Annotated in this window: 99 protein-coding genes and 1 pseudogene (1 of these 100 running past the window's edge); 76 read left to right on the top strand and 24 right to left on the bottom strand. The window is 50.8% G+C overall.

Features of this window, described 5'->3' with window-relative positions; translation table 11 throughout:
- Positions 1 to 678: 678 nt before the first annotated feature.
- The 8 genes from H8B09_RS08895 (at position 679) to gyrA (ending at position 13,730) form a co-directional block, all read left to right on the top strand.
- Complete coding sequence (locus tag H8B09_RS08895; RefSeq protein ID WP_191203154.1) at positions 679 to 2,514, top strand: ABC transporter ATP-binding protein; 1,836 nt, start codon at positions 679 to 681, stop codon at positions 2,512 to 2,514.
- Positions 2,511 to 4,376 (top strand): ABC transporter ATP-binding protein, encoded by a 1,866-nt coding sequence (locus H8B09_RS08900; RefSeq protein WP_191203155.1) that lies wholly within the window; start codon positions 2,511 to 2,513, stop codon positions 4,374 to 4,376. Before H8B09_RS08895 ends, H8B09_RS08900 begins: the two co-directional genes overlap by 4 nt.
- 203 nt (positions 4,377 to 4,579) lie before the next feature.
- A complete protein-coding gene (gene purT / locus H8B09_RS08905) occupies positions 4,580 to 5,770 on the top strand; it encodes a formate-dependent phosphoribosylglycinamide formyltransferase (protein ID WP_191203156.1) in 1,191 nt (396 codons plus the stop codon).
- A 231-nt stretch (positions 5,771 to 6,001) separates the two neighbouring features.
- Positions 6,002 to 6,871, top strand: a complete 870-nt coding sequence (locus H8B09_RS08910) for a GDSL-type esterase/lipase family protein (protein WP_191203157.1) — start codon at positions 6,002 to 6,004, stop codon at positions 6,869 to 6,871.
- A gap of 41 nt (positions 6,872 to 6,912) precedes the next feature.
- Positions 6,913 to 7,932, top strand: a complete 1,020-nt coding sequence (locus H8B09_RS08915; RefSeq protein WP_191203158.1) for an ABC transporter ATP-binding protein — start codon at positions 6,913 to 6,915, stop codon at positions 7,930 to 7,932.
- Complete coding sequence (locus H8B09_RS08920) at positions 7,925 to 8,911, top strand: ABC transporter permease (protein ID WP_191203159.1); 987 nt, start codon at positions 7,925 to 7,927, stop codon at positions 8,909 to 8,911. Before H8B09_RS08915 ends, H8B09_RS08920 begins: the two co-directional genes overlap by 8 nt.
- Positions 8,912 to 9,293: 382 nt before the next feature.
- Positions 9,294 to 11,267, top strand: coding sequence for a DNA topoisomerase IV subunit B (gene parE, locus H8B09_RS08925; RefSeq protein WP_191203160.1), 1,974 nt, complete (start codon positions 9,294 to 9,296; stop codon positions 11,265 to 11,267).
- A gap of 12 nt (positions 11,268 to 11,279) precedes the next feature.
- Positions 11,280 to 13,730, top strand: coding sequence for a DNA gyrase subunit A (gene gyrA / locus H8B09_RS08930; protein ID WP_191203161.1), 2,451 nt, complete (start codon positions 11,280 to 11,282; stop codon positions 13,728 to 13,730).
- Positions 13,731 to 13,740: 10 nt separating this feature from the next.
- On the opposite strand, the gene H8B09_RS08935 is transcribed toward gyrA, so the two are convergent.
- On the bottom strand, positions 13,741 to 13,908 hold the full coding sequence (locus H8B09_RS08935) for a hypothetical protein (RefSeq protein ID WP_191203162.1): 168 nt from the start codon (positions 13,906 to 13,908) through the stop codon (positions 13,741 to 13,743).
- Between the two features lie 235 nt (positions 13,909 to 14,143).
- On the opposite strand from H8B09_RS08935, the gene H8B09_RS08940 reads away from it, so the two are divergent.
- Positions 14,144 to 14,578 carry a MarR family winged helix-turn-helix transcriptional regulator gene (locus H8B09_RS08940; RefSeq protein WP_191203163.1) on the top strand — a complete coding sequence of 145 codons (435 nt, stop codon included), beginning with the start codon at positions 14,144 to 14,146 and terminating at the stop codon, positions 14,576 to 14,578.
- Between the two features lie 122 nt (positions 14,579 to 14,700).
- On the opposite strand, the gene H8B09_RS08945 is transcribed toward H8B09_RS08940, so the two are convergent.
- Genes H8B09_RS08945 through H8B09_RS08955 form a run of 3 tightly spaced genes read right to left on the bottom strand, consistent with a single transcriptional unit; the run spans position 14,701 to position 17,049 of the window.
- Positions 14,701 to 15,462 (bottom strand): RluA family pseudouridine synthase, encoded by a 762-nt coding sequence (locus H8B09_RS08945; protein ID WP_191203164.1) that lies wholly within the window; start codon positions 15,460 to 15,462, stop codon positions 14,701 to 14,703.
- Positions 15,462 to 16,331 (bottom strand): class I SAM-dependent methyltransferase, encoded by an 870-nt coding sequence (locus tag H8B09_RS08950; protein ID WP_191203165.1) that lies wholly within the window; start codon positions 16,329 to 16,331, stop codon positions 15,462 to 15,464. Before H8B09_RS08950 ends, H8B09_RS08945 begins: the two co-directional genes overlap by 1 nt.
- On the bottom strand, positions 16,318 to 17,049 hold the full coding sequence (locus H8B09_RS08955) for a response regulator (RefSeq protein ID WP_191203166.1): 732 nt from the start codon (positions 17,047 to 17,049) through the stop codon (positions 16,318 to 16,320). Before H8B09_RS08955 ends, H8B09_RS08950 begins: the two co-directional genes overlap by 14 nt.
- A gap of 120 nt (positions 17,050 to 17,169) precedes the next feature.
- Here H8B09_RS08955 and H8B09_RS08960 point away from each other — a divergent pair, with 120 nt between their 5' ends.
- Both H8B09_RS08960 and H8B09_RS08965 read left to right on the top strand, forming a co-directional pair.
- Positions 17,170 to 19,305 (top strand): sensor histidine kinase, encoded by a 2,136-nt coding sequence (locus tag H8B09_RS08960; RefSeq protein WP_191203167.1) that lies wholly within the window; start codon positions 17,170 to 17,172, stop codon positions 19,303 to 19,305.
- A gap of 20 nt (positions 19,306 to 19,325) precedes the next feature.
- Positions 19,326 to 19,964, top strand: coding sequence for a phosphatase PAP2 family protein (locus tag H8B09_RS08965; protein ID WP_191203168.1), 639 nt, complete (start codon positions 19,326 to 19,328; stop codon positions 19,962 to 19,964).
- A 27-nt stretch (positions 19,965 to 19,991) separates the two neighbouring features.
- Here H8B09_RS08965 and H8B09_RS08970 read toward each other — a convergent pair whose 3' ends face one another.
- Entirely contained in the window at positions 19,992 to 20,321 is a 330-nt protein-coding gene (locus tag H8B09_RS08970) for a helix-turn-helix transcriptional regulator (protein WP_318152564.1), read from the bottom strand.
- Between the two features lie 389 nt (positions 20,322 to 20,710).
- Between H8B09_RS08970 and araA the strand changes: the two genes are divergently transcribed.
- Entirely contained in the window at positions 20,711 to 22,204 is a 1,494-nt protein-coding gene (araA, locus tag H8B09_RS08975; protein WP_191203169.1) for an L-arabinose isomerase, read from the top strand.
- 402 nt (positions 22,205 to 22,606) lie between these two features.
- On the opposite strand, the gene H8B09_RS08980 is transcribed toward araA, so the two are convergent.
- Positions 22,607 to 23,887: a methyl-accepting chemotaxis protein gene (locus H8B09_RS08980; RefSeq protein ID WP_191203170.1), complete on the bottom strand. Its 1,281-nt coding sequence runs from the start codon at positions 23,885 to 23,887 to the stop codon at positions 22,607 to 22,609.
- Positions 23,888 to 24,127: 240 nt separating this feature from the next.
- On the opposite strand from H8B09_RS08980, the gene map reads away from it, so the two are divergent.
- Positions 24,128 to 24,892, top strand: a complete 765-nt coding sequence (gene map, locus H8B09_RS08985; protein ID WP_191203171.1) for a type I methionyl aminopeptidase — start codon at positions 24,128 to 24,130, stop codon at positions 24,890 to 24,892.
- A 142-nt stretch (positions 24,893 to 25,034) separates the two neighbouring features.
- Positions 25,035 to 25,667: a histidine phosphatase family protein gene (locus H8B09_RS08990; RefSeq protein WP_224753420.1), complete on the top strand. Its 633-nt coding sequence runs from the start codon at positions 25,035 to 25,037 to the stop codon at positions 25,665 to 25,667.
- A gap of 67 nt (positions 25,668 to 25,734) precedes the next feature.
- Here the strand turns inward: H8B09_RS08990 and H8B09_RS08995 are convergent, their stop codons facing one another.
- Positions 25,735 to 28,200: a glycoside hydrolase family 94 protein gene (locus H8B09_RS08995; RefSeq protein WP_191203172.1), complete on the bottom strand. Its 2,466-nt coding sequence runs from the start codon at positions 28,198 to 28,200 to the stop codon at positions 25,735 to 25,737.
- Between the two features lie 112 nt (positions 28,201 to 28,312).
- Positions 28,313 to 29,359: a LacI family DNA-binding transcriptional regulator gene (locus H8B09_RS09000; RefSeq protein WP_191203173.1), complete on the bottom strand. Its 1,047-nt coding sequence runs from the start codon at positions 29,357 to 29,359 to the stop codon at positions 28,313 to 28,315.
- A 244-nt stretch (positions 29,360 to 29,603) separates the two neighbouring features.
- On the opposite strand from H8B09_RS09000, the gene H8B09_RS09005 reads away from it, so the two are divergent.
- The 4 genes from H8B09_RS09005 to H8B09_RS09020 all read left to right on the top strand — a co-directional run bounded on the left by H8B09_RS09005 (position 29,604) and on the right by H8B09_RS09020 (position 31,501).
- The gene (locus tag H8B09_RS09005; RefSeq protein ID WP_191203174.1) at positions 29,604 to 30,023 is read left to right on the top strand and encodes a VOC family protein; all 420 of its coding nucleotides are present in this window, start codon (positions 29,604 to 29,606) and stop codon (positions 30,021 to 30,023) included.
- Between the two features lie 163 nt (positions 30,024 to 30,186).
- The gene (locus H8B09_RS09010; RefSeq protein WP_191203175.1) at positions 30,187 to 30,666 is read left to right on the top strand and encodes a DUF6530 family protein; all 480 of its coding nucleotides are present in this window, start codon (positions 30,187 to 30,189) and stop codon (positions 30,664 to 30,666) included.
- A 6-nt stretch (positions 30,667 to 30,672) separates the two neighbouring features.
- On the top strand, positions 30,673 to 31,035 hold the full coding sequence (locus H8B09_RS09015; RefSeq protein ID WP_191203176.1) for a GIY-YIG nuclease family protein: 363 nt from the start codon (positions 30,673 to 30,675) through the stop codon (positions 31,033 to 31,035).
- A 175-nt stretch (positions 31,036 to 31,210) separates the two neighbouring features.
- On the top strand, positions 31,211 to 31,501 hold the full coding sequence (locus tag H8B09_RS09020; protein WP_191203177.1) for a putative quinol monooxygenase: 291 nt from the start codon (positions 31,211 to 31,213) through the stop codon (positions 31,499 to 31,501).
- A 64-nt stretch (positions 31,502 to 31,565) separates the two neighbouring features.
- On the opposite strand, the gene H8B09_RS09025 is transcribed toward H8B09_RS09020, so the two are convergent.
- Positions 31,566 to 32,585 carry a phosphotransferase gene (locus H8B09_RS09025; RefSeq protein ID WP_191203178.1) on the bottom strand — a complete coding sequence of 340 codons (1,020 nt, stop codon included), beginning with the start codon at positions 32,583 to 32,585 and terminating at the stop codon, positions 31,566 to 31,568.
- Positions 32,586 to 32,601: 16 nt separating this feature from the next.
- Entirely contained in the window at positions 32,602 to 33,729 is a 1,128-nt protein-coding gene (locus H8B09_RS09030) for a winged helix DNA-binding domain-containing protein (RefSeq protein ID WP_191203179.1), read from the bottom strand.
- A 192-nt stretch (positions 33,730 to 33,921) separates the two neighbouring features.
- Here H8B09_RS09030 and H8B09_RS09035 point away from each other — a divergent pair, with 192 nt between their 5' ends.
- The 4 genes from H8B09_RS09035 (at position 33,922) to H8B09_RS09050 (ending at position 37,953) form a co-directional block, all read left to right on the top strand.
- Entirely contained in the window at positions 33,922 to 34,500 is a 579-nt protein-coding gene (locus H8B09_RS09035) for an LURP-one-related family protein (RefSeq protein WP_191203180.1), read from the top strand.
- Between the two features lie 120 nt (positions 34,501 to 34,620).
- Positions 34,621 to 36,699 (top strand): thioredoxin domain-containing protein, encoded by a 2,079-nt coding sequence (locus H8B09_RS09040; protein ID WP_191203181.1) that lies wholly within the window; start codon positions 34,621 to 34,623, stop codon positions 36,697 to 36,699.
- A complete protein-coding gene (locus H8B09_RS09045) occupies positions 36,677 to 37,609 on the top strand; it encodes a hypothetical protein (protein WP_224753421.1) in 933 nt (310 codons plus the stop codon). The genes H8B09_RS09040 and H8B09_RS09045 overlap by 23 nt, the downstream gene beginning before the upstream one ends.
- Positions 37,606 to 37,953: a DUF952 domain-containing protein gene (locus H8B09_RS09050; RefSeq protein WP_191203183.1), complete on the top strand. Its 348-nt coding sequence runs from the start codon at positions 37,606 to 37,608 to the stop codon at positions 37,951 to 37,953. The genes H8B09_RS09045 and H8B09_RS09050 overlap by 4 nt, the downstream gene beginning before the upstream one ends.
- Positions 37,954 to 38,036: 83 nt before the next feature.
- Here H8B09_RS09050 and H8B09_RS09055 read toward each other — a convergent pair whose 3' ends face one another.
- Together H8B09_RS09055 and hisC are read right to left on the bottom strand one after the other, a co-directional pair.
- Positions 38,037 to 39,983 carry a glycosyl hydrolase family 18 protein gene (locus H8B09_RS09055; protein ID WP_191203184.1) on the bottom strand — a complete coding sequence of 649 codons (1,947 nt, stop codon included), beginning with the start codon at positions 39,981 to 39,983 and terminating at the stop codon, positions 38,037 to 38,039.
- Positions 39,984 to 40,099: 116 nt separating this feature from the next.
- A complete protein-coding gene (gene hisC / locus H8B09_RS09060; RefSeq protein ID WP_191203185.1) occupies positions 40,100 to 41,170 on the bottom strand; it encodes a histidinol-phosphate transaminase in 1,071 nt (356 codons plus the stop codon).
- Positions 41,171 to 41,340: 170 nt separating this feature from the next.
- On the opposite strand from hisC, the gene pdxR reads away from it, so the two are divergent.
- Positions 41,341 to 42,843 carry a MocR-like pyridoxine biosynthesis transcription factor PdxR gene (gene pdxR / locus H8B09_RS09065; protein WP_191203186.1) on the top strand — a complete coding sequence of 501 codons (1,503 nt, stop codon included), beginning with the start codon at positions 41,341 to 41,343 and terminating at the stop codon, positions 42,841 to 42,843.
- A 232-nt stretch (positions 42,844 to 43,075) separates the two neighbouring features.
- Here the strand turns inward: pdxR and H8B09_RS09070 are convergent, their stop codons facing one another.
- Positions 43,076 to 44,575: a putative glycoside hydrolase gene (locus H8B09_RS09070; protein ID WP_191203187.1), complete on the bottom strand. Its 1,500-nt coding sequence runs from the start codon at positions 44,573 to 44,575 to the stop codon at positions 43,076 to 43,078.
- 259 nt (positions 44,576 to 44,834) lie between these two features.
- Between H8B09_RS09070 and H8B09_RS09075 the strand changes: the two genes are divergently transcribed.
- Together H8B09_RS09075 and H8B09_RS31195 are read left to right on the top strand one after the other, a co-directional pair.
- Complete coding sequence (locus tag H8B09_RS09075) at positions 44,835 to 45,323, top strand: NUDIX hydrolase (RefSeq protein WP_191203188.1); 489 nt, start codon at positions 44,835 to 44,837, stop codon at positions 45,321 to 45,323.
- 159 nt (positions 45,324 to 45,482) lie between these two features.
- Positions 45,483 to 45,665: pseudogene (locus H8B09_RS31195) on the top strand (histidine phosphatase family protein); the annotation flags it as partial.
- Positions 45,666 to 45,763: 98 nt separating this feature from the next.
- Here the strand turns inward: H8B09_RS31195 and H8B09_RS09085 are convergent.
- Complete coding sequence (locus H8B09_RS09085) at positions 45,764 to 46,042, bottom strand: YxcD family protein (RefSeq protein ID WP_191203189.1); 279 nt, start codon at positions 46,040 to 46,042, stop codon at positions 45,764 to 45,766.
- Positions 46,043 to 46,050: 8 nt separating this feature from the next.
- Positions 46,051 to 46,479 carry a hypothetical protein gene (locus H8B09_RS09090; protein ID WP_191203190.1) on the bottom strand — a complete coding sequence of 143 codons (429 nt, stop codon included), beginning with the start codon at positions 46,477 to 46,479 and terminating at the stop codon, positions 46,051 to 46,053.
- A 124-nt stretch (positions 46,480 to 46,603) separates the two neighbouring features.
- On the opposite strand from H8B09_RS09090, the gene H8B09_RS09095 reads away from it, so the two are divergent.
- On the top strand, positions 46,604 to 47,137 hold the full coding sequence (locus tag H8B09_RS09095; protein WP_191203191.1) for a DUF309 domain-containing protein: 534 nt from the start codon (positions 46,604 to 46,606) through the stop codon (positions 47,135 to 47,137).
- A gap of 45 nt (positions 47,138 to 47,182) precedes the next feature.
- On the opposite strand, the gene H8B09_RS09100 is transcribed toward H8B09_RS09095, so the two are convergent.
- Positions 47,183 to 47,761, bottom strand: coding sequence for a beta-class carbonic anhydrase (locus H8B09_RS09100; protein WP_191203192.1), 579 nt, complete (start codon positions 47,759 to 47,761; stop codon positions 47,183 to 47,185).
- 12 nt (positions 47,762 to 47,773) lie between these two features.
- Positions 47,774 to 48,094, bottom strand: a complete 321-nt coding sequence (locus H8B09_RS09105; protein WP_191203193.1) for an iron-sulfur cluster biosynthesis family protein — start codon at positions 48,092 to 48,094, stop codon at positions 47,774 to 47,776.
- A 165-nt stretch (positions 48,095 to 48,259) separates the two neighbouring features.
- Here H8B09_RS09105 and H8B09_RS09110 point away from each other — a divergent pair, with 165 nt between their 5' ends.
- The gene (locus H8B09_RS09110; RefSeq protein WP_191203194.1) at positions 48,260 to 49,777 is read left to right on the top strand and encodes a carboxypeptidase M32; all 1,518 of its coding nucleotides are present in this window, start codon (positions 48,260 to 48,262) and stop codon (positions 49,775 to 49,777) included.
- Between the two features lie 75 nt (positions 49,778 to 49,852).
- Here H8B09_RS09110 and H8B09_RS09115 read toward each other — a convergent pair whose 3' ends face one another.
- Positions 49,853 to 51,001 (bottom strand): ATP-binding protein, encoded by a 1,149-nt coding sequence (locus H8B09_RS09115; protein WP_191203195.1) that lies wholly within the window; start codon positions 50,999 to 51,001, stop codon positions 49,853 to 49,855.
- A gap of 306 nt (positions 51,002 to 51,307) precedes the next feature.
- Here H8B09_RS09115 and H8B09_RS09120 point away from each other — a divergent pair, with 306 nt between their 5' ends.
- The 22 genes from H8B09_RS09120 to glnA all read left to right on the top strand — a co-directional run bounded on the left by H8B09_RS09120 (position 51,308) and on the right by glnA (position 78,357).
- Positions 51,308 to 52,324, top strand: coding sequence for an ABC transporter substrate-binding protein (locus tag H8B09_RS09120; RefSeq protein ID WP_191203196.1), 1,017 nt, complete (start codon positions 51,308 to 51,310; stop codon positions 52,322 to 52,324).
- Positions 52,325 to 52,347: 23 nt separating this feature from the next.
- Entirely contained in the window at positions 52,348 to 53,181 is an 834-nt protein-coding gene (locus H8B09_RS09125; RefSeq protein ID WP_191203197.1) for an ABC transporter ATP-binding protein, read from the top strand.
- On the top strand, positions 53,165 to 54,010 hold the full coding sequence (locus H8B09_RS09130; RefSeq protein WP_191203776.1) for an ABC transporter permease: 846 nt from the start codon (positions 53,165 to 53,167) through the stop codon (positions 54,008 to 54,010). Before H8B09_RS09125 ends, H8B09_RS09130 begins: the two co-directional genes overlap by 17 nt.
- Positions 54,011 to 54,039: 29 nt before the next feature.
- Complete coding sequence (locus tag H8B09_RS09135; protein WP_191203198.1) at positions 54,040 to 55,002, top strand: aromatic acid exporter family protein; 963 nt, start codon at positions 54,040 to 54,042, stop codon at positions 55,000 to 55,002.
- A 222-nt stretch (positions 55,003 to 55,224) separates the two neighbouring features.
- Positions 55,225 to 56,352 carry an alpha/beta hydrolase-fold protein gene (locus H8B09_RS09140; protein WP_191203199.1) on the top strand — a complete coding sequence of 376 codons (1,128 nt, stop codon included), beginning with the start codon at positions 55,225 to 55,227 and terminating at the stop codon, positions 56,350 to 56,352.
- A 31-nt stretch (positions 56,353 to 56,383) separates the two neighbouring features.
- Positions 56,384 to 57,442: an alpha/beta hydrolase gene (locus tag H8B09_RS09145; RefSeq protein ID WP_224753422.1), complete on the top strand. Its 1,059-nt coding sequence runs from the start codon at positions 56,384 to 56,386 to the stop codon at positions 57,440 to 57,442.
- A gap of 263 nt (positions 57,443 to 57,705) precedes the next feature.
- A complete protein-coding gene (locus H8B09_RS09150) occupies positions 57,706 to 58,269 on the top strand; it encodes an outer spore coat protein CotE (RefSeq protein WP_191203201.1) in 564 nt (187 codons plus the stop codon).
- A gap of 114 nt (positions 58,270 to 58,383) precedes the next feature.
- Complete coding sequence (locus H8B09_RS30995; protein ID WP_191203202.1) at positions 58,384 to 59,871, top strand: putative amidoligase domain-containing protein; 1,488 nt, start codon at positions 58,384 to 58,386, stop codon at positions 59,869 to 59,871.
- A 127-nt stretch (positions 59,872 to 59,998) separates the two neighbouring features.
- Positions 59,999 to 62,764 carry a DNA mismatch repair protein MutS gene (gene mutS, locus H8B09_RS09160; RefSeq protein WP_191203203.1) on the top strand — a complete coding sequence of 922 codons (2,766 nt, stop codon included), beginning with the start codon at positions 59,999 to 60,001 and terminating at the stop codon, positions 62,762 to 62,764.
- A gap of 40 nt (positions 62,765 to 62,804) precedes the next feature.
- Positions 62,805 to 65,039: a DNA mismatch repair endonuclease MutL gene (gene mutL / locus H8B09_RS09165; RefSeq protein WP_191203204.1), complete on the top strand. Its 2,235-nt coding sequence runs from the start codon at positions 62,805 to 62,807 to the stop codon at positions 65,037 to 65,039.
- Entirely contained in the window at positions 65,036 to 65,830 is a 795-nt protein-coding gene (locus tag H8B09_RS09170; RefSeq protein ID WP_191203205.1) for a class I SAM-dependent methyltransferase, read from the top strand. The genes mutL and H8B09_RS09170 overlap by 4 nt, the downstream gene beginning before the upstream one ends.
- Positions 65,814 to 66,854: a tRNA (adenosine(37)-N6)-dimethylallyltransferase MiaA gene (gene miaA / locus H8B09_RS09175; RefSeq protein WP_191203206.1), complete on the top strand. Its 1,041-nt coding sequence runs from the start codon at positions 65,814 to 65,816 to the stop codon at positions 66,852 to 66,854. Before H8B09_RS09170 ends, miaA begins: the two co-directional genes overlap by 17 nt.
- Complete coding sequence (gene hfq, locus H8B09_RS09180) at positions 66,847 to 67,086, top strand: RNA chaperone Hfq (RefSeq protein WP_110044891.1); 240 nt, start codon at positions 66,847 to 66,849, stop codon at positions 67,084 to 67,086. Before miaA ends, hfq begins: the two co-directional genes overlap by 8 nt.
- Before the next feature lie 165 nt (positions 67,087 to 67,251).
- Positions 67,252 to 69,897, top strand: coding sequence for a transglycosylase domain-containing protein (locus H8B09_RS09185; protein WP_191203207.1), 2,646 nt, complete (start codon positions 67,252 to 67,254; stop codon positions 69,895 to 69,897).
- An 89-nt stretch (positions 69,898 to 69,986) separates the two neighbouring features.
- Positions 69,987 to 70,661: a peptidylprolyl isomerase gene (locus H8B09_RS09190; protein ID WP_191203208.1), complete on the top strand. Its 675-nt coding sequence runs from the start codon at positions 69,987 to 69,989 to the stop codon at positions 70,659 to 70,661.
- A 373-nt stretch (positions 70,662 to 71,034) separates the two neighbouring features.
- Positions 71,035 to 71,592 (top strand): ribonuclease FAU-1 family protein, encoded by a 558-nt coding sequence (locus H8B09_RS09195; protein WP_110044894.1) that lies wholly within the window; start codon positions 71,035 to 71,037, stop codon positions 71,590 to 71,592.
- Positions 71,589 to 72,290, top strand: a complete 702-nt coding sequence (locus H8B09_RS09200) for a YdcF family protein (protein ID WP_318152565.1) — start codon at positions 71,589 to 71,591, stop codon at positions 72,288 to 72,290. The genes H8B09_RS09195 and H8B09_RS09200 overlap by 4 nt, the downstream gene beginning before the upstream one ends.
- Before the next feature lie 456 nt (positions 72,291 to 72,746).
- Positions 72,747 to 73,754 carry an AAA family ATPase gene (locus tag H8B09_RS09205; protein WP_191203209.1) on the top strand — a complete coding sequence of 336 codons (1,008 nt, stop codon included), beginning with the start codon at positions 72,747 to 72,749 and terminating at the stop codon, positions 73,752 to 73,754.
- Between the two features lie 56 nt (positions 73,755 to 73,810).
- On the top strand, positions 73,811 to 75,106 hold the full coding sequence (gene hflX / locus H8B09_RS09210) for a GTPase HflX (protein WP_191203210.1): 1,296 nt from the start codon (positions 73,811 to 73,813) through the stop codon (positions 75,104 to 75,106).
- Between the two features lie 44 nt (positions 75,107 to 75,150).
- Positions 75,151 to 76,434, top strand: coding sequence for a methionine gamma-lyase family protein (locus tag H8B09_RS09215; protein ID WP_191203211.1), 1,284 nt, complete (start codon positions 75,151 to 75,153; stop codon positions 76,432 to 76,434).
- A 61-nt stretch (positions 76,435 to 76,495) separates the two neighbouring features.
- Positions 76,496 to 76,909 (top strand): MerR family transcriptional regulator, encoded by a 414-nt coding sequence (locus tag H8B09_RS09220; RefSeq protein ID WP_191203212.1) that lies wholly within the window; start codon positions 76,496 to 76,498, stop codon positions 76,907 to 76,909.
- 119 nt (positions 76,910 to 77,028) lie between these two features.
- Positions 77,029 to 78,357, top strand: coding sequence for a type I glutamate--ammonia ligase (gene glnA, locus H8B09_RS09225; protein WP_191203213.1), 1,329 nt, complete (start codon positions 77,029 to 77,031; stop codon positions 78,355 to 78,357).
- A 541-nt stretch (positions 78,358 to 78,898) separates the two neighbouring features.
- On the opposite strand, the gene lexA is transcribed toward glnA, so the two are convergent.
- Positions 78,899 to 79,525 carry a transcriptional repressor LexA gene (lexA, locus tag H8B09_RS09230; RefSeq protein ID WP_191203214.1) on the bottom strand — a complete coding sequence of 209 codons (627 nt, stop codon included), beginning with the start codon at positions 79,523 to 79,525 and terminating at the stop codon, positions 78,899 to 78,901.
- Between the two features lie 190 nt (positions 79,526 to 79,715).
- Here lexA and H8B09_RS09235 point away from each other — a divergent pair, with 190 nt between their 5' ends.
- The 7 genes from H8B09_RS09235 (at position 79,716) to rnz (ending at position 87,752) form a co-directional block, all read left to right on the top strand.
- A complete protein-coding gene (locus H8B09_RS09235) occupies positions 79,716 to 80,102 on the top strand; it encodes a LysM peptidoglycan-binding domain-containing protein (RefSeq protein WP_224753423.1) in 387 nt (128 codons plus the stop codon).
- Positions 80,103 to 80,281: 179 nt separating this feature from the next.
- Positions 80,282 to 80,470 (top strand): DUF896 domain-containing protein, encoded by a 189-nt coding sequence (locus tag H8B09_RS09240; protein ID WP_191203216.1) that lies wholly within the window; start codon positions 80,282 to 80,284, stop codon positions 80,468 to 80,470.
- 82 nt (positions 80,471 to 80,552) lie between these two features.
- On the top strand, positions 80,553 to 81,548 hold the full coding sequence (locus H8B09_RS09245) for an aldo/keto reductase (protein WP_191203217.1): 996 nt from the start codon (positions 80,553 to 80,555) through the stop codon (positions 81,546 to 81,548).
- 35 nt (positions 81,549 to 81,583) lie between these two features.
- A complete protein-coding gene (locus H8B09_RS09250) occupies positions 81,584 to 82,087 on the top strand; it encodes a hypothetical protein (RefSeq protein WP_191203218.1) in 504 nt (167 codons plus the stop codon).
- A 46-nt stretch (positions 82,088 to 82,133) separates the two neighbouring features.
- Positions 82,134 to 82,919, top strand: a complete 786-nt coding sequence (locus H8B09_RS09255) for an HAD family hydrolase (protein WP_191203219.1) — start codon at positions 82,134 to 82,136, stop codon at positions 82,917 to 82,919.
- A 280-nt stretch (positions 82,920 to 83,199) separates the two neighbouring features.
- Positions 83,200 to 86,640 carry a methionine synthase gene (gene metH, locus H8B09_RS09260; protein WP_191203220.1) on the top strand — a complete coding sequence of 1,147 codons (3,441 nt, stop codon included), beginning with the start codon at positions 83,200 to 83,202 and terminating at the stop codon, positions 86,638 to 86,640.
- 185 nt (positions 86,641 to 86,825) lie between these two features.
- Complete coding sequence (gene rnz, locus H8B09_RS09265; protein ID WP_191203221.1) at positions 86,826 to 87,752, top strand: ribonuclease Z; 927 nt, start codon at positions 86,826 to 86,828, stop codon at positions 87,750 to 87,752.
- A 92-nt stretch (positions 87,753 to 87,844) separates the two neighbouring features.
- Here rnz and tlp read toward each other — a convergent pair whose 3' ends face one another.
- On the bottom strand, positions 87,845 to 88,069 hold the full coding sequence (gene tlp, locus H8B09_RS09270) for a small acid-soluble spore protein Tlp (protein ID WP_224753424.1): 225 nt from the start codon (positions 88,067 to 88,069) through the stop codon (positions 87,845 to 87,847).
- A gap of 203 nt (positions 88,070 to 88,272) precedes the next feature.
- Between tlp and H8B09_RS09275 the strand changes: the two genes are divergently transcribed.
- The 10 genes from H8B09_RS09275 (at position 88,273) to H8B09_RS09320 (ending at position 100,506) form a co-directional block, all read left to right on the top strand.
- Entirely contained in the window at positions 88,273 to 89,253 is a 981-nt protein-coding gene (locus tag H8B09_RS09275; RefSeq protein ID WP_191203223.1) for a metal-dependent hydrolase, read from the top strand.
- Positions 89,254 to 89,437: 184 nt separating this feature from the next.
- Positions 89,438 to 91,687, top strand: coding sequence for a DEAD/DEAH box helicase (locus tag H8B09_RS09280; RefSeq protein ID WP_191203224.1), 2,250 nt, complete (start codon positions 89,438 to 89,440; stop codon positions 91,685 to 91,687).
- A gap of 34 nt (positions 91,688 to 91,721) precedes the next feature.
- A complete protein-coding gene (locus H8B09_RS09285; RefSeq protein ID WP_191203225.1) occupies positions 91,722 to 93,095 on the top strand; it encodes a ribonuclease H-like domain-containing protein in 1,374 nt (457 codons plus the stop codon).
- A gap of 1,614 nt (positions 93,096 to 94,709) precedes the next feature.
- Positions 94,710 to 95,807, top strand: a complete 1,098-nt coding sequence (locus tag H8B09_RS09290; protein ID WP_191203226.1) for a Gfo/Idh/MocA family protein — start codon at positions 94,710 to 94,712, stop codon at positions 95,805 to 95,807.
- The gene (locus tag H8B09_RS09295; RefSeq protein WP_224753425.1) at positions 95,804 to 96,616 is read left to right on the top strand and encodes an HAD-IIA family hydrolase; all 813 of its coding nucleotides are present in this window, start codon (positions 95,804 to 95,806) and stop codon (positions 96,614 to 96,616) included. Before H8B09_RS09290 ends, H8B09_RS09295 begins: the two co-directional genes overlap by 4 nt.
- Before the next feature lie 36 nt (positions 96,617 to 96,652).
- Complete coding sequence (gene mutM, locus H8B09_RS09300; protein WP_191203227.1) at positions 96,653 to 97,468, top strand: bifunctional DNA-formamidopyrimidine glycosylase/DNA-(apurinic or apyrimidinic site) lyase; 816 nt, start codon at positions 96,653 to 96,655, stop codon at positions 97,466 to 97,468.
- A 1-nt stretch (position 97,469) separates the two neighbouring features.
- Positions 97,470 to 98,306 carry a deoxyribonuclease IV gene (locus H8B09_RS09305; RefSeq protein ID WP_191203228.1) on the top strand — a complete coding sequence of 279 codons (837 nt, stop codon included), beginning with the start codon at positions 97,470 to 97,472 and terminating at the stop codon, positions 98,304 to 98,306.
- Positions 98,303 to 98,638 carry a cyclic-phosphate processing receiver domain-containing protein gene (locus H8B09_RS09310; protein ID WP_191203229.1) on the top strand — a complete coding sequence of 112 codons (336 nt, stop codon included), beginning with the start codon at positions 98,303 to 98,305 and terminating at the stop codon, positions 98,636 to 98,638. Before H8B09_RS09305 ends, H8B09_RS09310 begins: the two co-directional genes overlap by 4 nt.
- Before the next feature lie 27 nt (positions 98,639 to 98,665).
- A complete protein-coding gene (locus tag H8B09_RS09315) occupies positions 98,666 to 99,454 on the top strand; it encodes an ABC transporter ATP-binding protein (protein WP_191203230.1) in 789 nt (262 codons plus the stop codon).
- Positions 99,451 to 100,506: an SAM-dependent methyltransferase gene (locus tag H8B09_RS09320; protein ID WP_318152566.1), complete on the top strand. Its 1,056-nt coding sequence runs from the start codon at positions 99,451 to 99,453 to the stop codon at positions 100,504 to 100,506. The genes H8B09_RS09315 and H8B09_RS09320 overlap by 4 nt, the downstream gene beginning before the upstream one ends.
- A gap of 101 nt (positions 100,507 to 100,607) precedes the next feature.
- Here H8B09_RS09320 and H8B09_RS09325 read toward each other — a convergent pair whose 3' ends face one another.
- Positions 100,608 to 101,072 (bottom strand): DUF2691 family protein, encoded by a 465-nt coding sequence (locus H8B09_RS09325; RefSeq protein WP_191203231.1) that lies wholly within the window; start codon positions 101,070 to 101,072, stop codon positions 100,608 to 100,610.
- A 133-nt stretch (positions 101,073 to 101,205) separates the two neighbouring features.
- On the opposite strand from H8B09_RS09325, the gene H8B09_RS09330 reads away from it, so the two are divergent.
- From H8B09_RS09330 to H8B09_RS30865, 3 genes are all read left to right on the top strand, one after another.
- Positions 101,206 to 101,745, top strand: coding sequence for a DUF6886 family protein (locus H8B09_RS09330; protein WP_191203232.1), 540 nt, complete (start codon positions 101,206 to 101,208; stop codon positions 101,743 to 101,745).
- Between the two features lie 141 nt (positions 101,746 to 101,886).
- Entirely contained in the window at positions 101,887 to 102,234 is a 348-nt protein-coding gene (locus H8B09_RS09335) for a helix-turn-helix domain-containing protein (protein ID WP_224753512.1), read from the top strand.
- 16 nt (positions 102,235 to 102,250) lie between these two features.
- Complete coding sequence (locus H8B09_RS30865) at positions 102,251 to 102,385, top strand: hypothetical protein (protein WP_263576127.1); 135 nt, start codon at positions 102,251 to 102,253, stop codon at positions 102,383 to 102,385.
- Between the two features lie 39 nt (positions 102,386 to 102,424).
- Here the strand turns inward: H8B09_RS30865 and H8B09_RS09340 are convergent, their stop codons facing one another.
- The 3 genes from H8B09_RS09340 to H8B09_RS09350 all read right to left on the bottom strand — a co-directional run bounded on the left by H8B09_RS09340 (position 102,425) and on the right by H8B09_RS09350 (position 105,859).
- Positions 102,425 to 102,799 carry a hypothetical protein gene (locus tag H8B09_RS09340; RefSeq protein ID WP_224753426.1) on the bottom strand — a complete coding sequence of 125 codons (375 nt, stop codon included), beginning with the start codon at positions 102,797 to 102,799 and terminating at the stop codon, positions 102,425 to 102,427.
- 50 nt (positions 102,800 to 102,849) lie between these two features.
- Positions 102,850 to 103,353: a GrpB family protein gene (locus tag H8B09_RS09345; RefSeq protein WP_318152568.1), complete on the bottom strand. Its 504-nt coding sequence runs from the start codon at positions 103,351 to 103,353 to the stop codon at positions 102,850 to 102,852.
- 190 nt (positions 103,354 to 103,543) lie between these two features.
- Positions 103,544 to 105,859, bottom strand: coding sequence for an AraC family transcriptional regulator (locus H8B09_RS09350; protein ID WP_191203235.1), 2,316 nt, complete (start codon positions 105,857 to 105,859; stop codon positions 103,544 to 103,546).
- Between H8B09_RS09350 and H8B09_RS09355 the strand changes: the two genes are divergently transcribed.
- The 7 genes from H8B09_RS09355 to H8B09_RS09385 all read left to right on the top strand — a co-directional run.
- Positions 105,786 to 107,504, top strand: coding sequence for an extracellular solute-binding protein (locus tag H8B09_RS09355; protein ID WP_224753427.1), 1,719 nt, complete (start codon positions 105,786 to 105,788; stop codon positions 107,502 to 107,504). The genes H8B09_RS09350 and H8B09_RS09355 overlap by 74 nt on opposite strands.
- Before the next feature lie 217 nt (positions 107,505 to 107,721).
- Positions 107,722 to 109,278 carry an extracellular solute-binding protein gene (locus H8B09_RS09360; protein WP_191203236.1) on the top strand — a complete coding sequence of 519 codons (1,557 nt, stop codon included), beginning with the start codon at positions 107,722 to 107,724 and terminating at the stop codon, positions 109,276 to 109,278.
- A gap of 97 nt (positions 109,279 to 109,375) precedes the next feature.
- Positions 109,376 to 110,335, top strand: coding sequence for an ABC transporter permease (locus H8B09_RS09365; RefSeq protein ID WP_191203237.1), 960 nt, complete (start codon positions 109,376 to 109,378; stop codon positions 110,333 to 110,335).
- A 29-nt stretch (positions 110,336 to 110,364) separates the two neighbouring features.
- Positions 110,365 to 111,240: a carbohydrate ABC transporter permease gene (locus H8B09_RS09370; RefSeq protein ID WP_191203238.1), complete on the top strand. Its 876-nt coding sequence runs from the start codon at positions 110,365 to 110,367 to the stop codon at positions 111,238 to 111,240.
- A 22-nt stretch (positions 111,241 to 111,262) separates the two neighbouring features.
- Positions 111,263 to 112,357, top strand: a complete 1,095-nt coding sequence (locus H8B09_RS09375) for a glycoside hydrolase family 88/105 protein (RefSeq protein ID WP_191203239.1) — start codon at positions 111,263 to 111,265, stop codon at positions 112,355 to 112,357.
- A gap of 106 nt (positions 112,358 to 112,463) precedes the next feature.
- Positions 112,464 to 114,059 carry a serine/threonine-protein kinase gene (locus tag H8B09_RS09380; RefSeq protein ID WP_191203240.1) on the top strand — a complete coding sequence of 532 codons (1,596 nt, stop codon included), beginning with the start codon at positions 112,464 to 112,466 and terminating at the stop codon, positions 114,057 to 114,059.
- A gap of 120 nt (positions 114,060 to 114,179) precedes the next feature.
- Positions 114,180 to 115,343: the 5' portion of an ABC-F family ATP-binding cassette domain-containing protein gene (locus tag H8B09_RS09385; RefSeq protein WP_191203241.1), read on the top strand. Its footprint extends 390 nt past the window's final position; only the first 1,164 of its 1,554 coding nucleotides appear in the window; the start codon lies at positions 114,180 to 114,182; the stop codon falls past the right edge of the window.

Here is a 115,343-nt window from a genome sequence, read left to right on the forward strand (position 1 = left end):
AAGGAGGGATGTGTGTAGAAAATGATGCAGCTAATCGAATGTCTCTACAATGGGCGGTGACAGGTGGACACGTGCGATTGGAGTGTGCGGACGACTAACCGTATCTAGATACAGCGAACAGGAGCTTTGCCGCAAGGCGACAAGAGCGGGCGCACGTACCCCTATAACCAAGAAATCGTCCTTGTGAGGAGTCCAGAGGTCACACGACCTTTGGGGCCCTCCCTTGCAGGGAGGGTTTGGGTGGGTAGAAAATATGGTTTGAGAGTTTTAAAGGACTCAGTCCCTATGATTGTGTAGAAAAAGTTTTAAATAAAAGGTTCAAGGGACGAAGTCGCTTATCCACCTATAAAGGGTTCAAGGGACGAAGTCCCTTAACAATCACATTAACCGCGGTTAAGGGGGCCGGGCCCCATTATACAATACACATTCAGATATTATGCCATGCCAAAATATGCAAATACAAAGTTTGTTTTGTGCAAAAACGGAGGAATTGTGATCATTTGGAGCGGATTACGGACGATTTGGAAGAATACCCCCCTATAAGCTCTCCTCAGCGAACCGAAGGAGCACATAGGCGGATTTAGGTTCACTTACCCTGTTTGAACTATCCTAAGGTTGCTGTTACGATTCATTCGTATTTCCAATTCAACAGGCTAGTACAGAGAGAGAGGGGAACGTGTGGAAGTCTTTAAGCAATTGAAAGAGTTCTACTGGGTTGAGAAGAAGTATTTATTATCATCGATTTTATGCTTGATGGCAGCAACGGCGCTTGGTCTCGTCTATCCGAATATGCTCCGGATTCTAATTGACGATATCATCATGAAAAACAGGTTTAACCTTGTACCAGCCTTATCGCTGTCGCTCGTAGGCGTAATTGCGCTGAAAAGCACACTCCAGTTCCTTCATGGTTTCTTCGGCGGTCGACTCGGCAACCGGGTTGCTTATCGACTGCGCAATGCCTGTTACGACAAACTGCAATACTTAAGCTTTCGTTATTATGATAATGCGAAGACAGGCGACTTAATGTCGCGTTTAACCGCTGATTTGGAAGCGCTTCGCAACTTTATCGGTTTCGGCTTTGCCCAAATTCTTAATATGATTCTAATGGTCATCTTCGGCGGCATCATGATGCTCTCGATCAACTGGCAGCTTACCTTGCTGACGTTGGTGACGATCCCGCTGTTGACCTTTACGGCGCTCCGTCTGGAGAAAAGCATTCACCCTGCATTCCGCGAAATGCGGCTTGCCATGAGCCGGCTAACGACAGCCGTACAGGAGAATATCACAGGCGTTCGTACGGTCAAATCGTTTGCTCGCGAAGCGTACGAGGTGAACAAGTTCGCAGAGAAGAGCAGCGACTATCAAGAGAACCAAATCGGCGTATCTCGCGTCTGGGGACGTTATTTCCCGCTGATGGAGCTTCTTGCGAATATGAGCGCAGTCATTCTCCTCATTACTGGCGGTATCTTCGTCATTCATGACAAACTGTCGATCGGCGAGTTCGTAGCATTCTTCAGCTTAACGTGGTACATCATCGGTCCGATGTGGGGAATTGGATTCCACATTAACAACTATACGCAATCGAAGGCGTCTGGTGAGCGGATGCTGGAGCTGCTGAATGAGTATGTTCATGTGAAAAATACGGAGCATCCCGTTGTTCTAAGCGGCGATGCAATGAAAGGCCATGTTCGATACGACAATGTGTCATTCGGTTATGGGGATGGCCCGATGGCGCTTAACCATTTCACCCTTGACGCAGCGCCAGGCAAAGTGATTGGCCTGCTCGGCGGAACGGGCTCCGGCAAGTCAACGGTTATCCAGCTGCTTATGCGCGCTTATGATGTGAAGCAGGGAAAGGTGACGATCGATGGCATCGACGTGCGCGAGTTGGATATTGAATCGCTGCGCGGTGCGATTGCACCTGTTTTTCAAGAAACATTCCTGTTCTCTGCTTCGATCCGCAATAACATTGCTTATGGCATGAAGGATGCGACGATGGAGCAGATCGTGAAAGCAGCGAAGCTGGCGAAAGCGCATGATTTCATTATGGAGCTGCCGCTTGGCTACGACACGGTTGTTGGGGAACGCGGCATGGGGTTGTCAGGCGGACAGAAGCAAAGGATATCGATCGCGCGTGCGCTGATTCGCAATCCTCGCATTCTCATTCTTGATGATGCGACAAGCGCCGTCGACATGGAGACGGAGCACGAGATTCAAGCAGGCTTCCGCGAGCTGATGGCAGGCCGCACGACATTCGTTATCGCGCATCGGATCTCGTCGCTTCGCCATGCAGATGAGATTATCGTATTGGATCAAGGCAATATTGTTCAACGCGGCACGCATGAACAGCTTCTCGCGGTTAAAGGCACTTATCGCGACGTTTACCGCATTCAATATGCAGACCGACCGGACAATGATTCGGCAGCAGCAGTGGATGCGTGGATTCCAGGCGAGCCGGAGACCGGTTTATCGGACCGGAAGCAAGTGCAAACCGAAGGGAGGCTGTACCATTGAGCAATCCTCAGAATGAGTCAGCAACAGAGCTAGCCAAGCGCTTCAAGAAGCAGGATGCGCCTCGCAAGGAACGTTTTATCTATCAGGATGATGAATTAATTGAGAAACCGTTCAACTGGCGGCAGCTCGGCCGATTGTTTACATACTTGAAGCCATATCGGAAGCAATTGCTGCCAGTAATCCTCGTCGGGATGGTGCTCGGTACGCTCACCCGGCTTGCTATTCCTACGATCGTCATTATGGCGATTGATGATGCGATTGATCCCAAAGATGGCGAAGCGAGCATCCCGAAGCTGATCCTGTTCGCAGCCATCATGCTCGCCCTTTATATCATCCAATGGGGCTCGAACATGTATCGGATCAAACATACGAATATCGTAGGTCAGAAAGTAATTCATGATCTTCGAAGCCATCTGTTCTCGCATATCCAGTCGCTGTCGTTCCGATTCTTCGATAAGCGTCCGGCAGGTTCCGTTCTCGTCCGTGTAACGAACGACGTCAATGCGCTGCAGGATTTGTTCACGAACGGCGTCGTTAACTTGTTGATGGACTGCGTCCAACTTGTCGGCATCGTTATTATACTGCTCGTATGGAACTTCAAGTTAGGTCTTGCAGTCATGCTGACGGTGCCGCTTATGTTCCTCGTATCGAGCGCTTTGCGCAAAAGAATTCGTTTCGCATGGCAGGATGTACGGATTAAGCAGTCCCGCATTAACTCGCACTTGAACGAATCGATTCAAGGCATCAAAGTGACGCAAGCCTATGTACAAGAGAAGGAAAACATCCAATTCTTCGAATCGATGAACTCATCCAACATTCAGTCATGGAACAAAGCATCAGCGATGAACCAATCGTTCGGACCGATCATCGAACTGACGAGCGCTGTCGGCTCGCTCATTCTGTTCTGGTACGGCGCTTATCTCATTCAGAACGATTTGTTAACAGTCGGTATGCTCGTTGGTTTCGCCAACTACATCGGCAACTTCTGGGAGCCAATCAACCGCCTAGGCCAGATGTATTCGCAGCTGCTTATCGCAATGGCATCGTCGGAACGGATATTTGAATATTTGGACGAGCGGCCTGTTGTTGGGGAGCTGCCTGAAGCGCGCAAGCTTGCAGAGGTTAAGGGTCACGTGGTGTTCGAGAATCTTGTGTTCGAATATGAAGCGGGTCGTCCTGCATTGAAAGGCGTAACGATTGAAGCGCAAGCCGGACAGTCGATCGCGCTTGTTGGTCATACCGGTTCGGGCAAAAGCACGATCATGAACTTGCTCTGTCGATTCTATGATCCAACCGAGGGCCGTGTCCTGATTGATGGCACGGATATCCGCGATGTTTCGCTGGAGAGCTTGCGTTCGCAGATCGGTATCGTGCTGCAGGATACATTCATTTTCTCCGGCACGATTCGTGATAACATTCGTTTCGGCAAGCTGGATGCGACGGATGAAGAAATCGTTGAGGCGGCGAAAGCTGTACATGCGCATGACTTCATCATGAGTTTGAAAGATGGCTACGACACGGAAGTGCAAGAGCGTGGTAACGTGTTGTCTATGGGTCAACGTCAGTTGTTATCGTTCGCAAGAGCGCTGCTCGCGAACCCGCGAGTTCTTATTCTCGATGAAGCAACGGCAAGCATCGATACAGAGACGGAGCTTCGTATCCAGAAGGCGCTTCAGACGCTGCTGAAGGGACGTACATCATTCATTGTTGCACATAGGCTGTCGACGATTCGCCATTCGGATAAGATCATCGTACTCGACCACGGCTCGATCGTGGAGCAGGGTTCGCATGATGAACTGATGGCGCATCGCGGAACGTACCACGGCTTAATCGAGGCGCAATATCGTTTCTTGTCGGCGTAGAGCCAATTTAACTTGATTTTCTAAGCAGCATTGTCCACAATGGAAAGAAAAGCAAACGGCGGCAGGCCATTAGCGCTACAAGCGCAGCGGTCTGCCGCCTTATGTGTGCCGACAGAGCATGTTTTCGAGGTAAGTTTGCTTTCGAGAAATGCATGCAATGAAGTTGCGCAATAATTTACGCAATCACTTTGTAGGAGGTCAACATGTCTAACTATGGTTCACCGCTGTCCCCGCGTGCCAAGCGCATCGTACTGCTAGGCTCGGGTGAGCTCGGTAAGGAAGTCATAATCGAAGCTCAGCGTCTTGGGATTGAGACGGTTGCAGTAGACCGTTATGCGAATGCACCCGCTATGCAGGTAGCGCATCGCTCCCACGTTATCGATATGCTGGACGGCGATGCGCTCCGCCGTGTGATCGAGCAGGAGCAGCCGGATCTGATTGTGCCGGAGATTGAAGCTATTGCAACCGAGACGCTTGTTGAGCTGGAACGCGAAGGCCGTACGGTCGTACCGACGGCTCGCGCTGCGCGTCTGACGATGGACCGTGAAGGGATCCGCCGTCTCGCTGCGGAGACGCTTAAACTTCCGACTGCTCCTTACCGATTCGCGGATACGCTGGACGAGCTTCGCGCAGCCGTAGAGGAGCTTGGCACTCCATGTGTCATTAAGCCTATTATGAGCTCGTCGGGCAAAGGCCAGAGTGTATGCCGCTCTGAGGCTGAGGTAGAGAGCTGTTGGAACTACGCGATGGAAGGCGGACGTGCGAAGAAGCAGCGCGTCATCGTAGAAGGCTTTATTCATTTTGATTCCGAGATTACGCTGCTGACGGTTCGCTCGGTGTCGGGAACATCATATTGTGCGCCGATTGGCCATGTCCAGAAGGATGGGGATTACATTGAGTCCTGGCAGCCGCATGAGATGTCGCAAGAGCAGATTCGTGAGGCGGAGCGTATTGCGAAGCAAGTAACGGATTCGCTCGGCGGATATGGCATCTACGGCGTAGAGCTGTTCTTGACGAGGGAAGGCGTGTTGTTCAGCGAAGTGTCGCCGCGTCCGCATGATACGGGCATGGTGACGATGATTACGCAGGATCTGTCCGAGTTTGCGCTGCATGCGCGTGCCATTCTTGGGCTTCCTATCCCTACGATTCGTCTGCTTACGCCAGGTGCGACACATACGCTGAAGGCTGACCGTGACTGCGAGTCGTTCACGATCAGCGGGCTTGAAGAAGCGCTGTCGCTGCCTAATACGCAAGTTCGTGTATTCGGCAAGCCGGAGACGAAGAAGGGCCGCAGGATGGCCGTGGCGCTTAGCAGCGCGGGCGGTGTGGAGCAGGCGCGCGAGATGGCGCAGCAAGCGGCACAATCGCTTCGCATTGATTACAACGAAGCGTAATATGAGTCCAACGAGCATCCAAGACCTCCGTTTCCAAGTTAAGTGAAACGGGGTCTTTTTTCTTAATCAAGACGGTGCGTGTTAAAGGTTGTTAGCGTTACAATGTGTGCGCGTAAAGCTCCTAATTACATATCGAATCATACATTCCGATTATGGACAATTTGCAAAATATTTCCGTTCGATTTATCTTAGAGGATAATCCAACCGTTAACGAGGAGGGAGCGTGTCCGTATGAATCGGGGCAATGCCTTATGGCGATTGATCGGTATTACCGCTTTGCTTACGACGATTGTGTTTATTTGCGGTTTCGGTTTTGCAATGAACGATATTCTGAACCCTCGACAAGCGCCCAGCTTGAGTGATATCGACACGACTGATCATGCCTATGTGAAGGATGATGTCATCCATATCACAGCGCTAGGTGATTCGTTGACGAAGGGAACAGGCGATTCGACCGGCGAAGGTTATGTGAAGCAGACGATCAAGCTGATGGAAGGCAAATACGATAAGCCTGTCCAGCTGTTAAACAACCTTGCCATTAACGGCATGCGTGCAGATCAATTGGTACAGAAGCTTAAGAGTGACAAAGGGTATCGGCTGGCTGTCTCTGAAGCGGACATTGTGCTGTTGACCATTGGCGGGAACGACTTATTCCGATTCGCTCGGGGCGGGAATGCTGCGGATGAACAGGACAGCAATACAGCAGTAGAAAGCGACGCTAAGGATAACGCACAACCAGAAAGCCGAGCGGAAGAGCAAATTTCTCTTGAAGAAGTAAAGATGAACATGGACAAAGGTGCAGATCTGCTGCGTCGGACGCTGGAGCTGTTAAACGATCTTAATCCGGACGCGCGCATCGTTTATGTTGGGTTGTACAACCCATTCTATGATATACCGGAGCTTCGCGACGGCAGCCTGCAGGTGCAAGATTGGAATCGGAGCGCTTATGATGTCATTCACCAACATCCGAATATGATGCTTGTACCAACATCTGATTTGTTTGAGGAAAATATTTCGCGATATATTTCATCCGATCATTTTCATCCGAACCACGAAGGTTATGCCGCTATCGCTCAGCGTATCGTACAGGCGATTGACTAACTTGAAGCCCGTATAAATTCAGGTTTGAAAGGAGCTTGCTCATGGCATTTGCAGCGAAACAGCCGATTGGGTCGAACGTTGCCGCACCCGTTGACAGCGGGATCAGCTCATCCGAAGTTGTCTTGTCCGTACAAGCTGTGACCAAAAAAATACGCGGACGTTCGATCATTCGCGGCATTAGCTTCGATATTGGCGCGGGTGAGATTTTTGGCTTTCTCGGACCGAATGGATCCGGCAAGACGACGACGATTCGGATGCTCGTAGACCTGATTCGCCCGACAAGCGGCGAGATCTATATTTGCGGTCATCAGGTGCAGCGCGAACCGGAAGAAGCGCTTCGGCATGTCGGCTGCATTGTGGAAAATCCAGAGATGTACAGTTATTTGACCGGATGGGAGAACCTTGAGCATTTTGCCCGTATGCAGGAAGGGATTGATGCGGCGCGGATTGCGGAAGTCGTCGAAATCGTTGGCATGGACAATCGGATTCACGATAAGGTCAAAACATACTCGCTTGGCATGCGCCAGCGGCTTGGAATCGCTCAAGCGCTGCTCGGACGGCCGAAATTGCTGATTTTGGACGAGCCAACGAATGGACTCGATCCGAAAGGTATCAAGGAGCTGCGCGAATTTATTCGCACCTTGGCGGAGCAGGGGATGAGTTTATTTATTTCGAGCCATTTACTTAGTGAAATTCAGTTAATGTGCGATCGGGTTGCGATTATTAGCAAAGGCGAACTTCTTGCCGTTGGCTCAGTAGAAGAGCTGCTGTCGCAGCGCGGGGCTTATGTCATCTGGCAGTTCGATAATCGGGAAGCGGGCGTTCGGATTCTTCGCGAATTGGAGCATGTTTCGATCGTTCCCGAGCAGGAGCAGCATATCGATGAGTCTGTGCTGGCGCTGCTGCCAGGCGCTGTCATTACGTCGATGCCGCAGGAGCGGATTGCCGATACAGTCGAGCGACTGACGAGATCGGGCATAGGCATTACAGCCGTGCAGAAGGTAGCACCAACGCTGGAGGAGTTGTTCATTACGATGACGGAGGGCGATGTCGTTGAGTAGTTTGCTGCCGCTTGTTCGTAACGAGACGATGAAAGTGTGGAAGAAGAAACGTTTTTTCGTCGTTATTCTTGTGCTGCTCGTCCTTATTCCAGTTTTTACATACGCGCAAATGAAAATTGCGTTGAACAATAGGGATAAATTTGATGATTGGCGACTGCAGCTTCAGCAGAAAATAACCGACTACCAGAATCAGCTCTCCAGTGAGCGCATTCCAGAGGAATGGAAGCAATATCGACGTATTGCCGTACAGCAATTGCAATATTATTTGGACCATGATGTTAATCCTGACTCCCCGAATGCCGTTACATTCAGTAGAGGTTTCGTCGAAGCGGCGATAACGATGTTCATTCCGCTGCTCGTGCTTGCTGTTGCGTCTGATCTTGTCTCCGGAGAACGTTCGACAGGGACAATCAAGATGCTGCTGACAAGGCCTGTACGTCGATGGAAAATATTGCTCAGCAAGCTGATCGCGCTCACGCTGTATGTATCGTTAACGCTGCTTGCCACCGTTGTGCTGTCTTACCTCATTGCGGGCATATTTTTCGGATATGGGGGATGGACCTTGCCGGTGTTCACAGGCTTTGTCATTCATGGCTCTGATGTGGACAGCTCGGCTGTACATGCGGTGCCGCAGTGGTTTTATCTGTTCATGGTGACGGGCTTATCCTGGCTTTCGGCGATGACAATTGCTTGTTTGGCGCTGATGGTGTCGGTGCTTGTGCGCAGCACAGCAGCAAGTATCGTAACGATGATGGCTGCTATTATCGCGGGATCCATCTTGACGAATATGGCTTCGTCGTGGCATACGGCCAAATATATTTTCTCAGTCAACCTCGATTTAACGAATTATTTGGCAGGATCACCGCCGCCAATTGAAGGCATGAGCCTATTATTTTCGGTATGCGTATTAGCGGTTTGGGCGGTCGCAGCAATTATCGTTTCGTTCAGTGTCTTTACGAAACAGGATATGTTGAATTAAAATAAACGTCTGACGACAACTTTTTTAAAGTAGATGAATGAACGAGGGCAAGAAAGCTGATCATTTGTATTAATTATTCGGCAAGGGGATAAGCGACGACGAAGCTGTGATTGAGTGAAGAAAACTTACGTTGTAAAGACTTTATGCTTGCGAAGTAAGTTTTGCTTCGTTTTGATCCGACAGAGTATCGGTTCATAAAGCATCAGCAAAAACCAAGCGTATGCTTACGAAGCAAGTTTTTGCTTCATCAGGTTCGATGGGTATCGAACCCTTAAGCATCAGCAAAAACCAAGCGTATGCTTACGAAGCAAGTTTTTGCTTCATCAGGGTTCGATAGGTATCGAACCCTTAAGCATCAGCAAAAACTTTTAGGAGGGCGCGTATGGCCGAGCAATTGGATCTGTTCGCGAAACAAACAGCATCCGCCGAACGGAATTACGACGCGGACGATATTCAAATTCTCGAAGGGCTGACTGCCGTACGCAAACGGCCTGGTATGTACATCGGCAGCACGAGCAGCTCCGGTTTACATCATCTCGTGTGGGAAATTGTGGATAACGCAGTTGATGAGCATTTGGCAAAGTTCTGCTCAGCGATTGATGTTACCATACATAAAGACAATGCCATCTCCGTTAAGGATAACGGCAGGGGCATTCCAACCGGGATGCACAAGAGCGGTATTCCAACGCCGCAGGTCGTTTTCACGATGCTTCACGCAGGCGGCAAATTCGGCGGCGGAGGATATAAGAAATCCGGCGGTTTGCACGGCGTTGGCGCTTCGGTAACGAATGCATTGTCCGAGTGGCTGGAAGTCGAAATTTATCGAGACGGCAAAGTCCACAAGCAGCGGTTCGAATATTGGGTCGACGGGAACGGTAAAGAGCATGTAGGCGAGCCATCGACTGGGCTTGAAGTCATCGGCAATACGAACCGGACAGGCACGAAGGTTACGTTTAAGCCAGACGGCCGCGTATTCCAGAACGGTACGACGATTAACTTCGATACGCTTGCTGAGCGTTTGCAGGAGATCGCGTTCTTGAACTCTGGTTTGAAAGTGACGCTCAAGGATGAGCGCAACGGCAATGAGCTTGTATTCCACTATGAGGGCGGAGCGAAGCAGTTTGTCCAGTTCTTGAACGAGGACAAGACCGTACTGCACGAAGCCGTTCATTTTGCTGCGGAGAAGGACGAAATCGAAGTCGAAGTGGCGCTCCAATACAATGACGGCTACACAGAGACGATTGCATCATTCGTTAACTCGATCCCGACGCGCGGCGGCGGCACGCATGAGACCGGCTTTAAGACGGCGTATACACGGATTATGAACGATTATGCCCGTAAGAACGGCTTGCTCAAAGAGAAGGATAAGAACCTCGAGGGCAACGATCTTCGCGAAGGCATGATGTCCGTTATCAATATTAAGATGTCTGAGGTTGAGTTCGTCGGTCAGACGAAAGATCAGCTCGGCAGCGCATCGGCACGGAGTGCTGTAGATGCAGTTGTAGCGGACAAAATGGCGGTTTTCCTCGAGGAAAACCCGCAGACTGCACAAATGCTCATGAAGAAAGCGATTCAAGCGTCCAAAGCGCGCGAAGCGGCGCGTAAAGCACGTGAGGAGATTCGCTCCGGCAAGAAGAAGAGCGAAAGCTCGAACTTAGGCGGCAAGCTCACACCTGCACAGTCGAAGGACACCTCACGCAATGAATTGTTCATCGTCGAAGGGGATTCGGCGGGCGGCTCTGCCAAGCAAGGACGCGACTCGAAGCATCAGGCGATTCTGCCGCTGAAGGGCAAGCCGATGAATCCAGAGAAAGCGAAGCTACTCGACATTCTGAAGAACGACGAGTATAAGGCGATCATTTCGGCGGTTGGTGCCGGCGTTGGCTCGGAATTCGATGATACGGAATGCAACTACAACAAAATCATCATCATGACCGATGCCGATACGGACGGCGCGCACATTCAAGTGCTGCTCCTGACGTTCTTCTATCGGTACATGAAGCCGTTGATTGATGCAGGCAAGGTGTTTATCGCTCAGCCGCCGTTGTACAAGTTAACCCGTAAATCCGGAAAACTGGAGACGGTGCGATATGCATGGACGGATGAGCAGCTCCAGAATTACTTGAAGGAATTCGGTAAAAATTACGAGCTTCAGCGTTACAAAGGTCTAGGCGAGATGAACCCGGAGCAGCTGTGGGAGACAACGATGGACCCCGAAACACGTACGCTGCTGCAGGTACAGATCGAAGACGCTGCGAAGGCGGAACGGCGCGTGTCAACGCTAATGGGCGACAAGGTCGATCCGCGGAAACGGTGGATTATCGACAACGTCGATTTTACCGAATTCGAAGAGTAGGGGGAGAGCGTAATGGGTATGCTGGAACAGTTTCTGCCAGCGTTTCTCGAAGAAGTTGTAGGCGATCGGTTCGGCCGATATTCCAAATATATTATTCAAGATCGCGCCATTCCTGATGTTCGCGACGGCTTAAAGCCGGTACAGCGCCGTATTCTGTATGCGATGTACGATGCGGGCAATACGCCGGACAAGCCTTACCGCAAGTCGGCGAAGACGGTCGGCGACGTTATGGGTAACTATCATCCACACGGGGACTCATCCATTTATGAAGGTATGGTAAGGATGGCGCAGCCATGGAAGATGGGCCATCCTTTGATTGACGGTCATGGCAACTGGGGCTCGCAGGACGATGACCCGGCAGCAGCAATGCGTTATACCGAGGCAAGATTATCATCCATTGCGATGGAGCTGCTTCGTGATATAGATAAGCGGACAGTGCCGTTCAAGGACAACTTCGACAATACGACAAAGGAGCCCGTTGTCCTGCCGTCGCGTTATCCCAATTTGCTCGTGAATGGCGTCAGCGGCATCTCAGCAGGATTTGCAACGGAAATCCCGCCGCATAACTTGCGTGAAGTGATTGACGCTTGCTTCGCTCTCATGGCGAATCCGTCGATGTCGATTGAAGAGTTGATGTCTATCGTACGAGGTCCGGATTTCCCGACAGGCGGTACAATCATGGGTGCCGAAGGCATCCGCGAAGCGTATACAACGGGCAAAGGACGCATCTATAACCGTTCGAAGACGGAGATTGAAGATGTTCGCGGCGGTAAGCAGCAGATCGTTATTACGGAAATTCCTTATCAGGTTGTGAAAGCGAGACTCGTGACGGCGATGGAGAACATTCGCCTCGAGAAGAAGGTTGAAGGGATCGCAGAGGTACGGGATGAGAGCGGACGCAATGGTCTGCGTATCGTAATCGAACTGAAGAAAGATGCCGACGCGCAAGGAATTCTTGCTTACCTCTTCAAGAAGACGGATCTTCAAGTGACGTACAACTTCAACATGGTTGCGATCGTTAACAAAGCGCCAAGACAGCTCGGACTGAAAGAAATGCTTGCGGCGTACATCGATCACCAGAAAGAAGTCGTTACGAACCGCACGAAGTTCGAGCTGGAGAAAGCAGAAGATCGCGCTCACGTCCTCGAAGGACTCGTAAAGGCACTTAATCTGCTCGATGAGATTATCGCCACGATCAAGGCGTCCAAGAATCGTCAAGATGCGCAGAATAACCTCGTATCCAAGTTTCTGTTCTCGGAACGTCAAGCAGATGCGATTCTGACGTTGCAGCTGTATCGTCTGACGAACCTAGAGATTACGCAGCTCGAGAAAGAACTGCTTGAAACGCAGAAGCGTATTGCTTACTTGCGCAGCATTCTAGAGAGCGAGAAGAAGCTGATTAGCGTCATTCGCGAAGAAATGCTCGAGATTCGGACCAAATTCGGTATTGACCGTCGATCCGACATTCGCGAAGAGGTTGAAGAACTGAAGGTTAACCTAGAGGTTATGGTTCAGTCTGAGGACGTACTGCTTACGCTCAGCCGCGATGGTTATATTAAACGCACATCGATGCTGTCCTATACGCGTTCAGGCGGCGAGCTGGACAACGCAGGGGTGAAGGACGGAGACGTTATCCGTCATTTGCTCAGCGTGAACACGATCGATACGCTGCTTCTGTTCACGAAGAAAGGGCAATATTTCGTACTGCCCGTCCATCAAGTGCCTGAGTTCAAATGGAAAGATAACGGTACCGCAGTTGTCAATATCGTACCGCTTCCGAAGGACGATGCGATTGTGGGCATCGTGACGATACGTGACTTTGAGCAAATCGCTGCAAACGCTTCGCTTCTGTTCGTGACGAAACGCGGCCAAGTGAAGCGGACAGAGCTGAAGGAATATAAGTCGAATCGTTCGACTGCTATTGCTGCAGCCAAAGTGGCAGAAGGCGATGAGATTATCGCTGTGCTGGAGAGCACAGGTACTAGCGAGCTTCTGCTTGTCAGCAAACAAGGGATGGCAATTCGGTTCGCAGAGAGCGAAGTTAATCCGATGGGCCGTGTTGCAGCAGGCGTACGGGGTATGCAGCTGAAGGATGATGATGAGCTGATTGGCTGTGCACTTGTGGCAGATGATGAGGGAGAAGTGCTTGTCCTGTCCGATCTCGGCTATGGCAAACGATCGCTGCTGGCAGAATATCCGATCCAAGGCCGCGGAGGCAAAGGGATAGCGACGTTCGAGTTCAAAGAAGGCAAGCGGGTTAAACCGAATGGCAACGGCCTTGTAGGTGCCATTTACTGCCGTCAGGAGAAGGTGCTCGTTGTACTGGCGGCGAGCGGCGCATCTTGGATGCTGTCGACGGATAAGACGCCGCTCGATGAGCGCAGATCGATTGGTAAACCGCTCGTCGCGCCAGAGAAGAATGATTCGATTGTAGAGATTTATACACGCAGCATCACGATCTAGACATTAGTTGTTAATCATAAGGTGTATGGGGCGGCTCCAGCCGCTCCATCATTTGTACGAGCGCTTCCAAAAGGACCCACAATGGCACCGGTTCATCCGGCTTATTCAGCCATTGTGGGTCTTTCAATATGCCGTATGCGCGGACCTTTCTCAACACTTCCGCTTTCCGGTCATCCATTGCAAATCAACCTCCTTCGCACTCGTACAAGCTCTATTGGCAACAACGCCAATAATCCGCATTCGAGCCGCCATTCGCGAATCCTCGCCACATTGTATGTCTAACGCTGTCAATTTGTTCACGGCTGGCGTCGATTAATGGCGCAAATTATTAAGTTGATTAACCTTTTAATCGACATTTTCAAATGGTATAATGAGGAATAGCAGGAATACGGACAGGAAGCGGGGTTAAGTCGATGATTTCAGAAGATTTTGCTCGATTGTGGATGAAGCTGACGAAAGAGTGGAAGTCGCATTTGGAAGAGGCGCTGGCGCCAAGCCTGACGGAAGGACAGCTGAATGTACTAGAATTGCTGCAACGCTATCAGCCGATGAAACCGTCGGATTTGCTGCAATATTTGGAAACAACTCCTGCAGCGATTACGACGTTGCTGGATCGAATGGAACGCGGCGGGTTAATCATCCGCAATAGGGATGAGTCGGATCGCCGAATTGTATGGGTGACGATGTCAGATAAAGGCGTGGAAGAAGCTAACCGAGGCATAGAGATTCGTTCGACTTATATTCAGTCAGCGTTGGATCGCATCTCTACGCACAACCAGCAACTGCTGGTCTATTTACTGGGTAAAGTTACGAATGGCACTGCAGAACCGATCAGCCGCTCGTCGTAGCGCTTTAGAGCAGCGAGTCTATAGCCTAATAAGAAGCACCCTCTATCCGAACTCCGAAGAGGCGCACGATTGCGTCCTGTCAGGAAATTCGGTAGAGGGTGCTTTATTTATTGCTAGCTATGTTATACGTCGAATCGATGCGCTGCCCGTTCAAGATCCGCAAGCTGCCATCGTGACCATTCAGCCGCCTGCTGCGGAGGAATGGAGCGGAAGGTCAACCACTCCTTCGAGATCGGATGAGGGAAGGAGACGGAGCTGGACCAGAGCGCTACAGTGCCGTGCGTGGCCGAACGCTGGCCAGATGCTGCACCGTACTTGGCATCGCCATACAATGGACAGCCGATAGCTGACATCTGCGCACGAATCTGATGCGACCGTCCTGTGTGCAGCTTAACGGCTACGAGCGAGAAACCGCCAGATGAAGCGATGACTACGTAATCAAGCACTGCTTCCTTCGCGTCAGCAACGGGGCGGTCGAATACGTCCGAGACGTTGCGCTTGCTGTCCTTGCGCATCCAATGCTTCAGCGTCGCTAGTGGTTGCTTAGGCGTGCCGTGGACGACTGCGATGTACGTTTTGCCGAACTCACGGGTACGTACCGTATCCGACAGGCGAGAAGCCGCCTTAGACGTCTTGGCGAACATCATCGCGCCTCCAACCGGGCGATCAAGCCGATGGACCAAGCCAAGGAATACATTGCCCGGCTTGTTATGGCGAATCTTCAGATCTTCCTTAAGCAGCGTCAGCATATCAGGATCGCCGGATTCGTCTTCTTGAGACGGGGTACCTGGTGGTTTGACAACGACCAATACATGATTGTCCTCGAACAGGACAGGTATCGGAGAGCGCCGAGATTGGTTAGGCTCAGCGGAAGTGCCGGCCATTATTCGCCCGACTCCCAACGTCCGAGAATGCCGCATGGCAGGTTCATGCCGGATTTGGTAATGGGCAGACCGATTTCGCCGCAATGAATTTGACCGCCAAACTTGCGTCCAACCGTCATCTTCAGAATGTTGTGCAAGACAGTTGGCGAAATGCCAGTCGTGTAGGAGTTAATCAGGATGAAGAGCGGCTTGTCCGATAGAATCGACATGCACAGCTCAACGAACGGATACAGGTTCTCCTCAAGCTTCCAAGTCTCGCCATTCGTACCGCGGCCATAAGAAGGCGGGTCCATAATAATGGCGTCATATTGACGCTCACGGCGCTGCTCACGCTGTACGAATTTGAACACATCATCCGTAATATAACGAATTGGAGCATTCTGTAGACCGGACAGTTCGGCATTTTCTTTGCACCACTGCACCATGCCCTTGGCTGCGTCTACGTGACAAACTTCAGCGCCTGCGGCAGCAGCTGCAACCGTTGCTCCACCCGTATAACCGAACAGGTTCAACACACGAATCGGGCGATTCGCGCTCCGAATGCGTTCCATGATCCAGTCCCAGTTCACTGCTTGCTCAGGGAACAAGCCTGTATGCTTGAAGTTTGTCGGACGAATGTGGAAGGAGAGGGGGCCATAGGAGATCGTCCAGCGCTCTGGCAGCTTCGTGCGGAATTCCCATTGTCCGCCGCCAGAGTTGCTGCGATGGTAATGACCGTCTGATGTTTTCCACAAACCTGTCTCATCGACGATTGGCCAAATAATCTGTGGATCTGGGCGCCGAAGGGAGTATTGGCCCCAGCGTTCGAGCTTATCTCCATTTCCCGTATCAATAACTTCGTAATCTTTCCAATTGCTAGCGATATACATTCTGTAAGTCAGTTCCTTCCTCGGTATTGAATTTATAGCCGACGCCACGCATCGTGACAATCCAGCGTGGATTCGCTGGATCAGGCTCAATCTTCTTGCGAAGATTGCTCATATGAACCATCAGCGTTCTCGTATCGCCGATACTCTCGACGCCCCATACTGCTTCATAGAGCGTTGCTAGATGAAAGGCACGATTAGGCTGTTTGGCAAGCAGAGATAGCAGTTCAAACTCTTTGACAGATAATGCAACGTATTGATTATGTACGCGAACCGTTCGAGCGGTCAGATCAATTACCAGACCATCGAAGATAAGCAGATTCCGATCATTCCCGCCATGGTGATGCGTGTTAAGCGTTTGGCGACGCAGATGAGCCTTAATTCGAGCAACCAGCTGTCCTGGGCTGAAAGGCTTCGTAATATAGTCGTCACCGCCCGCTGCCAAACCTTTAATGACATCCTGATCATCGCTCTTCGCGCTTACGAACAAAATCGGCACATCGATAATTTGGCGGATTTGTTGACAAACATCGAGTCCGTTCAATTGCTTGAGCAGCACGTCCAGCAGAATAAGATCAGGCTGAACCTCCACGATCATTCGTAGTGCATCCGTCCCATTATCTGCAGCATATACGCTGTATCCTTCGCGCTGGAGATAGAGCGTAATGAGCTCAATGATTTCGGGTTCGTCATCTACGACCAAAATTTTGCTCACATTCATCTTCCATCCTCCTTGCTTTCTCGATTATTATAATCGAAGCGGCACAAATGAAGCAATGACATTAGGTCGGTATACCGCAACATGCGCGCATCCAATGCGCGTCAACGAGCCGGGGAGGGTATGGTCATCCGCAAACCAGTTTGGATTTTCGTCATCATGTTAATTATTGCAGTAATTCTGAATGTAGGGTTATTCAATTCCTTTACGACAGGGGACAGCTCACATCGTCCTAAAGCTGTGAATGGGGAACTGGACCTGAGCGGCTGGGACTTCCAGCATGAAGGGATCCTCAAGATGGATGGGACGTGGATGTTCTATGGGGGTCAGCTATTAGGTCCTAATACCGATTGGGGGGATAGTTCTTTAGGTGAAAGTTTCGTAAGTGTACCGTCATCCTGGAACAATTATGAACTTGAGCCTGCGGTAAGGAAAGGTCTCGGATATGCGACTTATCGACTTCTCATTCGAGTACCTGAAGAGGCTGGTACACTGGCTATACGGGTACCGAACATTATGACCGCCTATAAGCTATGGATTAATGGCGACCTGATAGCTGAAGCAGGCCAAGTAGACGAGCTTGCGGAGAACAACAAGGCGGAACAGTATCCGCGGGTCATATCTTTTGCATCTGATAACGGAATTGCTGACCTCGTCATCCAGGTGTCGAACTACAAACATCGCAAGGGCGGGATATGGACAAGCTTCTCGCTCGGAACGACGCAGGAGATTACTCGCAAAGAAATTCTAGCCGTTGCAGAGCAAATGCTCATAATCGGCAGTCTGTTCATTATCGGTACGTATCATATGGGCCTATATGCTTTTCGCAAAAGGGAACGGTTCACATTGTCCTTCGGCCTTCTCTGCTTGTGCGTAGCGTTCCGGATGGGCGTTACCGGCGAAACGATGATGTTCCAGCGGTTCCCGGGCGCTTCATGGGAATTGGGCATGCGAATAGAGTATATTGCATTCGCGCTATGTGGGGTCACAGGGTATACATACATTTACCGTATGTTCCCGCAGGAGGGTTCAAAGCGGTCGTACTGGATTTTTAATGCGGTCGGGTATACACTGTCCGTTGCTACTGCGGTTCTTCCCGTACTTGTTTATACGCGTGTATTGGTAATTTATCAGCTCTATATCGTCATCGTATGTGCAACCTGTATGTATGTCGTAACGAGAGCCCGTATACGCAATCGAGAGGGAGCGACACTCGTTCTGGCTGGGATTACGTTCTTCATCTTCACCGTCATCAATGACATTTTGTTCTACAGCGAACAACATGTGTCGGTGCAGCTTGTTCCATTCGGCATCACTTTCTTTATACTTGTACAGTCGATTATCTTGTCTAACCGATTTACTAACGCGATGCAGAACGTTGAACTTGTATCGGACGAACTGCGCGAGCTTAATGCGAATCTGGAGCAGCGGGTCGAGCTTCGAACCAACGAGCTGAAGCAGTCGAACGAGTCGCTGGAGCATTCGAATATCGAGCTCGAGAAGCTGGAGAAATCAAGGCGGCATCTGCTGTCGAACATCTCGCATGATTTGCGGACGCCGATGACGCTTGTACAAGGGTATCTGGAAGCAATGCGTGATGGCTTGATAGAGGACAAAGACCAACAGCAGCGCCATCTTAATATGATGTTGGGCAAGCTGTCGCGTCTTAACAGTCTGATCGATGATTTATTCGAGCTGTCCAAGCTGGAAGCGGGGCAGGTTCGGTTCCATTACGTGAATGTCAGCGTAAGAGGGTGGCTGGAGTCGGTGCAGTTCTCATTTGAGACCGATGTGAATCGAGTGGGGGGCGCACTTCATTGCGTCTATAATGGCATAACGCTTACTGCCAGCGAAATGGAACAAGGTTCATTAGGATCGGAGTCGCCTATTATCCGAATTGATATCGCTCGTATGGAACAGGTCATGTCCAATCTGATCTATAACGCGCTCCGCTATCTGCCTGAGGCGGACAGCGATAAGGATCGCCGAATTACGATCGAAGCTGTGGAGGAGAGAGGAACGGTCGTTATTGAGGTGACCGATACCGGCTGCGGTATCGATCCGGAGGATTTGCCTTATATCTTCGACCGGTTCTATAAGAAGGACAAATCCCGCAATTCATCGGAAGGCGGAAGCGGGCTTGGATTGTCCATTGTGAAAGAGATTGTTCACCAGCACGGCGGATGGATCGAGGCGCGCAATACAATTGATCACGGCGCATCGTTCCTAATCCGCCTCCCATTAGCCATGCAGAAGTAGGGAAGAGGAGAGAGGGTATTATGGAGAGAAGAGTGTGGATTGGAGGCGGGGCGTTCGCAATATGTGCGCTGTTGTTCGGAGGTATTGTGTTGGCGCTGCCAGATGCAGGGCCATTAACGATCGACCGAGAGGCGGCAGAAGCCGTTCAATCGCTTGCGGGGCAGCAGGGGGAGAAGCTGTGGAAAGCAGTAACGAATCTTGGTTCTTCCGTCGTTATTGTCGCAGCAGCGTTGTTGTACGGCATATGGTTCGGCATTCACCGCCGTACTTGGGCTGCCTTGTATATTCCGGCGGCTGGCGTTGTCGCCTATGTATGCAATCAGTTGCTCAAAAGCTGGGTAGACCGTCCTAGACCTGCAGGAGCGTGGGGGATTGAGGTTGATGGCTCGAGCTTTCCGAGCGGGAACGCAATGCTCGCAATGGCTGTTTACGGAACGATTACGGCATCCTTCGTGCTGTACGCCTTAGCCGGCCGGACTGCGAAGTGGATCGCATCGACTATCGGTATAATAGGCATTGCTTGTGTTGGCTTCAGCCGGCTATTTTTCGGCGTGCATTACTTGAGCGACATTGCGGCAGGGTATGCAGCAGGAGCTTTGGTTATGCTTATCGCGCTCCATATGGTAAATTACACATTGAATCGGAAACATAGCGTTTAGAATAAGAACGTTGTCGTCATGCGGCAGTCATTCCGACTGCCGGATGACATCAATCATTTTGTGGATCGATTGCTTGCGCTTGTCTTGATCCATATTGCTTAACAGCCGGAAAATCTCGACTGTATCAGAATTAATGCCGGATAAAGACTTATCCGGATCGCCGCCGATAATGTAATCCAATGAAACATCAAAATAAGATGACAGCTTGATTAACGTATCATATACTGGCTGTCGATTGTTGATTTCATAATGGCTGTATGCCGAGCGGGTTATCCCGATTTGGCGCGCCACCTCCTCTTGTGACAAATTTTTTCGAAGCCTCAGTTCCCTCAAGCGGTCTCCCATCGTCATGGTCATGTCATTACTCCTTACGGTTATACTGCAAGTTTGGGCTTACGATTGCCTCAACCAGAAGTAGTCGTTTTCTACTACATCCCTACCTCTTAATTTATGATACAAATTGTATCATTGTCAAGGATTAATGTAGCAACCTGTCGTTAACGTACATATTATTTTTGACGCAAGGGAATACAAATTAACGCTTGAAAACGGTATAGAGGGACGTTACAATGAGGAGGTGGAACTTGTTCGTACAAGTTGTTGAAGCGAAGATGCCCATTTCGTCTAGTGCCTTGGTCGTATCAATGAACCTTTGCGCGATATGGTTATGATTCACTTTAAACATGTACATACAAGTCGAGATACGTCAATTACAATTATTCGTCACTATAAGGAGGACTCGTTCCATGCTTCAAACCAAACCTTATCAATTCTGGTTCGTGACTGGCAGCCAACACTTGTACGGTCCAGAAACGCTTCAGCAAGTAGATGCTCATTCCTTCCAAATGGTAGAAAGCTTCAACCAAGATGCTTCGATTCCATTCGAAATCGTATTCAAGCCGGTTGTTAAGACGCCAGAAGAGATTTTCCAAGTCTGTAAAGAAGCAACGGCTGACGACAACTGTGCGGGCATTATCACTTGGATGCACACATTCTCCCCTTCGAAAATGTGGATCGCAGGTCTGAACGCACTCAAAAAGCCTTTGCTCCACCTGCACACGCAATTCAACCGTGACATTCCATGGGAAACGATCGACATGGACTTCATGAACCTGAACCAATCGGCGCACGGCGACCGTGAGCATGGCTTCATCGGCGCTCGCATGGGCGTAGCTCGTAAAGTTGTCGTTGGCCACTGGGAAGAAGCAGGCGTGCGGGAGAAGCTCGCAGGCTGGCAGCGTACAGCTGTTGCTTTCTCGGAAGGCACTAACCTGAAGGTAGCACGCTTCGGCGATAACATGCGTCAAGTAGCGGTAACGGAAGGCGATAAAGTAGAAGCTCAAATCAAATTCGGCTGGTCGATCAACGGCTACGGCATCGGTGACCTCGTTGAGCGTGTGAACGCTGTAACGGAAGCGCAAGTTGACGCGCTGATGACCGAGTACCACGAAACTTATGAAATTACGGCTGAAACGCAAGCTAATGCAGCAGCAATGGATTCGATCCGTTACCAAGCTCGCATCGAGATCGCAATGAAATCGTTCCTCGAAGAGGGCGGCTTCTCGGCATTCACGACGACGTTCGAAGATCTGCACGGCATGAAGCAGCTTCCTGGTCTCGCTGTTCAACGTCTGATGGAGCAAGGCTACGGCTTCGCTGGCGAAGGCGACTGGAAGACAGCTGCTCTGACGCGCATGATGAAGATCATCGCTGAGAACAAAGATACGTCGTTCATGGAAGATTACACGTACCACTTCGAGCCAGGCAACGAAATGATTCTCGGCGCTCACATGCTCGAGGTTTGCCCTACGATCTCGGCTACGAAGCCGCGCATCGAGGTTCACCCGCTCGGCATCGGCGGCAAAGAAGATCCAGCGCGCATTACGTTCGACGGCAAATCCGGTAAGGCAGTTAACGCATCGCTCATCGACATGGGCAACCGTTTCCGCCTGATCATCAGCGAAGTAGAAGCAGTACAACCTACGCATGATCTGCCGAACCTGCCGGTAGCACGCGTTCTGTGGAAGCCAGAGCCATCCCTTGCTGTATCGGCTGAGGCTTGGATCCATGCAGGCGGCGCTCACCACACGGTACTGTCGTACGCTGTTACGACGGAGCAGCTGCTTGACTGGGCTGAACTGACGAACGTTGAAGTTGTCGTTATCGGCAAAGATACGACGATTCAACAGTTCCGCAACGAGCTTCGTTGGAACGACCTGTACTACCGTCTTAACCGCTAATCAAATAGAGGGCCGCTTCGTCCAAGACGAAGCGGCCCTTTATTTTTTTCTACCCACCCAAACTCTCAGGAGTTTCTACCCACCCAAACCCTCCCTGCAAGGGAGGGCCCCCGGGGTTTCCAACCCCGGGACCCCGGAGGACTGGTCTAGATACTGTGAGAGATGGGGTTGTTTCGGCTGTGACTAGATACGTTCGAGCGTTCGCATTCAGTTCCATGCTGCTGAGATAGTGTGTGCGGGTGCTCGCTTTCGTCCCTGCGGGACACGCTTAACGTTTGGCGTTCTAGCGTGGGGATCCCTGCGGGATCCAAAAACCGTTATTGAAGATTGTAGCGTCTGCGACGCTCTACTGCCAACGCTTAATAAGGATAAGACCAGGATAAGACCTGGATTAGACCAGGATTAGACTTGGAAGTATGATGTACGGCCTTTGAGTTCTGCAGACTGGGCGCGCATGTATTCGGATGATGCTGCGATTTCTTCCATGACAGCTGTCTGTTCTTGCGTTGAGGATAAGACATCGCGTGCTTCTAATGTAATAGCTGAAGCAGCTTTCATAACGCGTCTTGCTTCATCCAGCAGCTTGGCCGCATCGGAAGTCTGGCTCGTGCAGAAATCTGCAATGCGTGTGACCGAGTCACCAACTTGCTCCGTTTCCGCGTTCATCTGGTGCAGCGCTCTTGCGATGGACTCACCGCGTTCGGATTGCTGTTTCACATTAGCGAGTTGAGCTGCTATTTTGTCGCTAACCGATGCGAATCGGCTCTGTACATCTTGGACAAGCTGACGGATATCGCCAACAGCTTCGGCGCTTTTGGTCGCCAGCTTCTTTACTTCGCCTGCAACGATCGAGAAGCCAAGACCATGCTCACCGGCACGGGCGGCTTCAATCGATGCATTAAGCGCGAGTAGATGCGTTTGTTCTGCAAATTCAGCGCTAACATCGGATACTTGGCTGATCTGGTTCACCTGCTGCTCGAGAGAGCGGACGGCGCGTTCCAGTTCAATGCTTTCTTCCGCCATACGATGCAAGTCGGTGAGCATGAATCCGATCGAAGCCGTGCCAGTCCGAGTTGTCTCTGTCATTTGTCCCGCCAATCGGCTTGTCGCTTCCGCTTCCGTCTCATTCTGGGAAGCATATTGAACCAGTCGATCAATCGATTTGGTCATGACAGCCGAAGAACGTTCTTGACTGTCAGCATCTGCTGCGATCCGTTCAACTGCAGTTGCGATACGCTCGATATGATGAGCAGCTTGTCCAATGGCCAGCTTCAGTTCATCAGCACTTGCGTCCGCAGAATTCGCATTGCTCGTCAGACCTGCTACGATCGTGCGCCAGTCAGTCAGCATCCGAGAGAAGGAAGTGGACAGCCGTTGAAGCTCGTCTCCGTTCCCTCTTGGTTTGACGTTAACGAGCAGATTGCCTTCTGCGGCTTCGTCAGCTGCACGGGTCAGCTGCACGAGTGGTTTGATAAGCCAGGCGGCGGCCAGCCAGCCTAGAATGCCTGTCCAGATAATACCGAGACTTAAGGTCCCGATGCTGAAGGCCCAATCCGGAATGGAGGATGGCATCCACTTCTTAAGGACGAGTATGAAGAATGCGCTAATACCATATGTAACGATGGAAACCGCGGTAATGCCGAGTACCATTTTGGTCACAAGGCCGAATTTACGTTGCGTCATGGTCGTAACCCTCACTTTTTGTCGAAATATGAATGATTGGGATAATTGTACTATAGATGCCTATCCGAGGGCGTCAGGGAATTCCCTGATTGTGATATTTATCATTTTGGACAATTGTTCGAACGGGTTAACGATGGTAACAAAGCGTGGGATGGAGTATACTTTTAAATAGAAGATTGGCTTAGCAATAAGGGATTACCGTTGGATTGTTAGCGGATTGAGAAAGGATGTAATATCGTCATGATCGTAAAGACAGAAGAAGAATGGCAAGGATTACGCGAGATCGGAGCTATTGTTGCCCATGTACGCGATACGTTGATCGCACAAGTACGCGAAGGTATTACGACGCTTGAACTGGACCAACTGGGCGGGGAATTGCTGGCGAAATATGGTGCGGAGTCGGCTCCGATCAAAATGTACGAGTTTCCGGGACATACCTGCATCAGCGTTAATGAAACAGTGGCGCACGGCATTCCAGGCGACCTCGTACTGAAGGTAGGCGATATCGTCAATGTGGACGTATCGGCTTACAAGAACGGCTTCTACGCAGATACTGGCGCAACTACGGTAGTGCAGCCGGATTCGTCCCCAATCAAGCAGCGTTTGCTGGAAGCAGCAGAGTATGCGGTAGACGTATCGATCAAGAAAGCACGTGCAGGCGCGAAGTTGAACAGCATCGGCGCTGCCGTGTTCCGCGAGACGCGCAAGCGCGGATTCCACATCGTGCAGAATTTGACGGGTCACGGCATCGGACGTTCGCTGCACGAAGAGCCGGAGCATATTGTAAGCTACTATGATCCAGACGATACAACGATTCTCGAGGAAGGCCAAGTCATTGCGCTCGAGACATTCGTATCGACAGGCGCAGACCATGTCATCCAAGGCACGGACGGCTGGGCGCTCATGACGACGGACGGCAGCTTGGTTGCTCAATTCGAGCACACGGTCGTCGTAACGAAAGATAAAGCCGTTATTCTGACACTGGGCGGTCAATTGGAAGAATAACGATTCATGTAGGAGAGAGGCGATGATCAGCCTCTCTTTTTTGATGCAGACGAGCATCTGCTGCGTGTATCCGAGCGATTATTTTTTTACGTTTAATTGCACACTATCTCCTGGAACTGGAAACACGGAGGGGGTAGAGTGGATGAAACGATACTGGTTGATGTTTGTTATTGGCATGCTGCTTCAAGCCGTGATTCTCCCGACGACATCCATGGCCGAGACTCGATCCGTTAATGCTGAACTGCTTGATCAACTGAAGCAAGGCGGATATGTGCTGTATATGCGGCATGGCGAGACGGGCGAGGATATCGATCAGCCGAATCTCCGATTCGATGACTGCTCCACTCAGCGTAACTTATCGGAGGCGGGAAGACAGTCTGCCGTCCGCCTTGGGGCGGCTGTACGTGATTTGCGCATCCCAATTCGTTTACCGATCCTCGCAAGCCCGTTTTGCCGAACGCAGGAAACGGCTCAGCTTGCTTTTGGACGCGACAGCGTGCGAACGGACATGCTTGGGTATCGAATTTACCGGCTGAGCAGTTCGGTAACGCCTGCCGAAATGCAGGCGACATTGACAGCATTGACGGCAGCTCTGGAACAAATTCCGCCAGCAGGTTTAAATACGGTTCTCGTAGCGCACAGCTTTCCTAAGGGCCTCGGTCTTGGTGAAATTCCTCCGCTTGGAACCGTTGTTGCGAAGCCCGGCGGGGCAGGAAAGGGATATCAGATCGTCGGACGGATTTCGTTGGAAGAGTGGCTAAGTCGGGACAAATAAACAAGGACAGCGGAAACGTAAAAAAGGGACTGACCTTCGCGACAGCGAAGGTGCAGTCCCTTAATTGTTATGCTTGAACTGCCTCTTGCGCGATTGACTCGCCGAGAACAACTTCGACGAGGTGCTCGCGGCCGTCGCCGAATGCTGGCACAACGGCGTTCTCGAGCTGTTGGCCGTTCACGGATACGCGTGCCACGCCTTTGCTCACATGATCCGGATTCGTAATAACGATCCGGTACGTGTCGCCGCGGAATACGCGTGTAATTTCGAGACGATCCCATGCCTGCGGGATGCACGGGTTGATACGCAAGCCGTCGAAGTCCGGCTGGATGCCGAGGATGGCTTGCGTAATCGCGATGTAGTTCCATGCTGCCGTACCTGTCAGCCACGAGTTCTTAGCTTCGCCATGGCGGACTGCGTCTTTACCCGCGATCATTTGGGCATAGACGTATGGCTCCATGCGGTGAATCTCGCTAATCTCCTCAAGGTATGCAGGGGCGATCTTCTTGTACAGTTCGAATGCGCGGTCGCCGCGGCCCAGAACCGTCTCTGCCATCATAATCCACGGATTGTTATGGCAGAAAATACCCGCGTTCTCTTTATATCCTGGAGGGTAAGAGGAGATCTCGCCAAGGTTCAAATAGTACTCGGAATATGGCGGCTGCTGCAGCACGATACCATAGTCAGTCTCCAGATGCTCTTGAACCGAATCCAGCGCGCGCAATGCACGGCCATCTTCGACGCCGATGCCAGCCATGACGCAGAAGCCTTGCGGTTCGATGAAGATACGACCTTCATCGTTCGTGTGACTGCCGATTGGATTGCCGAAATGGTCGTACGCGCGGAGGAACCAGTCGCCGTCATAGCCGTGCTCCAGCGTAACTTCACGCATTTGCTCGACTAATGCCTGCGCTTCTGCTGCTTCTTGATCAAGACCGCGGCGTTTGCACAGTTCAACGTAATCAGGACCGACAAATACGAACAAGCCCGCGATGAAGACGGATTCTGCAATGCGGCCTTCGATGTTTTGCGTCGTCTGGAACGATTCGCCTGGCTCCTTGGAGAAACAGTTCAGGTTCAAGCAATCGTTCCAGTCCGCCCGTCCGATCAACGGCAAACCATGTGGTCCAAGGTTGTTGATGACATGGAAGAACGAACGTTTCAGATGTTCGAACAATGTTGCTGTGTTATCTGGATTACTGTCGAACGGCACTTGCTCATCGAGAATGGACATGTCGCCCGTTTCTTTGATATAAGCAGCCGTACCGAGAATGAGCCAGAGCGGGTCATCGTTGAAGCCGCTGCCGACTTCGTTGTTTCCTTTCTTCGTGAGCGGTTGGTATTGGTGATATGCCGAGCCGTCCTCGAATTGCGTAGAAGCGATGTCGATGATACGCTCGCGAGCACGCTCAGGGATTTGATGCACGAAGCCAAGCAAGTCTTGGTTCGAATCGCGGAAGCCCATGCCGCGGCCAATGCCCGACTCGAAGTAAGAAGCAGAGCGGGACATGTTGAACGTAACCATACACTGATACGGGTTCCAAATGTTGACCATACGGTCAAGCTTCTCGTCGCCGGATGCGATCGAGTATTTGCTGAGCAGACGCTCCCAATAAGCTTCAAGATCAAACATCGCTTGCTGCACGTCAGCTTTTGTAGCGAAACGCTCAATCATCTCGTAAGCACGCGATTTATTAATGACGCCTGGAGCAGACCATTTCTCGTTTTCTGGGTTTTCCACATAGCCAAGCACGAAGTTGAACGAGCGCTCTTCACCTGGCTCAAGCGTAATGTTCAGTTGATGGGAAGCGATCGGCGACCAGCCGCTTGCTTGGGAATTGGATGCATGGCCGATTGTAACAGCGTGCGGAGCTTCCAGGCCATTGTAGGCACCTAGGAACGATTCGCGGTCCGTATCGTAACCATCGATTGGAGCGTTGACCGAATAGAACGAGAAATGGTCGCGGCGCTCGCGGTATTCTGTTTTGTGATAGATGACCGAATTCTCGATCTCGACCTCGCCCGTGCTCAGGTTACGCTGGAAGTTCGTCATATCGTCATTCGCATTCCAGAGGCAGAATTCGACGAACGAGAACAACTTCACCGACTTCGTTGTATTCGATTTGTTCGTTACCGTGACTTGATGCACTTCACCCGTATAGGACAACGGCACCAGGGAAAGCTGCGTTACACTCACGCCGTTGCGCTCGCCTGTGATCGACGTGTAGCCAAGACCATGGCGGCACTCGTAACGGTCAAGCTTCTTCTTAACCGGCATCCAGCCCGGCGTCCAGATGTCGCCTTCGTCGTGGATATAGAAATAACGACCGCCATTATCAACCGGGATATTGTTATAGCGGTAACGCGTAAGGCGGCGCAGACGAGCATCGCGGTAGAAGCAATAGCCGCCAGCCGTGTTGGAGATTAAGCCGAAGAACGTTTCATTGCCGAGATAGTTGATCCATGGGTAAGGCGTTTGTGGAGTCGTGATGACATATTCCTTGTTCACATCGTCGAAGTAACCGAATTTCATAGAATAAAGCAGCTCCTCTCGAAATGGAAAATAGTTGTATTCATCAAACAGGTTTCGGACAAGCTAACGCGCGTTAGCTTGCGTCAAAAATAGAGTGAACCTTGGGAAAGGTTCACAGACGCTTGCATGAATCTCGGATGATAAGCTCGGTAGGAAAGGTTGAGGATAAGGGCGATGAGGTGCCGCTGCTGCACATGCCGACAATCTGATTGACCGCTTCCTTGGACATGTCGTAGATCGGGAGACGAACCGTACTTAAGCTGGGGATATACTGGGATGCAATCGGAATGTCGTCAAAGCCGATAATCGAGATGTCGTCAGGTACCCTTATGCCGTTGTCGTGGAACGCTTGTATAGCGGCGAGCGCCATATCATCGTTGGCGGAAAATAAGGCTGTCGGCATATGGTCCAGCTTCAGCATGCGAACAATTTGCTCATAAGCGGCTTCTTTCAAGAAGTCACCGTCTACGATGTCACGATCATCAAAAGGCAGGCCATATTCATTCATGACGGTCTCGTACGCAAGAAAACGTTGGCGACCGGAATACGTATTCATTCTCCCGCGAATATGGCCGATTCTCCGATGGCCAAGCCGGATCAAATGACGCATCGCTTCACATGCTCCTTCGAAGTCATCCGAGTTAATGATCGACATGGGATGCTGCTCGAGGGATTGGTCAGCCAGTTCGCTTGTGTCGTAGTCAATCAGAACGAACGGTTTGCCGAGTTGGGCGATTTCTTCGATACGCTCCGTATCCTTCTGCGTACCGACAATAATGCCGCCGTCAATTCGGCGCTGCTGGTAGGCCTGTTTGATCTTCAGATAATCGTCTTGCGTGTAAACGGTGTGAACGAGCACATAATAACCGGCTGCGTTGGCCGTGTCGATAACGGTATCGACGATAGGCGCGAAGTAATGGTTCTGGTAGATACGATTGCCGGTTAGACGCTCAGCCATGCTGACTACGAACAGTCCGATTGTATCCGTACCCTTGCCGGCCAGGGCGCGGGCGGAAGTATTCGGCTCATAATGATACTGTTCGATAATCCGCAGAACCTTCTCGCGAGTCCGCTGTGGAATGTCGGGGTAGTTGTTGAGGACTCGGGATACCGTGCTGCGAGAAACGCCTGCCAGCTTAGCTATGTCTTCACTTCGCATGATTTGCTCCCTTCTGGACGCGCGTTAGTGCCATTATATACCGGAAAAGGGAATGCGGCAATCCGTACTTTTGAAACAAAATGGATCAGACTAAGGTCCTAATTGGAAAAATGACAAAATTAGACCAATGTTGTGCTATGTTGTTCGCCAGCTGAAGGCTATAATAGAGAAAGACATGTGGACTAGCCTAATGAGGCGGCGGCATGTAAGTACAATCGCGATTATAAAGGAGCGAACCTCACTCATGTCAATCAATGTGTACTTGAATTTCAACGGGAACACCCGCGAAGCAGTCGAATTCTACGCACGCGTATTCAACACGGAGATTGTCACGATGTCTACGTTTGGCGAATCGCCGCAAAGTCCGGATTTTCCACTGCCTGAAGAAGCGAAGAATCTGATCATGCACGCGATGATCAACGTCGGCTCCTCGCCAATGATGTTCTCGGATACGTTCCCAGGTATGCCCTTCTCGTTAGGAAATAACATTACGTTGTCCTACCAAGGCAGCAGCGAAGAAGAGCTTCGTTCCATCTTCAATAAGCTGGCTGATGGCGGCAAAGTAGGCATGGAACTCCAAGAAACGTTCTGGAGCAAATGCTACGGTCAAGTAACGGACAAGTTCGATATTAATTGGCAGTTGAACCTGCCGCCACAAGAATAGCAGGACTTAGCACAAGTCCGGCGTATCTCATGATGAGATGCGCCGGCTTTTTGTTGTCCGCGGGTGACGGGATTGACAAGAGGGAACGAATAAGGCTATGATGTAGGAGTCGATTTAGTAATTTAGTAAATTAGTAATTCAATTAAATGGAGATGATCCTAACATGAAAATTCCAACATCATTGAAACATAAGCCGGTCATCGTATCGGAAAATTACGAGCAAGTGGATGGACGCTTCGCAGGCAAGACGGATGCGAAAGGTTTATCGCTTGGTCTCGCGCAGTGGAATGACCGGGGCAAAGTAGATATTTCGGCTAAAGTGTGGCGTTATACCGGCGAGAAATGGTCGAGACAATCCGAGGAGCTGCCGTTTCATCGCGTGTTTGATCTAGCGATTCTGATTACGCGGTCGATGTCCCATTTTCGAGAGGCATATCGATATGAGAACTTGTATGATCCCGCGAATCCCGTTATCGATAGAGTTGGTATGCAAGGCGATGCCATGACGGTGTCCGTATGCACGGATAATGATCGGATTAACGAAGATATGAAGCTCTTCAGCCAGGCGTTGAGAGACGACGATGAGCTGCTTGGCGAGCGGCTGCGCGTGCTGTCGAGTATTTTGAAGGATATGGGGTATTAAGGTGTTATGGATAAGAGCAGACGTAAGGAGCTGCAGGAGCAGTTCAAGGAAATAAAGACTTACATGGGGATTACGCAGATCACGAACACCGTGAATGGGAAAATCTTCATCGATAGTCATAACAATTTGAAGAATAAGTGGTTTACCCTTCAAATGCAGCTCGACATGGGTCGGTTTGCGAACCTCGAGTTACAGAAGGATTGGAAAGAGTTCGGCCGTGATGCGTTCACGTACGAAGTGCTGGACGAGAAAGATACGGAGAAAATTGCAGATGTGAAATGGGAGCTCAAGATGCTCGAGAAGCAGTGGCTCGAGAAACTCCAGCCATACGGCGACAAGGGCTACAATAAGCCTCCACGGGAGTGCTAAGAATTCATCGCACATCGGGGCACCCCTTTGCATGAATCGAAATCCAACATGGATATTCGACATAGACAAAGGGGTATTTGTGCTATTTAAGCAATTTTGAGGAGATATTAAAGCTAGTGCAGGTGCCTCAATCGCAACATTTAAACGGGTAGAATAAGAAAGAAGGTTGATTCCATTGCTTATCGTCCACGCTCATCTACAAATCATCCCGGCTCAAGAAGAAGCTTTTCATGAGGCGGTTCAGGCATTGCTGCCAGCCAGTCGAGCCGAGGAAGGAAATATCGCGTACAATCTGATGAAAAGCACCGAACAGGAGCATCACTACACGATGGTGGAGCTGTGGAAGGATCAAGCTGCGATTGCCTCGCACAATGCTAGCGAGCATTTTCAAACTTTCGTGACGCATGCATCGGCTTTCATGGCAGCGCCGATGGATCTGCAAGTATTTGCGGGCGAACGAGTGTAAGGGGCTTGGCATGAACAACAAAGAAGCTGTTCTCATGGGAGCAGCTTCTTTGTTGTTCATGAATTTATTCAATTGAATGCAGCCACAACTCGATTTCCTTTAATTGTTCCGCATATTGGTGAAGAACATCGAGAGTAGCTTTGACTTGCTCGGTTCCCAGCTCTTGTTCTGCGGCATCGCTGCTTTCGATTCCTAATGAGCGACGCAGGTTATAAGCAAGCCAACCGAGTTTGCCTGCAAAGCCGCTTGACAACACAACATGCCAATCAGTCACGAGAGGACCTATTTTCAATGAATAAGCTTGTATGAAGGCGAGAAACCGCTCTTGGTTAGCAGTACCATTGCCATCCGTCGCCCAATAGAGAGCTGTCTCGATCAGGTCCTGCATCGGATTCACATAATTAGCACATTCCCAATCGATAATCGTCGGGTTCTTGTCGTACCAGAGTACATTCTTAGGATCGAGATCATTGTGACTGATGACAGTGTTAGCGGTGAGCTTAGTGACAGACACGTTAGCTTGAGCGTCCCATTTATACAGATTATCGATGGTTTGGGCCATCATTTCGACCCAGATGGCCCGATTGCCTTCACCTTGGGCCAAATAACTAGTCCAGTCTGTTGGTTCCTGCACGTTATGGGAAATTGGGTAAGTTATGCTCAAGGAAGTGAAGTCAGCGAGATGGAGATCCGCCAATATCGAACCAATGGTTATGCAATGATCGACAGTAATGGCGTCAGGATTGAGAACAACGCCTTGGACCCAGCCGAATGCCTGCATATGATGGTCATCAACGTAATGCAGCGAATCGCCGTTTCGCTGGATCGCTGGTGCAGCAGGCACGACATTAGCGGCCATGGAAGCGATTTGCTCGGACCGTATGAAATTCGCTTTCGCCGTAGGACGCTGCATAATCATCGGATTTAACACTTTGATCGCATATCTGCCTTGTGACGTTTCGATTCCATACATTTGGTGCATGAATCCACCAGATAGAGACCGTGGTTCACCTTGAATCTCGCCAAGTGATAGAAGGGAGCACAGCTTATGGAACGGTATAGGAGTCGTCATTGTTTCGCTCATCACTGTAGGGTCCTCTCTACGCATTTGTACTTGTTACAAACGCAATGTCATATTCAACTGCCTCAGCAGCGAAACGAAGCAGCCGCTCGCCTTCCTTCTCAAGCAATAGACGCTGTTCCAATGAAAGTGGAGTGAAAGATTCAATATGCATTACGGCAGTGTGCCCTCGTTCTTCAATTGTCCATAATCCAGCGACAAAACCGTCGATGAGTATTGTTGCTTTCACGATTCCATTTTTCGTAATGACTCGGCGGCGATAGGATTCATCCATAATCCGCGTTCGATCTGCATGAGACAGCAATACATGATCGAATTCCCCGAGAAAACGAGGGAGGACTTCTAGATCCGATGCAGGCCGCGGTGCATCAGGCAGATCGAATAGCTCATCACCTTGTTGGTTCTTATACCATTCGAGCTTCGGACGCATCTGCTCGAACAAGTCACGCAGCTTCGTCATGCCAGACCATGCTTGAAAATCTTTCACCGATGCAGGGCCGTATGCTTGTAAGTACCGCATTAACAGTGCTTCGGCATCAGGTGAAGAAGATACCGGCTGGTTTAGCCATGTCTCAATAGGCGTAAGCACGGCTTGTCCGGTTATTCCCCATAATCCTCTTGGAGGCACTTGGACGAGCGGCACCCCATTACGAATGGCTGCGCCAAGCGCATCATGATGATAGGAAGGCCACTGTGCAGTCAGACGCTTCCCTAGATCGCTTAAGGTCATTGGCCCTTCCTGCTCGAGAATCGCTCTTCCTGCAGCAGCTAGAACCTTTGGTTCAATGCCAATAAGAAGTTTGCCGTAAGCGCCATTCAAGCTTCGATCAAGTGCAGGCTGAACCCAAGGGCGAAGCATAAGCGCGTCCTGTGCGGACACGAGATGTATGGTGGAGCGCATCAAGGCAATACGCACCGCCTGTTTACTGAGAATCAGTTCGGCTAAATGCTCCTTCTGAAAATTCTCAAGACGAGCCCATAGTGCGTAATACGGCGGATTCGTTGCTTGAGCCTGAAGACCTATTATTCGTTCAATGGCCTCTAACGCTGTTATATTCTCTCGCTGAAGCAGCATTTGCCGAGCAAGGAGCGCGCGGTTTAACTCACGATGACTTAGAACAGATAATGACGAATTCTTCTTTGTCATGTATATAACTCCTTGGATCTAGTGGGGGAAAGGTATTAATTACCATGTTATTCGTCCAAGTATGAGGCGTCAACTCTAACGGGATATAACGTTAACGATCTCAGGGAGGAAATAGGAGACATTTGTCGAATTTTATTCATATAGATTGAAGAAAAGTTGTCGAATCAACATACATATTGGGGAGGCTTTTCAATGAATCCGAAATTCGCGCAATCGAAATATTTGGTCAGAAAGCAAGTGCTATCGCTGATAGGCGCCAAATTCCACATTTTTGATGAAAATGAACAGGTCGTTATGTTCTCCCAGATGAAGGCGTTCAAGCTGAAGGAAGATATTCGGTTGTACAGCGACGAATCGATGAATGAAGAGCTCATTACGATTCAAGCCCGCAGCGTGATTGATTTCTCTGCTACCTATGACGTAGTGGATGCTGTAACGGGGGAAAATCTTGGTTCACTCCGACGTAAAGGAATGAAGTCGATCCTGAAAGATGAATGGGTTATTCTCAATCCATCTGAAGAAGAGATTGGCCTCATCCAGGAGGACAGTGTCGGAATGGCGCTGTTGAGAAGATTTCTGACGAACCTCGTTCCACAGAAGTTTAACGTCTCGCTGCGCGGCAGAAAAGTGACGGAGTTCAAGCAAAACTTCAATCCATTCGTCAGCAAGCTGAATGTCGATTTCTCGCACGATACGAACAATGAGCTGGACCACCGTTTAGGACTTGCCGCTGCGATTCTATTGGTTGCGATTGAAGGAAAGCAAGGCTAAACTGTCGATAGACAATTACGCTCAAAGGACACGAAATCCGTAAGGGTTTGTGTCCTTTGAGCCGCATATTTGGTAAGATTGTAGAGAATCATACCCGCGGAGGTGCAGTCAGTGCAAGGAATGGAACGTAGATCCAACCGATTGATTAATGAGAAATCCCCTTACCTGTTACAGCATGCCCACAACCCGGTCGATTGGTATCCGTGGGGCAGAGAGGCATTCGACAAGGCGAAGAAAGAGAATAAGCCGATTTTTCTATCGATTGGTTATTCAACCTGCCACTACTGCCATGTCATGGAGCGGGAATCGTTCGAGGATGATGAAATAGCTGCGCTGCTGAATAAAGATTATGTAGCGATCAAAGTCGACCGCGAGGAGCGGCCGGATATCGATGCGCTCTATATGGCGGCTTGTCAAGCGATGACAGGAAGCGGCGGCTGGCCGCTCACGATCCTCATGACGCCGAAGCAGGAGCCTTTCTTCGCAGGAACGTATATTCCGAAGGAACGTACAGCAGGCCGGTTTGGACTCAAAGAACTGCTAACGCAGCTTACGAATAAGTGGCGCAACGGAAAGTCGGAGGTAACGGGAACCGCGACGAAAATCCGTGCAGAGCTGGACAAGCATCGCGGAATTTCATCCAAAGGCAAATGGGATCCTTCCATGGCGGCGCAAGCATATGAGACGTACACACAAATTTTCGACGAAGACAATGGCGGATTCGGCAGCTCGCCGAAGTTTCCGATGCCGCACAATTTATCGCTTTTGATGGCATATGATTTGAAAGCTGACGAGCCGAATGCGCTCCGGATGACCGAAGAAACGTTGGACGCGATGTGGCGCGGCGGTATATTCGACCATATCGGATTCGGATTCTCGCGGTATTCGACGGATTCTCAATGGCTGGTCCCGCATTTTGAGAAAATGTTATGTGACAACGCTCAGATTGCGATCGTTTATACGGAAGCGTACCAGCGCACAGGCAATCCGTTATATCGGACGATTACCGAGCAAATCTTCACCTATGTGGAACGCGAGATGACGGATGCAGAAGGCGGCTTCTATTCGGCTGAAGATGCGGACACTGAAGGCGTGGAAGGAAAGTTCTATGTCTGGACGCCGCAGGAAGTGGAAGCGGTGCTTGGCTCCGAGGCGGCACAGCGATTTAATCGCGTGTACGACATTACAGAGGAAGGAAACTTCAATGGAAGCAGCATTCCTAATCTGATTCATACGGCAATTGAAGAAGTGGCGGATGAGATTGGAATGACCGTTGAAGCATTGCTCGCTGAACTGGACGCTAGCCGCACCAAGTTGTATGAAGCACGCAAGCATCGCGTGAACCCGCATAAGGATGATAAAATTCTAACGGGATGGAACGGTCTGACGATTGCAGCGTTGGCTTTCGCGGCGAAAGCATATGGTGAACCTGTTTATGCAGAACGCGCGGAGCGCGCGGCAATCTTCTTGAAGAACAAGCTCGTGAGCGAAGAGGGCAGACTGCTTGCCCGGTATCGGGATGGCGAAGCCGCAATTCCGGCCTTCCTCGATGATTACGCATATCTGCTCTGGGGATTGAATGAGCTGTATGAAGCGACGTTCAAGCCCGAGTGGCTGGAATGGGCCCAGACGATTGCAGATCAGATGATTCGCTTGTTCGGCGACCGTGCGTATGGCGCTTTCTTCTTCACAGCGTCGGATGCGGAAAAGCTAATCATTCGTTTGAAAGAAACGATGGATGGCGCCCAGCCGTCCGGCAACAGCGTCGCCGCAAGACAGCTGCATAAGCTGTTCCGTCTGACAGGCGAGATCCATTATCGCGATTGGGCTAACGATACGCTCGATGGTCTGGCTGAGAAGGTAAACCAATTCCCGAGCGCGCATGCCATGATCCTGCTTGCCGGACTAGCTGCGGAATCGGCTGGCCCTGATGTTGTTATAACGGGCGATCGCTCCGACGCGGAGACGGCAGCGATGATCGCAGCCGCACAGCAAGCTTACGCACCTCAAGGTACGATTCTGTTCGTACCACCAGGTGATGAGGGTGCAGCGATGCGCGAGAAATGGCAGCATGTTGCTGACAAGGGTGTAGTGGACGGCAAGCCGACTGCGTATGTATGTCGGGACTTTGCCTGCCAAGCGCCTGTGACAAGCAGCGTAGCGCTGAAGGAACAGCTTGGCGGTGTCCGTTTGCAGTAATGTGAAGAAGCCAGTTGGCAGAGATGCCGACTGGTTTTTTTATTGTAGTGGACGTAAATTAGTTCTTGATCTAATGCTGGAAAATTGGTATTCTATTCTAATTTCATTGATCCCAAATATGAAGATGGTGATGGAGATGCTCGCATTCAATTCGGATAGAGAGATGCAGGACCAGACTCGCACGATCATTCAACAGGTTTCGGAAGTGTACAGAAGACATACGGAAGATTGGTTTATCGGTCTGGTCGTTCATGGTTCCGCTGTCAAAGGTGGATTTATTAAAGGATGGAGTGATATTGACTTCCAATTATACTTAGAGGATCAGGCCTTCGATAAGGGCCATCTTCCACTGACAATAAGTGCTGCTATACATCGTGAGTTATCGCAGATAAATCCAAACCCTTATCAATATATACAAACTAGAGTGTTTACACCCTCTCATGCACGTTATGGCAGACTGGTACCGGACACCTACGAAATCATCAGCGGGAAACGATTATTCCCTGAACTAACTAACGAACAATTGTATATCCAAGCTGTGGCTGCTCTAGATGAGATGAAACCCGATCAAGCTTTTGATACCGAGAACCTTCTTGAGCATGGCGATGATCGGCTGTTGAGATCGGTAAGAATCTTTTGCACGACAGTGTGGCCCGCGTTGTATCAGATGCTCACCATCCAGACGAACAACGGAATTAAAGTTTGGGGACTGACGAAGGCCCAGGCGGTAGAGATGGTCCCTAGACATTCCGCTATAGGGCATGACATACAACAATTTTATGAGGCTGTTCTTATGTACGCGTCTAATAAATCGTCTGTGGATCAGGCACTGAATGTCATAGAAGCAGGAATTGGCTTTCTTCAGCAGGTGAGATGCTGGCAGGAAAGCAGAGAGGGGGCGCCCAAATGACTATATTTCATTTTGTAGGACAGCGTGAATGGGATAAGGCGAGAGGGAGTAAATGTTACGAACCAGACAGTCTTAAGTCAGAAGGCTTCATACATTGCTGCACTCGGATCCAAATCAGTGGATTGGCGCGGCGATTATGTGAAGATCAACCCAATATTCTGCTGCTCGAAATGGATGAGGCTTTAGTTAAGAAACGAGTCATTCATGAGGACTTATATGGTAATAATCAACTGTTTCCGCATATTTACGGGGAGTTGAATTTGGATGCTGTCATTGGCGTGTATACGGTTGAATCTGCTGAAGGGGATCAAGTTACCTTAACACCGTGCATTGATCTGCTATAAATACATTAACATCAAAAGCGGCAGTCCGGGACTTTAGTTTCGTCCAAGGCTGCCGCTTTTCTATTAAAGGTAAGGTTATAATGTTATTTCTTCTGCAGCAAAGAAGTCCACAGGGATGAGTCCTCATAGCCGAGGCGCCAGAACGCAACGCCGGCTAGGTCATATTTATCAGCAATATCTACTCGTTGCAGTACAGACGCAGAGGATTCTGCCCAGAATACATACGTGAAGCCGCCTTCGGTGTACTTGTATTTCGTTTGGCCGGATACTGGGTCGTAGGTGCCAACGGCTTGCTTATCGGCAATGACCTTCGATAGCTGATTCATGAATATCGCACGGGATACATAGGCGCCATTGGCGTCCTTCACGATATTCCCTTGCGAATCCAGTTTCCATTCGCGTACATAGAACGGGATGCCAAGCATCACCTTCGAACGTGGAATGCCATAGTTCAAATACTGCTGAACGCCTTGCTCGACCCATCCGAGCTCAGCGACTGACCCTGGCGTATCGCTGCCCTTCCAGTGCTGATCGTAGGCCATCATGACAACCGTATCAACAATCTCGCCAATTGCTGCAAAATCATAGGCCGTCTTGTCATTCCACGCCACGTCGCCGCGGATCAAATCGATCGAAACCTTCAACTTGCTAGCATGCGCCGCATCCGTTAGCTGCTTCACGAATGAGGTGAACGCCGCGCGATCCGATGCTGCAAGCCCCTCGAAGTCAAAGTTGATGCCTTCTGCACCGATCTCATAGGCACGGCCAACGAGTTTCTTAATAAACGTCTGGCGAGCGTTCGGATTTGCAAGGAACGCGGTTGTCAGCTTCGCATCGAAATTGTTATGAACAAGCGGCCACAGCGTAATGCCCTGCGATCGGATTGAAGCCGCCAGCTCATTGGTGGAGCGGTCCGTCATATTGCCCGACGAATCAGAGAGCTCGAACCAAGTTGGTGAATCGATATCGAGTCCTTGCGTGCCGGCAAGTTGTCCGAGTACGGAGTTGGCATCGGAGGTGCCATTCCATCCGAGGTACAGCAGTTTTTGCTCATTGGACCAGATCGTATGTCCGTCAGCTGTACGTACCGATGCATCGGCATATGTGGCGGCGTAAGTTACGGCTGCTGCACGTGTATGGAAGGATGTCAGCTTCCTATCGTTCTGATAGACCGTAAGGAAAGGCGTATTCGTCCACCATTCCTTGCCGTCAGCAATGACCTGTGTATTCGCAAAACGCTTCGCGTATTTGATAGCCCCCTGCAAATCCAAGAGCGGATTGCCGATCGCACGGCCGTTCTGGAACACTTGATACTGCGCTGCATTCGAATGAGCAATGATGCCAGTGGCAGTATTGAGAACCTCACTGTTTGTAATCGATGCAGCATAATGGACAGCATCGGTCAGCGCAGCATACATGTTGTCGTCGGTCGGCATACCATCAACGATGATCTGGTACACTGCTGAACCAGCACGCTGCTGGGTCAATTGTGCAGCTGTGATGTTATTCCATACCCACTTGTGCGATGCAATATCGACAATATGAGCATTCGACCAGTTCTTTGCTTCTTTCTTCGCTTCATCCAGTGTCATAAAGGACCATGCCGGTTTTGTTTTGTCGCCCTGATACAACTGGTAGGCAGCGTAACGGCTGTACAACCATCCCGGCTGCTCAAGATCACGGATATGCGCATTTGTCAGTGTTTTCGCTAATTTCAAGGCTTCTTCATATGTACGGAACTGTCGTGCTGCGTTTGTTTCGCCATTCTGATAAACGGCGTATCTTGGGAAGTTATCCCACATCCAAGTATGCGATGCGATTTTCTCCACATGGGAATAAGCGAAGGATTGCGCATATTTGACGGCGTCTGTATAGACCGCGAATTCTTTCAAGGCTTTATCGTTCTGATAGACACGGTACTGCGTCATCTTGGCTGCTTGTGCAGCATCGGCATGTGCGCCAGTCCATATTCCGGCACCTGTCTGAAGCGCTACGAGCAGCGCTGTTGCAGCTAACCATTGGCGTTTCATAAAGCTATCTCTCACTCTCCCTATTGGTGGTCTAATCTATTAGACGCTAATAGAGTGGGAGAGGTTGCGCGGAAAAATAGCCCATTTTGTCGATGAGTGTCGATAAGCAGCGGATTTTATATGTTTGGATAAAAGGTGTGGAGCAGGTTGAGCAGGATGCTCATTTGCTCTTCCGTTCCGATTGAAATTCGAACTTTGTCCTGAAGCCGCGGCACGTTGAAGTAACGGATCGCAATGCCATTATCGGCTAGCAGATGCACGAGCTGAGGCGCATCGGGACAGCCTTGACGAGCAGGAGGTGTACATAAGATGAAATTCGTCTGAGACGGAATAACTTGGAATCCGATCTTCCTCAGTGAAGTGATGAAGCGATCACGGACAGTGCGGATGGCAGTAACGATGCCTAGCATATGCGACTGATCCTGCATGGCCTGTACCGTTAGCGCTAAACTGATGCTGCTGACGTTGTAAGTTGTTTTCGTTTTCTCGAATGCACGAATGATCGCTGGAGAACTGATCGCATAACCGATGCGGGCGCCGCTCAAGGCGTAGGCTTTGGAGAATGTCCGCAGGACGACGAGATTGTCGTACTCGAGCGTCAATGGGATCGCGGAATGTTCTTCGCCTGCAAAATCCATATAAGCTTCATCAATGCATACGAGTCCAGGTGCCCTCCGAACGATGGTCTCAATTTCGTCGCGGCTCAGCAGACGACCGGTTGGGGCATTGGGGTTAACGAGAGCGATGACAGAAGCGTCGGTATTCAACAATGCCTCCGTGTCGACCGTGAAATCGTCATGGGTAGGGACGAAATGGATGGCAGCATTCGCTGCTTCGGCTGCTACTTGATACAGCGCGAAGGTCGGGTAGGGCATGACTGCGGTTCTCTGCTGATCGATGAAAGTGCGGAATAATGCGGTAATAAGCTCGCTTGATCCGTTGCCGATGACGATACGCTCACGTGATAAGCCGTAGTGCGCGGCGATGGTTTCACGCAGTTGTGATGCGGCAGCATCAGGGTACTGACGCATGACGTGCTCACCCATATTGGCCAATAGTTGAATGACGCGCTCGGATGGCGGATACGGGCTTTCATTCTGGTCCAGCTTGACGATGGAACGGTCAAGAGCTGCTTCTGTTACGGGATAGGGAGTGATGCGTTCAACATGGGGGAGTGCATAGGACATTCGGAAATCCTCCTCGCTTTGCTTAAGATGAGAATAGCGTATACGATAACTGTCATTTGAGAAATGTACAGAACTAGTTATTTAAAAATGACAGATAGGATGAATTAGGTGCATAATGAGAGGTAGTGGTAATCGGAGGCGGAGATTGAAGTATATGAGGAGGGCTGAAGATGATGGATTTGACACCATCGATAGATGAGCATTCGGATGATCCGATTTATGTACAGCTGTACCGGTATATTCGGCGTGAAATGGCCGAGGAGAGAATAACCGCAGGCGTGAAGTTGCCATCGGTTCGGCAGCTTGCAGCGCGGCTAGGGATAAGCCGAACACCGGTGGCGCTGGCTTATGATCAGCTGCAGGCCGAAGGTTACGTGCGAAGCGTGCCAAGAAGCGGGTTATATACGGAGCATCTGCCATCTGGAGGAGTGGACACGCAGGGAATAGGTCGAGCTGTTCAGCCCGAACGTGAGCATGCAGAGCAAGGATCAAAATCGGAATTTGTACGAGCGGGTAAAGGCATAGATGCTGGTAAGAACCATCCTCAATTTGAAATTGATTTCGGATATGGAACAGTAGACTGGTCACGTTTTCCAGCAGCCTCATGGCGTAAACAGTTGAATCGGTGCTTGCAGCCTGACGACGGACGGTTGTTTCGTTATGGCGAGCTAGCAGGCGAGCCTGAGCTTCGTGAGCAGATTGCCTCTTATCTCCATCGAACCAGAGGGGTACGTTGTCATCCTGACTCCATCGTGATTGGAGCAGGTACCTATCAATCGCTTGATCTCGTGCTGCAGCTTATTGGGGAGACGGATAAATCACTGCGAATCGCTTCGGAAGAAGCCGTTAATGAAGGGGTGAAAAGGTTGTTTGCCAGACATCAGGCTGAAGTGACGCCATCTAAGCTGGAGAGTGACGGGATCAGCACAGAAAGACTAAATGACTATGCGGTTCAAGCCATCTACGTAACCCCTTCGCATCAGTTTCCTGTCGGGATGACGCTGTCTGCCCCTAAGCGGATGAAGCTGCTGCAATGGGCGTCGTCGTGCGGCGCTTTCATCATCGAGAACGACTACGATGGAGAATTTCGTTACACAGGACGGCCGATCCCTGCGTTGCAGGCGATGGACGACAATGGCCGCGTTGCGTATATTGGCACATTCTCTCGTGCGCTCACTCCGTCATTTCGACTGAGCTACGCCGTACTGCCCCCTGCACTGATGGAGCGCTTCCTGTTGGGCCATCACAGCTATGACCAGCTTGCATCCCCGCTTTTGCAGCAGGCGATGGGGTTGTTCATGGAGAGCGGCGGCTTCGGTTCGCATATGCGGGCGATGCGAGCGCTGTATCAGCGCAAGAGGGATGTACTGCTGCAAGCGCTTCGCGAAAGCTTCGATATCGGAGGGCGGGTGAAGCTGATCGGCGAGCACTCCGGGCTGCACCTGCTGCTATCTTTTGACCACGAGAAGTCTGGTGAAGGTTCGTGTTCGGAAGAGAAGCTAATTGATCAAGCTGCACAGGCGGGCATACGAGTCTATCCGGTATCCCATTATTGGTTCCGAGAAGAGGATGCGCCTCGCTCGACGGTCATGATTGGTTTCGGTGGTCTGACTGAGCAGGAAATTGCTGAGGGAATAAGGCGATTGAGTGATGTGTGGACTAACATTTATTGATTAGAAACGAAGTATTGTAAGATTCCAAAAGTGACAGGTATACATATTTTTCTGTTGACGAGCAGATGTGTGAAGTCTTCCCATTTCACAATAAGAGTCATTGAGACTTATAGTCTAGTTGTACAGCCTCATGGACTTACGGTTGCTATGATGCATCCGTTACATCAACGAAGCCCCAGACAACCTCAATAAAAAAGAACCGCGCAATCCACGCGGTTCTTCCCAACTAGCATTAAGGCGTATAATCCACACCTTCCGAATATCGGTTGTTCGCATTCCAAATGAGAAATTCATGAATGCCGGCATCCTTCAGCGCTTGGATCTGCGCGTCTACTTGGTCCTTGCCGTACTTAATGTAGCTGCCTTTGGCCAGCCAAGAGGCGGTAAAGTCTTGAATCCACGGTCTCGATATTGGCGGACTTGTAAGGGCAGAGAGCTTCTCTTGCTCACGTTTCGCATACTCTTGAACGAGTCGATATGGTTCGGTGTCAGGATGCTTGATGCCGAAGTAACCGTCGCTCCAGTGACTTGGGTAGATCATAGAGGAGATGACATCGACATTGGATGATATCCGGCTGAAGTTTTGGCCAATGCCCGGCGCTTCAGGAAGGGTGGCTGAATAACCGAAAATATCGACCGAAACTTTGACGCCATACGGCTTCAACTGCTCGCGCGCGAATTGAACGAAGTCCGTTACCGCATCCACCCTTAGTTGGGTGAATCTTGCTTTCTCGCTGAAGTCCGGCGCTTTCGGCTCTGTTTTCTTGAAGTCGCTAAGCGCCTTCTTCGCATCATCCATCGTTTTCTTGCTCTCATCGGTCTTAGCGCTGTCATAGTCAGCGGCAGCTTGATCATACGCGGCTTGCAGCGGCGTTAGACCTTCCTTGTACTTCGCAGTTGCTTCGGCATACTGTTTCTCCTGCTGGATGAATTTCGTAGGCTTCTTATCTTTGTATTCCCCCATTGAATATTGAAGAATTTTGTCTCGACTCTCGAATCCTTCCGGGAATCGGACGTAATCAAACTGGATTTCTTGGAAGCCCAGATTGGCAGCAAGGATCGCGGCATCAACGTTGTGCTGCCAGTTCTCCTTCAGGAACGGATTAATGAATCCGTCGCCGTTACCGTTACGCCACACTTTGCCATCCAGTACATAGGAGAGTTCAGGATGCTTCTTAGCCAAGACGCTGTCCTTGAATGCGACGATGCGGGCGATCGGATAAATATGATGTTCTTGAAGCGTCTTCATTAGCGCCTTAGGATCGCGAATATAAGGCTGTCCGAATTGTGCCAAGTCGCCCTCTGGCTTAAACGTAATGTAACCGTCGTCGTCTTTGATGTCGATAACCATCGCATTAAGCTCGGTGTCATCCAGCAGCTTAAGCAGCGTTTGCATTCGCTCGCCGCCAGCTGACCAACCAGTAACGTAGACACCTCGGACCGCGTCCGGATATTCGAATCCAGGAGGTACGGCTGGAGCAGTTGGCGTGTCTGGCGTTGTTGCAGGGTCTGTGGCTGGATCATCTGTTGCCGTATCGTCTTGTTTGCCAGGCGGGGTAGACGTTGTTGGTCCGGATGGATCAGCAGGCGGATTGTCCGTGTTGTTCTGGTCAGGCGTAGGTGTAGTTGCGGCTGGCGGATCCGTCGATTCGGTCGATGACTTGGACGAGCTGCAGGAGGCGGTAAACAACAGCATTGCGCTCAGCAAACCAAAGACGATTATTTTTTTCACAGCGGTGCTCTCCTTTATACAGGTGCTGGTGTGACAGGTTCACCTTAACTATATGCATGGCTGCCCAATACATGATATCCGTTCAATGGAACGTGAAGGGGGATCCGAACCTGATTGGAGAGAGGAAGAATGTATGGAATATTTGGAAACATTTCGGAATGGTCCGACGTTAGTATAGAAGGACCAATAAATAACGATTGGCATGTCTATGTCTCATTCAAGGATGAGGCAAGCTGATTCTATAACTGGAGGTTGTAAAATGTCGTTTCCGACACATATCGTTTCGGCAGGCGGAATTGTTGAGGATGGAAAAGGCAACGTTCTGTTGGTGAAAACACATAACGATGGTTGGGTATACCCTGGCGGAATAACGGAAGTAGGAGAAAATCTGATTGATGGCGTGATTCGCGAAATCAAAGAGGAAAGCGGAATCGATGCCACGGTCAGTCACTTGATCAATGTTGTTTCGAATACAGCAACACATAAATGGCATGACGGCGTAACGGACGTTCCTACGAAGGTCATGTTTGATTTCGCGTGCCTAGCTGTAGGCGGGGAGCTAACGACTTCTGATGAAACGAGCGAGTGCAGGTGGGTGCCGAAGGATAAAGTTCTTGAATGGATTACGTTACCTGCAATCCGCTTGCGTTATGAAGCTTATTTGAACTTTAACGGCTCTGTGAATTATCTAGAGTACGCCACTGCAACAACGACAGAATGTACGGCCAAGTTGCAACGTCGCGTTTAAGAGGTTGATTTGTTGAAACTATATGAATCATTTCAGATGCCATTAGAAAAGACGTTATTATTGATTCAAGACTTACGGAGCAGGACTACGGGAGATTCGAGGGCGTTGTAAGAGACAATGAGGATTTAAAGAAGTAAAAGACACTTTCCAAGTAAGTTTTCAGGGGGAGAGTCGATTCTAGCGGTAGCGCAAAGAATCTATAATCTTCTTGATGAAATGAAAGAAACATATAGAGATCACAGTGTATTAATCGTAACCCATGGCGGTGTCTGTAGATCAAACGAACAATTTTATCGCTTCCATCAAGGGAATTGCGAGATGAAAGAATATGATTGTCTATGAATGATGATTTGAGAATGAAGCAAAGCTTAGCAGCTATACGTTCAAATATCAGCATAAAAAAGCAGCACAGGAACATTCCCTATGCTGCTTCATCCATTCTATATGGCGATATCCGCCCAAAACTCTTCATCTGCGTCCAGCGTAATTTGCGATCGGAAGACGCGCATTTGGTACTGCTCCAGCATATACCGCTCAATTGCTTCCAGCAGATTTGCCTCGACGAGGTATTGACTGCGCCCCTCGACCCATACTTCAGCCGTAAAACCGTATTCCTCATCCCAAGACAGCTGCACCTCAACCTCGGTTGGTGCAATGCCCTTCCGGCGTCCGATGTGCAGACAGACGGCATTAATAATCTCGTCCGTGAATATACGCATCGCGATCCTTATCTCCTTCTGTTATAGGAATGGCGTCGATCTCGGAAGTAACGAATGGCGAAACGAACAAGCGCGATAAGAGCGACGATCGCCATAATGTTCATGAGCAAGCCGATCAGGTTGCCAAGGAAGCCCATATTCGAGAATAGTCCGCCGAACAACAGTCCCGCGATACCGCCAATCATAAGACCCTTCATAAAGCTGCCGCCGCTGAAAAAGCCGCGATTCGCTGTCGTCGTTTTGCCGGCCGTACCGGTTGTCGTACCTGATTTCGTGCCGGGATTCGTCTGACTTACATTGTTGTCTGTCTTCGGCGTTTGCGTGTAGCTCTTCTTAGGCGATTTGATCGAGCCGCGCGGCTTGGCGTCTGCCGTCTGATTCACGAGCACGAACAACAAAGTGAAAGCCATGAATACTGCAACAAACTTCTTAAACAAAACAATCTCCTCCTGTAGTTAGCCACTTAAGGCTCTCGTTGCGATATTGTCCTAATACGGCTACAATGTACGTTGGTTTCATTTTTTGCGCAATTTACATAAAGAGGAGGGGATGGTCAAGCACATGACAGCATCTTATCCGCTATCATATATATCCTATTTGTCCGAATTTCATGCAACCCGCGACTATTTCGAATGCCATGAATTGTTGGAGGAGTACTGGAAAGCGCATCAAGGCGAGCCGCTAACGAATACGTGGCACGGACTCATCCAAGTGGCAGTTGGATTGTACCATCACCGTAGAGGGAACACAGCGGGTGCGGTCAAAATGTGGTCGTCGGCGCTCGTTCGTCTCACTGACGAAACGCTTGCGCAGCTTGGACTGGATGGAGAAGCGCTGCTGCGCGAATTAGCGGGGCGCCGCGATGCGTTAGCTCAGAACAGCAGCTTTCCTTATAGCGATATGGAGCTGCCCATTGTTGATCCGCTGCTGCGGGAAGCCTGCCTGACGCAGTGCGATGAACGAGGATGGCGATGGGGAACGCCAAGCTCGGAGATTGATGCTGCGGTTATTCAGCGTCATCTGACCCGGGACCGCAGCGAAGTGATTGCGGCCCGTCAGCAAGCTGCCCTAAATAAACAAAAGGAACGTTCCTAAGCCAAAGGGCTGGGAACGTTCCTTTTTACATTAAACCATTAAGTATTAAGCGTTTGCTGCTGCGATCTCGTAGCCTTCCGTAACAAGGTCAAGTTTGCCTGTCTCCGGATGGATGATCAGGCCGTGAACAGGCGTACCCGGCGGAAGCAGCGGGTGGTTGCGGATAATGTTAACGCTGTTCTCGACGGACGAGTGCACGTTTTCGAAGCCGCGCAGCCAGCGCATCAGGTCGAGGCCAGAGTGTTTGAGCGTATTAATCGTATTGTCCGATACGCCGCGATCGACCATTTTGCCGACCGTCGATTCAGGGTTGATGCCTGTCATGCCGCAGTCGTGGTGGCCGACGACCATTACTTCGCTTGCGCCAAGCTCATAGAGTGCGACGAGAACGGAACGCATAATGTTGCCGAAAGGCTGCGTAATGATGGCGCCCGCGTTTTTGATCGTTTTGACGTCGCCGTTATGAATGTTCAACGCTTTGGGCAGCAGCTCCGTCAGGCGCGTATCCATGCAAGTGACGACGACCAATTTCTTGTTCGGGAATTTGCTCGTCATGTAAGGCTCGTACTGTTTCTCTTCTACGAATTTCTCGTTGTACGCAATAATCTCATGAAGTTGTGTCATTGTCATTACCTCCTATAATTGCACGAAGCTTAAGTGGTTTGTATAGATCTGACTGTCGCTCGTCAAGCTGTATGCGTAACGGCTCTCGTCATAATGAATGCGCATCTTCGGCTCGAAGAATACTTCGAACCTCGGCTCGTACCAGAATGCGAACGGATCACCTTCTGCAAGCGCGTCTCCATCCAAGCCGTTCTCCACAACTTGAAGCTGTGGAACACCGCTGACCACGCAGCCGCAGCCTTCAGTGTCATAATGAAGCTTCAGCTGGTGTTTGCCATCGGCGAGGTAAGGGGCGAGTGCCGCTTGTGCCGAAGGGGTAAACGTGATGTGCATGCGTTTCTCCTCCCACCAATTTAGAATGAACCTCCTGAGCCGTTCAAGCGACGGCGACAACCGGTTCAATCTTGTTTCTTTTTATTATGGCATTAAAGTTGATTATAAGTTGTTCAAAAAGTATGATCAAGTAGAATGGATGATCAAGGAAAGGTGGAATGTTCGATGACGACCGCTTACGAGCAAACGCTGCAGACGTTCAAAGACAAAATCAAGGAGATCAAAAGCTACGATGAGGCGCTTGCTGTCCTGTATTGGGACATGCGTACGGGTGCCCCGCGCAAAGGACTCAATACGCGTTCGGAAGCGATTGGCGTATTGTCTGGCGAAAGCTTCAAGCTTGCGACTTCGAAGGAGCTCGGCGAACTGCTTACGCGCCTGGAGGAGAAGGATGCAAGCGAACAGCTTAGTGATCTTGATCGACGACTAGTTACAGAGACGCGCAAGGATTATGACCGAAGCGTGAAGATTCCGCCGAAGCTGTATCAGGAATATGTCGTTCTGACTTCGCAATCGGAGTCGGCATGGGAAGAAGCGAAGGAAAAGGGCAACTACGAGGAATTCGAACCTTATCTAGATAAAATCATAACATACACGAATCAATTCATCGATCTGTGGAGCGTAAAAACAACCCGTTACGATACGCTGCTGGATCAATATGAGCCAGGTATGACCGTTGCGGAGCTCGACCGTGTCTTCGGCGGCCTGCGCGATAAGCTGGTGCCGCTTGCTTCAGCGATTGCAGCATCTCCGCATCAGCCGAATACGGCATTCCTCCGTCAGCAATATGCGAAGGAAGCACAGAAGTCGTTCAGTCTGTTCATTCTCGAGCAGATGGGCTTTGACTTCCAGGCCGGTCGCTTGGATGAGAGCGTCCACCCATTCGCTACGGGTCTTAATACGGGAGATGTTCGCATCACGACGCGTTATTTGACGGATGACGTGACGAGTGCGCTGTTCGGTACGATTCATGAAGGCGGTCACGCGCTGTATGAGCAGAACCTGATGGAGGAGCTAACGGGCACGACGCTTGCTACGGGCACTTCGATGGGCATTCATGAGTCGCAATCCCGCTTCTGGGAAAATGTAATCGGCCGCAGCCGTCCGTTCTGGGAACGCTACTATGGCGATCTGCGCAGCCGATTCCCTGGCCAATTCGATCAAGTGCCAGTTGAAGATTTCTACCGGGCGACGAACGTTGTTCAACCTTCGCTCATTCGGATCGAGGCTGATGAGCTGACGTACAACTTGCACATTATTATCCGCTATGAGATCGAGAAGCTGATCTTCAATGAAGGCGTGAAGGCGAAGGATTTGCCTGCGATCTGGAATGAGAAGTATCGTGAGTACCTCGGCGTTGAGCCAAGCAATAATAGCGAAGGCGTACTGCAGGACGTCCACTGGTCGGGCGGTGCATTCGGCTACTTCCCTTCGTATTCGCTCGGCAATATGTACGCAGCGCAAATCGCTGATACACTGGAGCGGGAGCTTCCGAACTTCTGGCAGCTTGTCGGCGAGGGCAACCTCATTCCGATCAAGCAATGGCTGACGGAACGGGTATACAAATGGGGCAAAGCGCGTACGCCATCCGAGATTATCGTCGGCACGACAGGCAAGCCGCTTGATCCGTCGCATCTAGTGACGTATTTGGAACGGAAATATAAAGATATTTACAAACTATAGGAATTAGATAACGGCACCATGCAGATCGCGCATGGTGCCGTTTTTCTGTGCGTGGATATATGGTCAGTCGCTCAATTAATGGTTCGCAATAACTTGAATTGCTAACGTCGGATTCTCTTCTAGCAGCTCAGCGATATATTGCGAAATGATCGCAGGATCGAATGAAGAGCGGAACAGATCTAAAGCTGGACGGAAGGTGAGACTTGTTCCGGTTTCTACTGTCGTACCGATCGTCAACAGTTCGGTCTGAGGAATGCCGTAGCGATAGTCCTGTCGATAAACGCGGTTGTCCCAGCGAATCTCGAGCGCTAGCGTCTCGGAGAATGCATTAACGCTTGGGATATCGATGCCTTCCACTGCTCCGGGAGCGATATGTGAAGCGCTTGGACGAAGCCGGACTGCACTCATATCGGTCATGACCGTCTGCGCGATCGATCTGCCGGTCGATTCAAGTTCGCGAATCGGAATCCCGCGACCATTATCAGACACCGTTACGCTGCCGTCTCGGTGGAGGAAGATATCGATTCTTGAACAATAACCAGCCTTATGCTCCAGAACCGCATTAGCAATGACAGCATACAACAGATGATGGGGGTCATAGTTGTCATCTGCCTTATTGAACAGCTGCGAGGCTTGCGAGCGCAGCTCGGTCATCGCCAGATAGTCGCTCGTATCCAGTAAATCAGATGACGCTGCGAGCAGTAGCAGCAATGGAAGCTTACGATGCGCAGGGACGAAATAGGCGCCTCCGCGTTCATCTTGACGAAGAAGATCTGCTCCCGTTAATGCCTTGGTGTGATGGTAGAGTTGGCCTGTCGTACCCATCTGGAGCAGCTCAACGAGCTCGGGTCCGGTCATTGGCTTGGCTAGTACAGCTTTCATAATGTCAAGACGCTGCTTATGACCAAGCGCCCCAATGATCTTAGCCGATTTGTCTGAATCGAGATCGAGCAGTTGACCAATGCTGCGGCGCTGCGGCGTCCATACGGTGGTTCCTTCGGTGGATGCGTAGCGGCCGGCATAGTGAAGTTCGCTGTCTTGGCTGTCATGGGGTTGCAATTGAGAATGGGATAAATGCGCTTTCGTACGTATGTCAAGGCTTGGTTTGTTTGTTGAAACGGGATTGCTGCGTGAATCGTGCAGGTTTAATACGAGTTGTTTGAGCTCGCGAAACTCAATTTGCAACTGGTCTAGCTCCTGCTCGAAATTACGTGTTTGACTCATGCTGGGACACCTCTTTTATTTAATTTCGTAATTACGTATATAGATAATAACAAGGATTTTGATGTTTGTAAATAAAAGGTAGAACAACCATTTGGATTTTTCTGGTTTCAAAGAAAAGGGGGAGGGGGAATTCGCTCTCGTGTATTTATGGCGCTCTCACCGTGCGTTTTGTTTCTCAACATCAATGATTCTGAACGATTTAAGTTTTGAATGCCATTGTGATGCTTCCTCGCGGATGCACCTCCGCATCTGCCCATGCATAGGTTGGAGTACATAAATTGCAACGAAATGGCGGAGGGATTAGGGATGAAGGTGAAATTTCGGAGGAGCTGGCTGTCTACAGCGCTTGCCGTCGTGATGGCAGTGTCGCTGCTTGCAGCGTGCGGCAAGTCGGATAGCAAGCTGACGAAGGTGACGATCGGCGAAGTAACGCGATCGTTGTTCTATGCACCGGAGTACGTGGCGATCGCTAACGGTTATTTTAAAGATGAAGGCATCGATATTGACCTGACGACGACGCCTGGCGGCGACAAAACGATGACGGCGCTGCTGTCCGGCACAATTGATGTCGCGCTCGTTGGTTCAGAAACATCGATCTATGTGTATCAGCAAGGATCGGATGACCCTGTTATTAACTTCGCACAGCTGACACAGACAGACGGTACGTTTCTTGTAGCACGCAAGCCGATCGACAACTTCGACTGGCAGTCGCTCAAAGGTGTAGATTTCCTTGGCCAAAGGAAAGGCGGCATGCCGCAGATGGCCGGCGAATTCACGCTGAAGAAACATGGCATCGACCCGCAGAAAGATTTGAAGTTGATTCAGAACATCGACTTCGCTAACATTCCGGCAGCCTTCTTATCGGGTACAGGCGAGTATGTACAGCTATTTGAACCGCAAGCGTCCATTATTGAGCAGCAAGGCAAGGGCCACGTTGTCGCTTCATTCGGCGTTGAGAGTGGACATCTGCCATATACGGTGTTCATGACGAAGTCGAGCTACATCAATAAGCATAAAGATGTTGTGCAAAAGTTTACGAACGCTATTCATCGTGCGCAGCTGTGGGTAGCTTCGCATTCCGCTGAGGAAATCGCTGACGTCGTGCTTCCTTACTTCGAGAATACGGACCGCGCCATTGCGATCAGCTCGATTGATCGTTACAAACAGCAAGGTTCTTATGCGACTGATCCAATCGTCGATGAGGCAGAATGGAACAACTTGCTTGATATTATGACTTCCGCAGGCGAACTGAAAGATCGCGCGGCTTACGATAAACTCGTGACGACGACGTTCGCCAATGAAGCGATCAAGTCGGTTAAATAGGAATCAATGAGGGGGCGATGGGGATGCCGGATCATGGCAAGCTACGTCTTCACAACGTCACGCATGTATATGTGAACGATGGCGGCGCATCGCTAGCTGTCGATTCGCTTAATCTGACCGTAAGTCAGGGCGAATTCGTCAGCCTTGTTGGTCCGAGCGGCTGCGGCAAGACGACCGTGCTGCATCTGATTGCAGGGCTGCTGCGACCGACGCGAGGGGAAGTGACAATAGGGGGCGCTCCTGTGACGGAGCCTTCTGCTTCCGTCGGTTACATGCTGCAGCAGGATTATTTGTTCCCTTGGCGCACCATTCAAGATAACGCGACGATCGGGCTTGCGATTAATGGCAAGCTGACGCCTGCTTCGAAGAGTCGGGTACGCATGCTGCTGCAGGAACTAGAGTTGAGCGGGACTGAATTGCGCTATCCGCATGAACTATCCGGCGGTATGCGTCAGCGCGTTGCGCTTGCCCGTACGCTCGCTACTGAACCGGATGTGATGCTGCTCGATGAGCCATTCTCGGCGCTCGATATGCACATCAAGCTGCAGCTAGAGGATTTGGTATGGGATACGATACGACGCCGCGGCCAGACGGCAGTGTTGGTTACGCATGACTTGGCAGAGGCGGCAGCAATGAGTGACCGCATTATTGTACTCGGACGCAATCCGGGACGAATCCGACTTGCGCTCGAAGTTCCGGAGGAGCTTCGACGTACGGCTCCGATGGAAGCGCGGCGCCATCCCTCTTTTCAACCTTTGTTCGAGCGGCTCTGGGAAGAGATGGACATAGAGGATGTTGCGGCATCAGTTGTTGATGCTCGGACGGAAAGGAACGGTCAGCATGACGAGAAAGTCTAATATTGTGTCACAAGAGACGAATTCGGAATGGCTGGCAGGGTTGTATACGTCGCATAAAACTCGGTCTAGGCAGCGGACGATTGCTGTGATGCTCGTCAGAGCAGTTATCCTTATCCTGTTCATCGGTCTGTGGGAAGCGGCAGGACGCAACAAATGGATTGATCCGTTATTGTTCAGCTTCCCTTCCCGAATCGGCAATTTACTGCTCGATATGATACGAGACGGCTCGATCTGGTCTCATGTCGGCATGACCGTTGGAGAGACTGTCTTAGGTTTTGTGCTTGGTACATTGGTTGGCACGCTTATCGCCGCGCTGCTCTGGTGGTTTCCTTTTGTCTCGCGCGTGCTCGATCCGTACTTGGTTGTACTGAATAGTATGCCGAAAGTTGCGCTAGGCCCAATCTTCATCGTGGCGCTAGGCCCTGGATTTACGTCGATCGTAGTAACGACGTTGTCCGTCACCGTCATTATTACGACGCTTAACATATACAACCAGTTTCGAGAGGTGGAGGAGGGGCTGGTGAAGGTCGTCCGCTTATTCGGCGCTTCACGCCTGCAGACGTTCCGATACGTCATCATTCCCGCTTCCTTCCCTGTCATCATCTCTACGCTCAAAGTGAACGTCGGCCTATCTTGGGTAGGTGTAATGGTTGGCGAATTTCTTGTTGCGAAGCTTGGCCTCGGTTACCTCATTATCTATGGCTTCCAAGTGTTTAACTTCACGCTTGTGCTCGCAAGTCTTGTGATCATTGCGATCGTCGCTACGGTGATGTATCAACTGGTTACCATTCTGGAGCGCAGGTTGACGGGCGGCAGGCGGGAACGGTAGGATAGGAGGAAAATAGAGGGTGATGAGCGATGGGTATTCGTGTCATAAAGACAGCGCTAGCCGCTTTGGCTGCGATTTATACAGCTGCATACTTGGAGCTGAGCCCGCCTCTATCGGCGGGCATTCTTGCGATCCTGGGCGTTGAAGTTACCCGCATGCGCGGTGTACGTATGCCCTTTGTTCGTTTTATCGCATCCGTATTGGGCCTATTCTTAGCTTCTATTCTATTCGTAACACTCGGCTTTCATATATGGGTAGTCGCCATCTTCATTATGCTGACGTTTCCTATTCTGTCGCGGTTTCATCTGAAAGAAGGCATCGTTACGTCATCCGTCATTGTCTTTCATGTATTCGGCGCAGAGGAAGTGACGACGTCTCTCATCGGAAACGAGATTATGCTGCTGTTGACCGGCCTTGGCTGGGCGACAGTCATTAATCTCATCTATATGCCCACCGAGGAGAAAAGGCTGTTGCAATTGCGCGCTGATACGGAGCAGGCATTTGCAGGCATTTTCACCCATATGGCGATGACGCTTCGTAACCCTGCCCACTTATGGGACGGGCATGAGCTGCTCGATGTTCATCATGCGATTGAGCTTGGAGCAGCCCGCGCGGCGGTAGGGCGGGAGAACCGGTTCGGACGAGGCGAGGCGTATTGGGAAGTTTATTATCGGATGCGGAAGGAGCAGCTGGATTCGATTCAGCATATGCTTGTCCTGCTTGCTTTCGTTTATGAGTCGGTGCCGCAAGGCGAGAAGATTGCAGAGGTGCTTGAAGGGCTCGTAGACGATGTGAAGAGCGATGTATACGTCGGTGAAGCCGAACGGCGATTGACGCGGTTAAGAGAAGATTTTCGTGCAATGGATCTGCCTAAGACAAGGCAAGAGTTTGAGGTTCGCGCCTCGCTGCTGGAGCTGTGCCGGGAGCTGGATCGTTTCTTAATAACAGCGAAGCAGATGAAGAAGAAGCGGGCTCAAGTATTGCCGTCATAACTTTGGCTGAAGAATGATGCTGCTTGTCTGGCATTGTTGCAGCAGTCGAATGGATCGAACCATGTACCTTAGGGTGCATGGTTTTTTGGTGTTGAAAACCATTTATCATAAGGTTGTAGCTGGAATTAGGTGGTATATAGTTGAATTATGGCATTACACCTTTTTGTGTTGTGTATGGATTGAAACCATTTATTCGAATGTCGATAGGAGGTAGTTTCGTTGATGAATCAGGCACTTTATTCCCACGCCTTGTTTTTTGACCCGCTGGATCGAAAGGTTGAATGGTCTAGGATCGACCGTCATTTGAATCGCATCCCTTATGCGAAGGAGGAGAAAGGAGCTCAGGCGCTCGAGAACGGCGGCATCCGGTTCCACTTCTATGCTCCTTCGGCTAATGCAGTGAAGGTAGCCGGTTTGATGGGCCGGGAATATGAAATGCATCGAAGAGAGGATGGGTATTGGACGGTTGACGTTGACGATATTCCGCCAGGCTTCCATTACCATCATTACGTCGTGGATGGCGTCTCTACTACGAACCCGTTAACCGCTTACGGCTATGGAGGCTTTCAGCCAGTCAACTTCCTGGAGGTGCCCGATCCGTCGTTCGACGCTTATTTGCTGCGACAGGTTCCTCATGGATCGATTCGCATGGAGCACTACGAGTCGAAGATAACAGGCAGAACACGCTGCTGCTGGGTATATACACCGCCAGGCTATGATTCGAATGTACACCGGCATTATCCCGTGCTTTATCTGCAGCATGGCGGAGGCGAGAACGAAACCGGCTGGATCTGGCAGGGGAAAATCAACTATTTGATCGATAACCTGCTCGCGGAGGGCAAGTGCAAAGAAATGATCGTTGTAATGAATAGTGGTTATGCATTCAAAGAAGATGAGACGAGCGATTTCTTGCCGGGCGATTTTGACAGCGTTCTCACACAGGATTGCATTCCGTTTATCGAGCAGCAATTTCGCGTGTTGACTGACCGTGAATCACGGGCAATGGCAGGGCTATCGATGGGAGCGTTCCAGACGCTGCACACTGCTTTCAAACACTTAGAGTTGTTTGCTTGGATAGGAATGTTCAGCGGCAGCATGGAACACAAGGGTCACGGCTTGTTCGACCATCGAGAACGTTTCGTCGATGTCGAGGCTTTCAACGCGCAGGTGAAGCTGCTGTTCCTTGCGATGGGAGAGCAGGAGGGCGGCTATGAGCCGATTGTTAAGCAATATGAAGAGCTTCAAGCTTTAGGCGTTGCTTGCACGTTGTACACATGCCCGGGTTATCATGATTGGACGGTATGGCGCAAGAGCGCATATGAATGGCTGCAGCGCTTGTTCCAAGCATAAGCGGTTAGATGGAATAGGTGAGGACATGCATTTGAAGAGACTATACGGAGCGGCTGCAGTCGCAATCATCATCATTATAGGAGTGATCGTCGTGACGAAATGGAATGGAATTTCGGAAGGATTGCAGGAACAGGAGTCTTCCCGATCTGAACAGGAGGTCAATTCACAGGCGAATGCTTCTTCGGCTAAGGCTGAACTAGATGGCAGTAATGCCGCAGATACGAATTCTGCTGAAGCTGTCGACGAAAGCGTTGAAACTTCTGCCCATGCAAGCGAATCGAAAGAGCCGCAAGGCGCGGTCGAGGACGCTGCATCTCCTATCATCGAGCTTCCGCCTGCCGGCTTCGATCAGCAGCGGAAAGATATTGCGCATGGGTCGATCGAAACGGTGGAGTATGATTCGAAGACGGTCGGCAATAAGCGGAAGATGCTCGTGTACACACCTCCTGGATATAACGAGAATGTGAAATATAATGTCCTCTATTTGCTGCATGGCATTGGAGGAGACGAGGAGGAGTGGCATCGCAACGGACACCCGGAGGTCATTCTTGACAATCTGATCGCAGATGGCAAGCTGAAACCGATGATCGTCGTGCTGCCGAACGGGCGGGCGATGCCTAACGATCGAGCGGAAGGGGATATTTTCGCTGCGGATAAAGTGAAGGCATTCGAAGTGTTCGAAGATGATCTGATCATGGACCTTATTCCATTCATTGAATCGCATTATTCGGTCGAGACGGAGCGAGAGAACCGTGCGCTCGCAGGTCTCTCGATGGGCGGAGGACAGTCGCTTAACATCGGATTAGCCAATTTGGATAAATTCGCGTGGATCGGAGCGTTCTCCGCTGCACCGAACACGAAGTCGCCGGAGCAGCTTGTGCCTGACGCCGAATATGCATCCAAGCAGCTAAAGCTTCTGTGGCTGCTGTGCGGCGATCATGATAACCTGCTGAATGTCAGCCGACGGACGGAAGCTTATTTGAAGGAAAAGAATGTTCCGCATACCTGGTTCGAATATGCTGACGGATGGCACGATTGGCCGGTGTGGAAGACGGGCTTGTACTATTTTTCCCAATTGATCTTCCAATAGAAGATTCCTTGCGAGCCTCGTTTAGCTGCACATAGGATGAGATTGCCGCGCATATAGATGATACCAGAAGGACGGTTCTCAACAGACTAGGCGTAGTGTTCGCGGATGGCAGCGAATACGGTGGCTAATCTTACGAATGTAGAAGTCTCGCGAGGCGCAGGTGCCGTGAAATTAAATGGGTGAAGTCCCGCTCGTTTAATCAACAAAAGCCTATGTCCTGCATACACTTTAAGTGAATGATTGTATGGAGGAGGTTATAATCGATGGCACTTGCAGATAAACAGCTTCAATACAGAGAGATTATTACGAAAGCTGTCTGCGGCAAAGGTCGTAAGTTTTCCACCGTATCCCATACCGTGACTCCGCCTCATAACCCCACGAGCATTCTAGGCGCGTGGATTATCAACCACCAATATGAAGCGGTTCGATCGGGCGACGGTATCGAGGTCATTGGTACTTACGATATTAACATCTGGTATTCTTACAGCAAAAACTCGCAAACCGAGGTTGCGAAAGAGACGGTCTCCTATGTGGAGAACATCCCGCTTTCTTATGTAGACCCGAAGCATCGTTCAACGACAGAGGAAGTGTCGGCAGATGCAACTCAGGAGCCGAACTGCATCGAGGCGAACATTTCGTCGAGCGGCTCGGGCGTAATCATTCGGGTTGAGCGTGAATTTGCTGTAGAAATGATTGCCGAGACGAAAGTTACGGTTGCCTGCATCCCAGGCGGCATCGAAGATTACGGTAAAGATCTGGAGTATTCGCTCGGCGATGACGGCGACTTCGAAGATCTGGATCCGGATCTGCTCGATGATGAAGTGTAAGCTGTCTTCAGGGGACAGTTTACATTAGGATATGCGCCGGATGCGGCGAATACGAGGGCGCCAGCCCTCTTTTTGTTTTTTTGGGCAGAAGTTGGGATAGAGGGGGCGAGGATCGTGTCGGCAGAGGAGCTGCAGCAGTCGTGCGTGCGGGTATGGGACGACCGACGGGGTCCCTCGGATCCCCTGCGAATGAATGCCTATGATGCACTGATTGTGGTGAGCGGAGCGCCTCGTATGAATAACAGCGTGAAGCCTGATAGCGCTGGGTTGTCCGCAGCTGCATGGATGCTGCTCGCCCCTGGCGCTTCTCAAGCTTTGACGGATCAGGCGGAGGTTGTCCGCCGCTGGTCGCGAGCAGGGCTGCTTCGGCATGCGCCAACTGGCGAGCGGAAGGCGCTGGATCCAGACCGGCTGATCCAAGAAGCGCTGCGCGATGGTTGGCGTGTTTATGCTGTCTCGGTATTCCATCTCGAGGTCATAGCGGTGGAACGCTGCTGGTCACAGGGGAACGGAATGAAGGCTGTAGTAGATACGGCCCTGACGTCTACTGATCGGTTGCTAAGCGATGTTGAATTGGTTAAACAGATGGGAGCGGATCCGGCGCTTCGTCGAGTTGCTCGAGCAGCTGTTCGAGCGCTGTATTCGCTTGGACTTGATCTTGGGATTGCGATTGTTGCAATTGATGGCGATGGGAGAACAGCTGCGTTAGATGTGAGGCAAGTACCTCCGTTCTGCGAAGCTGATGGTTCCATCTGGGCAAATGCGGTAGGACGGTTTCAGTCGATGTATGCAACCACGTTGGCTGCAGCGCCAGGACAGCCCTATAAGCACATTCTGATTGGCGCAGATCCAGAATTCGTATTGGTTAAACCTAATGGCCGGATCGCGTCCGCGGATCGGTTCTTTGGCGTTGGCGGCGGCGCTGGGGCCGATGCGCTGCTAATCGGCCAGCGGCTTACGTATCCGATCGGCGAGCTTCGCCCGGATCCTGCTGTTACGCCAGATGAGCTTGCTGCGAATGTACGACGCCAGCTCATTCGTGCCGACGCGAAGGTAGATGACGATTCGCTTCGATGGGCTGCGGGAGCAATGCCGATTGGAGGAATAGCGCTCGGCGGGCATATCCATCTAAGCGGCGTTCCGCTTACGAGCCGTCTGCTTCGGCAGTTGGATCGGTATGTGGCGCTGCCTATTGCGATGATCGAGTCCGACAGCGGACGGCGGCCGCGATATGGCATGCTGGGCGACTATCGGCAGCAGTCGCACGGCGGCTTCGAATATCGCACGCTGCCAAGCTGGCTCGTCTCGCCAGCCGCTGCGAAGGCAGCTTTTGCCCTCACGCTCCTGTGCGCGCACGACTCATGGTCGCTGCGCGTGCCTCCGCTACTGCCCGAGCGGGTGGAGGAAGCCTTCTATCGAGGCGACCGCCGGGTACTGGTTCAGCAGCTTGACGGCATCGCCGCCGAGCTGGCAGTGGCGCCGTCCTTTTCGGCGTACGCTCGCTGGATCGAGCCGCTGTTTGCAGCGGTGCGCCAAGGCACTGTATGGGATGCCGCTGCCGACTTCCGTCGCAAATGGCGCGTAGGGCCTTACGCGACATGAGAGAGGTAGGTGTACCTTATACTCAAATAACCTTCCCCACCAAGCGAAGCTCTTCCGTTTCGTATTAGGTTTCGTGCTATAATGAAGGATAGTGTTCACATCCAACTACTCGTACGGAGGGGCATTCATGACACCTACTTATACCCCCATGATGATGCAATATCTCGCCATTAAGGAGCAGGCGAAAGATGCTTTCCTGCTGTTCCGACTTGGCGATTTCTATGAAATGTTCTTCGAAGACGCGATTCTCGCATCCCGCGAGCTCGAAATAACGCTGACCGGCCGAGAAGCCGGCGGTCCGCAGCGCGTGCCGATGTGCGGCGTTCCTTACCATTCTGCAGAGAATTACATAGCCCGTCTGATCGAAAAAGGCTACAAGGTCGCCATCTGCGAGCAAGTCGAGGACCCATCCGCAGCCAAAGGCGTCGTGCGCCGCGAGATCGTTCGCGTCGTCACGCCTGGTACGGTGATGGAGTCCAAATCGCTCGCCGACAAAGCGAACAATTTCATCGTCGGCGCAGCCTCCGTCGATGGCCGGATCGGCTTCGCTGCCTGCGATCTCTCAACGGGCGAGCTGTATGTTACTTCGTTCGCCGCGGCAGGAGGACTTGAAGCGCTGCTCGATGAAATCAACGTTTATCATCCCGCCGAGATTGTTGGCGATGAAGCGTTACTGGAGCGACTCAAACCTTATCAAGCAACATGGGCACGCCCTGTTGTGCTTACGCCGAGAGAGCCGATGCCGCAGGCTGGCGTCGAAGAGCAGTTCGGCGAGCAATCGCTGCAAGGACTATCTGAAGAGCGGCTGCGTACAATCGCTACGTTGACCGGCTATCTTGCTGACACGCAGAAGCGATCATTCGGCCACGTTCGGACCATTCGTCCGTACGAGCCGAATCAGTACATGATTCTGGATCCATTCACGCGCCGCAATCTGGAGTTGACCGAGACGGTGCGCGATCGGAACAAGAAGGGCTCGCTGCTCTGGCTGCTTGACCGGACGATGACGTCTATGGGCGCTCGTCTGCTTCGCCGCTGGGTGGACAAGCCGCTGCTTAACGTCGCTGCGATTGAAGAGCGTTTATCTGCTGTTGCAGCTCTTCATCGTGATCTCATCATTCGCGACGACATGCGACGCGAGTTATCGGAAATCTACGACCTGGAACGGCTAGTTGGCCGCGTTGCCTTCGGAAGCGCGAATGGCCGCGATCTGAATGCGCTCAAATCTTCCCTTCGACGCGTACCTGCGCTTGCTGGCCTATGCGCGAATTCAGGTGATTCAACCCTTCAATCGCTGTTTGCGGATATCGACGACTGCGCGGACTTGGCCAATACGATCGAAACGGTTGTTGTTGATGATCCGCCAGTTTCGGTTCGCGAAGGCGGACTCATACGGGCGGGCTACGACGAATATTTAGATCGACTGCGCGAAGCGAGCACGGACGGCAAACGATGGCTTGCTGAGCTGGAACGGTCCGAGCGCGAAGCGACAGGCATCAAATCATTAAAGATCGGCTACAACAAAGTGTTTGGCTACTACTTGGAAATCTCCAAAGCGAATCTCGCGGGCTTGCCGGAGGGTCGTTATGAGCGGAAGCAGACGCTGGCCAATGCCGAACGTTTCGTAACGCCAGAGCTGAAGGAGAAGGAGCGCCTTATCCTGGAAGCCGAAGAGAAGATGGTCGACCTCGAATACGAACGGTTTGCCGAGCTGCGCGAGCATCTGTCAGGACACCTTCATCGTCTGCAAAAGCTTGCCGAGCGCATTGCTGCGCTCGACGCGTTCCAATCGCTTGCTACCGTAAGTGCCGAGCGCCGGTTCGTACGTCCAACCGTCACGGATGGCTATGATCTCATCGTTGAGGACGGCCGGCATCCCGTCGTTGAGGCGCTGATGGATGGCATTCCGTTCATTACGAACGGAACGAAGCTCGCGAAGGACAGCCAATCGATGCTGCTCATCACCGGCCCGAACATGGCTGGTAAGAGTACGTACATGCGTCAAGTTGCTTTGCTTTGCGTCATGGCGCAGATTGGCTGCTTCGTACCGGCGAAGCTGGCTGTGCTGCCGCTCGTCGATCGGATTTTCACACGAATCGGGGCAGCGGACGATCTGGCGGGCGGTCAGAGTACCTTCATGGTTGAAATGAAGGACATTCAGATCATGACCGATAAGGCGACAGAGCGAAGTCTCGTGATTATCGATGAGTTGGGCCGAGGCACTTCGACGAATGAAGGCATGGCAATCGCGCAAGCGGTTATCGAATATGTGCATGACAAGATCGGCTGTAAGGCACTTGTCTCTACGCACTTCCATGAGTTGGCACACCTCGAGGATTCACTTCCGCTGCTTTCGAACGCATGCATGGCTGTGCGTGAGGATGGAGACGACGTCACCTTCCTGCGTAAGCTTGTCCCAGGTGCAGCTAGCTCGAGCTACGGTATTTACTGCGCGCAGTTGGCAGGTCTTCCAGAGACAATCATTGGCCGTGCCTACGCGTTGCTGGACGAAGAGGACGCGCCAGTTGTTAAGAGGCCATTGCCCCTCACGACGTCAATTGTGGATCGCGTTGCAGAGGATCAACAACCGGGCTATACAGATGTGCAGCTATCGCAGAATGCAGTCGCAGCCTCTCATGTATACGAGGTTGAAGAGGCGAGCAAGCCGCAATCAAGTGAAGTTATACAGCTGTCCATATTCGGTGAAGAGTCGGCAGCTGCTGCTGCGGCTGCAGAACATGCCGGACTTAACGTACAGGAGCAATCCAAGAAGAAGCTGTCTCCGAAGGCGGAGCTTGTAGCCGACAAGCTTAAGAAACTGGATGTACTCAATCTTACGCCGATGCAGGCGCTGCAATGGCTGAATGAGATGAAGATGAAACTGACGGACTAATCGATAACATAGTCAATCAACAGGAGAGAGGAGTGCGGGAATGACTACCATACGTGTACTGGATGAACAGTTAGCGAACCAGATCGCTGCCGGTGAAGTGGTCGAACGGCCAGCCTCGGTTGTGAAGGAGCTCGTTGAGAACGCAGTGGATGCAGGGGCGACTACGATCGACTTGACGATAGAAGAGGGCGGACTAAATCTTATCCGCGTCATCGACAACGGCTCGGGCATTCAACCGGAAGAAGTAGAGCTTGCCTTTCAGCGGCATGCAACGAGCAAGCTGTTGTCCAGCGCGGACCTATTCCGAATCGCGAGTCTCGGCTTCCGCGGCGAAGCGCTTCCGAGTATTGCGGCCGTGTCCCGCGTCGAGTGCATCTCCTCGCCTACTGCAGATGGACTGGGCTATCGACTCGCCATTGAAGGCGGCACTATTAAGCAGCAGGGACCGGTCAACGCTCAACAAGGGACAGAAATGTCCGTGCGGGACCTGTTTTACAACACGCCAGCGCGTTTAAAGTATATGAAGTCGATTCAGACGGAGCTGGGCCATATCAGCGATTATATGAACCGTATCGCCTTGGCACATCCCGGCATTGCGTTCACGCTTCGTCATAACGGCAATGAGCTGTTGCGGACGCCAGGCACTGGCGATCGGCTTCAAGTTATCGCTGCTGTCTATGGGACAAGCGCTGCGAAGGCGATGTATCCAATCTCGGCGGAAACGCCGGATTATACACTGAATGGCTATATCTCGAAGCCTGAGCTAACGCGTGCCAATCGGAATGCGATTACCATTGTTGTCAATGGCCGTTATATTCGCAGCTTCCTCGTGAATCAAGCGCTGCTGCAAGGGTATCATACTTTGCTGCCGATAAACCGGTATCCGCTCGTTGCACTTGAGATCGGTATGCATCCTTCACTGCTTGATGTCAACGTCCATCCTTCGAAGATGGAAGTAAGGTTCAGCAAAGAGCCGGAGCTTCGAGCTTTAATAGAAGAAGCGGTGCGCAAGGTACTCGGTCGTGACCGCTATATTCCAGAGCCTGCAGCGGATAAAGATGAACGCTCGAAGCCTGTTTATGTACAGGAGCGAATTGCGTTTCATCGACCCGAGCCCGGATTCCCAAGTTCAACTAGTGCGTCTTCAGCGAGCCAGTCGAACAATACAGGGGGCGGACTTTTTGCAGAAAGACCAAATTCTTCACCGTCATTGAATGCATCGTCCGTTCGACCGAGCGCATTCGGAGACAGTCCTCTGAATGCTTCAAGTCAAGCGAACTCATCGCAGGGGGGACAACGGTCAGGCGGGTCATCGTCGAATCGTCCTTCCGAGGGATGGAGAAGCAATTCGCCGATCTTCCCTGAACGGCGCGAGCACGTGCCGCAAGATGCAACAGAGCGGTTGTATGCGCCTGGCACGAAGACGAGTGGATCGATTCGTGAATCATCTTCCGTAGATGATGCCGATTTCTACGCGCCAGCGCCTAACGATCCAATCGTAGACGACTCGGCAACTACAGCACATGACCGGGAAGCTGCAGCTGATCTAACGTTCAGCGCGCAGCAAGCGGCAGCAGCCTCCAGTGCTGCGCCGATGCAAGATAGCACGTTGACAACCGATGAATACGTACAACCTAGCACGGAGACTGTATCAGAAGCGCCGTTTCAGCGGGACCCGGACACGCCTCCTTTTCCAGAGTTGTCGTGGATTGGCCAGCTGCACGGCACCTATTTGATCGCGCAGAGCGAGGATGGTCTGTACATGATTGATCAGCACGCTGCCCATGAACGAATCAACTATGAATATTACGTTGAGAAATTCGGTCGTCCGCAGCAAGCCTCACAGCCGCTGCTCATCCCGATTACGCTGGAGATGACGGCTGGCGATGCAGTCCAACTGCAGGACAAGCTTGAGCTGCTGCGCGAGGTAGGATTAGAGCTGGAGTCGTTCGGAGCGAAGACCTTTCTCGTTCGTTCGCATCCGGAATGGCTGCCGGTTGGCGATGAGCAGTCTATTATAGAAGAAATGATTGAATGGGTTCTGCAAGAGAAACGCAACGTCGATATTCAGAAGCTCCGCGAGAAATCGGCTATTATGTGTTCTTGTAAAGCATCGATCAAAGCGAACCAGCGGCTGACTCGTGAGGCGAGTGAAGTGCTGCTTGCACGTCTTGGCGCATGCCGACAGCCTTATACTTGTCCGCATGGGCGTCCGATCGTTGTGCATATTTCGACCTATCAATTGGAAAAAATGTTCAAACGGGTGATGTCATGATCGTAACAACAGCTGTGAAGCCTTCTGAACAGACGATGGCGAAGGCTAGAGCGCTCGCCGAGGAGCTGTCGGGACGTTTGCAGCTGCGCCGCGGGCAGACGCTGAGCCAACTAATGACAGCAGGTGCAGATGATCAACTGCTCGTTGTGCTTGATAACGAGGTACGCTATTATAAAGGCTCAACCTCAGAACAGCCGCTTTATTATCATCCAAGCATGGCGTTCGTTCGTGTGAAAAGACTGCTGCGCGGAGATCGCGATCCGCTTATCGATCTGTCTGGCTGCGAGCCGGGCGACAGCGTCATAGACTGCACGGCAGGACTTGCAGCTGATTCGCTCGTGTTCTCCATTGCAGTTGGCGCCGAAGGTTCCGTGACTGCGCTGGAGAGCGAGCCGGTGCTGCATGTTGTCGTACGCGAAGGACTGCGCAGCTATGATTCAGGTCTAGCTGAAGCAGATGAAGCGATGCGCCGCATTAAGCTAGTGCGGTCGAATCATACGGACTACTTGTCCAGCTTGCCTGACAACAGCGTCGATATCGTCTATTTCGATCCAATGTTTGAAGAGGCGATTGAGGAATCCAGCGCAATAGGGCCGCTCCGCAGTCTCGCTAACCACGGCAAACTGTCTGAATCGGCTGTGCAAGAAGCCGTGCGTGTCGCACGCAAATGCGTAATGCTGAAGGAACAGAAGGGCAGCAACGAGTTCGAGCGGCTCGGCTTTACCAGATGCAAGACGAAGAAAACATCGAAAATTACGTACGGAGTGATCCCAGTTGACCGAGCAACATGAAGCCCGTGCAAGCAACCATTCACATCACGATGAGCAAGCCAAACCGAAGCTGCTCGTTCTGATCGGACCAACAGCGGTCGGCAAGACACAGCTCAGCTTGGACATCGCAAGGGCGTACAATTGCGAGATCATTTCGGGTGATTCGATGCAGGTGTATCGCGGCATGGATATCGGTACCGCAAAGATCATGCCAGAGGAGAGGCAGGGCATCGTTCATCACTTGATTGATATTCGGGAGCCTGAAGAGTCCTATTCTTCTGCTGACTTTCAAGAAGAATGCCGCAGGCTTATCGCCGACATTACCGCGCGCGGCAAAATCCCGTTCATCGTTGGCGGGACTGGCCTCTACATTGAATCGGTCTGTTATGCCTATGAGTTCGCTGAGAACGGCTCCGATCCGGCGTTTCGCCAGGCGATGGAGCAGTATGCTGATGAACAAGGTGCCGAAGCGCTCCATGCGAAGCTGGCGGAAGTGGATCCGGCATCAGCAGAACGTCTGCATCCGAATGATCGGCGGCGCATCATTCGCGCACTCGAGATATACCGGCTGACAGGCGAGCGGATGTCGGAGCAGCTTGGCCGGCAGACGAAGACATCGCCGTATGAGCTGAGCATCATCGGACTAGAGATGGATCGGCAGAAACTGTATAATCGGATTAATCAGAGAATCGATCTGATGATGGAGCAAGGGCTTGAAGAAGAGGCAAGTCGTATTATCGCGAGGGGCATTCCTTCGGATGCCGTCTCCATGCAAGGGCTTGGCTACAAAGAGTTTATGCCGTATTTTGCAGGACGCTGCACATTAGAAGAGGCGGTTGAGACGCTCAAACGAGATACGAGGCGGTTCGCTAAGCGGCAGTTGTCTTGGTTCCGGCACATGAAGGATATTGACTGGGTCGATGCCGAACTAAATTTATACAACAAAATGCAGGCAGTTCATGGTATAATAGCAGGAAAGTTCTCGCTCAGTCTTGAATATATTTCTAATCAATCTTTTTCGACGGGGGTAACGGCCAATGAATAAAACCATCAACATTCAAGATACGTTTCTAAACCAGCTGCGCAAGGACAGCATCCCGGTTACAGTTTACTTGACCAACGGCTTCCAAATTCGCGGCGTTATTAAAGCATTCGATAACTTCACGATCATAATTGATAGCGAAGGCCGTCAACAAATGGTATATAAGCATGCGATATCGACGTTTACCCCGCAGCGTAACGTTTCTCTGATGCAGGACCATTCGAACGATCACTAATCGGCGGAACTGCCGGTAGCAACTTTCAGCCGACCCGACGCGTTTAACTAAATAGCGGAATGATCATCCGACAACCCGCTCATTAGAGTGGGTTGTTCTTTTCATTTGCGGGTAAAGATAGATATAGAGATAATTGTTTCATTGTATAGGAGGGAGTTCTTCCGTATGACGGACCAACCACGAACAAGACAGAAGAAGGCAACAAGCAGGAAAGGAAAGAAGAAACGGCTGTCAGCAAAGAAAGTCATTATTATTTTGTTCTTCACTGCTGCGCTAGCTGTCGTATGCGGCATTATCGGCTACTTATTCATCATACTGAACGGGGAACGGATACTGGCAGCGAATCAAGATAAGCTCATCATTCCAGAAGCCTCTATTGTATACGATAAGGACAAGAACGAGATCGCATCGTTGTATAAACCGAATGATGCACGCGAGAACGTGGATCTAAGTGAAATCCCAGAACTGCTTCGCAATGCTTTCATTGCGACAGAGGATCAGCGGTTCTATCAGCACTCGGGCATTGATTATTTCTCGCTTGGACGCGCAGTTGTGAAAGATATTGTCGCTAGAAGCAAAGTGGAAGGCGGCAGTACCATTACACAGCAGTTGGCGAAGAATATTTTCCTTACAGCAGACAAGACGTTCTTCCGCAAAGCAACTGAGGCATCCATCGCCATGGCGCTTGAGAACAACATGACGAAGGACGAAATTATTGAGATGTATCTGAATCGTATTTACTTCGGTAAAGGCGTATCCGGCATTAAGCAGGCTTCGGAATATTACTTCGGCGTCGAGCCGAAGGATCTGAAGCTGTGGCAAATGGCTACACTTGCCGGCATGCCGAAAGCACCCAACCGTTATAATCCAATCAACGACCCGGAAGCGTCGCAGACGCGCCGCCAGGTTGTGTTGAAGCTCATGTACGATCAAGGTTACATTACCGAAGAGCAGAAGAACGAAGCTGCAGCAGAGGTTTATGATCCTTCTAAAATGCTGAACGAGAAGGCTAACCCGCAGCTGTATCCTGCTTTTGTCGATTATGTAATCGATGAAGCGGTTGAAGCCAGCGGCATTAGCGAAGAAGAACTTCGCGTCGGCGGTTACAAGATTTATACGACGCTGAATCCGACGGCACAGCAGGTCGTAGAGAAGGAGTTCGCGAACGACGAGAACTTCGAGAAAAGCGAAGACGACGTGAAGGTTCAAGGCTCCATGATCATTATGGATCACAGGAGCGGCGAGATCCAAGCGATCGCAGGCGGCCGCGACTATCAGAAGAAGACGTGGAACCGTGTAACGAAGGCTAGACAGCCAGGTTCATCGTTCAAGCCGATTTCTTCCTATGGTCCAGCGCTAGAAACGGGCGATTTCACACCGAGCTCCACACTTCGGGACGATAAACAATGCTTCGGCAATTACTGTCCTTCGGACTCTAACAGAGTCAAATATATCGGCGCAGTCAGCATGAAACAGGCGATTAAAGAGTCGCGTAACTTGCCTGCGGTATGGCTGCTTAATCAGATCGGCGTAAGCAAAGGCGTTGATTTCGCGAAACGATTGGGCTTCAATCTGACAAGCGATGACCGCAACCTTGCGATTGCGCTGGGCGGGTTGACGAATGGCGTATCACCGCTTCAGATGGCGACTGCGTACAGCGTGTTTGCCAACGAAGGCAAAAGTGTCGATCCGCATACTGTATTGCGTATCGACAACAGCAATGAAGATCCGGTGTATACGTACCATGCACCAAAGGCAAAGCAGCTTATCAAGCAGTCGACAGCGGAAGGTCTTACTGAAATTATGTCGGGCGTGACTGAACAAGGCGGTACAGGTGTCAAAGCGCGTCTCGATCGTCCTGTAGCGGGCAAAACAGGTACAACGCAGCACGGTATTAAAGGTCTTCAATCAAGCGCGAACCGCGATGTTTGGTTTGTCGGGTATACGCCTGAATGGACAGCAGCCGTGTGGATGGGTTACGATAAGACGGATGAGAAACATTTGCTGCATAATAGCAGCGGTCAGGCAGCAGCCATGTTCGGTAAGGTCATGACTGCCGCAATGAAGAATGTACCGCGTTCCAGCTTTACGAAGACTACGCCACAAGAGCCAGAGAAAACAACCGATACGGCGCCTGCGCAGGTAACGGGGTTGAAAGCGCAATATGACACCGTTTCGAAATCGGTCAAGTTGAGCTGGAATGCAGTCGAAGGTGCAGGCTTGACCTACCGCGTATATCGCAAAGAGTCGGGCGAAGCCGAATTTACCCGTGTATTCGAGCTTGCGGATAACGGCAATGTAGAAGATATGAGTGCTGCTCCGGGCTTGTCTTATCAATATTATGTTGCGGCGTATAACGCTGAGGCAGATCTTGAAGGCACGCCATCGGCTGCAGTTGCGCTTGATATTCCGCCAGAAGAGCTGGAGCCAACCGAACCGACTGAGCCGCCGGTAGAACCTCAGCAGCCGGGAGAAGGCACTGATAATCAAGGAAATAATGGCAGTGGCAATAACGGGACTGGCAGCAATGGCAATGGTTCCGGAACTGGAACAAACAACGGGAATGGCAGCGGTACAGGCGGCACAGGCAATACAGGCACAGGTAACGGTAATGGTTCTAACAACAATACGAATCAGAACGGTACCCCGCCTGCAGAAGGCTCAGGCAGCACGGGGGCCGGCACGGGATCCACACCTAACGCAGGAGCAGGCAATGCGGGAGGCGGCAGACCATCGGAACCTGCCACGAGTAATGGGTCGAACGGATCGAATGATCCAATCGTACCCGATGTCGTAGTTCCGGCACCGTAAGTTCGCGATGCGCCGGCCCTTTCGATGTCGGCTCGAATGGATCAGACGATAGGTTTGGCTGAATTAGAGGAGAAGCGAGGAACAGTCGGATGATGAAGAGGAAGTTCGCGCGTTACAGCTTTGTAATGCTGTCCATCCTGCTGCTTGCGATAGCAGCAGTAGGATGCGGCAGTAAGAGCAAGAACGAAAGTGCGCTCCAGCAGACAGCAACCGCAAGCGGAGCGACAGCCAAGCAATGGTCCGAAATGCCCGAAATGTCGATAGACCCGAAGAAGTCGTATACAGCGACGTTCCATACGAGCAAAGGGGATTTTAAAGTCGAGCTGTTCGCCGATGAAGCGCCGACAACGGTTAACAACTTCGTGTTCTTGGCGAAACAGAAATTCTATGAAGGCATTACGTTCCATCGCATTATCGAGACGTTCATGATTCAGACAGGGGATCCGAACGGGGACGGTTCAGGCGGTCCAGGCTATCATATTCCGGACGAGCTGGGTTCGGATCTGAAGTATGAGGTTGGCACAGTCGCGATGGCTAGAACGAGGGCTCCGGATTCCGGCGGCAGTCAATTCTTTATCTGTACAGGTGACGATGCTGCGAACCTGAACCAAACGCCGGACTACGCGATATTCGGTAAAGTTATCGAAGGTATGGATACGGTTATGGCGATTGCGAAATCGCCGGTCGAGATGTCGGCGTCAGGCGAGATTTCGAAGCCGGTGGACAAGATTACGATCAACTCGATTGACATTGAAGAGAAATAAGTCAACAATTGAATAGCTAGCATGGGGGCTGCCAGAGACGTCATTGTAGACGACGATGGCGGTCCTTCTGCTTTTGTGTACCCGCATCGAATCCGATGGTGCTTGTATAGGTGGACAACGAAGCATGGTTTATTTTGTCCGTAAGCTGGTGAAGCAACCTAAGATGTGGTAAGCTTTTTTTAAAGGAAAAATGTTGGAAGTATGCTTGTTTGGAAAGACTGGCTGCTTAGACGGCAGCTTTTTCTCACAATCCAAGAACGTATAAGTTTTCATCTTATACGTTCTTGGATTTCTCCGGAATGAAACGAACGATACCGGCATAATGACGGAATAGTCGTTTCACCTCGCATCTTAACGGAAAGGTACGTTCCGCATGAAACGAAAATTTTCGGACCGAGCAAATTGGCGGCGTATTTTGCGTAAGAGCTATATGTGTCTTGCCATGGACGGCGACGAGTTCAGAGGACTCGTCACATTTTATCGGATTCACGAATTACGCGAACCGTTGTGGAAGGAATACAATGGCAGACGACTATGCCTTGCGGATCGCGGCTACTTATGGATGCAGCACTTCCCGCGCGGCGAACATTTTGTTGTAACGACGATGTTTGATGACAAGGGCAGAGTAGTACAGTGGTATATTGATGTTTGCAAGACGCAGGGAATGACGGAGCAGCAAGTGCCTTGGTTTGACGATCTATACCTAGACATCGTTGTGCTGCCTTCCGGTGAAGTGTTCCTGCTCGATGAAGATGAGCTGGAAGATGCGCTTCGCCAAGGCGAGGTGACGTCCAAGGATGCAGCGATGGCACGTAAGACGGCGGGAAGACTGCTGTCTGCTATTCGCAATGGACGATTCCGTTATTTTACGCTCAGTCTCAAGCATCGGAAGAGCTTGTCAGAGCGCTCGGGAGAGTTGAGTGAATCGTGAATAAGGCAATCCACAGGCCGCACAAGCTAAGCAGCGGTTCGCGTCGAAGACGCAAACGCAAGCCGCTGCTTATTTTGCTGCGGATTGTCGTTTCTATAGGGGTATTGGGTGTTCTCTGGTGCGCATATTTGCTGTGGCTTATTAACAGCTCGAGCCCGCCGAAGTCGATTCCGAAGAGCGATGCTGCCATCGTATTAGGCGCTGCGCTATGGAACGACAAGCCAAGTCCCGGATTAAAGGAACGACTTGATCGCGCTTATTTGTTGTATAAAGAGGGGAAAGCGGACAAGCTTATTCTGACGGGCGGCAACGATCATAACGGATCGACGTTGACTGAAGCAGAGGGCATGCAGAATTACTTGGTTTCGCTAGGTGTTCCGAAAGAAAAGCTGTTGCTCGAGAAGCAAGCAACGAGTACTTACGAGAACATGGTGTTCAGCAAAGCGATCATTGAACGGGAGAAGTTTCATTCCATCCTCATCGTTACCCACGATTATCATGCATCTCGATCGAAGGAGATTGCTGATTACGTCGGTATTACTCATGCAACGATGGTGCCATTCCATTCGAAGGTGCTGAAGCCTGTATATAACCAATCGCGTGAAGCGCTCGCTTACACGAAGTGGAAAGCGGACGCCGTTCTCATGCATTTCGGCTGGTCAACGGGCGATTTGACAATACCTTATTTTAATAAATAACGATCCCTACACTCTTTGGTATCGTTGGTAGTCGGAGCCAATATCGGTTTTCAGATCCCTCAGGGGTCCATTCGCAGGAGCGTCTGTAGTTGAGCGTGTCCGAATGGACGAAAGCGAGGAAAAGCACAAAGTTGCTTAGGTGCATCGAATTGTATGCAAGCGTTCGAGTCTTTCTAGACAATCACCAACAGTCCACTTCAATTCGACGTCCCTAGACCAGTCCTGTGGGATTCCTAAGGGTAAAGGTTTCCTTGAGGAAACCACATCGGAAGCATCGGCTTGGCCCTTGGGGGCCCTCCCTTGCAGGGAGGGTTTGGGTGGGTAGAATGTTTTATCATACTTTTTGGCCCACTGCCGGAATATGCTTGATATAGCGGCAGCAGCGCGGCGCATGTCCGCGTCATCCATGTTAGGCTGCCAGCAGCGACGGGATCGAAGGGACAGGTGATCGAGCGAATGAACAATGGCATAGCTTCAGGGGCGAAGAGCGGCACTCGGCCATCCCGCCAAATTAATGTCGTACTACGAAGCCAAGAAGCAGGAACAGCCCCTGCGCCGTTAGCGGATAATGAACCTTTGCCGGTCGTAAAACCGCTGCCTCCTGGCGATCATTATGCAGATATTCAGCGTGAGCTGGATGTCATGGTCGGTTTAGATAATGTGAAGTCGCTTATTTATGAGATTTATGCCATGCTTCAAATCGCGCATATGCGAAGCGAAGCAGGATTGAATAGCGGCGCGCATGTGTACCATATGATTTTCAAAGGAAACCCGGGAACTGGCAAGACGACGATTGCTCGGATCGTTGCAAAGCTGCTGCAGAAAATGGGCGTTCTAACCAAAGGTCATCTCATTGAAGTCGAACGTGCGGATCTTGTTGGCGAGTATATCGGACATACGGCGCAGAAGACGCGTGATCTCGTGCGTAAAGCTAGCGGCGGTGTCTTATTCGTCGATGAAGCTTATAGTCTGGCTCGAGGCGGCGAGAAAGACTTCGGGAAAGAAGCGATCGATACACTGGTGAAGGCGATGGAGGATATGCGGACGCAGTTTGTGCTCATCCTTGCGGGGTACCCGGCGGAGATTGATTATTTTCTACAGACGAATCCCGGTCTGCCATCGCGCTTCCCTATTCAGATTGACTTCCCAGATTATTCGATAGATCAGCTGATTCAGATTGCCGAGATGATGGCGAAGGATCGTGATTACGTTCTGCAGCCCCAGACGGTGTTCAAAATGCGTCAGCATCTTATCCAAGAGAAGCAGCTGTCGTTGTTCTCGTTCAGCAATGCAAGGTATGTGCGCAATATGATCGAGAAATCGATCCGTCACCAGGCGGTGCGCCTACTGTCGCAATACTCGAACAGTGTTCCAGGCAAGCAGGAGTTGATGGCGATACGCCCGGAAGATTTGCGATGCGAAAGCCAGAGCAGCAGCGGAAGACGGGACGGATTGCTCGGATAGACAGGATACATGAATAGGGTCCACACGCAGCAATGGAAGGAGACCAACAACGTTACATGAAACATACAAGTCATGAAGTAGATAATGGATTAGTGGATCGCGCAGTGCTCGTGAGCCTCGTGACGTCGGAAGATAAACGAAGAAGCGGGATGAATCCCGAGCAATCGCTCGCGGAGCTTGTTAACCTCGCAGAGACAGCAGGCGTTGAAGTGTTGACGACGATGACGCAGAACCGCGAATCGGTAGATAACAAATGGTTCATCGGCAAAGGCAAAGTCGAAGAGCTGCGTGCGATTTCTGACGAGCTTGGCGCGACTACTGCGATTTTCGATCAGGAGCTATCTGGTGCGCAAGTGCGTAACCTTGAAGAATCGCTTGATCTGAAGATTATTGACCGCACGCAGCTTATTCTCGATATCTTCGCACAACGTGCGAAGACACGTGAGGGCATTCTTCAGGTGGAGCTGGCGCAGCATAGCTACCTGCTGCCACGACTCTCCGGTCACGGCAAAAATCTGTCGCGACTTGGCGGCGGCATTGGCACACGTGGACCTGGTGAATCGAAGCTGGAGACCGATCGTCGTCATATCCGGGATCGAATCTCGGATCTTAAGCATTCCCTCGAGGAAGTTGTACGTCATCGACAGCTGCATCGTGAACGCCGCAAGAAATCAGGAGCAGTGCAGGTTGCGCTCGTAGGTTATACGAACGCCGGCAAATCAACGCTGCTGCGTCAAATGACAGATGCAGATGTTTACGTTGAGAACCAGCTGTTCGCGACGCTTGATCCGACTTCGCGGACGCTGGAACTGCCTAGCGGCAAAGAAATTATTCTGACGGACACCGTTGGTTTCATACAGAACTTGCCGCATGATCTGGTCGCTGCCTTCCGAGCGACATTGGAAGAAGTATGTGAAGCAGATCTTGTGCTGCACGTCGTAGATAGTTCTTCCGAGACGCGAAGCGAACAGATGGCGGTCGTAGAAGAAGTGCTCGGAACGCTTGGCGCTGCTGGCAAACCGACGCTTGTTGTGTACAATAAGAAGGATCTATGTCCGCCAGAAGATCGGATGCTGCTGCCAGACGGCTGTGATTCGATTGTCGTGAGCGCATATGACGATGCGGATCTCGAGAAGCTGCGCCAGACGATACAAGATCGGCTTGCTGGCGACACGCGAACTTTCGTTATTCCGGCGGAGCGGGGCGATCTGATCGCGCTTGTCTATCGCACGGGAGAAGTGAAGGAACAGGATGTGGACGGCGATCAGATGGTGCTGACCGTCGAGCTGAATAAGCAGGACTATGAGAAGCATACGCGCATCTTGGAGCCTTTCATTGCACCAACTACGTAATTTAACGATTTGATTGCTTGGAGTTAAGGGAGAGAATATTCGTTATGCATCAAGAAGAAACGGTATGGACACACTTGGAAAGTTGGGCGGAGGCGGCCGAACGGCGCGTTTCCGCTTCTTTTTCGCAGCTGGATCGGACTGCGGAACGCAACCAATGGAAAGTCATTCGAGCGTTCCAGCGCCATCAGGTAAGCGATTTTCATTTTAACGGGTCAACGGGTTATGGCTACAACGATCGAGGCCGCGAAATTCTTGATCTCGTCTACGCCGATGTGATGGGGGCTGAGGCGGCGCTCGTCAGACCGCATTTTGTATCGGGTACGCATACGATTGGCACTGCGTTGTTCGGCATACTCCGCCCGGGCGATGAGCTGCTCTATATTACAGGCAGACCGTACGATACGCTTCACAAGGTTATCGGCAAGCCGAATGATGGGACAGGTTCGCTGCAGGATTGGGGAATCGGATACGGCGAGGTCGAGCTGCTGCCTGATGGTCTCGTGGATTGGGATGCAGTTGCCAGCCGAATTAACGAGCGAACAAAGGTTATCGGCATACAGCGTTCTCGCGGTTATGATTGGCGCTCCTCGTTCACCGTTGAACAGATAGGCGAGATGGTGAGCCGGGTGAAGGCGATTAAGCCGGATGTCATCGTATTCGTAGATAACTGCTATGGCGAATTTACAGAATTGACGGAGCCAACCGAAGTAGGCGTCGATCTCATGGCAGGCTCTTTGATCAAAAATCCCGGCGGCGGCATTGCCTCGACCGGCGGTTATATTGCAGGTAAAGCCGAATACGTAGAGGCCGCGGCATTCCGCTTGACGGCACCAGGCATCGGCGGCGAGGTTGGCGCTATGCTCGGAACGCTTCGCGGGATGTACCAAGGGCTTTATTTTGCTCCGCATACGGTTGGACAAGCGCTCCGTGGATCGGTATTTGCGGCAGCGCTGTTCGAAATGCTTGGCTTCGAGACGAAGCCTGCTTGGCATGAGCAGCGCACAGACCTTATTCAAGCGATTCGTTTCGGCAGCGCCGATCATCTCATCGCTTTCGTTCAAGGCATTCAGCGGGCATCTGCGGTAGATGCCCATGTTGTTCCTGAACCATGGGATATGCCGGGCTATGAACATCCAGTTATTATGGCAGCGGGTACGTTCATTCAAGGCGGCAGCCTTGAGTTGTCAGCTGATGCGCCGATTCGGGAGCCTTACATCGCCTATATGCAAGGTGGACTTACTTATGCTCATGTGAAATTTGGTGTGCTTACGGCGTTAAGCCGTATGGCTGAACGCGGAATCTTACACGTCAAACCTGCCACAACTTGACGCCTTATGTTAGGAACGTTACAATAAAGGCATAACTCGGAAGTGGAAGGTTGATGCGAACATGGGTGACGAAATACGGAGAAATATGGCGCTTTTCCCGATCGGAATCGTCATGAAACTCACCGACTTGACCGCTCGTCAAATTCGCTATTACGAGCAGCATGAATTGATTGTGCCGGCGCGTACGTCGGGCAATCAACGGTTGTTCTCTTTCAACGACGTAGAACGTCTGTTGGAAATCAAATCGCTCATTGAGAAGGGTGTTAACATCGCAGGCATTAAGCAAGTGATGAACCCGCTCAACACGGAATCCGAAGAAGCTACGGTTATGAGCGAGCAATCCGAAGTGAAGCGTCGCGAGCTGTCTGATGCACAGCTGCATCGACTGCTTAAGCAGCAACTGCTGGAGAAACGTCCAGGCAACAAAGCATCGCTTATTCAAGGCCAGCTTTCTCGTTTTTATAACAAGCATTAAAGCGCTGTCATTCTTAACGGCACCTTGATGAGCTCGGCTGTATTTTAAACACCCTTTATAAGCGCTATGCACCACGGACTTTACGATATCCATATCTGTACGATGAAGGAGATGATCTTGTGGGTTACACGAAAGAGGACATCCTGCGTATTGCGAAGGAAGAGAACGTCAGATTCATCCGGCTGCAATTTACCGATTTGCTCGGTACGATCAAGAACGTTGAAATCCCAGTAAGCCAGCTGATGAAGGCTCTTGATAATAAAATGATGTTCGACGGCTCTTCTATCGAAGGATATGTACGGATTGAAGAATCCGATATGTACTTGTATCCGGACCTCGACACATGGGTCGTCTTCCCGTGGGTTACGGAAGACCGCGTTGCACGTCTGATCTGCGATATCTATATGCCTGATGGTACGCCGTTTGCTGGTGATCCGCGCGGCATTCTGAAACGCTCGCTGAAGGAAGCGGAAGAGATGGGCTACACGTCGATGAACGTTGGTCCAGAACCGGAATTCTTCCTGTTCAAGACGGATGAGAAGGGCAATCCAACGACTGAACTTAACGACCAAGGCGGATATTTCGACCTTGCGCCGATGGATCTGGGCGAGAACTGCCGCCGCGAGATCGTACTTACGCTTGAAGAGATGGGCTTCGAGATAGAAGCATCTCACCACGAGGTTGCACCAGGTCAGCATGAGATCGACTTCAAATATGCAGAAGCGATCAAAGCAGCGGACCAGATTCAAACGTTCAAGCTCGTCGTTAAGACGATTGCACGCCAACATGGCCTTCATGCATCCTTCATGCCTAAACCGTTGTTCGGTGTGAACGGTTCCGGTATGCACTGTCACATATCGTTGTTCCAAGGCGATAAGAATGCCTTCTACGATGAGAGCGACAAGCTTGGTCTCAGCTCGACGGCACGTTATTACATGGCTGGTATTCTGCATCATGCACGTGCTTATGCAGCAATTACGAACCCTACCGTTAACTCGTATAAGCGTCTCGTACCTGGCTATGAAGCACCATGTTATGTAGCTTGGTCCGCAAGCAATCGGAGCCCGATGGTACGTATTCCAGCATCCCGCGGCCTCAGCACACGGATCGAAGCACGTAACCCGGACCCTGCGGCGAACCCTTACCTTGCACTTGCTGTCATGTTGAAAGCAGGTCTGGACGGCATCAAGCACAAAATGCCGCTGCCAGCACCAGTTGACCGCAATATCTACATCATGAGCGAAGAAGAGCGCATTGAAGAGGGCATCCCAAGTTTGCCAGTTGATCTCGCAGAAGCGCTTCAAGAGCTGCTCCGCAGCGATGTCATCTGTGAAGCACTTGGCGAACATGCACTTGCTCACTTCTACGAGCTGAAGGAAATCGAGTGGGACATGTACCGCACGCAAATCCACCAATGGGAACGCGACCAGTACCTGACTCTTTACTAATCAGCGAACGCCGAGCATAGCAATTTTTAAACAAATGAAGCACGATAACGAACCTAACGGTGAGTTATCGTGCTTTTTTGTGTGTCTTAATTAATTGGTTCGGCGCAGTCCCAGTTAATCAAATTATGGCTCTAAAGGGGCGAAGCGCCTTACATGGTCGAGCATCAACCAAGAGCGTGTCCCGCAGGGACGACAAGCGGCTCCAAGCACGAAATTAGGATCGAGCTCCTCCACCTATCTCATTCATCTACCGTATCTAGACACCTCAAACGTTAAGCGTGTCCCGAACAGGGACGAAAGCGATCCTTTCACCCAAGCACCAAGAACGCGAGTCCAGGAGTCCAGAGGGCGGAGGCCTTTGGAGCCCTCCCTCTTAGGAGAGGGAGGGTTTGGGAGGGAGTGGATCATTATTGTCATCAAAAAGTAAAACAAAAACCCCGGACAATGTCGAATCGTCCGAGGTTCTGTATATCATAGTATGACAAGTTCAGTGAAGCAAGGCTGACATGCTGTCGTATAAAGATGTCAGCTTGTCCGTGTCTTAATGAATGTCGCGGAATAGGCCGATGACTTTGCCGAGAATGGTAACATGCTTCAAACGAAGCGGCTCCATTGTTGGATTCTGAGGTTGGAGACGAATATGGTCGCGCTCCTTGTAGAACGTCTTAACCGTTGCTTCGTCTTCTTCAGTCATTGCAACGACGATATCGCCGTTCGTTGCAGTTGGCTGCTGGCGGACAATGACATAGTCGCCGTTATGAATGCCTGCTTCAATCATACTGTCGCCGATAACGTTCAGAATGAAGACATCATGATCGCCAACCATGTGGGTTGGGAGCGGGAAATAGTCTTCGATGTTCTCAGTTGCTGTAATAGGAACACCGGCAGTAACCTTACCGACGATAGGAACTTTCGCGAACGAAGTGGAGAAATTATCGGATGCGGAAGGTCCGTCGCCATCCAAAATCTCAATAGCGCGAGGTTTCGTCGGGTCGCGTCGGATAAAGCCCTTCTTCTCAAGTCGATCCAAATGGCCGTGAACGGTGGAGCTGGAGGCCAGTCCGACCGCTTCACCGATCTCACGAACGGAAGGCGGATATCCTTTATCCCGAACTTCGTTCTTGATAAATTCAAGAATTGCCAGCTGGCGGTTGGAAAGCTTCGACACCATCATCACTCCAAAAATAAGATTATAGCAAATTATAGCACAGAACCCGAGTTCGTACAAACATAAGTTCGAGGGCACATTCGTTCGTAAATTAAACAGAACAATTGTTCGTAAAATGTGTTGACCCGAACAACTGTTCGTGGTATATTATGGACAACAAATAGAACAAACGTTTGGGGTGCGAATAACAATGATGAATACGACAAGCATGACAGCTTCTTATAATAGAATGAACGTACGGACGACGACGCGCGGCAGATCGACACAAGGCGCTCGTTTGAACAAAGCGCAGAAGCAGGCGCTGATGGTTGTATTGAAGTGGGGCTTTGCTTTAGCTTTCGCGGTTATCTTATTCTGTGGGGCATTAATGGTAATGACAGAAGCTATGAGCGATCAACCTGCGGAGCCAACTGCAGGCGAGTCCGTTGTCTATGTGGCACCTGGTGACACGCTCTGGAGCATTGCGTCTGCAACAAGTGATGGTGATATCCGGGAGCGCGTGTTCGAGATTAAGACGCGTAACAATCTTGACTCCGATGTTCTTAAGTCGGGTCAGATGCTCATCATACCCGTCTAATATAGTAGAAGTAAGATAAGATGGCTTCATCGGGAGATCCCCTGATGAAGCCATCTTTTTTCATACAATCCGTTAAAACCATTCAATAATAGGCGCTTTCACCTTGACAATGGATTGTCGAAAGTGTCAAAGTAGTAGGATAATGCGAACAAGTGTATAGCAGAAAGGAGATGCAGCAAATGGAAGAGCTTATCGCGCGGATTAACGAGCTGTCGCGTAAACATAAAACGGTCGGTCTGACAGAGGCGGAAACCGAAGAGCGTGTGCGGCTTCGGAAACAGTATTTGGACGTCTTCAAAGGCAACTTCCGCAACCAGCTTGATTCGATCAAATGGGAAGGCGAAGAGGAACAGCCGAAGGGTCATTAATTTTTCATCGATAGAAACGTGACGTTCCCGACTTATATCAAGTATGATTAGATTATATTGGATATAAGATGGAGGGATGGACATGCAGTATCGATTGCTTGGCAATAGTGGGTTGGCGGTGTCGGAGCTGTGCTTGGGCACGATGACATTCGGCAATACAACAGATGAACAAGATTCACTTCGCATGGTTGACCGTTTCGTTGAGCTTGGAGGCAATTTTCTAGATACAGCCAACGTTTATGTTGGCGGACGTTCCGAGGAAATTGTCGGCAAAGCGATCCGGTCGCGCCGTTCGGAGCTTATCGTTGCAACGAAGGTACGGTTTCCGACTGCTGCCCATCCGAATGGTGGAGGCCTGTCGCGGAAGCATATAATGGATTCTATCGATGCGAGTCTAACTCGTCTTGGAACGGACTATATTGACTTGTATCAAGTTCATACATGGGACAAGGCAACGCCAATCGAGGAAACACTACGTGCACTGGATGATCTGATTACTTCTGGCAAGGTTCGTTACATAGGTTGTTCGAATTTCTACGCTTGGCATCTGATGAAGGCGCTCGCGGTGAGCGATGCGCGTCATTATGCACGTTTTGTATCCATTCAGCAGCAGTACAGCCTAGTTAGTCGCGAGATGGACCGCGAGCTGATGGAGCTGTGTCTGGAAGAGAACATCGCTGTCATTCCATGGGCTCCTATTGGCGGTGGTTTCTTGTCTGATCGCTATGGTACGACATATCCAACAGAGGGTCGTCTTGCAAATCCGAATGGTGGAGAAAGCTCTTGGGCTGTTCGTGGCAGCGAGCGTAATTTTGCTATCCGAGATGCGGTTCAGAAGGCAGCGAAGGAGCTCGGACGTTCGACATCGCAAGTTGCCCTTCGTTGGCTCATTCAATGCAAGGGGATTACATCGCCGATATTCGGCGCTCGTACATTGGAGCAATTCGAGGACAATATGGGCGCGATCGGCTGGGAGATGCCAGAAAGCGTCTGGGCAAACCTCGATGAAGCAAGTGAGCTCCCATCCGAATATCCGAAACGTTTCATCAAGAAGTTCAGCAGAGGGCTCAACGACTAAAGAGGCCGCTGCATCACTGAAGGAGTGTGCAATCCGTGTCACGTTCATGGGAACGCAAGGTTCGCAACAATATGAATCAACTGAACAAACAGCGTAAGAAGCAGGGAATCCAGACACCGATTGTTCCATCTGGCGAGCGTGCAGATACGTTCAAAGGACGCAGCTATATTGGACCGATTCTGCTTGTACTCATCACGGCGATGTATTCATTGTTCGTAAGACCGGATAGTACGCAGTCAACGATGTATTGGGTTACAATCGGCTGTTATTTGTTCTTAGCATTGCTGTTCGTATTACGCCGTCCTTACATAAAAGTCGGTACCGATTACGTTCAAACGCGCAAATTCAGCGGTGACCGTCGGTTGAAGCCGGAAGACATCAAGTCGATCACAGCGCAAGAAGGATACGTTGTTATCGAGCGTGTTCGCGGCAGTAACTGGGTGTTCTCACGTATTATGAACCGTTACCCAACGACGGAAATTGCGGAGCGTCTGAAGCAATTTGCGAAGCAGCACGGCGTTCAGTTTAGCGAGAAATAATCAGAGGAACGACCATAGAAGAGTTGAGTAGGGAGAGACAAGATCAATGGCTAAGAAGGCAGTTCTTTTCGATTTGGATGATACTTTGCTGTGGGACGATCGCAGTGTGAAGGAGGCGTTCGAGGCGACTTGCCGCTATGCAGCCGAGAAAACTGGCGTAGACGTGGCAGCGCTCGAGGAATCCGTACGCAAGGAAGCACGCGCTCTGTATGAATCGTACGAGACGTTCCCATTCACGAAGATGATCGGCATTAACCCGTTCGAAGGCATGTGGGGCAATTTCACAGGCGGTGAACTGGAATCGTTCCGTGCAATGCAGGCGCTAGCGCCTGGCTACCGCAAAGATTCTTGGACGCTCGGCTTGAAAGCACTTGGCATTGAAGATGCAGCCCTTGGCGCTGAGCTTGCGGAGAAGTTCCCAGCTGAACGCCGTTCGCGTTCTTATGTATATGAGGAAACGTTCCGTCTGCTGGACCATCTGAAGGGCAAGTACAAGCTGCTTCTTCTGACGAACGGTTCGCCTGACTTGCAGCAAGAGAAGCTGGACGGCGTACCGAATTTGATTCCGTACTTCGACCACATTATTATTTCTGGCGCATTCGGTAAAGGCAAGCCTGACGCTTCCATCTTCCAACACGCTATGGAGAAGCTGGGCATTACACCGGAAGAGGGCGTTATGGTCGGCGACAAGCTGACGACGGACATTCTCGGTGCGAACACGGTAGGCATGACCTCGGTGTGGATTAACCGTCACGGCATGCAGCGTACGGATGAGATCGTACCTTCATTTGAAATTACGCATCTGGAAGAGCTGCTCCCAATTATCGAATAGTCGAACATAATCTGCACAAGCACGACAGCAGATACAGGATGAATAGAGGGCGTTTCCCGATCATCAGCCGATGATGGGAACGCCCTTTTGTAATGTTCAAAGTTCCCTATTTCCAATTGGAGATGAGAAACGCTAACGATCTTATGTAGTAAAATTGTGCTTGATTCTCCTGCAAAGTAATGCAAATTAAAGCGCCTGTCGACGGATTGTCCTTTTCACGTTGTCAGGATTCTGTTAGACTGTAAGGTAATGATTTTGTCGAAAGCGAAGTGATGTTAGCATGACGAAACCCGACTTGAAGCAGTTGATGCAAGAACGCATTCTGATTATGGACGGCGCTATGGGTACAATGATTCAGCAAGTGGACCTGACTGCTGAGGATTTTGGCGGTGAGGAACTCGAAGGCTGTAACGAAATGCTCGTATTGACGCGTCCTGATGTCATTCAAAAGATACATGAACAATACTTGGAAGCTGGCGCCGATATTCTGGAAACGAATACATTCGGTTCAACGAGCGTCGTACTGCAAGAGTACGATATTCCCGAAAAAGCGCGCGAGCTGAATCTAGTTGCAGCTAAGCTGGCTGTCGATGCAGCGAAAAAATATACGACGCCTGACAAGCCGCGTTACGTAGCTGGTGCGATGGGACCAACAACGAAGACGCTGTCGGTTACGGGCGGCGTAACGTTCGACCAGTTAGTTGAAAGCTATTATGAGCAGGCGCTAGCACTCATTGAGGCTGGCGTAGATGCGCTGCTGCTCGAGACAAGCCAAGATACGTTGAACGTCAAAGCCGGCGGTATCGGTATTCGCCAAGCGATCGAAACAACAGGCAAAGAGCTTCCGATCATGATCTCGGGTACGATCGAACCGATGGGCACCACGCTGGCAGGTCAGACGATTGAATCGTTCTATCTGTCGCTCGAGCACTTGAAACCGATCTCGATTGGTCTAAACTGCGCTACAGGTCCAGAGTTTATGCGTGATCATATCCGGACGTTGCATGAGATTTCGTCCGCAGCGATCAGCTGCTATCCGAATGCGGGCCTTCCGGACGAGAACGGACAGTATCACGAAACGCCGGATTCGCTGGCTGCTAAGATGGCAGGCTTCGCGGAGAGCGGCTGGCTCAACGTAGCAGGCGGCTGCTGCGGAACGACGCCGGCACATATTAAAGCGATGGCGGAGACGATGGCGAAATTCGCGCCGCGTTCTAAGGTGGGCGAACATTTGCCTGCAGTAACAGGCATCGATACCGTCTACATCGAAGATGCTATCCGTCCGATCATGGTCGGCGAACGGACGAACATCTCCGGTTCGCTTCGTTTCAAGCGTCTCATCAAAGAAGGTTCGTTCGACGAAGCTTCGGAGATTGCACGCTCGCAGGTGAAGAATGGTGCTCAGATTATCGATATCAACTTGCAGGACACGGATGTGGATGAAGAGTACGCGGTACATCAATTCATTCCGCAAGTGGTGAAGAAGATTAAAGCGCCGCTCATGCTCGATTCGACTTACGATCATATTATTGAGCTCGGACTCAAATACTCGCAAGGCAAAGCAATCATAAACTCCATTAACTTAGAAGATGGCGAATCGAAGTTCGAGAAGATCGTTCCTCTGATGCACAAATATGGCGCATCGGTCGTCTGTATTCTGATCGATGAGCGGGGTCAAGCGGTATCGCGTCAAGCGAAGATGGAAGTAGCGGACCGTGCGTATGATCTGCTCGTGAACAAATATGGCGTTACGCCGGACGATATCATTTTTGACCCGAACATGTTCCCGGTTGGTTCCGGTGACCCGCAATATATCGGTTCCTCGGTCGAGACGATCGAAGGCATTCGGATGATTAAAGCGAAGTATCCGCGTGCGAAGACGATTCTCGGTCTCTCCAACATCTCCTTCGGTCTGCCGCCTGCAGGCCGCGAGGTGCTGAACTCCGTTTATCTGTACGAATGTACCAAGGCGGGGCTGGATTACGCGATCGTTAACTCGGAGAAAATCGAGCGTTACGCATCCATTTCTGCTGAAGAGCGGAAGCTTGCGGAAGATCTCATCTTCAACACGAATGATGAGACGCTTGCAGCATTCGTTGCAGCGTTCCGCGATAAGACGATCGTGAAGAAGGAGAAAGCGACGAACCTGACGCTGGAGGAGCGCCTTGCTTCTTACGTCGTTGAAGGTACGAAGGAAGGTCTCATTCCCGATCTGGACGAAGCGCTGACGAAGTATGCTCCGCTCGAGATTATTAACGGTCCGCTCATGGCGGGCATGGAAGAAGTAGGCCGACTGTTCAATGGCAACGAGCTGATCGTGGCAGAGGTGCTGCAGAGCGCCGAGGTCATGAAGGCATCGGTTGCGCATCTGGAGCAGTTTATGGAGAAGGAAGAGTCGTCCGTTAAGGGTAAAATCATTCTCGCAACGGTTAAAGGCGACGTTCACGATATCGGTAAAAACCTTGTCGAGATCATCCTCTCGAACAATGGCTACAAAATTATTAACCTTGGCATCAAAGTTCCGCCAGAGCAGCTGATCGAAGCTTACCGCAATGAGAAGGCAGACGCGATTGGTCTGTCGGGTCTGCTCGTTAAGTCGGCTGCGCAGATGGTCATAACGGCACAAGACTTACGTTCTGCAGGTATCGACGCGCCGATTCTAGTCGGCGGTGCTGCACTGACGCGGAAGTTCACGAAGACACGGATTGCACCGGAGTATGATGGTCTCGTATTGTATGCGAAGGACGCAATGGACGGGCTCGATATTGCGAACAAGTTGGTTGATCCAACGCATCGTGAGAAAATCGAAGCCGATCATGCAGAGCTTCGCGCTGCAGGCTTCGGCATTGCGGAAGAGCCGAAAGTTATGCCAGAGCTGACTCGCGCGGTACGTTCGAACGTATCGGCGACAGTGCCAGTCATGGTTCCGCCAGATTTGGAGCGTCACGTACTGCGTAACATCCCTGTTGCACAGGTTGTTCCTTATGTGAACATGCAGACGCTGATGGGGCATCACCTTGGCTTGAAGGGCAATTACGATAAGCTTATCGCATCGGGCGATTCGAAGGCCGAACAACTGAAGGAAACCGTTGACGGCATTATCCGCGATGCGGCTGCGAATGGTTCGATCAAAACACATGCGATGTACCGTTTCTTCCCGGCACAATCGGAAGGCAACGACATCATTATCTACGATCCAGCCGATCATTCTAAAGTGCTGCATCGCTATTCGTTCCCGCGCCAGAACGTAGAGCCATTCTTGTGCTTGGCTGACTTCCTTCGTTCGAAGGACAGCGGCGAGATGGATTACGTTGGTTTCCTCGTCGTAACGGCAGGTCATGGCATCCGTGAACGTGCGGAAGCGTACAAGGACAAAGGCGACTATCTGCTCTCGCATGCGATTCAAGCGACCGCGATCGAGCTCGCAGAGGGCCTTGCAGAACGCGTTCACCATATCATGCGCGATATCTGGGGCATCTCCGATCCTGTCGACATGACGATGGCACAGCGTCACGGCGCGCGCTACACTGGCATTCGTGTGTCGTTCGGTTATCCAGCATGTCCGAACCTTGAGGATCAAGGACCGCTGTTCGAGCTTATGAAGCCAGAGGATATCGGCGTACAGTTGACCGAGGAATTCATGATGGAGCCGGAAGCTTCGGTATCGGCGATGGTATTCGCTCATCCAGAAGCACGTTACTTTAACGTGGATAAAGCTTAATTAGAAGCATGAACCATGCCTCCGGGCGCCGTCAGCAGGGCGGCTCGTCCGGAGGTGTTTGTGCTTCCTGTAAGGTTTGTATTAGGGAACGTCTGATTGGTGCGTATGACAGTTGGAGACGCATGCCATACTGCACATAGGAGAATTGTAATCCATCGTTGAATGCTGGGAAGGAGAACGTACGCTTGGAGCTTACTTTATTAGGAACGGGAGCGGGAAGGCCGAGCAAGCTGCGCAATGTCACTTCGATGGCTTTGCGGCTGCCGACCCCATCGTCATCGGTCTGGTTGTTCGATGCAGGGGAAGGAACGCAGCATAAGCTGCTCGATACTCCGATTAAGCTGAATCGGATTGACCGGATATTCATCACGCATCTGCATGGTGATCATGTGTTCGGATTACCGGGTCTGCTCAGTACACGTGCGTATGACGGGGGAGTGGACCCTGTGACCATCTATGGGCCGCCAGGCTTGCAGAAGATGGTGGACACGTTGTTTGAGCTGAGCGGCTCTCATATTGCGTATGACATCCATTATGTCGAAACAGTTGAAGGTATATTGTTCGATGATGGGCAGTTCCGGGTGGAAGCAGCGGCGTTAGAGCATCGAGTCCCATGTTTCGGCTACCGAGTCGTTGAACATGATCGTCCCGGCCGGCTTGATGTTGGGAAGCTGCAGGATGCTCAGGTTCCTGCAGGTCCGCTCTATGGTCGTCTCAAGGCGGGTAATGATATTGAACTGCCAGATGGGCGAAAGGTATGTGCCAAGGACGTTATGGGGCCAAGCATCCGCGGACGGATCGTTACGATTCTTGGCGATACGAAGCCTTGCGAGGGAGCTGTGAAGCTGGCGCACGATGCGGATCTGCTTGTGCATGAAGCGACATTCGGCGCTGGCCTTGAAGAGAAGGCGGAGGCATATGGCCACTCCACGACGCTGCAGGCGGCGGAGATTGCGAAGCAGGCAGGGGCGCATAAGCTGGTGATGACGCATTTTAGCTCGCGATATGAACTTGCGGATGCGAATCGGCTTGCGGACGAAGCAAGAACGATATTCCCGGCGACGGATGCGGCAAGCGACGGAGACGTGTTCGCCATCCCATGCAGAAGCTGACGATATAGGTTGAAAAAGGCTGTTCGAAATGCCAGACGGTGCGTCTGCGTTTCGAACAGCCTATTTTGGTCATAGCGATGGCGGGTGAGGTCTTAGGATTCGAACGGCTCTTCGTCTTCCAATTCGTTCTCGAAGCCGGAGATTGCGGATTGACGATTGCTGTTTTTCTGTTTCAATGCGTTCAATTCACTTGGTGCGATTTCTTCTGCATGCTCATCGAGGTAGTCTTCGGATTCACGCAGATTGTCCTGCGTATTCTGAATCGATTCGCGCAGACGCGCTGCGTTGTTGCTTCTGTCATCCGGTTTAGGTGCCATGTTCATTGAACCTCCATTATAGGTTGTTTATGTAGGCCGGGATCTATCTTCGCCGGGCCCTAGCTTAAGATGCACAGCATTGGCTACTTTATACACGCAATTGTGTTCCTTACAATTTCGATAGAATTCGCAAACAATACGTTAATGGTTGTCGCTTAGCATAGGGCGTATAGCAGATTCTTTTGTGAGGGAGGAAGATCGTTATGGATTCTGCAAGTCATCTGCTCCTCGGCTTCACACTAGCAGGCGCTGCACTTGCCTTCCCAGCCGTTGCTGCCGATCCGACATTACAGCACGCGCTTATTGCCGCTTCGATGCTCGGCAGTCATGCACCGGATTTGGACGCAGTCGCTAGACTGAAGGGAGAAACTGCTTATTTGCGCAATCATCGCGGGATAACGCATTCGCTTCCTGCACCGCTGGTGTGGGCAGTTGTGATCGGCTGGCCAATGGCGTGGCTGTTCGGCGCAATGGATCATCTGGGACTACTCCTGTTATGGACGTTCCTCGCAGTCTGTTTCCACATTACACTCGATTTGTTCAACGGGTACGGCGTGCAATGTTTGCGTCCTTTCACCAGGCGCTGGCTCCATCTCGACTCGTTGTGCTTGTTCGATCCTTATATCTTCGGTTCGCATCTGCTCTGTGGCCTGATCTGGCTGGCGGGTCTTGTTCCAACCTCCACAATGGGGACCGTATTCGCAAGTTTGTATGGACTAACCCTATTGTATATGGCATGGCGATTAACTGAACGTATCCGCTGGCAGCGTAAGCTGTATGCAGCATTAGGGCAATTCACCCGTGTTTCTCTGCTCCCGTTAATGTCTGGCCGTGCATGGCATTTCGTTGCGGAGGGTCCAGATCGTTATGAGTCCGGCAAAATTAGCAGTAAAGGTATTGTGCTAGAAGCAACCATTGCGAAAACTTCAACTTTAAGCGGCACAGAACCAGCATTGGCGACGATGCAGACGGATGGCGTGCGCGCCTTTATGGCTTTTGCTACGAACGTTCATGTGCAAATCCAGGAGCGGCTGGATGGTTATGAAGTGACGTGGAGCGATGTTCGTTTCTGGAGCAACGACAAGATGCCTTACAGCGCGGCCGTTACTTTGGATCGCAATCTGAATGTGATGAGCACTAGACTCGGTTGGGACAAAAAAACGTGGGAACCGCCGTACGTGTGATTTTCAATACGGCTTTAAAAGGTTCATGATGTCTTGGAACTTGATCGTCGTGTCGGCGCTAATTAAATAGCCGAATCCTTTAAGTAATACGACTTGTTAAGTCTTGGCACTCGCCAGGGCTTTTTTATTTTTCAACGGACATTTATAATAAGAACAACAGTTCTAGTGTCGAGGGGTGAATTCATTGTTACGGAGAAAGACGCTTCCACAGCTTATAGAGGAATTGCGGGGAAATGAGAATATTATTAATTGGCATGAGATACAGCCGCAGGAATCAAAGACAAGGCCTATGCCAGGCAGCGTAGACCCGCGAATTAAAGCTGCCTTGGAGAAACGCGGCATAGCCGAATTATATACGCACCAGCACACAGCCTATGAAACGGTTCGTAAAGGGGAAAACATCGTCGCTGTGACTCCGACAGCTTCGGGTAAGACATTATGTTATAACCTGCCTGTATTGCAGGCTATAGCGGAAGACGACGGCAGCCGGGCGCTTTATTTGTTTCCAACGAAGGCACTGTCGCAAGACCAAAAAAGCGAACTTAACGAAATCATAAACGAAATGGGCATTGATATAAAAAGCTTCACGTATGACGGAGATACCGCCCCGGCCATACGGCAGATTGTACGGACCGTCGGGCATATCGTCATAACAAACCCGGATATGCTCCATTCGGCTATCTTGCCGCATCATACGAAATGGATAAGCTTATTCAGCAACTTGAAATACATCATTATCGACGAGCTGCATACCTACCGGGGCGTATTCGGCAGCCATGTAGCCAACGTTATTCGAAGACTTCAACGAATCTGCAAGTTTTACGGCAGCAACCCTTTATTTATTTGTACGTCTGCGACAATCGCCAACCCGAAGGAATTAGCGGAACAGCTGACAGGCCAGCCTATGCGGCTTATCAATGACAATGGAGCTCCGAAAGGGCGAAAACATTTCGTGTTCTATAACCCGCCAATCGTTAACCAACCACTTAATTTACGTAAAAGCTCTACGGTAGAGGTCAACGAGTTAGCGAAGGAATTCCTTTCAAATAAAATACAGACCATTGTTTTTGCCCGGAGCCGGGTGAGGGTTGAAATTATCTTAAGTCATCTACAGGAATTAACGAAGAATGAAATTGCAGCGAAGTCCATTCGAGGCTATCGCGGCGGCTATCTTCCGAATCAGCGGCGAGAAATTGAAAAAGGGCTGCGGAATGGCGATATTCTAGGTGTAGTAAGTACGAATGCTTTAGAGTTAGGTGTAGACATCGGACAATTGCAAGTTTGTATCATGACCGGATACCCTGGCAGCGTCGCCAGTACATGGCAGCAAGCAGGTCGGGCAGGCAGACGACATGGAGAAGCGCTGGTATTAATGGTAGCCAGCAATACGCCTATAGATCAGTACATCGTACAGAATCCCGAATACTTCTTCGATCGTTCCCCGGAGTCGGCGAGGATTAACCCGGAGAATTTACTTATCCTTGTCGATCATCTGCGGTGCGCATCTTATGAACTTCCGTTTAAGACGGGTGAACCGTTCGGTCCTAGTGATATAGAAGAAATTCTAGAATACCTTGTCGAAGAAAGAGTGCTGCACCGCGTTACGGATAGTTATTATTGGGCAAACCAGTCTTTCCCGGCAAGTGAAGTAAGTCTGCGATCTGCTGCCCAGGAGAACGTCATTATCGTCGACCAGACAGAAACAGCCAACGTAAAGATCATTGGAGAAATGGACAGATTTAGCGCAATGACCTTGCTGCATGATGAAGCCATTTATTTGCATGAGGGCGTACAGTTCCAGGTCGAGAAGTTGGACTGGGAACATAAGAAGGCCTACGTTCGAGAGGTTGACGTCGAATATTATACAGACGCAAATCTGGCCGTTAAGCTTAATGTTCTGGATATTGACAAAACGGAAACAAGACGCATTTCTTCTATTAACTACGGTGAGGTTAGAATCAATGCTATTCCCACTATTTTCAAGAAAATCCGTTTATCCAGTTTCGAGAACATTGGGTACGGGCCAATTAATCTACCCGAAGAAGAACTGCATACCAGCGGGACCTGGGTGGAATTAACGGAAGTCGATTCGAGCATTGACACAAAAACGCTTGAACAGCTGCTATTAGGAATTGCCAACGTACTGGGGCATATCATTCCGATCCATGTGATGTGTGACCGAAACGATATTCACGTTGTGTCGCAGATTCGGGCCGAGCATACGCAATTGCCAACTATTTTTATATATGACCATTACCCTGGTGGAATTGGGTTAGCCGAAGACGTGTACAAGCGCTTCGACGAAATTAAAACGGCAGCGAAGAATTTAATAAAAAAATGCCCTTGCTCCGACGGTTGCCCTTCTTGCATTGGTACACAAATCGAAGGGTTAAACGCGAAGCGAATGGCAGTAGAAATGCTGGGGTTAATATAATGAAGGTTCATGGTAGGGAAGCGGGTGCGGGACGATGAGCGCATTTCGCGATCGGTTCAATCGGCTTCGCGGAGAGAAGGCGGACGTATCCGCTGCGGCAACTGCGGATACGGTTATAGATGCGGAGAGTGTAGGTAACGTCCCGGCAGAAGAACACGTCGGGGTCAAGGATTTAATCGTTGAGCAGTCGGATTCGGAATCGCCTCCTGAATGGCTGCCGTATGATGTGAGACTGGTGCGCAATGAGATGGGTGAGTTTCTGGCGAAAGAGATTCGGTACCCGCTCGACTACCATCATGGGCATCATTCTTTCGGGGAATGGGGAGAAGCTGTTCGTGCCTTGACAGCGTTTCATGGCGATGAGCAGGTGATGGGCGCAGCATCTGCGGGAACTGCAACTGCATCGTTCGTGCCGCTTCGTTCCGACAATGTGCTGTTCCTCGATCTCGAGACGACAGGGCTGGGAGCGGGAACGGGCAATGTACCGTTCATGCTTGGCATAGCTTACTTCGAGGGTGAACATTATGTAGTGCGACAGTCGATCATCCGACATCCTGCAGAGGAACGGGCGATGCTTGCCGATCTGAAGGCACGGCTGCCGCAGTTCCAGTACCTCGTCACTTTTAATGGAAGGACGTTCGACTGGCCGCTTATACAGAGCCGGTTCATAATGAATGGATTCGGCAGCAAAGTGTGGGAACCGCTTCATCTCGATTTTCTGCATCCGTCGCGCAGTATCTGGCGCAACACGCTTGTGTCCTGCAAGCTGAGCTACGTGGAGGAGGAGCGGCTTGGCGTATTCCGAGAAGATGATCTGCCGGGTTCGGAGGCACCGGGCAGATATTTCGCTTATCTTGCAGACGGCGATCCGAAGCCGCTGCTCGATGTGTTCCGTCACAATGAGATCGATATGCTGTCACTAGCTGCTCTCGCCATTCGATTCGGTCACCTGCTGGCAGGACGAATCGGTTCTGCAGTGCCGATGCCGACGGAGGCAGAAGAGCTTGTTCGAACAGGGCTGTGGCTCGAACGAATGGGCGAGGAGACTTCAGCAGCACCGCTGCTCGCTAATGTGAGACGCGTGACAGATGCATCGCCATCGGTGTGGAATCGGCTCGCAGAGCGCGATAAGCGGCTCGGGCAGTGGGAAGATGCAATCTCCTTGTGGAATAAGGCTGCCAGTTCCGCTGAGCGCAGCTTCCTCCCGGATTGGGATGCGCATATCGAGCTGTCGATGTACTATGAGCACAAGGTGAAAGATGTGCCCCAAGCGCTGATCTATGCGCGCTCAGCATTGGAACTGGCGCTCGAACAACCACTCAGCGGCCGAGCGGACAGCAAACGTCGCAAGGAAATCGACGCGCTGCGCCATCGCCTCGACCGTCTTATGCGCAAAGCTGGGAAGTAAGTAGTAAGGATTGGAGTAAGCGTTGCTAAGCATGCTGAGCAGCGCTTGTTTTTTGTTTCGCAGGAGCCTTAAAGCAGAGAGATGATCACTGCAGGTATAGAAACGCACATACGTGGAATCAGAAGTGGCGGAGAGTGATGCACGTAGGTGCAGATATGCATCTAAGTAGGACTAGAAATGTCGAAGTGCTGTACATAGGTGTAGAAATACACCAACGTAAGGTCGTGAGTGTTGAAGTGGCACACGTAGGTGCATAAACGCACCTACATGTGCTTGGAAAAGCGTAGTGATGATTGGTGGTGCAATTATGCACCTAGGGTGCCAGAAGTTCCGGGGTTGGAAACCCCGGGGGTCCTCCCTAGCAGGGAGGATATAGGTGGATAGAGAAAAACAGTTTGAATAGGGATTAGGGGCGAAGCCCCTTAACTCGTTCGAGCACCAACCAAAAGCGTGTCCCGGAGGGACGACAAGCGGCTCCAAGCACGTACAAATGGTCGAGAACAAACATCGACCGTATCTAGTCCCCTCAAACGTAAAGCGTGTCCCGAACAGGGACGAAAGCGATCCCTCCACCCAAGCCGCTAGAACGCGAGTCCAGGAGTCCAGAGGTAAAGGTTTCCGCGAGGAAACCACATCGGAAGCATAAGCTGAGGCCTTTGGAACCCTCCCTCTTGGGAGAGGGAGGGAGTGTGGAATAATTAATTGCATATAAGGGGGCGCAGCCCTCAATCACTAGAGGTTTTACTGGAACGAAAATAACGGGGTTTGAGGGGCGAAGCCCCTTAACTCGCTCGAGCACCAACCAAAAGCGTGTCCCAGAGGGACGACAAGCGACTCCAAGCACGTACAAGTGGTCGAGAACAAACATCAACCGTATCTAGTCACCTCAAACGTAAAGCGTGTCCCGACCCGGGACGAAAGCGCTCCTTCCGCCCAAGCAGCTAGAACGCGAGTCCAGGTGTCCAGAGGTAAAGGTTTCCGCGAGGAAACCACATCGGAAGCATAAGCTGAGGCCTCTGGAGCCCTCCCTCTTGGGAGAGGGAGGGTTTGGGAGGGAGTGGAGTAAGTAAACGGGTATAGGGGGCACAGCCCTCAATCCCCAAGGTTTCAACGGTACGAAAATAACGGGGTTTGAGGGGCGGAGCCCCTTAACTCGTTCGAGCGCCAACCAAAAGCGTGTCCCGGAGGGACGACAAGCGACTCCTAGCACGTACAAATGGTCGAGAACAAACATCGACCGTATCTAGTCCCCTCAAACGTAAAGCGTGTCCCGAACAGGGACGAAAGCGATCCCTCCACCCAAGCCGCTAGAACGCGAGTCCAGGAGTCCAGAGGTAAAGGTTTCCGCGAGGAAACCACATCGGAAGCATAAGCTGAGGCCTCTGGAGCCCTCCCTCTTGGGAGAGGGAGGGTTTGGGTGGGAGTGGAGTAAGTTAAACAGGAGGTCCAAGGGGCAGCGCCCCTTGAGTCCTCCCAAGCAGGGAGGAATTAGCTGACCGGCTATGCATTAACTTGGCAATATACGCGTTGCTATGGTATTGTGGCAGAAGGCCATACTTCGTTTGATAGGTGTTTAGTAGGACGACTGAAGTGACTGCAGTAGGGGGAAACAACATGAAAACCATTCGATTTGCATTCAGCGGCTTCGGCAATATAGCGAAGACTCATATGACAGCGTTGCGAGCGCTGCCGATTATTAAGCAAGTCCCGGCACTGCCAGTGCTTGATACCATTATTACTCGCAATCCAGACACAAACCATGCGCAAGCAGAAGCAATCGGCTTCCGCCGCGTCGTGTCGACCGTAGAGGAAGCGGCATCTGACGAGCAGGTTGATGTTATCGATATTTGTTCTCCGAACAATCGCCATGATGCAGATGTAAGAGCAGCTATTGCTGGCGGCAAAGCGATCTATTGCGAGAAGCCGATAACGGATCAGTTTCCACAATCTGAAGCGTTGGAAGCGGCAGTGAATGAATCTGGCCTTATGCAGCAATTGGCGTTTACGTTCCGCTACCATCCTGCATCGATGCGCATTCGTGAGCTGGTGCGCGAGCAGGTAGTAGGAGATATTTTACAATGTAAAATCGCATATCGTCGTTCCGGCTACTTGAATCCTGAGCGTCCGATCAGCTGGCGGTTGGATAATAAGATGTCGGGTGGCGGCGCTATTAGTGACCTTGGCGTGCATGCGCTTGATCTGTTCCGTTACTGGTTCGGAGATATCGAGCATGCGGAAGGCCGTGTACATACACATGTTAAACGTCGTCCGTCGGCTGCAGGAAGCAGCGAGTTAGTTGAGGTTCATGTCGATGACTGGGCGATTATTCACCTGACGACTTCCTCCGGCATTAATGGTATGGCAGAAGTATCTCGTGTTGCGCTGGGTTCGGATGCTTTCGATATTCAAATCGTCGGCACGCGTGGTTCCATTACATGCGATTTGGAACGGGATGCGGTTCCAGCGGTTCATTTGCTGAAGGGCAGTCTCGGCGCTAGACCGGAGCCTTCGTCTCTTGCACTGATTCCAGACGAGAAGTCGACGATGGGCTTCTCTGTGGATAACCATTTTGGCGCGCTGCATCATTACATTCTTCGTCTGTCCGGCGATGACCGTTGGTCTGATATTGCACCTACCCTGAAAGACGGTGTAATCGTAGAAGGATGGATTGACCGCATTCTGCAGTCCACAGCAGGCGGTGGTTCGGTATGACATCTCATCTGAAGCCGATGAAAGGAGTTCTGCTCGATCTCGACGGAACGCTCTACCATGGCAGCGTAATGATTCCAGGTGCAGATCGTCTCATGCAATTGCTGATCGATCACAATATCCCGTTTCGTTATGTAACGAACAATTCATCACTCACGCCGGATGCCTTTGCCGCCCGACTACGCGGCATGGGGCTTCCAGCAACGCCTGAAGATGTATGCACTTCTGCTAGTGCTGCTGCTGAATACGTAGCATCGATCCACCCTGGTGCACGAGTATACATCATCGGGGAGACAGGGTTGCGTGAAGCAGCGATTAGTGCCGGTCTGGAACCGGTTGAGAATGGAGCAGACATCGTACTGCAAGGCATCGACCGCGAATTGACGTATGCCAAGGTGGCTGGCGCTGTAGACCAGCTGCTCAAAGGCGCGAAGTTCGTGATGACCAACCCGGATCTGCTGCTCCCGTCGGAGCATGGACTTATGCCAGGCGCCGGCTCGATTGGTGCAATGATCCAAGCAGCTAGCGGACAGGTGCCGATTGTAGTCGGCAAACCGTCGGCCATTCTAATGAACTATGCGCTGAAGCGACTTGGTGCTCGTGCAGATGAGACATGGGTTGTTGGCGATAACCTAGCAACGGATATTGGTGCCGGCAAAGCCGCAGGCTGTGGAACAGCACTGGTGTTGACCGGTCTTACTACCGCGGATAACCTTGAAATGTATGCGGAGAAGGCGGGCTGCCGCGCGGATGTCGTGTGCGCGGATCTGGATGCACTCGGCTCGTATATATTGGAACGAATCAGGCAATAAGAGAAGCAAACGTACGGACAGGAAGGAAGATGATGGATGCCGGAGCTGCCTGAAATGGAAACGTATCGCAAGCTTCTGTCGGAGCGAATCGCCGGCAGAACGATAACAGGCGTAGTCGTCACCCGCGACAAAACGATTAATATGCCGCCAGAGCAGTTTATTGAAGCTGTTGTAGGCCGGGTCGTCTGGTTCGTTGAACGGAGAGGCAAGCATCTGCTGCTGCATCTCGATGATGGAAGGCGACTCATTATTCATCTCATGTTAGGCGGTTCACTCTATTATGGTGATGAGGAAGATCGTCCTGATCGCAACGTTCAAGTGGAGCTGTCGTTCGGTGAGCACAAATTGTTCGGAATCGGACTACGTCTAGGTTATGTGCATCTCGTTACAGCGAAGGAAGCGATTGAGCGCTTCCAAGAGCTCGGCCCAGAACCGCTGGATACGAGACTGACGGTTAGCAAGTTCAAGGAGCGTTTCAAGGGCAAACGCGGAGCGCTTAAGACAGCACTGGTCGACCAGCATACGATTGCCGGCATTGGCAACTGTTATGCGGATGAGATCTGCTTTATAGCATCGATTCGTCCAACCGTACGCATTCCTGCGCTTAAAGAGGATGACTGGGAGCGGTTGTTCCGTGCCATGCAATCTGTGCTGCGTGAGGCTACTGCCTATGGCGGTTATATGGATGCGCCTTTCACACGTGAAGATACATTGACAGGCGGCTTTGATGAGCGCTGCCGCGTCTATGACCGCGTCGGAGAACCTTGCGTACAATGTGGAACTGCAATTGAGCGGGGCGAGGTTGCGACGAAGAAGGTTTTCTACTGCCCGACCTGCCAGCCAGAGGGCTAATATGAGCTATGGCTGCCATGTAAGTACACGTGGAGGCTATCGGGCAGCTGCCGTTCGAGCGGCAGAGGCGGGGGCAGGATCGTTTCAATATTTTCCAAAAAATCCGCGTGGGTTGTCGATCAAATCATTCGACCGCGCGGATGCATTGCGTTGTGCGGCCTATTGCGCTGAGCATGGATTGGTGTCCATCGCGCATACGCCATATCCAACAAACTTGGCTGCCGAAGATCTGAGCCAGCGGAAACGAACCGTCGAATCGCTCCTGAATGATCTGGACATCGCGCAGAGCTGCGGGTCTATCGGAGTGGTTGTTCATTTTGGCATCTATAAGGGACCGGAACCGCTGGTTGGCTATCAGCATATTATCGCTGCACTGGACGAAGTGACGAGCCGCTGGTCAGGCCATGCCAAGCTGCTGATCGAGAATCAAGCAGGCGACCACGCATTCATGGGGACGACGTTCGAGGAGCTGGCGACGATACGGAAGTTGTGCAAAAGGCCGGAGTTGATCGGATTCTGCATGGATACATGCCATCTGTTCGCGAGCGGTGGCTGGAACGGTGAGCCCCACGCGCCATGGTTGACTAAGGCTGCAGAAACAGGTGTGCTGCCGCATATTGCGGCGATTCATTTCAACGATAGTCTCTATGATTCGGGTATGCGGAAGGATAGGCACGCTATAATCGGCGAAGGCCGCATTGGAGAAGATGGACTTCGCTGGATGCTGACCGAGCCTGCATTAGCCCATATTCCATTTATTCTAGAGACGCCGACGGACGGGACAGGCTCTCATAAGAGCCAGTTGATGCGGATGAAGGAATGGGGAATGAAGCGATGAACCATTTATTTCTTGATGATTATCGGGCGTGCCCGAAAGGCTTCTTGCTTGCGAGGAATGCGGATGAATGTAAGCTGATGTTAGGGGAACTATCGATCGGCATTTTATCGCTCGATTATGATCTCGGTTATGGCGAGTCAACGGGGCTTGAGGTCGTCGAATATATGGTGAAGGAACAAATATGGCCGCATGAAGTGTATTTACATACGTCTAGTGAATATGGTCGAATGCAAATGTACCGGCTTCTGTCGGAGCATGCGCCAATAACAACGGAGCTTCATTACGGACCTATGCCGGATGAAGTGAAGGATAAAGTGGCGCAGCAGGCTTAGAATGCGGAGAGTGGAAGGGGAACGATGATGATACATATGCAGGATATTTCGTTCATACGCGGTGATAGGACGATATTAAACGGCGTTAACTTTCATGTGCAAAAGGGCGAGCAATGGGTCATTCTCGGACGTAATGGATCGGGCAAGACAACGCTGCTGGAGTTTATGAACGGCTATCAATTCCCGTCGAGCGGGACCGTTGATGTGCTTGGTAACCGATATGGTGAATGCGATGTACGCGAAGTGCGCAAGCAGATCGGATATATCTCACAGTCGCTTATGGAGAAGTTGACGCTTCGCGATCCGGTATGGGAAGTTGTCGCTACTGGGGAATACGCGTTTCTTCGCTTCTATCAGGATATTCCGGAAGAAGTGAAAGCGAAGGCGCTTGGATTGCTCGATGAGGTAGGACTGCTTCATACGGCGGAACAGACGCTCTCGACGTTGTCGCAAGGGGAGCGGAAGAAGGTCATGCTGGCACGTGCATTGATGCAGGATCCTAAGCTCCTTATAATGGACGAGCCATGCTCGGGCTTAGACTTGTACGAGCGGGAGAAGTTGCTTGTTGATTTGGACAATTTGCGCAAGCGGGATATTACCGTTATTTATGTCACGCATCATATCGAAGAAATTATGCCATTATTTACGCACGTCGCGCTAGTAAGCGGAGGACGGATTGCAGCAGCGGGTCCGAAGGAGGAAGTGCTGCAGCCTTCCGTTCTTAGCGAAGCGTATGAGCTGCCGATTGAAATCGATTGGCAGCATGGGCGCCCTTGGATTCGTGTGGTGCCTTCGGAGAAGGGAGCCGCAGTGTGAGCTTCAATGATACAGATAATAAGCTGGTCACGACATGGATCGGAACCTCAAATACAGGTTATGCCCCGTTAGCGATGGAGGAAGTGCGTCGATCGATTGATGGGTCGGCTGTCCGCATTCTAGCACCGGCAGAGACTTTTATCATCGAAAGTCCGCTTAACAGGGAAGAAACGTTAAGACAGCTGCAGATGCAGCCGCCGGTTTTCCTTCGTCACATTCAACCCATCGACGGGTCTTTGAATTTGACAGAAACGGAAGAGTCGGCAGTGCTGCCATTGTTGGCAAATATTGTTGGTCAAGCGCAGGAGATACTTCGCGGCCGACGTACGGCTGTCCATGTTCGTCGTGCGGAAGGATGCGCGTATCCGCATTCCGTTTTCGATACGAAGACATCCCTTGATGGCGTCCTTCGCGATATTGGTGCAACGGCTGATCAGCGCAGCCCAGAGATTATCGTCTCGATCTACGCGGTGAAGGATCAGTTGTACGTTGGATTCGGAACGCCAGATGAGTTGATGTCGGATTGGCCAGGTGGAGCTATTCGATTCCAGCGGGAGGAAGAACAGATCTCTCGCGCGAAGTTTAAGTTACTGGAGGCGGAACGCGCCTTCGGATTGGATTATACTCAGTACCGTGAAGCGATTGACATTGGTGCAGCGCCTGGCGGGTGGACATCGCTCCTGCTAGAGCGCGGCGTGTCTGTTACAGCTATTGATCCAGGTGCAATGCATCCGTCGCTGCGCAATCATCCGAAGCTGACATATCTGAAGCGCAACGCTTCAGAGGTCAAGTTCAAGCCAAACACGTTCGACCTGCTCGTGTGCGACATGAGCTGGAGTCCGATGCAGATGGTGAAGCTGGTGCTTGATCTGAACGAGTCGCTGGCGTACGGCGCTACGGCTATCGTTACGATTAAGCTCATGCACCGCAAGCCGTTGCAGACGATCCGCGATGTCATTGCAAAGCTGGAGTCGGCCTTCATCGTGCATCGCGCGAAGCAACTGTTCCATAATCGCGAGGAAATTACGTTGTTTATGACGAAACAATATTAATGGTAGGAAGGCGTACCCCGGAAGGTGGCACGTCTTTTTTTGCGCATAGGGGGAGAAACCGTCTCTAAATGTGCTAATTGGTAGGGAGGCGAATTATCATTTCACCAAACCGACAGCTTGGTTCTAAAATCATTGTCATCTGTAATGTATTGGACTTTCTCGTACCCTAGATTCATCGCATTATAGTACAGATCCGCGAGCAGAATCTGATCTTTGCAATACATAGCGACATACACCGAATCAATGATAAGGAGTAAGAACTGACAATCGCTGCTTAGAAACTCCTCATACGTTCTGACGTCTATGATTTCGGAATTGAACGGAAATGCTTTGAGCCCTAGAAAGATCAAATAAACATTCGGATGTTCAATGATCTGCTGAAGCGTTGAGCCATCCATTCCGAAGTATTCCCGCGTAAAGAGGGGCTCCATTTCATTTTCCACAACACGGTAGGACTCTTCGCCGCCGACATACCAGTTGTATGCAGCAACAGGAAGGGGCGCGAGCATATACTTAAGGACGCTGCCATATTCATTGCGGATTACGAAGCTAATTCCTCGGCTCATACTGACCTCCTCCTGACGCGCTCTGGATAGCGAATGATAATTTCATATTGATGGAATGTGAAGAGTTATGCTAGAATGCAATTCCATGATTAGGAAGAACTAGCGTAACCCATTATATAGGTGGAGGTTATGAATGAAGCTGTTTCATTTCAGCAGTTCGAGTGATATTGAAGTGTTCCATCCGAGAGCTAAGGCGACTCGTGAAGACATGCCCCCGGTCGTATGGGCGATCGATGAGGAGCATCAGTTCACGTTTTATGTCCCACGAGATTGTCCGAGAATTATTTGCACGCGGTCAGAGGATCTATCCGAGGAAGATAACATTCGTTTCTTCGGCACCACGGCGTCAGACATCGTCATGACGGTTGAGACGGGCTGGTACGAGAGGATCGAGAAAGCTGCCTTGTACCGTTACGAGTTGCCTTCGGAATCATTCAGGCTTTTTGACAAGTATGCAGGTTACTACATCTCCGAGGAGATCATTACGCCGATCAAAATGGATGTCATCACCAATCCGCTTGATCTGCTCATTCAGCTCAACATCGATATTCGACTCACACCTAATCTTCATCCGCTTCGTAATGCCATCTTGAATTCCAGCCTAACAGACTTCGGAATACATCAGTTCGGTAATGCTGCACCAATGGAAGCAAGCACATGGTTGACTGAATAATAGTTTCCAAATCTTTATAAAAAGTTAACATGTGATACATAATGTCTGGAACGAATTCTCGACGTTAATGGATGTTAAGTGATATGATTAATGCTAATACACTATACGACTAGATCGTGCTGGAGGATAGCGGTATTGGTTATGAGTAATAATAATCTTTCTTTTGCAGAGAAAATTGGTCGGCGATTGAAGCAAGTTAGACTTAACAAAGGACTCTCCGCAGTTGAAGTGTGCAAACAACTCAATATCGGTACATCTTCAATGAGTAACTATGAACGCGGCGAGCGGATGCCCAGTTTAGAAATATTAATTAAAATCTCTGAATTGTATGAGATGTCTATAGATGAACTGTTAAGTGTGCGCAAATATGACAATGATGAAGATGCATGGCTTACGGATGTGAAATTTGCATCAGCTGTGAAGAAGAAAACGTTGATGAACATCTGGATCATACTCAACAAAATGGAAGGTGAGAACCCTGAGATCTGAAGACCAGATTAAACGAATGATCATTCAATTACAGCAGTTGCTGCCTAATTTACATAGTGAAGAGAACGCAAGAGAATTAGAAGCCGTCAAAGGCAAAATCGAGATTCTAGAGTGGGTTCTCGATGCACCGGTTGAGAAATACCACGTTTAGAAGCGATATAACAGCAAGTGCAGTTATGCAGATGGTTGGTTACTTCTTCAGTAGGCTAACGTCATATCCCAACCTCTGTATAACCTCAAGCCCATCTGGAAATGTAATTCTCTGTGCACCTGTCCAGCCATGGTCCAAGGCATACATAATAAATTGACGAACCAGCCGCGGATGCTGCAAATTTATTGTGTCCAAATGGCCTGATCCAAGTTCATTCAATGAAATGCCAACAAACAAAGGACTCCCTGCAATCGGATCATCCCATGTGTCGAATAGGAAGGAGCAGATGTTGTTCTTAAGTTCCTTAGGAGAGATGTTCAACGTAACATAACTCCTTCCTTGATGGTATTTCTGATTGATGACATAGACAAATTGTTGCTCTCGAACTGTGATATCTCTTGTCTTTCTCTTCAATTCGTTCCCCCCCGATTCCGACCATTCGATCTCCTTGTGGTTGTTAATGTCTAGCCTCTAGCCCGTTGAATAATCTCCGTTATAAAAGGATGCTTAGCGCTCGTATAAGTCGCTCTATCATGAGGATACTTGAGCGAAAGCTCTTTTTTTAATCGGTCATATTCCTTCAACGCCTCGGGATGCCCAATCAAATAGTCTCGAAACGCCAACTGGTTGTTCCATTCATCGCTGCCATAGACATATACATGCATGTGATGCGTTCCGGCTCTCCATTGACCTTTCCTGAAAAACCTCCGATTCGGAAACGCTTCATGGTATACATGCTCGTAACCAATCTGCGCCAGTGGTTCTATATAAGGCTCAACCTCGATTAATTCCCGTACACCGACCATGAAATCAATAACAGCTTTTGCTGTTAGCCCCGGAACAGAAGTGCTCCCAATGTGCTCAATGGCTATCGCTTTATCGGCCATGATCCTTTCAACTTTGTTTTTCTCATTTTGATACATCATTGGCCATTGTTCATTGTACGGTTCAATCTTAACGTTCTCCACAAGTACCTCCTAGTTGTCTAACTACTCTGAATGGGGAATTGTATCCCTTACAACGGTCCCTAAAAGAAGCAAGCGACTCTTGGCACAACGTACCTTGGAGTCGCTTGCAGTGTGGTGTATTTATCATTTATTTCAGACGGAGCGGGGAGACCCCCCCCTACTAGCCGCGTAGTTGAGTATCCTCAATAACTTACACCGCTAGGTGTTTCTCCCTATATTGCCCTGGCGTAATCCCCTCGGACTTGCGGAACGAACGGATAAAGTTCTGCGGGTTGTTATACTGCAGCTTAGCTGCGATATCTTTGATCGGCATGCTCGTCTCTGCAAGCCATTTCTTCGCCATATTGAGGCGGTACATCGCCAAGTATTCGCTGAACGAGTAGTTCGTTTCCTTGCGGAAGACGCCGCTCAGATAGTTGGCATTGTAGTGGAGCGTAGCCGCACATTGCTCGAGCGTCAGATCGGTGTCGTAGTAGCGGCGCACAAGCTCGATCATTTTCTCCGACAGATTATGATACTGCGTATTCTGGCGGTCATTCAGAATGCCGATGATCGGCTTGATGACCGTTGTCCAGAACCAGTCCTCGATTTCGGCCACGATATGCAGATCCAGCATCTCCTCGAACAGCGAATCGTTGCCTTGATGGATCGACTTCAAGCTAATGCCAGACTCCTGCATTACAATCAACAAATTATTGAGCAGGCGGCTCATCGGAATCTGATACTCTTGCGGTGGCAGCTCGATTGTGAAGATCGCCTTCATCAGCTGATTCAGCAGAGGCTTCGCTTTGTCCGGCTCCGTTAGCTTGATTGCATCAATAAGCTCATTCTCCAGATGGGTCGGATAGGTCAGGTTCAAATAATGCTTGCCCGAGCTAAAGCTTTCATACGGCACAATAATGCCCTCGCCCAAATGGATCCGATGTTTGAGCGCCTCCAGACCTTCACGATACGCGATTCCGATCGATGAGACCGAGTGGAAGGGGAGGCTGTGCCCGATACTGATGTTCAAGCTTAGAACAGTCGCAATATGCTCCTGCACGCGTACGGCAAGGTCATTCAAGCTGTCCTTGAACAGCTTCTGCTGGTCGGTTTCACTGCCGATGAGCGTTACGATCGTACCATCGATAAACACCGGATCAAGCCGATCTTCGACAGGGATGAGTTCTTGCAGCATATTGTGAACAGCGAACTGCAGAAGCTCCATATCGCTCTTCTTGTACCTCGTACCGTCTATGGAGTCGATCTGTACATTCATGACGACCATCGTCTTCCACTTGGACAACTGGTGTCCATAACCGAATCGGATGAGCCGATCCGCCACTTCGCTTTGTTTGATCGCTCCTTGATAGGCCCGCATCAGATCAAATAGCTTCACCTGTTGAAGATGCTGATTCGCCTCGTCCTGCAGCCGTTCATTCGATTGGAACAGATGCTGCATTTGCTCGCCGATGACTTGGAATTCATTCGCGCGGCGGCCGGAAGCCACTTCATTCGAACGCATCCGCAGCTGTGACAGCAACCGCTCAATTGGCGAATACATGCGGCGGGAGCTGAGCCATGCGACAATGATCGAGATAATGAGCATGATGAAGCAGACCGTTGCCGTGTACATGCCGATTTTGTTCGATTCGCTAGTTAAGCTGGCTATTGAAGTCGCAGACAAGTACGTCCAGTTATTCAGATCCGAACGATGATACGTGATGGCGAAATTGCTGCCGTTCAGCATCATTCGAAGCTGACCGTCAGTCGCGCTCCAAGCGCCAAAATCGGCTAAGCCTGCATCTGCAGCGGGGTGTCCGATCAGCTTGGCGTCTGGATGCAGAAGCAGCAGGCCTTTGCTGTCGATGATGATAATGCTGTCTGACTCATCTGTCTTATCGTCCAGCTGCACCATCTGCTGCAAGCTGCACACAGGGATGTTGGCAATCGCAGCGCCATAATGCTCGAGGCCGGCAGAAGGCCATTTCTTAATCAGACTGATGCTGTAATCGCATGACGCCATATTCGTATTCTCTTCGCTGTAGAACCAAGTAGTAGGCGTTAACATCCAATCGGTATTGTCGCTGCTGTGAATGATGCCTGACAGCTCGGCGTAATGCTGGTATTGCTCGAACGGATATAGTCCGGAGTTTTTCACCATCCAGTTATAGCGCTCGTTCATGAGAATGACGTCTTCGACCTTCGTGTCGAACGATTGCATGTAACGAATTTCATTCTGAAGATCGTTATATAGCGCAAAATCATTCTCCGTCATCTTCTGTTTCATCGCCTTCTGGAAGACGGTGGAATGTATCACCTGATTTAGTGTCTGGTTGACAGTCATTAGCTTTTGCTCTACATTGGAGTTGATTTGACGAATGAGCTGCTGTTTGCCGCGATTAACGTGTGACTGTATTTCATTCGATGATGTGAAGTAGGAGAAGATGCCAATGAATAATACCGGTAACGTACTTAATAAAAAGCCGTATATCGTCAGCTTGCTTAGAAAAGTAAGCGATTTCATGTTCATCAGCACCTTGTCTGAAAAGTGGTCATCTAAGAGGACTTATCATGATCAATTTGTGAACGACATTAATAAAATTATGCCAGCATTTGTCTCCATGGACAAGGGGGAATTAGGACGAATCGGATGGATTCGCAAGAATCAGGCCATGAAGAGGGCAGTGCTTACCGCCTGCTCCGCTAGTCTCTTTCTAGTATCGGCGGGCTGTGCACTGGGTCAAGGAAATGCGAAAACGGCATCTGCCGCCGAGGATCGCCCGACGATTTCGATCATGGCGCCGCTCCATTTTCCAAGTCCTCCGAGCAATGAAATCATCAAACGCATCGAGCAACAGACCAATGCCAACGTTGAGATTACTTGGGTGCCTGACGGTGTCTATTCGGACAAAATGGCTGCGGCGCTCACGACGAACTCGTTGAAGAAAGCGACTTTCGTGAAGTACACGGACTTTATCTACATGTCAGATACGATGCGTTCCGGCGTATTCTGGGATATCGGACCTTACTTGGATGAATTCGAGAACCTGCGACATCTAGACCATAATATCATGAAACAGGCTTCTGTAGATGGCCATATCTATGGACTATATACCGAACGGCCATCTTCGCGGCAGGGTATTATCATTCGGCAGGATTGGCTTGAGAAACTTCAGCTCAAGCCTCCGACCACGATTGATGAGCTGTACGAAGTCATTCGCCAATTCACGTATAATGATCCAGACGGCAATGGCGTGCAGGATACAGTCGGTTTAGCGGACCGAAACGATCTAGTATACGGCGCGTTCAAGACATTAGGCTCATACTTCGGCACACCAAACAACTGGCAGCTGGACAATGGGAAGTTCATAGCCGATTTCGAGACACAAGCTTATATCGACACGATGGACTTTATGGGCAAACTGTACGCGGAGAAGCTTATCAATTCTGATTTTGCCGTAACGAGTAAAGATATTCAGCGGAACCTGCTTATTACAGGCAAGGCTGGCGTGTACATCGGCAGCATGTCCGATGCGCAGCGCTTGTCGACGGAGGCAGTCACCGTCAATCCCAAAGCGACCTTCACACTCGTGAATCGATTAGAGGGACCGCAGGGTTACAGGATATGGTCAATCCCCAATTACAACGGACTTTACTTGTTCTCGAAGAAAGCGGTTAAGACAGAAGAAGAGCTGCGCGAGATGCTTGCGTTCTTCGACCGATCGATGGAGAGAGATGTTGCCAATATGATGCTGTATGGACTCGAAGGCCGCCACTATGAGGAGAGAAGCGGCATGGCGTATTTGCCTGAGGCAACAAGCGAGCTGAGGATTAGCGAAGTTAACGCGCTGTATACGCTGATGATTGCAGATCTTAGCAATCCGAATGTAATGAAGGCTGCACAGAAGGAGCCATTGACTGAATTAGCAGACCGGCTTGTTGCGGATAACGAGAAATTTCTAGTGAAAGATCCTTCCGTTAGCCTGCATTCCAAAACTTACGATGAGCATGGACAAGAGCTGAACAATATTATTACGGAGGCGACTTACAACTATATGCTTGGTCAGATCGACCTAGATCGCTTTAAGAATGAGGTGGACAAATGGAAACGCAGCGGCGGGACGAAGGTCATCGAGGAGCTGCAGGACCAATATGAGAGCATGCAATAAGATTCTGAAGAAGCCCCGTTGTGCGTATGCACAGCGGGGCTTTTCGCATTCATCATGAATAGCCACTAGCCGATTCATGCAAATTACAGCGATGCTCATTAGCTCACAATCCGCGCCGTTATAGGCTTTATGAGCTAATGATTGTTTCGGTAATGATAGTCGTCCTATATCGTAGAGCTTGCAACCAACCACAAACAAAATCGGAGGTCTTAGCACAATGACTAGAAAATCATTGTCCATTCTGATGACCGCCATGCTGTCGATCAGCGTATTCATGACAGCATGTTCGAGCAAATCAGAGGAGAAGCAAAGTGAAGAGACGCAAGGTTCGAAGACGACCGAAACGACACAGACTGAGCAAGCAGACACGCCGAAATCAGAAGAACCATTCCCAATTACGATCATGCTGCCGCTGAACATTGCGGAGACGCCGCCGGATGACATTAAGAAAGAAGTAGAAAAGCTGACGAACACCAAATTAACGTATCAGTTCTTCCCAGCTGATACATACGAAGAGAAGCTGACGGCAACGTTCGCAACGGGCTCGCTGCCGCAAGTCACTTATTTGAAGAACCAAGCGACGTTCATGTCAATGAAGGAAGCGATCAAGGATGGTCAGTTCTGGGAGATCGGACCGCTGCTTAGCGAATTCCCGAACTTGAACAAGCTGAAGCCGGAAATTCTTAATAACACGAAGGTTGACGGCAAGCTTTACTCGCTGTACATCGGACGTCCGCTTGCCCGTCAAGGCATCATTTATCGTAAGGACTGGGCAGACGCACTTGGTCTGAAAGCGCCAGAGACTACAGAAGATCTGTACAACATGATGAAGGCGTTTACGGAAGGCGATCCAGACAAGAACGGCAAGAACGATACGATTGGTCTGGCTGATCGTAATGACCTGGTTTATGGCGCATTCAAGACGATCGCTTCCTGGTTCGGGACACCTAACAACTGGGGTGATAAGGATGGCCAGCTGCTGCCGGAGTTCATGTTCCCGCAATATATCGAGTCGATGGATTATATGAAGAAAATTCGCAATGAGAAGCTCATGAATCAAGACTTCCTCGCAACGAGTAAGACGGACCAGACAAGTCTGTTCACAAGCGGCAAAGCTGGCGTATATATCGGCAGCATGCAGGATGTCGACTCGCTCAACAAAGATTTGATCAAGAACGTTCCTACAGCTGTCGTTGATACAGCAGCACTGATCAAAGGACCTGAAGGACAGCAATCGACTTGGGCGATTCCTGGTTATAACAACGTAGTTCTGTTCCCGAAATCGGCTGTTAAAGACGAAGCAGAGCTGAAGAAGATTCTTGCTTACTTCGACAAAATGATGACGCCGGAAGTTGCAAACGTCATGTACTGGGGTATTGAAGGCGTTCACTACAGCGTTGTAGACGGCAAAGCGAAAGTCTCCGATGACAAAGAGAAGGTTGAACGCGAGGTTAAAGGCTACAAGGACAGCGTAATAGGCGAGCCTGAGACGAACGGCATGTACGATCCGCTTAACACGCTGCCAGCCCGTATTCATGCGGATTCGGAACTGATTCCGGCCAATGAGAAAATCGCAATTGCTGACCCGACGGCAGCGCTTGATTCGGCTACGTTCGCAGAGAAAGGCGCTCAGCTGCAAGAGATTATGACAGATGCAACTTATAAGTATATGTATGGCCAGATCGACCAAGCAGGCTTCGAGAAAGCCATCGAGAACTGGAAGAGCCGCGGCGGTCAAGCCATGATCGACGAGTATAATGTTTCCAACAAATAATGCGCAAGCAGTACATGCTAAATGAGGTTGAAGTTCGGTGGGCTGTTCGGCTTCGGGCAGCCCCCATTCCAAGAATTAACGTCAGAGGGGGATCAGCATGGACCAAGTCGTAGAGATGCCAGAGATGAAGCCGATGCCTCGCCGCGATAGAGCGCTAGCCAAGCGTATATGGCGGAACAAGTGGCTGTATATCATGATTTCGCCGGGTGTCTTGTACTTTCTTATTTTCAAATACTTTCCGATGTTCGGCCTCATTATCGCTTTCGAGGACTATAAGCCGTATCCCGGCAAAGGGATAACAGGCAGCGAATGGGTTGGGCTAAAGCATTTCCACAGATTGTTTACGGAGCCTGATTTTCTGAACATTTTGGGCAATACGCTCACTCTGTTTGCTCTTAATCTTGTCTTCTTCTTCCCGATACCGATCCTTCTATCCCTAATGTTGAATGAGGTTCGCTTGTCGGTATTTAAGCGGACATTCCAGACGCTTGTGTATTTGCCTCACTTCATGTCGTGGGTCATTATCGTGTCCATCAGCTTCGTCATGCTGACGATGGATGGCGGCATTATCAACTCCTTGCTCGAATACTTCGGGTTCAACAAAATCAACTTCCTGCTGAGTCCCGACTGGTTCCGCCCGGTCTATATCCTTCAGGTCATATGGCGTGAAGCCGGATGGGGGACGATTATTTATTTGGCAGCAATCGCATCTATCGATCCGCAGCTGTATGAGGCGGCGCGCATGGACGGTGCCGGACGGCTTCGCCAAATGTGGCATGTAACGCTTCCATCGATCCGCAGTGTTATCGTCGTGCTGCTTATTCTCAAGATTGGCGATGTGCTGGAACTTGGCTTTGAACATGTCTATCTGCTGCTCAATTCGATGAACCGAGACGTGGCAGAGATCATTGATACGTATGTGTATACGGCTGGTCTGCGGCAAGGGCAATTCAGTTACAGTGCGGCAATTGGGTTGTTCAAATCCGTTATCGGACTTGTGCTCGTTCTATTCGCGAATCGCCTGGCGAAACGAATGGGCGAAGAAGGCATCTATTGATCGTAATTATGCTTGAGGAGGCAACCATCATGGTGGAAGATCGGACGTTCGGTAACCGAATGTTCACTGCGATCAACTATTTGCTGCTCACCGTGATCGCGCTTGTGACGATATTACCTTTCGTTCATATCGTGGCAGGCTCGTTCACAACGAATGCGGAGCTTGCTGCGAAGCGATTCGTTCTTATTCCAACGCAGTGGAGCTTTGATGCTTATACGTTTATTTTCTCAACCAATACAATTATGCGGGCAATGGCTGTATCAGTTGGCGTGACGTTATTCGGTACGCTATTCAGTATGCTGCTAACCTCTCTTATGGCTTACGGCCTTGCACGTCGGGATCTCGACGGCCGTCGTTTTCTTAACTTGTTCGTCGTCATTACGATGTTGTTCCACGGCGGACTGATTCCAACCTTTATCGTTGTCAAAAATCTAGGACTCATCAACAGCTACGCTTCGTTAGTCCTGCCAGCGGCGATCAGCGCATTCAATATGATCATTCTTCGCAGCTTCTTCCAGAACATTCCGGATGGCCTTGAAGAGTCGGCCCGTATTGATGGCTGCAGCGATTTCGGAACGTTGTTCCGAATCGTACTGCCACTGTCGATGCCAGCGCTGGCTACGATATCGCTCTTCTATGCGGTGACGTACTGGAACACCTACTCGAATGCGATCTTCTATCTATCGGACAGCGACAAATGGCCGATCCAAGTGCTGCTGCGGCAGATTGTCGTACTCGCAAGCGGCTTCGAATCCGATGCGAGTCTGGACAGCACCGTACCGCCGCCGGATCAAGCGGTGAAGATGGCGGTAATCGTCGTGTCGACGCTGCCGATTCTGATCGTCTACCCGTTCTTGCAGAAACATTTTGCGAAAGGTGCTCTGGTAGGTTCAATCAAAGGTTAAGAAGAGATGGAGAGGAACTTCTATGACTAGACCAAATGAGATGAGACCGCTTGCTTGGGCAGCGACGGCTTGTGATTCGATCATAAGTCGTTATGCACCAATCGAGCTGCCGCCGGCACATCGCTGGCACTATCATCAAGGCGTCTTTCTATGCGGCATGGACATGCTCGCGAAGGCCGTTTCGGATGATCGATATACACGATACATACAAGGTTATGTCGATGAACTGGTAGATGCGAATGGCAATTTGTATTTCGCACGCGATGAGCTGGATGCCATTCAAGCAGGTCTGCTTTTATTTGATCTGGATGCACGGGTTGGCGGAGGGGGCAAATATAGAACCGCCGCCGGCAAGCTGCGACGTTTGTTTGATACGCTGAACCGTAACTCGGAAGGCGGCTTCTGGCATAAAGATAAATATCCATATCAGATGTGGCTGGATGGACTCTATATGGGCGGGGTATTCGCACTGAAGTATGCGAATGCGTACGGTGACCATGAACTGCGCGATATGGTGCTTCATCAGGAGCGGTTGATGCGCCGCTTTATGTCGGATGAGCGAACGGGGCTGCTGTTCCACGCATGGGACGAGTCTCGGCGCATGTCATGGGCAGATGCTGACACTGGCTGCTCGCCTGAGCTGTGGGGCCGTTCACTCGGCTGGTACGGCCTTGCGTTATCGCAATTCATCGATTGCTTGCCGGAAGGACATGCTGGACGTACAGAGCTGTCGCAAGCACTCGCCCGCTTCGTCCATTCGATTATTCAATTTCAAGATCCGAATAGCGGACTCTGGTTCCAGGTCATCGATAAAGGCCATCTGCATGACAATTGGCTGGAAACATCCTGCTCCTGCCTGTTTATCTATGCGATCAGCCGAGCAGTTAAGCTCGGTATCGTACCAGACAGCTATGCTGCAGCAGCTGTTAAGGGCTATTATGGTTTGTTTGATTTCGTCAAGAAGGATGAGAATGGGCGCTTCATCTTGTCTGGCATCTGCATCGGCACCTCTGCTGGAGACTACAACAATTATGTAACGCGTCCGACGAGCGAGAATGATCTTCACGGTGTGGGCGCCTTCGTCATGGCTTGCGTTGAGGTGGAATCGCTCGTATAATGAAGCCATAATTGAATTGGAACGTGATGGGAAAGAATCCCGGTATATGGCGCATGCATGTGCGTTCTATGCCGGGATTTTTCTCGTCCATCGGGGAGGTTAAGGGATGGAGTTGGATTATTCGACAATGCAGATGCAGGCGGGCAGTCATCCACTCGAAGCAGGCATGATGATAGGGGGTCGTTATCGAATCGCAGGTGTCATCGGGCAGGGTGGAATGGGGGTTGTATATGCGGCGGAAGATACTCGGCTGCAGGGCAAGCTTCGTGCAGTGAAAGCAGCTGGCCGTTATGGATCCGATTACGACATTTGTGCAGAAGAGGCGCGTATGTTAATGAGGCTAAGCCATCCGAACGTGCCGCAGATCGTTGACTATTACCCTCCGGACGAAACCGGGATCGAATATGTAGTCATGGACTATGTCCACGGAGAGACGGTTATCCAGCGACTAAGTCGGTATCAAGGGCGAATGCCCGTTGATGAAATCGTCTCGATCGGTTTACAACTATGCGATGCGCTGTCGTATCTCCATGAGCAGACTCCGCAAATCATTCATCGCGACTTGAAGCCATCCAATGTCATGATTGATAAGAGCGGACATGTGAGGTTAATCGATTTTGGCATCGCACGCTTCTATAAAGAAGGGGTGCAATCCGATACCGTCTTGTTAGGCACGCCTGGTTTCGCCGCACCAGAACAGGAGGGTGGCAGCCAGAGTGATGCACGTACAGACGTTTATGGGCTGGGTGCACTGCTGTATTTTCTTCTAAGCGGTGGCCGCACTTATGCGGTTGGAAATACGAGACTGTTCGAATCAGCGGAGCTGGCGATCGACGTTCCGCCTTCATTAGCAGCAGCGGTTCACCGGATGGTGCTTGCGAATCCATCGATGCGTTTCGCATCGATGCGGCAAGTGGAGGAGGCGCTTATGGATGCGCGGCCGATTGGCCGATCCATTAATCGGATGCTTGGCGGGCGTCATGTTAGCGACAGGTTACCAAACTTGACCGTCATACTGTCGGCTGCTCCAGGCGCTGGTGCTACTTTCGTGACGATGACGCTCGCCAGATTACTAGCAAACGGGGGATATTCAGTGTCCGCTATCGAGTCGTCAGGTCAAACGCCAGAATGGCATGCGTGGCTGAACGGATCTCGCGCTGACGGCACGATGAATCCAGCGCCAGACGGGGTCTTTTATCGATTCGAGCAACCTCGAATCGACTGGTATTGCCAATCTCCGGATCGGCCGCCAATCCATGCGGATGAGGAAGCTTCGTTTCGACTGCTCGTTGAGCAAGCCTCGAACATTCGCAAGTCTCTGCTTGATCTGTCGTCGGGCTGGCATGAGAGAAGCGGACTTGGATGGCTGAATAGAGCTTCTACTATTATTGTTGTTGCTGATCCGAATCCGGCCAAATGGTCAGCAGTTCGAATGCGGCAGTTGTTTGATGAGCTTGCTGCGGCGCGTGGGGATGGGGCGAAGGTGCTGTGGATAGCGAATAAGGATATCAAGTTTCCGCAGCGATCGGAATGGCTGTCGATGTTTCCTGAACAGCCCGCGGCTTCAATGCCATTCATCCCGCATGAAGAGTGGATGAAGCTGCTGTGGGATGGACGATGGGTAACGGATGTCCCAGCTTATCGGCGTACGTTGATCTCGTCATTCCAACAGGTGATTCGTGTCGTAATCGGCGAGAAATGACAGCATCTGCGGCATTTGGTCATCCACAACGTTGCTTCGATATGGTACAATAAGTCCGGCGCGTTCATGCTTTGAGGCGCGATTTATAATCACATTAGATGAAGAAACGGAGTTTAATACATGAGTTTATTGACTGTCGAAGATTTGTCCCATAATTTTGGAGATCGGACGCTATTCAAGAATGTGTCCTTCCGGCTGCTTGCTGGAGAACATGTCGGACTTGTCGGAGCGAATGGTACGGGCAAATCGACAATGATGAATATTCTAACGGGATCGCTTCTGAAAGATAGCGGCCGTGTGGAGTGGACGCCGAAGGTCCGCTACGGGTACTTGGATCAGCACACGAAGCTGACACCTGGCAAGACGATTCGCGACGTGCTGAAGGATGCGTTCCTTCCGCTGCTCGAGCTTGAGAATGAGCTGAATGACATTGCTGGTCAGATGGCTGATGCTGATCCCGATACATTGGAGCAGCTGCTCGAGCGTATGGGCGAAATTCAAGAAGCGCTTGATATCGGCGACTTCTACATGTTGGACGTGAAGGTCGAAGAGATGGCGAATGGTCTCGGCCTCAATGCGATTGGTCTGGAACGCGACGTTGCTGCGCTTAGCGGTGGTCAGCGGACGAAAGTGTTGCTGGCGAAGCTGCTGCTTGAGAAGCCGACAGTTCTATTGCTCGACGAGCCTACCAACTACTTGGACGAAGAGCATATTACTTGGCTGACGAACTATCTGCAGAACTATCCATATGCATTCATGCTTATTTCCCATGAAACGAGCTTCATGAATGCGGTGGTTGACATTGTTTATCACCTGGAATTTGCACGGTTGACGCGCTATACCGGCAACTATGAGAAATTCCTCCAAATGGCGGATATTAATAAAAACCAGCATATTGATGCTTACGAGAAGCAGCAGGAGTTTATTAAGAAACAGGAGGACTTTATTCAGCGCAATAAAGCCCGCTATTCGACATCCGGCCGTGCGAAGTCCCGCGAGAAGCAATTGGACCGCATTGAACGTATCGATAAACCGGAAGAAGCACAGAAGCCGACGTTCGGCTTCAAGGAAGCTCGTACGAGCGGTAAGACGGTCTTCGAGGCAAAAGGTCTGTCGATCGGCTACGATCGTCCGCTGCTGCCGAAGATGGATGTTCTGATCGAACGCGGCGACAAGGTCGCAATCGTTGGCTGCAACGGCGTTGGTAAGTCGACGTTGCTGAAGACGATTCTCGGCGTAATCGAACCGCTCGAAGGCAAGACGTACCGTGGAGACTTCTTGCAT

The sequence above is a fragment of the Paenibacillus terricola genome, assembly GCF_014779765.1.
Taxonomy (GTDB): Bacteria; Bacillota; Bacilli; order Paenibacillales; family Paenibacillaceae; genus Paenibacillus_T; species Paenibacillus_T terricola.

Coding starts and splice junctions, on each gene's coding strand:
- H8B09_RS09185 (WP_191203207.1), top strand. CDS start 67,252: ATGACGGACCAACCACGAACAAGACAGAAGAAGGCAACAAGCAGGAAA.
- H8B09_RS09355 (WP_224753427.1), top strand. CDS start 105,786: ATGAATAATACCGGTAACGTACTTAATAAAAAGCCGTATATCGTCAGC.
- H8B09_RS09195 (WP_110044894.1), top strand. CDS start 71,035: ATGAAACGAAAATTTTCGGACCGAGCAAATTGGCGGCGTATTTTGCGT.
- H8B09_RS09105 (WP_191203193.1), bottom strand. CDS start 48,094: ATGCACATCACGTTTACCCCTTCGGCACAAGCGGCACTCGCCCCTTAC.
- H8B09_RS09010 (WP_191203175.1), top strand. CDS start 30,187: ATGAAAATTCCAACATCATTGAAACATAAGCCGGTCATCGTATCGGAA.
- H8B09_RS08980 (WP_191203170.1), bottom strand. CDS start 23,887: ATGACGCAACGTAAATTCGGCCTTGTGACCAAAATGGTACTCGGCATT.
- H8B09_RS09245 (WP_191203217.1), top strand. CDS start 80,553: ATGCAGTATCGATTGCTTGGCAATAGTGGGTTGGCGGTGTCGGAGCTG.
- H8B09_RS09085 (WP_191203189.1), bottom strand. CDS start 46,042: ATGCGTATATTCACGGACGAGATTATTAATGCCGTCTGTCTGCACATC.
- mutM (WP_191203227.1), top strand. CDS start 96,653: ATGCCGGAGCTGCCTGAAATGGAAACGTATCGCAAGCTTCTGTCGGAG.
- H8B09_RS09240 (WP_191203216.1), top strand. CDS start 80,282: ATGGAAGAGCTTATCGCGCGGATTAACGAGCTGTCGCGTAAACATAAA.
- H8B09_RS08955 (WP_191203166.1), bottom strand. CDS start 17,049: ATGAATGTGAGCAAAATTTTGGTCGTAGATGACGAACCCGAAATCATT.
- H8B09_RS09380 (WP_191203240.1), top strand. CDS start 112,464: ATGGAGTTGGATTATTCGACAATGCAGATGCAGGCGGGCAGTCATCCA.
- gyrA (WP_191203161.1), top strand. CDS start 11,280: ATGGGTATGCTGGAACAGTTTCTGCCAGCGTTTCTCGAAGAAGTTGTA.
- H8B09_RS09205 (WP_191203209.1), top strand. CDS start 72,747: ATGAACAATGGCATAGCTTCAGGGGCGAAGAGCGGCACTCGGCCATCC.
- pdxR (WP_191203186.1), top strand. CDS start 41,341: ATGATGGATTTGACACCATCGATAGATGAGCATTCGGATGATCCGATT.
- H8B09_RS08950 (WP_191203165.1), bottom strand. CDS start 16,331: ATGTATATCGCTAGCAATTGGAAAGATTACGAAGTTATTGATACGGGA.
- H8B09_RS09255 (WP_191203219.1), top strand. CDS start 82,134: ATGGCTAAGAAGGCAGTTCTTTTCGATTTGGATGATACTTTGCTGTGG.
- hisC (WP_191203185.1), bottom strand. CDS start 41,170: ATGTCCTATGCACTCCCCCATGTTGAACGCATCACTCCCTATCCCGTA.
- H8B09_RS08990 (WP_224753420.1), top strand. CDS start 25,035: ATGAAACGATACTGGTTGATGTTTGTTATTGGCATGCTGCTTCAAGCC.
- H8B09_RS09030 (WP_191203179.1), bottom strand. CDS start 33,729: ATGACAAAGAAGAATTCGTCATTATCTGTTCTAAGTCATCGTGAGTTA.
- H8B09_RS09235 (WP_224753423.1), top strand. CDS start 79,716: ATGATGAATACGACAAGCATGACAGCTTCTTATAATAGAATGAACGTA.
- H8B09_RS09110 (WP_191203194.1), top strand. CDS start 48,260: ATGACGACCGCTTACGAGCAAACGCTGCAGACGTTCAAAGACAAAATC.
- H8B09_RS08935 (WP_191203162.1), bottom strand. CDS start 13,908: ATGGATGACCGGAAAGCGGAAGTGTTGAGAAAGGTCCGCGCATACGGC.
- H8B09_RS09325 (WP_191203231.1), bottom strand. CDS start 101,072: ATGAGCCGAGGAATTAGCTTCGTAATCCGCAATGAATATGGCAGCGTC.
- H8B09_RS09005 (WP_191203174.1), top strand. CDS start 29,604: ATGTCAATCAATGTGTACTTGAATTTCAACGGGAACACCCGCGAAGCA.
- H8B09_RS09170 (WP_191203205.1), top strand. CDS start 65,036: ATGATCGTAACAACAGCTGTGAAGCCTTCTGAACAGACGATGGCGAAG.
- tlp (WP_224753424.1), bottom strand. CDS start 88,069: ATGGCACCTAAACCGGATGACAGAAGCAACAACGCAGCGCGTCTGCGC.
- H8B09_RS09295 (WP_224753425.1), top strand. CDS start 95,804: ATGACATCTCATCTGAAGCCGATGAAAGGAGTTCTGCTCGATCTCGAC.
- H8B09_RS09015 (WP_191203176.1), top strand. CDS start 30,673: ATGGATAAGAGCAGACGTAAGGAGCTGCAGGAGCAGTTCAAGGAAATA.
- H8B09_RS08940 (WP_191203163.1), top strand. CDS start 14,144: ATGATTTCAGAAGATTTTGCTCGATTGTGGATGAAGCTGACGAAAGAG.
- H8B09_RS09315 (WP_191203230.1), top strand. CDS start 98,666: ATGATACATATGCAGGATATTTCGTTCATACGCGGTGATAGGACGATA.
- H8B09_RS09000 (WP_191203173.1), bottom strand. CDS start 29,359: ATGCGAAGTGAAGACATAGCTAAGCTGGCAGGCGTTTCTCGCAGCACG.
- H8B09_RS09095 (WP_191203191.1), top strand. CDS start 46,604: ATGACAGCATCTTATCCGCTATCATATATATCCTATTTGTCCGAATTT.
- H8B09_RS09275 (WP_191203223.1), top strand. CDS start 88,273: ATGGATTCTGCAAGTCATCTGCTCCTCGGCTTCACACTAGCAGGCGCT.
- H8B09_RS09215 (WP_191203211.1), top strand. CDS start 75,151: ATGCATCAAGAAGAAACGGTATGGACACACTTGGAAAGTTGGGCGGAG.
- H8B09_RS09025 (WP_191203178.1), bottom strand. CDS start 32,585: ATGAGCGAAACAATGACGACTCCTATACCGTTCCATAAGCTGTGCTCC.
- H8B09_RS09055 (WP_191203184.1), bottom strand. CDS start 39,983: ATGAAACGCCAATGGTTAGCTGCAACAGCGCTGCTCGTAGCGCTTCAG.
- H8B09_RS09360 (WP_191203236.1), top strand. CDS start 107,722: ATGACTAGAAAATCATTGTCCATTCTGATGACCGCCATGCTGTCGATC.
- H8B09_RS09140 (WP_191203199.1), top strand. CDS start 55,225: ATGAATCAGGCACTTTATTCCCACGCCTTGTTTTTTGACCCGCTGGAT.
- H8B09_RS09335 (WP_224753512.1), top strand. CDS start 101,887: ATGAGTAATAATAATCTTTCTTTTGCAGAGAAAATTGGTCGGCGATTG.
- map (WP_191203171.1), top strand. CDS start 24,128: ATGATCGTAAAGACAGAAGAAGAATGGCAAGGATTACGCGAGATCGGA.
- metH (WP_191203220.1), top strand. CDS start 83,200: ATGACGAAACCCGACTTGAAGCAGTTGATGCAAGAACGCATTCTGATT.
- H8B09_RS09365 (WP_191203237.1), top strand. CDS start 109,376: ATGGACCAAGTCGTAGAGATGCCAGAGATGAAGCCGATGCCTCGCCGC.
- H8B09_RS09050 (WP_191203183.1), top strand. CDS start 37,606: ATGACTATATTTCATTTTGTAGGACAGCGTGAATGGGATAAGGCGAGA.
- H8B09_RS08995 (WP_191203172.1), bottom strand. CDS start 28,200: ATGAAATTCGGTTACTTCGACGATGTGAACAAGGAATATGTCATCACG.
- purT (WP_191203156.1), top strand. CDS start 4,580: ATGTCTAACTATGGTTCACCGCTGTCCCCGCGTGCCAAGCGCATCGTA.
- H8B09_RS09330 (WP_191203232.1), top strand. CDS start 101,206: ATGAAGCTGTTTCATTTCAGCAGTTCGAGTGATATTGAAGTGTTCCAT.
- H8B09_RS08910 (WP_191203157.1), top strand. CDS start 6,002: ATGAATCGGGGCAATGCCTTATGGCGATTGATCGGTATTACCGCTTTG.
- mutL (WP_191203204.1), top strand. CDS start 62,805: ATGACTACCATACGTGTACTGGATGAACAGTTAGCGAACCAGATCGCT.
- H8B09_RS09150 (WP_191203201.1), top strand. CDS start 57,706: ATGGCACTTGCAGATAAACAGCTTCAATACAGAGAGATTATTACGAAA.
- H8B09_RS09130 (WP_191203776.1), top strand. CDS start 53,165: ATGACGAGAAAGTCTAATATTGTGTCACAAGAGACGAATTCGGAATGG.
- H8B09_RS09115 (WP_191203195.1), bottom strand. CDS start 51,001: ATGAGTCAAACACGTAATTTCGAGCAGGAGCTAGACCAGTTGCAAATT.
- H8B09_RS09040 (WP_191203181.1), top strand. CDS start 34,621: ATGGAACGTAGATCCAACCGATTGATTAATGAGAAATCCCCTTACCTG.
- H8B09_RS09350 (WP_191203235.1), bottom strand. CDS start 105,859: ATGAAATCGCTTACTTTTCTAAGCAAGCTGACGATATACGGCTTTTTA.
- H8B09_RS08915 (WP_191203158.1), top strand. CDS start 6,913: ATGGCATTTGCAGCGAAACAGCCGATTGGGTCGAACGTTGCCGCACCC.
- H8B09_RS09290 (WP_191203226.1), top strand. CDS start 94,710: ATGAAAACCATTCGATTTGCATTCAGCGGCTTCGGCAATATAGCGAAG.
- H8B09_RS09370 (WP_191203238.1), top strand. CDS start 110,365: ATGGTGGAAGATCGGACGTTCGGTAACCGAATGTTCACTGCGATCAAC.
- mutS (WP_191203203.1), top strand. CDS start 59,999: ATGACACCTACTTATACCCCCATGATGATGCAATATCTCGCCATTAAG.
- H8B09_RS09305 (WP_191203228.1), top strand. CDS start 97,470: ATGAGCTATGGCTGCCATGTAAGTACACGTGGAGGCTATCGGGCAGCT.
- H8B09_RS30865 (WP_263576127.1), top strand. CDS start 102,251: ATGATCATTCAATTACAGCAGTTGCTGCCTAATTTACATAGTGAAGAG.
- H8B09_RS09375 (WP_191203239.1), top strand. CDS start 111,263: ATGACTAGACCAAATGAGATGAGACCGCTTGCTTGGGCAGCGACGGCT.
- hfq (WP_110044891.1), top strand. CDS start 66,847: ATGAATAAAACCATCAACATTCAAGATACGTTTCTAAACCAGCTGCGC.
- H8B09_RS09075 (WP_191203188.1), top strand. CDS start 44,835: ATGTCGTTTCCGACACATATCGTTTCGGCAGGCGGAATTGTTGAGGAT.
- H8B09_RS08960 (WP_191203167.1), top strand. CDS start 17,170: ATGGTCATCCGCAAACCAGTTTGGATTTTCGTCATCATGTTAATTATT.
- H8B09_RS08970 (WP_318152564.1), bottom strand. CDS start 20,321: ATGACCATGACGATGGGAGACCGCTTGAGGGAACTGAGGCTTCGAAAA.
- H8B09_RS09310 (WP_191203229.1), top strand. CDS start 98,303: ATGAACCATTTATTTCTTGATGATTATCGGGCGTGCCCGAAAGGCTTC.
- parE (WP_191203160.1), top strand. CDS start 9,294: ATGGCCGAGCAATTGGATCTGTTCGCGAAACAAACAGCATCCGCCGAA.
- H8B09_RS08965 (WP_191203168.1), top strand. CDS start 19,326: ATGGAGAGAAGAGTGTGGATTGGAGGCGGGGCGTTCGCAATATGTGCG.
- H8B09_RS09220 (WP_191203212.1), top strand. CDS start 76,496: ATGGGTGACGAAATACGGAGAAATATGGCGCTTTTCCCGATCGGAATC.
- H8B09_RS09035 (WP_191203180.1), top strand. CDS start 33,922: ATGAATCCGAAATTCGCGCAATCGAAATATTTGGTCAGAAAGCAAGTG.
- H8B09_RS09135 (WP_191203198.1), top strand. CDS start 54,040: ATGGGTATTCGTGTCATAAAGACAGCGCTAGCCGCTTTGGCTGCGATT.
- H8B09_RS09190 (WP_191203208.1), top strand. CDS start 69,987: ATGATGAAGAGGAAGTTCGCGCGTTACAGCTTTGTAATGCTGTCCATC.
- H8B09_RS09100 (WP_191203192.1), bottom strand. CDS start 47,761: ATGACACAACTTCATGAGATTATTGCGTACAACGAGAAATTCGTAGAA.
- H8B09_RS09125 (WP_191203197.1), top strand. CDS start 52,348: ATGCCGGATCATGGCAAGCTACGTCTTCACAACGTCACGCATGTATAT.
- H8B09_RS09285 (WP_191203225.1), top strand. CDS start 91,722: ATGAGCGCATTTCGCGATCGGTTCAATCGGCTTCGCGGAGAGAAGGCG.
- araA (WP_191203169.1), top strand. CDS start 20,711: ATGCTTCAAACCAAACCTTATCAATTCTGGTTCGTGACTGGCAGCCAA.
- hflX (WP_191203210.1), top strand. CDS start 73,811: ATGAAACATACAAGTCATGAAGTAGATAATGGATTAGTGGATCGCGCA.
- H8B09_RS09120 (WP_191203196.1), top strand. CDS start 51,308: ATGAAGGTGAAATTTCGGAGGAGCTGGCTGTCTACAGCGCTTGCCGTC.
- H8B09_RS08945 (WP_191203164.1), bottom strand. CDS start 15,462: ATGGCCGGCACTTCCGCTGAGCCTAACCAATCTCGGCGCTCTCCGATA.